Annotated in this window: 85 protein-coding genes and 3 pseudogenes (1 of these 88 cut by a window edge); 36 read left to right on the forward strand and 52 right to left on the reverse strand. The window is 42.6% G+C overall.

Going from position 1 to position 112,910, the window contains the following annotated elements:
- Together CDG76_RS12450 and CDG76_RS37270 are read right to left on the reverse strand one after the other, a co-directional pair.
- Positions 1–1,630, reverse strand: the 5' portion of a protein-coding gene (locus CDG76_RS12450) for a CHAT domain-containing protein (protein ID WP_094349306.1). 1,034 nt of this gene lie to the left of the window's left edge; 1,630 of the gene's 2,664 nt are visible here — the first part of the coding sequence; the start codon lies at positions 1,628–1,630; the stop codon falls past the left edge of the window.
- A gap of 280 nt (positions 1,631–1,910) precedes the next feature.
- The gene (locus CDG76_RS37270; RefSeq protein WP_190240827.1) at positions 1,911–2,051 is read right to left on the reverse strand and encodes a hypothetical protein; all 141 of its coding nucleotides are present in this window, start codon (positions 2,049–2,051) and stop codon (positions 1,911–1,913) included.
- Between the two features lie 52 nt (positions 2,052–2,103).
- On the opposite strand from CDG76_RS37270, the gene CDG76_RS12455 reads away from it, so the two are divergent.
- Positions 2,104–3,216, forward strand: a complete 1,113-nt coding sequence (locus tag CDG76_RS12455; protein WP_094347467.1) for an IS630 family transposase — start codon at positions 2,104–2,106, stop codon at positions 3,214–3,216.
- On the opposite strand, the gene CDG76_RS12460 is transcribed toward CDG76_RS12455, so the two are convergent.
- From CDG76_RS12460 to CDG76_RS12500, 9 genes are all read right to left on the reverse strand, one after another.
- Positions 3,213–4,073, reverse strand: a complete 861-nt coding sequence (locus CDG76_RS12460; protein WP_094349307.1) for a calcium-binding protein — start codon at positions 4,071–4,073, stop codon at positions 3,213–3,215. The two genes, CDG76_RS12455 and CDG76_RS12460, sit on opposite strands and share 4 nt — an antisense overlap.
- 617 nt (positions 4,074–4,690) lie before the next feature.
- Positions 4,691–7,876, reverse strand: a complete 3,186-nt coding sequence (locus CDG76_RS12465; RefSeq protein WP_094349308.1) for a two-partner secretion domain-containing protein — start codon at positions 7,874–7,876, stop codon at positions 4,691–4,693.
- A gap of 249 nt (positions 7,877–8,125) precedes the next feature.
- Positions 8,126–12,349, reverse strand: coding sequence for a two-partner secretion domain-containing protein (locus CDG76_RS12470; protein WP_094349309.1), 4,224 nt, complete (start codon positions 12,347–12,349; stop codon positions 8,126–8,128).
- Between the two features lie 402 nt (positions 12,350–12,751).
- On the reverse strand, positions 12,752–15,619 hold the full coding sequence (locus CDG76_RS12475) for a two-partner secretion domain-containing protein (protein WP_094349310.1): 2,868 nt from the start codon (positions 15,617–15,619) through the stop codon (positions 12,752–12,754).
- Between the two features lie 273 nt (positions 15,620–15,892).
- Entirely contained in the window at positions 15,893–17,395 is a 1,503-nt protein-coding gene (locus CDG76_RS12480; protein WP_094349311.1) for an HlyD family efflux transporter periplasmic adaptor subunit, read from the reverse strand.
- A gap of 202 nt (positions 17,396–17,597) precedes the next feature.
- Positions 17,598–19,817: a peptidase domain-containing ABC transporter gene (locus CDG76_RS12485; RefSeq protein WP_094349312.1), complete on the reverse strand. Its 2,220-nt coding sequence runs from the start codon at positions 19,815–19,817 to the stop codon at positions 17,598–17,600.
- A 280-nt stretch (positions 19,818–20,097) separates the two neighbouring features.
- Positions 20,098–20,526, reverse strand: a complete 429-nt coding sequence (locus CDG76_RS12490) for a hypothetical protein (RefSeq protein WP_094349313.1) — start codon at positions 20,524–20,526, stop codon at positions 20,098–20,100.
- A gap of 504 nt (positions 20,527–21,030) precedes the next feature.
- Complete coding sequence (locus CDG76_RS12495) at positions 21,031–21,585, reverse strand: hypothetical protein (protein WP_094349314.1); 555 nt, start codon at positions 21,583–21,585, stop codon at positions 21,031–21,033.
- A 350-nt stretch (positions 21,586–21,935) separates the two neighbouring features.
- Positions 21,936–22,283 carry a hypothetical protein gene (locus CDG76_RS12500; RefSeq protein ID WP_094349315.1) on the reverse strand — a complete coding sequence of 116 codons (348 nt, stop codon included), beginning with the start codon at positions 22,281–22,283 and terminating at the stop codon, positions 21,936–21,938.
- A 334-nt stretch (positions 22,284–22,617) separates the two neighbouring features.
- Here CDG76_RS12500 and CDG76_RS12505 point away from each other — a divergent pair, with 334 nt between their 5' ends.
- The 4 genes from CDG76_RS12505 (at position 22,618) to CDG76_RS12520 (ending at position 28,648) form a co-directional block, all read left to right on the forward strand.
- Positions 22,618–23,817 carry a sigma-70 family RNA polymerase sigma factor gene (locus tag CDG76_RS12505; protein ID WP_094349316.1) on the forward strand — a complete coding sequence of 400 codons (1,200 nt, stop codon included), beginning with the start codon at positions 22,618–22,620 and terminating at the stop codon, positions 23,815–23,817.
- Between the two features lie 58 nt (positions 23,818–23,875).
- Positions 23,876–25,027, forward strand: a complete 1,152-nt coding sequence (locus tag CDG76_RS12510; RefSeq protein WP_094349317.1) for a DUF1822 family protein — start codon at positions 23,876–23,878, stop codon at positions 25,025–25,027.
- Between the two features lie 370 nt (positions 25,028–25,397).
- Positions 25,398–27,776 (forward strand): CHASE2 domain-containing protein, encoded by a 2,379-nt coding sequence (locus CDG76_RS12515; protein ID WP_094349318.1) that lies wholly within the window; start codon positions 25,398–25,400, stop codon positions 27,774–27,776.
- A gap of 56 nt (positions 27,777–27,832) precedes the next feature.
- Complete coding sequence (locus tag CDG76_RS12520; RefSeq protein WP_094349319.1) at positions 27,833–28,648, forward strand: DUF928 domain-containing protein; 816 nt, start codon at positions 27,833–27,835, stop codon at positions 28,646–28,648.
- Between the two features lie 92 nt (positions 28,649–28,740).
- Here CDG76_RS12520 and CDG76_RS39605 read toward each other — a convergent pair.
- The 13 genes and pseudogenes from CDG76_RS39605 to CDG76_RS12580 form a co-directional block, all read right to left on the reverse strand.
- Positions 28,741–28,977 (reverse strand): annotated as a pseudogene (locus tag CDG76_RS39605) (ISKra4 family transposase); the annotation flags it as partial.
- Between the two features lie 62 nt (positions 28,978–29,039).
- On the reverse strand, positions 29,040–29,270 hold the full coding sequence (locus CDG76_RS12530; protein ID WP_223265220.1) for a hypothetical protein: 231 nt from the start codon (positions 29,268–29,270) through the stop codon (positions 29,040–29,042).
- Positions 29,271–29,618: 348 nt separating this feature from the next.
- Positions 29,619–29,744 (reverse strand): hypothetical protein, encoded by a 126-nt coding sequence (locus CDG76_RS39060; protein WP_262984323.1) that lies wholly within the window; start codon positions 29,742–29,744, stop codon positions 29,619–29,621.
- Between the two features lie 131 nt (positions 29,745–29,875).
- Positions 29,876–30,430 (reverse strand): HdeD family acid-resistance protein, encoded by a 555-nt coding sequence (locus CDG76_RS12535; protein WP_094349320.1) that lies wholly within the window; start codon positions 30,428–30,430, stop codon positions 29,876–29,878.
- Positions 30,431–30,502: 72 nt separating this feature from the next.
- Complete coding sequence (locus CDG76_RS12540) at positions 30,503–32,113, reverse strand: oleate hydratase (RefSeq protein ID WP_094349321.1); 1,611 nt, start codon at positions 32,111–32,113, stop codon at positions 30,503–30,505.
- Between the two features lie 31 nt (positions 32,114–32,144).
- Positions 32,145–32,522, reverse strand: a pseudogene (locus tag CDG76_RS12545) (phosphoketolase); the annotation flags it as partial.
- 94 nt (positions 32,523–32,616) lie between these two features.
- On the reverse strand, positions 32,617–35,064 hold the full coding sequence (locus tag CDG76_RS12550; RefSeq protein WP_094349322.1) for a phosphoketolase family protein: 2,448 nt from the start codon (positions 35,062–35,064) through the stop codon (positions 32,617–32,619).
- A gap of 11 nt (positions 35,065–35,075) precedes the next feature.
- Complete coding sequence (locus tag CDG76_RS12555; protein WP_094349323.1) at positions 35,076–36,344, reverse strand: FAD-dependent oxidoreductase; 1,269 nt, start codon at positions 36,342–36,344, stop codon at positions 35,076–35,078.
- Positions 36,345–36,455: 111 nt separating this feature from the next.
- On the reverse strand, positions 36,456–37,994 hold the full coding sequence (locus CDG76_RS12560; RefSeq protein WP_094349324.1) for a phytoene desaturase family protein: 1,539 nt from the start codon (positions 37,992–37,994) through the stop codon (positions 36,456–36,458).
- A 283-nt stretch (positions 37,995–38,277) separates the two neighbouring features.
- The gene (locus tag CDG76_RS12565; protein WP_223265221.1) at positions 38,278–39,990 is read right to left on the reverse strand and encodes a multicopper oxidase family protein; all 1,713 of its coding nucleotides are present in this window, start codon (positions 39,988–39,990) and stop codon (positions 38,278–38,280) included.
- A 44-nt stretch (positions 39,991–40,034) separates the two neighbouring features.
- On the reverse strand, positions 40,035–40,241 hold the full coding sequence (locus CDG76_RS12570) for a heavy-metal-associated domain-containing protein (RefSeq protein WP_094349326.1): 207 nt from the start codon (positions 40,239–40,241) through the stop codon (positions 40,035–40,037).
- A gap of 600 nt (positions 40,242–40,841) precedes the next feature.
- Entirely contained in the window at positions 40,842–41,093 is a 252-nt protein-coding gene (locus CDG76_RS12575; RefSeq protein ID WP_094349327.1) for a DUF2933 domain-containing protein, read from the reverse strand.
- A 167-nt stretch (positions 41,094–41,260) separates the two neighbouring features.
- Positions 41,261–42,073 carry a DUF305 domain-containing protein gene (locus CDG76_RS12580; protein WP_094349328.1) on the reverse strand — a complete coding sequence of 271 codons (813 nt, stop codon included), beginning with the start codon at positions 42,071–42,073 and terminating at the stop codon, positions 41,261–41,263.
- Positions 42,074–42,305: 232 nt separating this feature from the next.
- On the opposite strand from CDG76_RS12580, the gene CDG76_RS12585 reads away from it, so the two are divergent.
- The 3 genes from CDG76_RS12585 to CDG76_RS12595 all read left to right on the forward strand — a co-directional run bounded on the left by CDG76_RS12585 (position 42,306) and on the right by CDG76_RS12595 (position 47,855).
- Entirely contained in the window at positions 42,306–44,681 is a 2,376-nt protein-coding gene (locus tag CDG76_RS12585; protein ID WP_094349329.1) for a response regulator, read from the forward strand.
- A 308-nt stretch (positions 44,682–44,989) separates the two neighbouring features.
- A complete protein-coding gene (locus tag CDG76_RS12590; RefSeq protein WP_223265222.1) occupies positions 44,990–45,403 on the forward strand; it encodes a pyridoxamine 5'-phosphate oxidase family protein in 414 nt (137 codons plus the stop codon).
- Between the two features lie 322 nt (positions 45,404–45,725).
- Entirely contained in the window at positions 45,726–47,855 is a 2,130-nt protein-coding gene (locus CDG76_RS12595) for a heavy metal translocating P-type ATPase (protein WP_094349331.1), read from the forward strand.
- Between the two features lie 140 nt (positions 47,856–47,995).
- Here the strand turns inward: CDG76_RS12595 and rppB are convergent, their stop codons facing one another.
- From rppB to CDG76_RS12620, 5 genes are all read right to left on the reverse strand, one after another.
- Entirely contained in the window at positions 47,996–49,396 is a 1,401-nt protein-coding gene (gene rppB, locus CDG76_RS12600) for a two-component system sensor histidine kinase RppB (protein ID WP_094349332.1), read from the reverse strand.
- Complete coding sequence (gene rppA, locus CDG76_RS12605; RefSeq protein WP_094349415.1) at positions 49,383–50,087, reverse strand: two-component system response regulator RppA; 705 nt, start codon at positions 50,085–50,087, stop codon at positions 49,383–49,385. The genes rppB and rppA overlap by 14 nt, the downstream gene beginning before the upstream one ends.
- Before the next feature lie 601 nt (positions 50,088–50,688).
- On the reverse strand, positions 50,689–51,174 hold the full coding sequence (locus tag CDG76_RS12610) for a DUF2808 domain-containing protein (RefSeq protein WP_094349333.1): 486 nt from the start codon (positions 51,172–51,174) through the stop codon (positions 50,689–50,691).
- Between the two features lie 286 nt (positions 51,175–51,460).
- Positions 51,461–51,940 (reverse strand): DUF2808 domain-containing protein, encoded by a 480-nt coding sequence (locus CDG76_RS12615; RefSeq protein WP_094349334.1) that lies wholly within the window; start codon positions 51,938–51,940, stop codon positions 51,461–51,463.
- A 341-nt stretch (positions 51,941–52,281) separates the two neighbouring features.
- Positions 52,282–52,557 (reverse strand): hypothetical protein, encoded by a 276-nt coding sequence (locus CDG76_RS12620; protein ID WP_190240828.1) that lies wholly within the window; start codon positions 52,555–52,557, stop codon positions 52,282–52,284.
- Between the two features lie 636 nt (positions 52,558–53,193).
- Here CDG76_RS12620 and CDG76_RS12625 point away from each other — a divergent pair.
- The 3 genes from CDG76_RS12625 (at position 53,194) to CDG76_RS12635 (ending at position 56,352) form a co-directional block, all read left to right on the forward strand.
- Positions 53,194–53,388 carry a heavy-metal-associated domain-containing protein gene (locus CDG76_RS12625; RefSeq protein ID WP_094349335.1) on the forward strand — a complete coding sequence of 65 codons (195 nt, stop codon included), beginning with the start codon at positions 53,194–53,196 and terminating at the stop codon, positions 53,386–53,388.
- Between the two features lie 158 nt (positions 53,389–53,546).
- A complete protein-coding gene (locus tag CDG76_RS12630) occupies positions 53,547–55,808 on the forward strand; it encodes a heavy metal translocating P-type ATPase (protein WP_094349336.1) in 2,262 nt (753 codons plus the stop codon).
- Positions 55,809–55,830: 22 nt separating this feature from the next.
- Positions 55,831–56,352, forward strand: a complete 522-nt coding sequence (locus CDG76_RS12635; RefSeq protein ID WP_094349337.1) for a cupredoxin domain-containing protein — start codon at positions 55,831–55,833, stop codon at positions 56,350–56,352.
- 167 nt (positions 56,353–56,519) lie between these two features.
- Here the strand turns inward: CDG76_RS12635 and CDG76_RS12640 are convergent, their stop codons facing one another.
- Both CDG76_RS12640 and CDG76_RS12645 read right to left on the reverse strand, forming a co-directional pair.
- Entirely contained in the window at positions 56,520–57,140 is a 621-nt protein-coding gene (locus CDG76_RS12640; protein ID WP_094349338.1) for a class I SAM-dependent methyltransferase, read from the reverse strand.
- Between the two features lie 111 nt (positions 57,141–57,251).
- Positions 57,252–57,485, reverse strand: a pseudogene (locus CDG76_RS12645) (MerR family DNA-binding protein); the annotation flags it as partial.
- Between CDG76_RS12645 and CDG76_RS12650 the strand changes: the two are divergent.
- The 3 genes from CDG76_RS12650 (at position 57,477) to CDG76_RS12660 (ending at position 59,565) form a co-directional block, all read left to right on the forward strand.
- On the forward strand, positions 57,477–57,857 hold the full coding sequence (locus CDG76_RS12650) for an efflux RND transporter permease subunit (RefSeq protein ID WP_223265228.1): 381 nt from the start codon (positions 57,477–57,479) through the stop codon (positions 57,855–57,857). The pseudogene CDG76_RS12645 and the gene CDG76_RS12650 overlap by 9 nt on opposite strands.
- 105 nt (positions 57,858–57,962) lie before the next feature.
- The gene (locus tag CDG76_RS12655) at positions 57,963–58,256 is read left to right on the forward strand and encodes a hypothetical protein (protein ID WP_094349339.1); all 294 of its coding nucleotides are present in this window, start codon (positions 57,963–57,965) and stop codon (positions 58,254–58,256) included.
- Positions 58,257–58,524: 268 nt separating this feature from the next.
- Positions 58,525–59,565 carry a F510_1955 family glycosylhydrolase gene (locus CDG76_RS12660; RefSeq protein WP_094349340.1) on the forward strand — a complete coding sequence of 347 codons (1,041 nt, stop codon included), beginning with the start codon at positions 58,525–58,527 and terminating at the stop codon, positions 59,563–59,565.
- Positions 59,566–59,784: 219 nt separating this feature from the next.
- Here the strand turns inward: CDG76_RS12660 and CDG76_RS12665 are convergent, their stop codons facing one another.
- Both CDG76_RS12665 and CDG76_RS12670 read right to left on the reverse strand, forming a co-directional pair.
- On the reverse strand, positions 59,785–60,273 hold the full coding sequence (locus CDG76_RS12665) for a hypothetical protein (RefSeq protein ID WP_094349341.1): 489 nt from the start codon (positions 60,271–60,273) through the stop codon (positions 59,785–59,787).
- Between the two features lie 110 nt (positions 60,274–60,383).
- Complete coding sequence (locus CDG76_RS12670; protein WP_094349342.1) at positions 60,384–63,494, reverse strand: efflux RND transporter permease subunit; 3,111 nt, start codon at positions 63,492–63,494, stop codon at positions 60,384–60,386.
- A gap of 115 nt (positions 63,495–63,609) precedes the next feature.
- Here CDG76_RS12670 and CDG76_RS39065 point away from each other — a divergent pair, with 115 nt between their 5' ends.
- Positions 63,610–63,738, forward strand: coding sequence for a hypothetical protein (locus tag CDG76_RS39065; RefSeq protein ID WP_262984324.1), 129 nt, complete (start codon positions 63,610–63,612; stop codon positions 63,736–63,738).
- A gap of 95 nt (positions 63,739–63,833) precedes the next feature.
- Here CDG76_RS39065 and CDG76_RS12675 read toward each other — a convergent pair whose 3' ends face one another.
- Complete coding sequence (locus tag CDG76_RS12675; protein ID WP_094349343.1) at positions 63,834–66,980, reverse strand: efflux RND transporter permease subunit; 3,147 nt, start codon at positions 66,978–66,980, stop codon at positions 63,834–63,836.
- 2 nt (positions 66,981–66,982) lie between these two features.
- A complete protein-coding gene (locus CDG76_RS12680; protein WP_094349344.1) occupies positions 66,983–68,656 on the reverse strand; it encodes an efflux RND transporter periplasmic adaptor subunit in 1,674 nt (557 codons plus the stop codon).
- Positions 68,657–68,837: 181 nt separating this feature from the next.
- Between CDG76_RS12680 and CDG76_RS39070 the strand changes: the two genes are divergently transcribed.
- A complete protein-coding gene (locus tag CDG76_RS39070) occupies positions 68,838–68,972 on the forward strand; it encodes a hypothetical protein (protein WP_262984325.1) in 135 nt (44 codons plus the stop codon).
- Positions 68,973–69,126: 154 nt separating this feature from the next.
- Here CDG76_RS39070 and CDG76_RS12685 read toward each other — a convergent pair whose 3' ends face one another.
- Positions 69,127–69,855: a DUF305 domain-containing protein gene (locus CDG76_RS12685; protein ID WP_190240829.1), complete on the reverse strand. Its 729-nt coding sequence runs from the start codon at positions 69,853–69,855 to the stop codon at positions 69,127–69,129.
- Positions 69,856–70,315: 460 nt separating this feature from the next.
- Between CDG76_RS12685 and CDG76_RS12690 the strand changes: the two genes are divergently transcribed.
- On the forward strand, positions 70,316–70,630 hold the full coding sequence (locus CDG76_RS12690) for a hypothetical protein (protein WP_094349346.1): 315 nt from the start codon (positions 70,316–70,318) through the stop codon (positions 70,628–70,630).
- 244 nt (positions 70,631–70,874) lie between these two features.
- On the opposite strand, the gene CDG76_RS12695 is transcribed toward CDG76_RS12690, so the two are convergent.
- Complete coding sequence (locus tag CDG76_RS12695) at positions 70,875–71,984, reverse strand: sensor histidine kinase (RefSeq protein ID WP_094349347.1); 1,110 nt, start codon at positions 71,982–71,984, stop codon at positions 70,875–70,877.
- Positions 71,985–72,694: 710 nt separating this feature from the next.
- A complete protein-coding gene (hisD, locus tag CDG76_RS12705) occupies positions 72,695–73,981 on the reverse strand; it encodes a histidinol dehydrogenase (RefSeq protein WP_094349348.1) in 1,287 nt (428 codons plus the stop codon).
- Between the two features lie 139 nt (positions 73,982–74,120).
- Here hisD and CDG76_RS12710 point away from each other — a divergent pair, with 139 nt between their 5' ends.
- Positions 74,121–74,909 (forward strand): hypothetical protein, encoded by a 789-nt coding sequence (locus tag CDG76_RS12710; protein ID WP_094349349.1) that lies wholly within the window; start codon positions 74,121–74,123, stop codon positions 74,907–74,909.
- 164 nt (positions 74,910–75,073) lie between these two features.
- Positions 75,074–75,769 (forward strand): pentapeptide repeat-containing protein, encoded by a 696-nt coding sequence (locus CDG76_RS12715; protein ID WP_094349350.1) that lies wholly within the window; start codon positions 75,074–75,076, stop codon positions 75,767–75,769.
- Positions 75,770–75,868: 99 nt separating this feature from the next.
- Here CDG76_RS12715 and CDG76_RS12720 read toward each other — a convergent pair whose 3' ends face one another.
- Positions 75,869–76,387: a hypothetical protein gene (locus CDG76_RS12720; protein ID WP_094349351.1), complete on the reverse strand. Its 519-nt coding sequence runs from the start codon at positions 76,385–76,387 to the stop codon at positions 75,869–75,871.
- Between the two features lie 49 nt (positions 76,388–76,436).
- Positions 76,437–76,649: a hypothetical protein gene (locus tag CDG76_RS12725; protein ID WP_094349352.1), complete on the reverse strand. Its 213-nt coding sequence runs from the start codon at positions 76,647–76,649 to the stop codon at positions 76,437–76,439.
- A gap of 570 nt (positions 76,650–77,219) precedes the next feature.
- On the opposite strand from CDG76_RS12725, the gene urtE reads away from it, so the two are divergent.
- A complete protein-coding gene (gene urtE / locus CDG76_RS12735; protein ID WP_094349354.1) occupies positions 77,220–77,918 on the forward strand; it encodes an urea ABC transporter ATP-binding subunit UrtE in 699 nt (232 codons plus the stop codon).
- On the opposite strand, the gene CDG76_RS12740 is transcribed toward urtE, so the two are convergent.
- From CDG76_RS12740 to CDG76_RS36120, 3 genes are all read right to left on the reverse strand, one after another.
- Positions 77,881–78,621 carry a hypothetical protein gene (locus CDG76_RS12740; protein ID WP_094349355.1) on the reverse strand — a complete coding sequence of 247 codons (741 nt, stop codon included), beginning with the start codon at positions 78,619–78,621 and terminating at the stop codon, positions 77,881–77,883. The genes urtE and CDG76_RS12740 overlap by 38 nt on opposite strands.
- An 8-nt stretch (positions 78,622–78,629) precedes the next feature.
- Positions 78,630–78,851, reverse strand: coding sequence for a cytochrome P450 (locus tag CDG76_RS12745; protein WP_094349356.1), 222 nt, complete (start codon positions 78,849–78,851; stop codon positions 78,630–78,632).
- A gap of 263 nt (positions 78,852–79,114) precedes the next feature.
- Positions 79,115–79,231: a cytochrome P450 gene (locus CDG76_RS36120; RefSeq protein ID WP_223265223.1), complete on the reverse strand. Its 117-nt coding sequence runs from the start codon at positions 79,229–79,231 to the stop codon at positions 79,115–79,117.
- Between the two features lie 141 nt (positions 79,232–79,372).
- Here CDG76_RS36120 and CDG76_RS12750 point away from each other — a divergent pair, with 141 nt between their 5' ends.
- A complete protein-coding gene (locus tag CDG76_RS12750; RefSeq protein WP_094349357.1) occupies positions 79,373–79,978 on the forward strand; it encodes a DedA family protein in 606 nt (201 codons plus the stop codon).
- Between the two features lie 108 nt (positions 79,979–80,086).
- Positions 80,087–80,617 carry a hypothetical protein gene (locus tag CDG76_RS12755; protein WP_190240830.1) on the forward strand — a complete coding sequence of 177 codons (531 nt, stop codon included), beginning with the start codon at positions 80,087–80,089 and terminating at the stop codon, positions 80,615–80,617.
- Here CDG76_RS12755 and CDG76_RS12760 read toward each other — a convergent pair.
- Positions 80,614–81,171, reverse strand: a complete 558-nt coding sequence (locus tag CDG76_RS12760; RefSeq protein ID WP_094349358.1) for a hypothetical protein — start codon at positions 81,169–81,171, stop codon at positions 80,614–80,616. The genes CDG76_RS12755 and CDG76_RS12760 overlap by 4 nt on opposite strands.
- A gap of 73 nt (positions 81,172–81,244) precedes the next feature.
- On the opposite strand from CDG76_RS12760, the gene CDG76_RS38280 reads away from it, so the two are divergent.
- From CDG76_RS38280 to CDG76_RS12785, 5 genes are all read left to right on the forward strand, one after another.
- On the forward strand, positions 81,245–81,625 hold the full coding sequence (locus CDG76_RS38280) for a hypothetical protein (protein WP_094349359.1): 381 nt from the start codon (positions 81,245–81,247) through the stop codon (positions 81,623–81,625).
- A 238-nt stretch (positions 81,626–81,863) separates the two neighbouring features.
- The gene (locus CDG76_RS12770; RefSeq protein ID WP_094349360.1) at positions 81,864–83,489 is read left to right on the forward strand and encodes an ATP-binding protein; all 1,626 of its coding nucleotides are present in this window, start codon (positions 81,864–81,866) and stop codon (positions 83,487–83,489) included.
- Entirely contained in the window at positions 83,482–85,443 is a 1,962-nt protein-coding gene (locus CDG76_RS12775; RefSeq protein WP_094349361.1) for a WD40 repeat domain-containing protein, read from the forward strand. The genes CDG76_RS12770 and CDG76_RS12775 overlap by 8 nt, the downstream gene beginning before the upstream one ends.
- A gap of 5 nt (positions 85,444–85,448) precedes the next feature.
- Entirely contained in the window at positions 85,449–86,510 is a 1,062-nt protein-coding gene (locus CDG76_RS12780; protein ID WP_094349362.1) for an AAA family ATPase, read from the forward strand.
- Positions 86,511–87,025: 515 nt separating this feature from the next.
- Complete coding sequence (locus CDG76_RS12785; protein ID WP_190240834.1) at positions 87,026–87,247, forward strand: ferredoxin-thioredoxin reductase variable chain; 222 nt, start codon at positions 87,026–87,028, stop codon at positions 87,245–87,247.
- A 5-nt stretch (positions 87,248–87,252) separates the two neighbouring features.
- Here the strand turns inward: CDG76_RS12785 and CDG76_RS12790 are convergent, their stop codons facing one another.
- The 6 genes from CDG76_RS12790 to CDG76_RS12815 all read right to left on the reverse strand — a co-directional run bounded on the left by CDG76_RS12790 (position 87,253) and on the right by CDG76_RS12815 (position 92,772).
- Positions 87,253–87,474, reverse strand: a complete 222-nt coding sequence (locus CDG76_RS12790; protein ID WP_094349364.1) for a hypothetical protein — start codon at positions 87,472–87,474, stop codon at positions 87,253–87,255.
- 122 nt (positions 87,475–87,596) lie between these two features.
- Positions 87,597–88,388 (reverse strand): YdcF family protein, encoded by a 792-nt coding sequence (locus tag CDG76_RS12795; RefSeq protein ID WP_094349365.1) that lies wholly within the window; start codon positions 88,386–88,388, stop codon positions 87,597–87,599.
- Positions 88,389–88,486: 98 nt separating this feature from the next.
- Complete coding sequence (locus CDG76_RS12800) at positions 88,487–88,993, reverse strand: hypothetical protein (protein WP_094349366.1); 507 nt, start codon at positions 88,991–88,993, stop codon at positions 88,487–88,489.
- Positions 88,994–89,102: 109 nt separating this feature from the next.
- Positions 89,103–90,632, reverse strand: a complete 1,530-nt coding sequence (locus CDG76_RS12805) for a bifunctional aminoglycoside phosphotransferase/ATP-binding protein (protein ID WP_094349367.1) — start codon at positions 90,630–90,632, stop codon at positions 89,103–89,105.
- Between the two features lie 99 nt (positions 90,633–90,731).
- On the reverse strand, positions 90,732–91,337 hold the full coding sequence (locus CDG76_RS12810; protein WP_094349368.1) for a 50S ribosomal protein L25/general stress protein Ctc: 606 nt from the start codon (positions 91,335–91,337) through the stop codon (positions 90,732–90,734).
- A 91-nt stretch (positions 91,338–91,428) separates the two neighbouring features.
- Positions 91,429–92,772, reverse strand: coding sequence for an adenylosuccinate synthase (locus CDG76_RS12815; protein WP_094349369.1), 1,344 nt, complete (start codon positions 92,770–92,772; stop codon positions 91,429–91,431).
- Positions 92,773–93,261: 489 nt separating this feature from the next.
- On the opposite strand from CDG76_RS12815, the gene CDG76_RS12820 reads away from it, so the two are divergent.
- Together CDG76_RS12820 and CDG76_RS12825 are read left to right on the forward strand one after the other, a co-directional pair.
- Positions 93,262–95,463 (forward strand): PAS domain S-box protein, encoded by a 2,202-nt coding sequence (locus tag CDG76_RS12820; protein WP_223265225.1) that lies wholly within the window; start codon positions 93,262–93,264, stop codon positions 95,461–95,463.
- Positions 95,464–95,523: 60 nt separating this feature from the next.
- Positions 95,524–96,366, forward strand: a complete 843-nt coding sequence (locus CDG76_RS12825; RefSeq protein ID WP_094349371.1) for a DUF928 domain-containing protein — start codon at positions 95,524–95,526, stop codon at positions 96,364–96,366.
- 212 nt (positions 96,367–96,578) lie between these two features.
- On the opposite strand, the gene CDG76_RS12830 is transcribed toward CDG76_RS12825, so the two are convergent.
- Together CDG76_RS12830 and CDG76_RS12835 are read right to left on the reverse strand one after the other, a co-directional pair.
- Positions 96,579–99,203 carry a CHAT domain-containing protein gene (locus CDG76_RS12830; RefSeq protein ID WP_094349372.1) on the reverse strand — a complete coding sequence of 875 codons (2,625 nt, stop codon included), beginning with the start codon at positions 99,201–99,203 and terminating at the stop codon, positions 96,579–96,581.
- Positions 99,169–103,125: a two-partner secretion domain-containing protein gene (locus CDG76_RS12835; protein ID WP_094349373.1), complete on the reverse strand. Its 3,957-nt coding sequence runs from the start codon at positions 103,123–103,125 to the stop codon at positions 99,169–99,171. Before CDG76_RS12835 ends, CDG76_RS12830 begins: the two co-directional genes overlap by 35 nt.
- 727 nt (positions 103,126–103,852) lie before the next feature.
- Here CDG76_RS12835 and CDG76_RS12840 point away from each other — a divergent pair.
- The 7 genes from CDG76_RS12840 (at position 103,853) to CDG76_RS12870 (ending at position 112,895) form a co-directional block, all read left to right on the forward strand.
- On the forward strand, positions 103,853–104,212 hold the full coding sequence (locus tag CDG76_RS12840; protein WP_094349374.1) for a hypothetical protein: 360 nt from the start codon (positions 103,853–103,855) through the stop codon (positions 104,210–104,212).
- Positions 104,213–104,552: 340 nt separating this feature from the next.
- Positions 104,553–104,924: a hypothetical protein gene (locus CDG76_RS12845; protein WP_143854080.1), complete on the forward strand. Its 372-nt coding sequence runs from the start codon at positions 104,553–104,555 to the stop codon at positions 104,922–104,924.
- A gap of 283 nt (positions 104,925–105,207) precedes the next feature.
- Positions 105,208–107,406 (forward strand): peptidase domain-containing ABC transporter, encoded by a 2,199-nt coding sequence (locus CDG76_RS12850; protein ID WP_094349376.1) that lies wholly within the window; start codon positions 105,208–105,210, stop codon positions 107,404–107,406.
- A 38-nt stretch (positions 107,407–107,444) separates the two neighbouring features.
- Complete coding sequence (locus CDG76_RS12855) at positions 107,445–108,947, forward strand: HlyD family efflux transporter periplasmic adaptor subunit (RefSeq protein ID WP_094349377.1); 1,503 nt, start codon at positions 107,445–107,447, stop codon at positions 108,945–108,947.
- 73 nt (positions 108,948–109,020) lie between these two features.
- Entirely contained in the window at positions 109,021–110,649 is a 1,629-nt protein-coding gene (locus CDG76_RS12860) for a sulfatase family protein (RefSeq protein ID WP_094349378.1), read from the forward strand.
- Between the two features lie 274 nt (positions 110,650–110,923).
- Positions 110,924–111,478, forward strand: coding sequence for a mannan-binding lectin (locus CDG76_RS12865; protein WP_094349379.1), 555 nt, complete (start codon positions 110,924–110,926; stop codon positions 111,476–111,478).
- Positions 111,479–111,560: 82 nt separating this feature from the next.
- Positions 111,561–112,895, forward strand: coding sequence for an IS701 family transposase (locus CDG76_RS12870; protein ID WP_094347135.1), 1,335 nt, complete (start codon positions 111,561–111,563; stop codon positions 112,893–112,895).
- Positions 112,896–112,910: the final 15 nt, after the last annotated feature.

Below are 112,910 nucleotides of genomic sequence, written 5' to 3' on the forward strand. Positions count from 1 at the left end.
TGTCAAGCAAAACAGTTTTGGCATTAATGCAAGCTTCCCGGAAAAAGTCGTCTAATTCGGCCAGTTGCAGTGCTTCAATCCTCTGTCTAGCTTTGTCTAGGATTGGTTCGCTCGGATGAGTTTGCTGAAACTGCAACAATAATTCTACGGACTCTCGATATACAGGCTCTACACTTTCTTTAAAGGAAAACTGGACATCTCGATTCACAACTACTAAGTCACTACGGAGAGTCTGCAACTCACCGATCGCAGTATCATAGCTGGCAATAGCGCCTTCAATCTCTTTTTGCTGTTTTAACAAGCGTCCTAACTGCCAATGCCAACGATAAGCGATATCTGGAGCGTTGATTGTTTGGGCTATGTTCAGTGCCTGTTGGGTGAGGTTCTGGGCTATTGACCATTGTTTAGTTTGTTCGTATACACTGCCTAGAGTCCCAAGGGCAAAGCTCTCGGCTCGTTTATCTGCCAAATCTTCAGCTTGTTGCAAGGCCCTCGCGCAGATTTGAGCGATCGCTTCGGGTGTAGTTCCGAATTTCATCAAGCTTTGAGCTAGATTAATCTGCGCATAAATAGTTGTCACAGAAGCAGGTAGTTGTGTCAGTTGAGTTTGGATTTGCGGCAATAATGTCTGCACGGCGGCTGTTTGTCCCGCGTTCACTAGTAAATTCAACTGATTAACTTGAGCCTGAACTTTACTAATCGGGTTAGGAGCGATCGCAGCAGCTTGCTGATAAAACTGTATTGCACCCTTAAAATCTTGCTGTACTTGTGCCGTGTTGCCTAAACTGAATAAAGCCGCGCTGATATCCTGGGGAGAATCCAATTTTTGGGCAATTGACAAACTTTGCTGTAATACCTGACGGGATTGATTCAAATCTCCGGCTAATTGCAGAGCATTCCCAAAAGACCGTAATTCTACTGCTTTACTAACTGAATTAGGTTTTGATTGTAACTCCTGCTGCAATTGAGTCAAAATTGTCAAACCCCGACGGTAAAATCCCAAAACTTGCCATGCTTGAGCTTGATTGATGCGATCGCGGATAATGCCATTGCGATCGCCTAATTGCTTATAGCTAACTTCCGCACGTTGCCAGGTGTTAAGTGCCTGTTCAGCTTGTCCCAAGTCTAGTTGAATACTACCTTGAATATCTAGAATGGGAGCCAAAACCTGAAGATTTTGGGCAGGAGAGGATTTTTCGAGCAACTTTAAGCTATCCGTAATTGCCTGTTGCGCTGGTTGCAAATTACCCAGCTTTTGATATGCCAACGCCAAATTACTTAATGCCACAGCTTGCTGCAATTCATTGCCTTGGCTGCCAAAACTTTTAACTGCTTGTTGCAAAACTCTAACCGCTTCTGCAAATTTTCCTGCCTCATACAACACTTTCCCCTGTTGCAGCAAGTCTTGTGTTTGTGCGGGAGGATTTTTAATTGACACTCCAAGAGTTACGATATTTTGTGTCTCTATAGTTGCAGCAACAGGAAAAGCAATAACGCACAAAAAAGCTGTCACCACAACCAAGAGTATGAAAACAGGCAACTTATGGATTTTAAAGGGATGAATCAACCATATATTAAATCCGTCACATATCCGTTGCCACTGATTGTTTTTATGAATCTTGGGTTTCATCAGAATTCCTCCTTTGAATCTTGGAGTAACGAATTATTGACCACAAGACATGGCAGAGGGAATAAAAGAACTTTGCACAGATTGAGCCACAAGCATAATATCACCCTTACCATCAACAATCCATCCTTGAGCCTCCACAATCTAATTAACCTGAGTTCGGGATAAGAAAAAGGACAGGTAGTAAGCTGAAAATAACAACAAATCCAGTAACCTGTCCTATGTTTAGTTTAGATGCTTTGTTTTGTCATGTAGATAATTTCTGTAAAGCGTTTTGTCGTCATTAAACCAAAACGATGTCAACACTAGGAAGAAATCCGCTCCCTAAGTTGGTTTGGAGAGAGGCAAATTGAACCGATGCGATCGCATCAAACGGAGATTTATCAAAAGACAAAGCACCTGTGCTGTTGTTAAGCTGTTCCACATTTAAATTGCATAAATGGTAAAATAGATATATCCGTGTCTATAGCGTTATCATGCCTGCTAAAGGGTTTCTAGCTCAATCTCAAAAAGACAATTTACAAAAAGCTTTAAAAGATAGCGATCGCTCTCAATTTATACAGAGAATATTGATGTTACTTCTGATGAATGATGGAAAAACTTATCAGGAGATAAGTGAATTTTTAGGCTGTTCATGTAGAAGTGTAGCATATTGGTGTGTTCATGGTGATCCAGACAATTTAGAAAGTCTAAAAGATGGCAGGAGAAAAGGAAATTACCAGAAAGCAACAAATGAATATATTGAATTATTAATGGAAGTTATTGACAAAGAACCAAGTGAATTAGGCTATGAATTTGGACGATGGACAACAGCAAGATTAGCTACATATTTAGACAAAAGAACTGATATTAAGTTAAGCGGAGAACAAGTCAGGAGAATATTAAAGCAAAAAAAGTATGCTTACCTTTGGGCAAAATACAGTCTAGAGGATAAGCAAGATCCGATAAAAAGAGAGGTCTTTAAAGAAAAACTGCTTGGATATCTAGAAGCTTCAAAGTCTTGCCCTGAAAGGTTACAAGTCTGGTTTTGGGATGAGAGTGGTTTTAGTCTCAGGGTAATTAGACGTAAAAATTGGAGCAAAAAAGGTTCGAGTAAAAAAGTAACAGGTCAGAGGAGTCGCGGGCGTGTAAATATAATGGGAGGAGTAAGATATCACGACAGCAAGAGAATGTGTTATTTCATTGAGAAAGGGAATGGTGAAATTTTTTATGCGCAGTTAAAAAAATTAAATGAATTTGTGAAAAAAGAATGGGTTTTAGCAGGAAATCTAGAATCTAATTTTTCCGAGAATGGCCCAGTAATTTTAATTATTCTGGATAACGCTAGTTACCATAAAAAGAAAGTAATTATAGAGGCAATTGAGAAAGAGTTGCCAAACATTCAACTATATTTTCTGCCGGCATATAGCCCAGATATGAATTTAGTAGAATTGGTATGGCATTCAGCTAAAGAATATGTAGCCCACAGGTTATTTAAATCAGTCGATGAACTAAAAAATTTACTTGATAAGCTGTTAAATCAAGGAGAATTAATTATTAAATGGGGAAGAAAAATTAAGAATAAGGGTAATATTACTATTGCAACTTAAATGTGGAATAGCTTATAACTAAACTGACTGGTAGAACTGGCACCAAATCCAAATTTAGAAATCTGAATTTTATCTCCTTCAAAGTACTTAAAGTCTGCAATGTAATCAATTCCATCAGACAGAGAGTCGAAGACAAATTTATCGGCTCCACTTCCTCCCACAAGGTAATCGTTGTCTGTACGACCATTTAAAATATCATTGCCGTCACCTCCGTAGAGAGAGTCATTACCACTGCCGCCATTAAGATAGTCATCAAAAGCCCCGGCATCCAAGACATCATTGCCACCATTACCGTATAGGGTGTCAGTAGTATTGTTGAAGGTAAAATTATCAACTCCGTTACCGCCATTGAAGGAAACTTTTTCGATGTTATTGAAGGAAAAGCTGTACGGATCGCTGACATTAGAGTAGTCGACTACGAGTAAATCAATCCCCGTCCCGCCATCTATATAATCATTAACTCCAGATCCAGGATTAAGGGTATCGTTACCATCGCCTCCGTAGAGAGAGTCACTCCCACTACCTCCGTCAAGATAGTCATCGAAAGCCCCAGCATCCAAGATATCGTTGCCACCATTACCGTATAGGGTATCAGTGGTATTGTTGAAGGTAAAATTATCAACTCCGTTACCGCCATTGAAGGAAATTTTTTCGATATTATTGAAGGAAAAGCTGTAGGGACTGCTGACATTAGAGTAGTCGGCTACGAGTAAATCAACCCCCGTGCCGCCATCTATATAATCATTAAGTCCAGACCCAGGATTAAGGGTATCGTTTCCTCCAAACCCAAAGATACTATCAGTAAAAATACTACCGATAATATTGTCATTTCCGTTAGTTCCACTGTAGATTGGCATTTTAATTATTCCTCTGAGTAGTAAAAGTAAAAAGTTTTAGTTTTTTGGTTTCAGTAAGGTGATTTACAAGAATAAATATACCGATGCTGTTGGTTTCGACTTCGCTCAACCAACGGATAGATCGAGAGTTGAGCGAAGTCGAAACTCGCCAACATAGGTATTTTCTTTGTCGGAAATCACTTAAGGTCTATCTAGGGTGATATTTCATCACATAGAGACGCAGTTGGAAGTCCGGTTTTAGCTCGACTTTATCGGTTTTGTTGGTAACAAGATATCTGCAACAAAACGCTAAATAAGGTCTACACTATCCCTGAAACCTTTAAGGGAAGGTAGTTTTACTTAAAAAGCATTTGCCCAAGAGCCAGGGTTTTTGCTGAATAAAGTTGAGCTAAGTGAATCTCCCTGCTGAACTCATATACGATGAGTTTTATTTTTTATGCACCCAAGCAGAAATTTTGTATTATCGGTCGATAGACTTCTTGCACAAGTAGGGAAAAGGGCTAATACCAATACTGTTTTAACTTGAAATTGGGCTTTGGGAAAAGGTTACTGGGTTTGGGTTAAAAGCTTTTCTTTTCCCTTTTACCCTTCCCCTTTTCCCCACTTCTGCAAGAAGTCTATTGACTACAAGACATGGCAGAGGGAATAAAAGAACTTTGAGGAGATTGAGCCACAAGCATAATATTACCGTTACCATCAACAATCCATCCTTGAGCCTCCACAATCGGCTCGGTAGATTTGGTCATAGATGCAGTAGATGATTTATCCGCGATGGCTGTTGCTTGTGCGGGCAAATCTACCCAACCAGTAATTACTGCTCGTCCTCGCAACGGTTCATTAGGGCTTTGGGGTAATCCACCGCGTCCGGTAGCGATAAAACGACTAGCGGTTTGTCGTCCTCTGGAAGTGCAACCTTGGGCAATTTGTTGAGATACATCCACGAGGTTGGAAGGTAGTTGAGTTAATCCGCGACTAGGGTCAGTATCTGGACTATTGATGGTTACTTCCCCACTCACCCCCAATTCCGAACTCGCTGTAATGTCACTGTTTTCCGTTGGGCGTTTTTGCGGGAGAATACCGAAAATACCGTTTGTTGTAATGTCAACTCTACCACCAGTTCCAGTGAAGGCGTTAGCAGTGATATCGCTATTTTCTTTGGGAACAGCGACAATGAAAGGGCTATTAATGATGAGATTACCGCCATTGCCACCGAATTCGCTACTGCCGGCAGTGGTGGAAATTTGACTATGATTGCGTAGTAATAATAACTCTTGCAACTTCAAGGTAATATTACCACCATTCCCCGATCTGGTTATGGCGGCGATCGCTCCTTGGTTATCCAGGCTCAGAGAACGAGCTTGGATCTCAAGGTCGCCTGCCGTCCCCGCTCCGGTACTACTGACAGTGACTTCACCTCCATCCCGGACAATCATCTGCTCAGTTTCAATCTTTAAACTTCCCCCACTACCAGTACCTTCTGGCTTCACCGCAGCGCTGATTTGGCTGTTAAAGTTACCATTTGGTGATTTTCCAACGACTTCGACAGATTTCGACGCATGAATTCGCAATCTACCTGCATTGCCAACTCCAGCAGTGCCAACCGATATTATTGCACCACCTCTCACACTCAAGCGATCGGTTTCAATTGTTAAATCGCCACCATTGCCTCTGGGTGGAATAACTGTTTCATCTGCGTCTAGTTGAATACCTGCATTGATACCTGTAGCAAAGAGGTTATCAACAGGTGTATCAAATACCTCTACTTCAGAGGCCCGAATTGTGAGATTACCAGCGTCACCTTGACCAAAAGTAGCGACTTGCACTTTGCCTCCATGACTGACACTCAAGCGTTTTGTCTCAATAGTCAAGTTGCCACCGCGACCCTCACCTCTAGGGTTTACCTGAGCGAATAAGCCAGCAGGATTTTCAAGATTAGATGTAAATGATTTGATTTTTCCACTGATTTCGACTGACTCGGCAGCGTGAATAGTCAAATTTCCTGCAAACCCTTTACGGTAAACACTGCTTGCCACTTGACTATCAATGATATTCATCGTGACAGTTTCAATGTTTATATTGCCAGCATTCCCTTGTCCAAAAGTACTGGCAGATAGTTGTCCTTCTCGGACAATCAACTGATTGGTATTAATTGCCAAATCTCCTGCTGTTCCTGTACTCGATGTTTGAGTCAACAAGCTGCTGGGAAAGGGAAATAGACTATTACTATTAGTAGCAAATCCTATCAGTTTAACTGATTGGGAGGCATTTATCGTCAAACTTCCTCCAGCCCCACTACCGTTAGTTCGAGCTGAAATCGCTGCTCCATCTTGGATTAACAACTGATTGGTATTAATCGTAATCTTTCCTGCGGGCCCTGTGCCATAGGCGTTAGAACTTATTTTGCTAGGATACCATCTATTAGGAAACTGTGGCAGAATCGCAGTACCGACTAGCTGCACTGATTCGGCATTTACGGTTATACTCCCTCCAACCCCTTTACCTTCGTTATCGGTTATGATTCCGGCTCCATTTTGGATGAGTAACTGTCTAGTGTTAATCGTGATGTCTCCGGCGTCTCCCACTCCATTAGATGCAGCAAATATACCAGTACCTAAATAGGGATTATCTGGAATGCCAATTAGTTGCACTGATTCTGAGGCATTCACGGTCAAATTTCCTGCCACACCTGCATTCGTTGTACTAGATGAAATCTTTCCTCCTGCTAAGATTTGTAACTGTCTGGTGTTAATTGTCAAGTCTCCTGCATCTCCTGTCCCAGAACTTTCAGCAAATAAACCGCTACGAATTCCAGTAGGTGATTCTCCAACGACTTGCACTGATTCGGAAGCATTTACACTCAATCCTTTTCCAGGTAATGCTCCTAAAGTGCTGGCTTCAATCTTGGAACCTCCACTAACTGTAACTCCTTTACCCCACACCTGAATAGCCCCGCCACCTTCGCCACTGGTACTAACCAAAGCTTGATTACTGAGTGAGATATCGGCTTTAGCTACACTATCAGGAACAATCAAACTCAAATTATTACCATCCACATTCAGTCCGACTGTCCCCTCACCTGCAATTCCTGCCAATTCCACTCGTCCACCCGGAGCATTCAATTTACCTTCGTTGATGGCAATTTCTCCACCCACTAATAGCAAACTCTGACCATCTGGTACTCGTAGACCAAAGATATTATCTCCTGCTGGTGCAATTGACCTATTTTCTATTCTGCCAGCCTGAAGTTGATTGAATAGCAAAGCGGAAGGATTAACTGTTAGTAACAAAGAAGGAGTCTGAGGATTAGTTGCACTAAATTCCAACCCATTGCCAAACACAAAAGAATTCGCCGTACTCCCTACAAAGGAACCCGCTACATCCAGCCGTGCATTGTTCCCAAATAAAATGCCATTAGGATTGATCAAAAACAAATTTGCACCACCATCCACCCCCAATGTGCCGAGAATCTTGGAGATATTACTTCCCGTCACCCGTGTGAGAATATTTGAGATTCCCGTGGGATTGGCAAAATAAACACGCTGCAACTCACCCACATTGAATTCCTGGAAACTATGGAACAGGTTTGCACCGCGAGTTGCTCCACCATCAATGCGGTCAGCAGCACTACCTTTAATATTGACATTGGGAGCGATTATTGAAGAGTTATTACCCAATGTTCCATCAGGCGTAATCTGGGCTAAGGCGTGATTTTCAGAACAAAATATGCCGTGAGCAAGCACTCCAATAATGCCAAAAAATTCTAATAAATCTGAGTGCCAATTCCTATCTTTACAGGTTGTCATATCAGAACCAGCCTCGCTTGCTCATTTCCTACCTGTGAATATGCAATTTTCTTACGCCACAGCTTTGAGCCACATCTTCAAGGGTTTTCAGCTAGCCGTCCCGATCAATTTTTCTACAATTAATTTCAGCAGATATTTTAACTAGATCGGAGTAAACTTTTTAAAACTTAAAATTAGGTAATGCATCTGATTGTTTTGATCGCTCTTGGGTTTCATCGTAATTCCTCTCCCGACTCTTGAAGTGATGAATTATTGACTACAGGACATGGCAGAGGGAATAAAAAAACTTTGAGGAGATTGAGCCACGAGCATAATATTACCATTAGCATCGACAATCCATCCTTGAGCCTCGACAATCTGATCATCAGATTTGGTCATAGATGCAGTAGATGATTTATCCGTGACTCTGTGTGTTACTTGTGCGGGCAAATCTACCCAACCAGTAATCACTGCTCGTCCTCGCAACGGTTCATTAGGGCTTTGGGGTAATCCACCGCGTCCGGTGGCGATAAAACGACTAGCGTTTTGTCTTCCTCTGGGTGTGCAACCTTGGGCAATTTGTTGGGATGCATCCACGAGGTTGGAGGGTAGTTGAGTTAATCCGCGACTAGGGTCAGTATCAGGACTGTTGATAGTTACTTCCCCACTTACTCCCAATTCCGAACTCGCTGTAATGTCACTGTTTTCAGTTGGGCGTTTTTGCGGCAGAATACCGAAAATACCGTTAGTTGTAATGTCAACTCTACCACCAATCCCTGTAAAGGCGTTAGCGCTGATATCGCTATTTTCGTTAGGAACTGCAACGATAAATCTTGAGTTGATATTAATATTACCGCCATTGCCACCTAATTTTTCTGTACCTGCGTTGGTGGAGATTTGACTGTTGCGACGGAGTAAGAGTAAATTACTGTTGACGTTGATGTTACCACCGTTACCGGATGCAGATTCGGCGTTGAGTTTACTTTGGTTGTCTAGGGTAATTTTGGGTGAATTGATTTCGATATCGCCTGTGATTCCTGAACCTGTAGAACTTACAAATAAGCCACTGTTAGCGCCGATATGACTAGTTCCAGAAACAGTTACCGCATCTTTTGCATTGATGCGAACATTTCCCGCATTCCCCTGTGCAAAAGTTGAGGCAGAAAGTTTAGCGCCATCTCGTAGTGAGAAGCTACCAGAATCGATAGTAATGTTACCCCCATTGCCAACTGTTCCCGTTTCCACACTGCTGAAAATCGCACTAACCAAACCATTTTTCTCTCCAGCAATATCAACAGCGCCAGTAACATTCACATTGACATTCCCCGCATCTCCCTGTCCTGCTGGTTGGGTATCAAATGCACTACGAGTAAAGGTTAGCAGTTGAGCACCATCAGTGAGTGACAGGGTTGCTGCATTGATGTTGATATTGCCACTCTTACCCACACCTCCGGCTTCCACCGTGCTGAGGATGGCAGCAGCATCTGCAAGGGAAACAGCATTTTTTGCACCCACTGTCACATTCCCCGCATTTCCCTGTCCAAGAGTTGAGGCAGAAAGTTGAGCGCCATCTCGTAGTGAGAAGTCACCAGAATCGATGGTAATGTTACCCCCATTGCCGACTGTTCCCGTGGACACTGTACTGGCGATCGCACTTTTCAAACCGTTTTTCTCCCCAGCAATATCAACAGCACCTGTTACCAAAACATTGACATTCCCCGCATCCCCTCTTCCTGCTGGTTGGGTATCAGATGCACCACGAGTAATGGTTATCAGTTGAGCGCCATCAGTGAGTGACAAAGTTGCTGCATTGATGTCGATATTGCCACCCTTACCCACACCTCCGGCTTCCACGGTGCTGAAGATGCTAGCATCTGCAAGGAAAACAGCATCTTTTGCAATCACCGTCACATTCCCTGCATTCCCCTGTCCAGAAGTTGAGGCATTAAGTAGGGCACCATCTCGTAATGAGAAGTTACCAGAATCGATGGTAATGTTACCTCCATGGCCAACAGTCCCGGTATCCACTCTGCTGAAAATCGCACTGGGAAAATCGTTTTTCTCTCCAGCAATATCAACGGCGCCAGTGACTTTCACATTGACATTCCCCGCATCCCCTATTCCTGCTGGTTGGGTATCAGATGCTTCACGAGTAAAGGTTAGCAGTTGAGCGCTATCAGTGAGTGACAAAGTTGCTGCATTTATGTTGATATTGCCACCCTTACCCACACCTCCGGCTTCTACGGTGCTGAAGATGCTAGCATCTGCAAGGGAAACAGCATCTTTTGCACCTACTGTCACATTCCCCGCATTTCCCTGTCCAAAAGTTGAGGCATTAAGTTGGGCGCCATCTCGTAATAAGAAGTCACCAGAATCGATGGTAATGTTACCCCCATTGCCAACTGTTCCTGTAGCCACACTGCTGACAATCCCACTGAGAAAACCGTTTTTCTCCCCAGTAATATCAACATCACCTGTTACCAAAATATTGACATTGCCTGCATCTCCTCTTCCTGCTGGTTGGGTATCAGATGCTTCACGAGTAATAGTTATCAGTTGAGCACCATCAGTAAGTGACAGGGTTGCTGCATTAATGTCGATATTGCCACCCTTACCCACACCTCCTGCTGCCACTGCGCTGTAGATGGCAGCATCTGCAAGGGAAACAGTATCTTTTGCAATCACCGTCACATTCCCTGCATTCCCCACTCCAGAAGTTGAGGCATTGATTTCAGCGCCATCTCGTAATGAGAAGTCATCAGAATCGATGGTAATGTTACCTCCATTTCCTTGTCCACGAGTTGAGGCATTAATTTCAGCATTATCTCGTAATGAGAAGTCATCAGAATCGATGGTAATGTTACCTCCATTGCCAACTGTTCCTGTAGCCACACTGCTGACAATCCCACTGAAAAAACCGTTTTTTTCCCCAGCAATATCAACAGCACCTGTTACCAAAATATTGACATTGCCTGCATCTCCTCTTCCTGCTGGTTGGGTATCAGATGCTTCACGAGTAATGGTTAGCAGTTGAGCGCCATCAGTGAGTGACAGAGTTGCTGCATTGATGTCAATATTGCCACCCTTACCTACACCTCCTGCTGCCACTGTGGTCAAAATGCCAGCATTACCTGTCAGAGAAACATCATCTTTTGCACGCACCGTTACATTCCCCGCATTCCCTTGTCCAAGAATTGAGGCAGAAAGTGTAGCACCATCAGTGAGTGACAGGGTTGCTGCATTGATGTTGATATTGCCACCTTTACCCACACCTCCGGCTTCCACTCTGCTAAGGATGTCAGCATCTGCAAGGGAAACAGTATTTTTTGCATCCACTGTCACATTCCCCGCATTTCCCTGTCCAGAAGTTAAGGCAATAAGTTGAGCGCCATCTCGTAATGAAAAGTAACCAGAATCAATAGTAATGTTGCCTCCTTTGCCTTTTGCTCCTTCTTCTACAAAATTGCGAATCCCGCTACCATAACCAGCAATTTTGATGTCTTCGGTAGCATTTAGCGTAGTATCCCCAGCAACAGTCTCAGGTGTACCCAACCCCCCCCCAATACCAGCATAAAGGACACTTCCGCCTAATATCTCCAAATTCCGGGCATTGATAGCAATATTACCCCCACCAGCAGCTTCTACATACACACGCGCTTGATTGGTAAGCGATACCGAAGCACGAATCACATTCTCAGGAAATTTCAAGCTGAGATTATCCCCACTAAAAACAAGATTGACATTTCCAGGAGATGCTAACCCCCCTAATTCAACTCTCCCACCATAAGCATTTAACTGCCCGCCATCCATGCTGACATTACCGCCCACTAGCAGCAAACTTTTACCATCTCCTACTCGTAAACCAAATGCATTAAAACCTGCTGGATCTGTTCCTGCTGGTGCAATTGACCTGTTTTCAATTCTGCCAGATGGAAGTTGATTGAAGAACAATGTCGAAGGATTAACTGTTAGTAATGGGGAAGGATTCTGAGGATTAGTTGCACTAAATTCCAACCCATTGCCAAATACAAAAGAATTCGCCGTACTCCCTACAAAGGAACCCGCTACATCCAGCTGTGCATTATTCCCAAATAAAATGCCATTGGGATTGATAAAAAACAAATTTGCGCCACCATCTACCCCCAATGTGCCGAGAATATTGGAGATATTACTTCCCGTCACCCGTGTGAGAATATTGGAGATTCCCGTGGGATTGGCAAAATAAACACGTTGGGATTCTCCGACATTGAATTCTTGGAAACTATGGAACAGGTTTGCACCGCGAATTGCTCCACCATCAATCCGGTCAGCAGCACTACCTTTAATATTGACATTGGGAGTGACTTTTGAAGAGTTATTACCCAATGTTCCATCAGGGGTAATCTGGGCTAAGGCGTGATTTTCACAACACAATATGACATGAGCAAGCACTCCAATAATACTAAACACTCCTAATAAATCTGAGCGCCAATTCCTATTTCCACAGATTGCCATATCATAACCAGCCTCGCTTGCTCATTTCATTCCTGTGAATATGTAATCAATCACGCCACGGCTTCGAGCCACATCTTCAAGGGTTTTCTGCTAGCCGTACTGATCAATTTTTCTACAATTAATTTCAGCAGATATTTTAATTCGATGAGAGGAAAGTTTTTAAAACTTAAAATTAGGTAATATCATGTCCGCGTAATTAGTTATGCTAACCACAGTCATTACACCCCACCCCTTAATCCCCTCCCCGCTTGCGGGGAGGGGAGACAAAGCGTAGCTTTGGCGGGGTGGGGTTCTTCGGGTTTAATAAGCAATCAAGCGGACATGATATAATGCATCTATCTGATTGTTTTGATCGCTCTTGGGTTTCATCGTAATTCCTCCCCCGACTCTTGGAGTAACAAATTATTGACTACAAGACATGGCAGAGGGAATAAAAAAACTTTGAGGAGATTGAGCCACGAGCATAATATTACCATTAACATCGACAATCCATCCTTGAGCCTCCACAATTGGATCGGTAGATTTGGTCATAGATGCAGTAGATGATTTATCCGTGATGGCTGTTACTTGTGCGGGCAAATCTACCCAACCAGTAATCACTGCTCGTCCTTGCAACGGTTCATTAGGGCTTTGGGGTAATCCACCGCGTCCTGTAGCAATAAAGCGACTAGCGTTTTGTCTTCCTCTGGGTGTGCAACCTTGGGCAATTTGTTGGGATGCATCCACGAAGTTGGAGGGTAGTTGAGTTAATCCGCGACTAGGGTCAGTATCTGGACTGTTGATAGTTACTTCCCCACTTACTCCCAATTCTGAACTCGCTGTAATGTCGCTTTTTTTGGTTGGGCTTTTTTGCGGGACAATACCGAAAATGCCGTTTGTTATAATGTCAACTTTACCACCAATCCCTGTAAAGGCATTAGCGCTGATATCGCTATTTTCTTGGGGGACGGCGACAATGAAAGGGGTATTGATGGTGATGTTACCGCCATTGCCACCGAACTGGTTATTGCCAGCAGTGGTGGAGATTTGACTGCCGTTGCGTAGTAATAATAAGTCTTGCAGCTTCAGGGTAATATTGCCGCCAGTGTTGCTGCGGGTTTCGGCGGAGATGGTTCCATTATCTAGGGTGAGCAAACCTGCTATCAGGTCAATATTGCCGCCAACTCCTGTACCTTGACTATCGACAGCGATTTTCGCATCATCTCTAATGGTTATAGTTCTGGGGTCGATGGAGATACTACCACCTTTGCCACTAGAACCTTCAGTTGTGTTGGCAAACAGCCCACTATTAGCGCCAGCTAGTGTCATGCTGTCAGTGATTTTAAGGGTGATATCTCCGGCACGTCCCCTGCCAGAAGTAATAGTACTCAGTTTAGCGCCACTGACAGCTTCAAAGTTATTGGCATTGACCGTGATGCTGCCAGCGGGGCTTCCCGACGTAGTGCTGGCGTTTAAAAATGCTTTATCCATCATACGTAGTACACCTGTAGTGATTATGATTTCGCCACCCTGACCAGTGTCTTCAGATTCGGTAGCTGTAGACATTCCACTAAGTTCTCCTAAGTCATCAATTCTAGAGAGGTTAACAAAATCTGAAGTGTTCACCAGGATATTGCCTGCCTTTCCCTTATTATCAGTTGAGGCAAATAGTCGAGCTCCATCCGTTAGAGAAAGAGATTGTGCCTGAATGTGGATGTCACCCCCATTACCACCGCTAATATCGCTCCTAGCAGTTTGGCTGGAGATAGTACTGTTTTTAATAAAGATAGAACTATTTGACTGTAGCGATATACTTCCAGCATCCCCGTCTCCGAAGGTAGCGCTCCAAAAACCGCTGTTTTCAATAGAGATAGAGCCATTTGACCACAGTAATATGCTTCCAGTGTTGTCCCTATTGCCAGAGGTTTGGCTGTCCAGAATGCTATCTTTAATAGAGATAGAGGCATTTGACCGCAACAAAATGCTTCCAGCATTTCCCTCGTCGAAGCTATCGCTGTCGAGATAGCTGTCCTCAAGAAGAGAGATAGAGCCATTTGACTGTAGCAATATGTTTCCAGCATTCCCGTAATTGGTATTGCTCAAGAGATTACTCTTTTTAAGAGAGATGGAGCCATTTGACTTTAGCGATATGTTTCCGGCATTCCCGTAATTGGTATTGGTGGAGATATCGCTGTTTTCAAGAGAAATAGAACCATTTGACCACAGCGATATGCTTCCGGCATCTCGATTTTCAGAGTTAGAGTTAGAAAGAGCGCTATCGGTTATGGAGAGAAAGCCAGCTGTGATATTGATGCTGCCCGCGTTGCCCAAACCTCCAGTTGGCACAGCATTAGAGATAAGGCTTTCATTTGTAATGTTTATGCCCGCAGTCGCATTAATGTCAATATTTCCGGCTTGACTGTCAACTGACCCCAACCCTGACGCTATTCCAGCCTGAAGTTTACTTGCTCCCAAAACATCTATATTCTGCGCATTGATGGCAATACTACCTCCTTGTTTGGCTCTTACATTCACTTCAGCGCCATTAGTGAGGGTTACATTTGCTCGCGCTACACTATCAGGAAAATTTAAGCTCAAATTGTTGTCAGTAAAATTCAGTCCTACTGTTCCCTCTCCCGTCAATCCTCCCAATTCCACTTGACCACCCGGAGCATTTAATCTGCCTCCATCAATGGCAACATCTCCACCTACTAATACGAGGCTACGACCATCGGGAACTCGTAAACCAAACAGATTATCTCCTGCTGGTGCAATTGACCTGTTTTCAATCCTGCCAGCCTGAAGTTGATTGAATAGCAAAGTAGAAGGATTAACTGTTAGTAACGAGGAAGGAATCTGAGGATTTGTTGCACTAAATTCCAAGCCATTGCCAAACACAAAAGAATTCGCAGTACTCCCTACAAAGGAACCTGCCACATCTAAACGTGCATTGCTCCCAAATAAAATGCCATTGGGATTAATAAAAAACAAATTTGCACCACCATCTACCCCCAAAGTGCCGAGAATATTGGAGATATTACTTCCCGTCACCCGTGTGAGAATATTAGAGATTCCCGTGGGATTGGCAAAATAAACACGTTGGGATTCTCCGACATTGAATTCCTGGAAACTATGGAACAGGTTTGCACCGCGAATTGCTCCACCATCAATCCGGTCAGCAGCACTACCTTTAATATTGACATTGGGAGTGACTTTTGAAGAGTTATTACCCAATGTTCCATCAGGGGTAATCTGGGCTAAGGCGTGATTTTCACAACANAAATATGACATGAGCAAGCACTCCAATAATACTAAAAACTCCTAATAAATTTGAGTGCCAATTTTTATCTCCATAGATTGCCATGTCACAACTAGCCTCGCTTGCTCATTTCCTACCTGTGAATATGCAATTCCCTTAAGCCACGGCTTCGAGCTACATCTTCAAAGGTTTTCAGCTAGCCGTCCCGATCAATTTTTCTACAATTAATTTCAGCAGATATTTTAATTCGATGAAAGTAAAGTTTTAAAAACTTAAAATTAGGTAATGGTTCCCAAAATACAAAGTTATAAATCACTAATCAACCTCGCCTTACGGAGGAAAAATTGCAGCACAGTTTCTTCACGGGAAATAATATCAACCCTACCCTCCATACCCAATTGAATATGACACTGGTTTTTCCCTTTACCTAAAACCAGAGTTTCTGGTTCAATAGTCACTTCATAAAAAGCACCAGCCGCAGTAGCTTTTGGACTAGTAGTCCCATTCATCGATGTATTTGTGCCATTCTTTTGAGGAGCGATCGCATCTGGAGAAATCGCTTGTACTTGACCATTCAGAGTACCATAATCTGGGTAAGGACAAGCGCTGACCCGCATTTGGACTTTTTGACCAATTTTTAACTTACTTTGCTCATCAGATGCCACCGCAGCTTTTAAAACTTGAGGTGCATCAGTGGGGACAATTTGCAATACTTCCTCGCCAGCCCGCACAGTTTGACCTGGGTTTCGCAGATTGAGTTGGGAAATGATACCATCGGCGGTAGCTGCGATCGCAGTTTGAGCTAAATCTATTTTGGCTTGTTTGAGTTCGCTAGTATCACGTTCTAACTGCTTTTCAATTTCAATTCGTTGCTTAACTAAGGCTTGGCGTTCCTTTTCTATTGTTGCTTTGTTACTTTCCCCTCCGGCTTTTTCTTGAGCAATTCGCTCAGTAGCAACAGTTACTGCTGCATTACTTGGATGTACGGCAACTTGGGCGCGTTGTCTTCTGGCCATCACAGCAGATACCGCTTGTTGTAACCGTTCAATTGTCTGTTTTTGCGCTTCCACTGCTGCTGCTTGCGCCTTTACCGCTTGCTCTTGCTGTCTGGCAGATAATTGTGCTTCTTCCAATTGATCCTGAGATAGCGCCCCTTGGTTGGCTACACTCTCATATCGCTTCTGTTTTGACTGGGCTACACCTAATGCAGCTTCAGCAGCATGGAGATTTGCTTGTGTTGTTTTTAACTGTGCTTCCCCAGCCAGCAATTCTTTCTCGGCAATTTTGACGTTGGCATCAGCTTCTTGGAGTTCGGAAACAGTGGTAAGATTTTTATCTTGATATTCCCGACGGCGACCGCTCAATTCGGCTTGAGCGCCAGTAATAATCCGGTTAAGGCGGTCAGTTTCAGCTTGAATCTGGCTATTAAGGGAACTAATTTGGGCATTGATTTGCACTAGTTGTAACTGAGATTGTTGAATACTAGTTTGCAATTGACTTTTTTTGGTTTGCAGACGGGAGTCATCGATAGTTGCGATCGCATCTCCTTTTTTGATAAGCTGATTTTCTTTGACATAAATGTGCATAACCTGACCTTCAGTCGCCGCTTGCACAATTCGCAATTCACCCGCCGGACGCACAACCGCCTGTGCTTGGACTGTAACCTTATATTTACAAATTGCAGCAAGTGGCACAGCTAATCCGAGAACGCAGAGAATAAACATTCCGCCCCATGTTGTCCAACGAGTAATTGGTGGGAGAAATTCGTTTGTTTGAATTGGGGGGAGAAAATTTGTGTTGCTAACCATGATGTCATATAAATAAACCGCAGAGAAAACAGAGATTTTGACAACTGCTATTCATGTCCGGGCAATTAAGCATAATACCCGGAACCCCACCCCGCCAAAGCTGCGCTTTAGCTCCCCTCCCCGCCTGCGGGGAGGGGTTGGGNGGTGGGGTTCTTTTATTATGGGTAATTTGGCGGAGATGATATGATTTAGGATTGCTATCTTAATTAATAGTGGCAGTCTTGCCGTTATGATGAGCCGGGGAAGATATCAGCGCCAACCCATTATGAGAGGGAAAAATATCATCTAAGAAATCTAAATGTTCGCCAGGTAAAGAGCGCAATTCTTCTGGTGTCCCTTGGATTTTTAAGCGTCCTTGTTCTAAAAATACAATTAAATCTGCCCTCTGTATCACCTTGGGACGGTGACTAATTAAAATAGTCGTTTGATTGTGACGATGGGATAAAAGTCTATCTAATACTTGTCTTTCGCTTACTGGGTCGAGTGCGCCCGTGGATTCATCTAAAATTAAGACTGGTGGCTGAGTAACTATGGCTCTGGCTATAGCTAATCTTTGGCGTTGTCCACCGGAAAGATTTGCCCCAAATTCTCCTAAAACAGTTTGATATTTATCAGGGAGTTTGCTAATAAATTCATCCGCACCTGCAATTTGGCAAGCTCTAACAATTTCTTCAAAACTAATATGGGGATAGCTAAAGTTGAAGTTATCAATAATCGAACGACTCCAAAAGTGGGGTTCTTGAGGAACTAATACCACTTGTTGACGCAAACATTCTAAAGATAGGTCTTGCTGATTATATAAACCATAACGAATATTGCCAGACTCGACTTTATATAAGCCAGTCAGCAATTTTGCCAGGGTACTTTTACCACAGCCCGATTTGCCAATTAAAGCAATAACTTTACCGCCAGGAATAGTTAAGGAAAAATCTTGTAAGAGGTCAACTCTACCTGCGTGATGAAAGTTAAGTTCAGTGCAAGTAATATCTGCATTTCCAGGAATTTGTGCCCAAGGCTTTTTAAAATCATTTTCGGATTCTGGGGTAGCGTCAATAACTTCTGTCATCCGTTGAAGGACTATCTGGGCTGTGATAAACTCATCTACTAAGCCGATGGCAGCACCTAAGAAGCCGAGAAAGTTGCCACTCATGCCGTTATATGCCATTAATTGACCGATTGTTAAGGTGCGATTAATGACTAAATAGCTACCCATCCAAAGGATGCCAATACTAATAAAGGTGGAAAGAATGCCAGTAACTGTACTGCTATACAGTCCCAGTTTCATCATACTCCAGCCCAAGTTGGCGAGGCGACCATAATTCCCTTGGTATTCTGACCAAGCTTGGGGAGTGGCTTGGGTAGTTTTTAATACTTGGATGCCGCGAAATGTTTCTACCAAAAAGCCTTGGTTTTCTGTACCAGAAATAATTAAATTCCGGGTTTTCTGGCGCATCGCGGGTAAGAAAAGCAGGTTAACACCTGTGACAACCATAAATGCAACTATGGAAGCGAGAGTTAGTTCCCAACTGTAAAAGAGCATAAAAGCCAAGGAAATTACCGCAATAAAGAATTGACTGGGTAATCCGAGGACAATTTGGGAAACTAAGTTATTGATGGCTTTGACATCGGCAATGCGGCTGACAACTTCGCCACTGCGTCGTCCTTCAAAGTAGGATAGGGGTAAATGTAAGAGTTTGCGTCCGTATTCTAGAATTAGTCCTAATTGCAATCTTTGACCGAAGTGACCGATAAGGTGAGATTGGACTAAACTAATGGCGCTTCTAATTAAGTTCATGGCGATAACGCCAATGGCGACGGTGGTTAGTAGTTGGGTATCACCTCTTACTAAGACATCATCGGTGAGGAGTTGCATCATGAAGGGAGATGCTAAAGAAAGTAGTCCAATGGCGATGTTAATGGCGATCGCTTGAGCGAGAATAGAACGATAAGGCCAAACCCGTTGCAGATATCTTCCCAGTCCGCCAATTTTATCTGATTCTTGTTGATAAAAACGACTGTCGTCTGGAGTCAGCAGTAACATTACGCCATTATTCCAACCCGCCATTAACTCTTGACGGGTAAGGTGACGAATACCAATACCAGGGTCGGCAATGACGTATTTTTTGCCTTTTTGTCCGTATAATACAACCCAATGGTAGCCTTTCCAGTGGATAACCGCTGGTAGGGGAGCTTGATCTAATTGGTCGATTAATTGGGGACTAGCTTTAACTTGGCGGGCGTTGAATCCTAGTACTTCTGCACCCCGTTTCAATCCCAGCAAGGATGTTCCTCTGGAACCAGTACCTACGGCTTCTCGGATGCGGTTGAGGGTAAATGTGCGCCCGTAATGTTTGGCAATGGTGGCAAGACTCGCAGCACCGCAGTCTTCTTCTGTGTGTTGGAGGACTATTTGGTATTTCATTGTCAAGACGAATGGTAATGGAAAAAGAGAAGTCGGGGAGAAAACCCCGACTAGAGATGATATTTAGTTTGTTAAACCTAAACATCTGAGTAATGGGCTATTTCTAGAAAGTTCTACCAATTTGAAAAATGATTGTGATATATGAATCGCTCAAAAGCTTAGTCACTAACTCTTTTACAATCCAAAATCTCCGAAGTTCTAATTGCTGGAAGTCGGCGCTCAGACTTCTCTAAAAATCTAAAATCCAAAATGGTATTACTCAGGTCGGTTTGTAACCTCTTCAAGCGGTGACATCGTAGAATACTTTGTATCTAGAACCGCTCCCACGTATAGTGGGTTTTTGCAGACCGTTTGTTAGCCCGGAGACGGAAATACTGCCTAAAGGGTCGTCAGAATCTGGCCAATCACTATCGAAAAAGCTGATTTCTGCATTTTCAAAGAAGTTAAATTCCCAAAGTAGGTTTTTAGCATCTCCTGTACCCATATCACCTACACCGTAGTTAGTGGTTATGCCGTCAAGAGTGACCTTAGCATAGACATCGTCTTTGCCTTTATACCAAGGATCTGCACCATCTGCGGCGCAAACTAGACTATATACATTGAGTGTATAACCCCCTTCAATAACAGACGCTTCTTCTGGCGTTAGGTTAGTAAAATGTTGTTCCTGAGCAACAACAGTAGCGCTAGCAGTAGAAGTAATATTTGACATGGTTTTTCTCCTTGATTGTAATTTACTAAATACACTTGAGAATTGCAGATTAGGCTACCTTATTAATTAGATCGTACAGAGATAATTAAGTAGCTTTTAAAAAGTTGCATATTTGTGGGATGAATTTGCGGCTGTAACTATCAAAGTTTTGTTCTGCATTTGACGAACTTATTCAATGATTCCGCTAGTCCCCAAAGAAAGTATCTTTCTAAATGAACTTCTCTGCATATCACTCTCTACGATGACTTTTAGTCTTTATGCACTTGGAGCAGAAAAATTTTGAAAAATCTGTAAAATCCTTACACAGCAAAGAATTAGCTTTTGTCCCTATAGCTGTATAATTGAAATCAGCTATAGAGACAAAAGCGACAAGTATTCTATGCAACCCCGACAGGGCATTGTTGAAATCTTTTCTACCTTTGTGCAATTTGATGTAGATCATTTGGTGGCGCGCTAAAAAGCTATTGCGCTTGCCATATAATATCAGGTTCGTAATTAATTCGGCTAAATAGGGTTGAGAATTACGTCATTGCACGGTTTGAACCACTTAGAGCCGCCAAAACCTCCAGTAACGTAGTTTCTGCTAAATTCTGGGACACTTCCGTTCCAGCCTGGTGGAACACTCAAATTAAGAATTCCTCCAGAGCGGATTCCACCTCTAGGGACATCAGCCCATTGCCCGATAACCGTATCGCCAATTCTTGTTCCCTTGTATACATTAGTCCAGGTTCTGCCATCATCAGCGCTCATTCCCAGCCACCAAATTTCATTGCCAATTTGCCTAACGTAATAGGTGCCTCCGTCATCCGAACGCCAAATTCCATTGAAGTCGCTAGAGGCAATACATAGAGCTTGCGCTGGCTGGTTTAGCACTAACGGCATGGTTACAACTGAAATCGGAATCACTGACAGGGCTACAAGTGTTGATAATCCAAAACCGAGTTTTTTAACTTTCTCTTTTTTTGGCGAAGGTATTTTTGTCCCATCACTGTTGGTATCTATATTCTTAGATATTACATCGCCATTGGCATCGTAAGTATAAGTTGTAGTTGAGGTCATAAATTTGTGTTCCTTGATAAATAACTAACCGTTCTGTATTTGACGAAATTATCCAATAATTTAGCAACTAACCAACCAACAAAAGCATCTTTTTTGTAGTACTTACTAGTTCAATGTCTTTACATATCACTCTTTACGACTACTTTGAGTTTTTATGCACTTGGAGCAGAACTATTTTGAAAAACTGGGCAAATCCTTATGCATGAAAAAATCGGGGCACTTGCCCCGACGTTATATTATATTCAGCTTTTTAGCCCAGATTTTTGAGTAGTTAGCTCTTTGATCTGAACCGAGATAGGACAATCTAACCTCGGAAATTCAAATCAGTAAATCAACTTGAGAAGTGCAGATTAGGCTACCTTATAGAGTTCGATATCGTATGGATTGCCAATAGTTGTTGTGTTGTCTTGAAACTCATACACTCCTCCATCGGACAAATCGTATTTTTTGTATAGCTCGTAGCCACTTCGACCGTCAGCGTCAAATTCAATGATTCCTCCACTGTAAGCAGTCCATATACGATCGGAGCCTGGTGCTGGATCGCCTGTTGTTGTACCATCGACAGTGTAGGGAATATTGTATCCCGTTGTGTTTTTAACTTCAAAAACTTCGTAACCGCCACTAATTGTTTCAGCAGCTTGTTCGTCAAGTTCTTCAATTAAACCAAAAGATTCTAGGCAGGTTTGATTTGTTAACATGGTTTTTCTCTCTTTGTTAATTAGGTGATGCAGAGATAATTAGGTAACTTTTAAGAAGTTGCATATTTGTGGGATGAATTTGTGCTTGTAACCATCGAAATTTTGTTCTGTATTTAACGAACTTATTCAATGATTCCGCTATTCCCCAAAGAAAGCATCTTTTTAAATGAACTTCTCTGCATATCACTCTCTACGATGACTTTTAGTCTTTATGCACTGAGATCGGAAAATTTTTTGAAAAATCTGTAAAATCCTTACGCAGCAAGGAATTAGGTTTTGTCCATCTGGCTGTATAATTGTAATCAGCTATGTTTCAAACAGCGGCAAGTATTCCATGCAACCCCGACAGGGCATTGTTGAAATCTTTTCTACCTTTGTGCAATTTGATGTAGATCAATTTAGTGGTTGGGCAACAGATGCCAAACTGCGACGCAGTATGAAAGTTTGCCTAGAGTCGTCAACTGAGAAATCAGATACCTTTTGGGCGCTTTACTGGTATAGAGTTTGGCAGACTCAATCTAGTGCTGTGGCACTTGCACATATTTCTGCTTATTTACAAGAGGTGTGCTATTGGACTGCCAGAAAATTCGCCCTCAACTTTCCCACGCAGTCGTCTGTAGCCGATTGTTTTCAGATGGCGATCGCTCATATTAACAGAATACTCAAAAATTTCAACCCCCAATACAGTTCGCATTTAAAAGCCTATGCAGAATTAACTTTTGAATCGATTATCAAAGATGCACTGCGCTTACACCGGGAAGCAGACATTTGCTCAGACTGGGCTTTATTGCATAAACTCAGCCGCAAACGACTAGTGCAGTCATTACAAAATGCCGGATTTAACAAAGAAAGCATCGAGAGTTATGTTTTAGCTTGGGAATGCTTTAAGGAACTTTACACGGGTGACAATACAAAAATTCGTCAGCTTCCCAAGCCAGATGCTCGGACTTGGCAGGCTATTAGTAATCTTTATAATGCAGAACGTTTCAGCCGATTGAGTTCACCCACTGCTGCAATCAACCAGCAAACCATAGAAACCTGGGTATTATCTGCTGCGAAAGCTGCCCGTACTTTCCTCTATCCTAAGTTTGTTTCCACAGACGCTCCGCTTAAAGAAGATGAGGGTAATTTATTAGATATATTGCCTGTAGATTTGCAAACATCTTTACTAACGGAAATTATTGAGCAGGAAGAAGCGGTGAATATGCGATCGCAGCAAGCTCAGTTAAACCAAGTTTTGTCCCAAGCGATCGCCGCACTCGATGCTGAGTCCCAAAAAGTACTACAAGCTTACTACGTTCAACAACTGACTCAACAAGAAATTGCTGCCCAGTTACAAATTAAGCAATATACTGTTTCCCGTCGCCTGAGCAGCATTAAAAAGTCATTGCTCCTGACTCTCACGCAATGGAGTCAAAACACCTTGCATATTTCCCCTAAATCCGACGTAGTAGATGCCATAAACACAAGTTTAGAGGAATGGCTCAAAGTCCAATATAGCCATACCCAGATTCAATCAGCAGACAAGAAATAATTTTGTCTCTTCCCTCTCCCTAATATGGTCTTTATATGGAGCCATTCTAGAATTATTTATGTTGAACCCACCTGCCCCATTCACTATTGACTCACAGCATTTATACTTGGAAATTACTCAATTTCCAGAAGTGCAAGAACAACCATACTCAACAGCTGGTGCTTGTCAACGTGGGTGGATAAATCAAAAATGCTTGCAAGCATTTTTGCCTTGGTTCCAGGAGGAAATTGCTCCCACCGCCAGGGTTTATCCTCACAGTGCGGCATTGCCGAGTTTTTGGGAAGTAGTCAATGGCACAGCTATTACTTTCGATCGCGATCGCTTGGTCTTAATTCCCACCCTGGCGATGGATGACGATGAGTTACGCGTACCGCAAGAATGGGTAGATATTCCAGAGTGGGTTGCTGACTATTACATAGCAGTACAAGTCAATCCCGATGATGGCTGGATGAAGATTTTTGGCTATACAACCCATCAAATTCTGAAAACAAAAGGGGTTTATGATGCTGGCGATCGCACTTACAGCTTGGAAAAAGAAGATTTAATTCCAGATATTAATGTGCTGTGGGTTACACGCCAACTTAATCAGCAAGAAACTTTACGTGCTGAGATTGCACCTTTAGATTCTATTGCCAAAACCCAGGCAGAAAACCTTTTAGAAAGATTGGGCGATCGCGATGTGAAATTTCCGCGTTTGGCAGTTCCATTTTCACTCTGGGGCGCGCTCTTGGCGCATAGCGGTTGGCGAAAAAAGTTGTATGAACTGCGTCAGGGTTTACTCATACAGCGATCGATTCCGCAATGGTTGCAGACAGGAGTAGCCAATTTAGCTCAACAGTGGGGATGGGAAAAAAGAGAATTCGTTGTGGTACCTGCCGGAATGCGGAGTGCAGAACCCGTTTTAGGCTTGTCTCGGCAAATAAAAGTTGCAGAGCAAACATACGAGTTACGCATTTTCCCAAAAAGCGCTTCTGAGGATTATGTTTGGCGTTTTGAATTGCGAAGTGCAACTCCTGGTGGTCAAATTCCGGCTGGGTTTAAGCTCCGACTACTAACAGAAGACTTACAAGCTTTTGAAAATAATCAAGATACGGCAACAACTCCTGTAGATATGTTGTATTTGGAAGTAATTTTGGAACTAGGAGAAGGATTAGTTTGGGAAATAGAACCCACTCCTGAAGACTATGACCGAGAAATTTTGCGGTTTTAAGTTTTACCTTCAAAAATCTTCACGTTTAGGCTCTATTATTTACTCTTAAACTGAATTTAACTACACACAGCAACCTATTTAGCAACCAAGATAGATATAGCAGGGTGTAAGGGCACGGCAGTGCCCATAGGTGTTAATTTAACGTGAAACCCGCTTGGTGACAACGTTTTGCCCTCACCCCCAACCCCTCTCCCTTGGGGAGAGGGGAGCTAGACATTCAATTCCCCTTCTCCCTTGGGAGAAGGGGTTAGGGGATGAGGGCGTGAGGGATTTGCAAAACGCCTGTCTGATATAGTTTTCGGCTTAAGTTTACACCAATGGGCAGTGCCCTACCCCAACGGGTATACTCAACATCTAGGGAGAACTAGCTGTGGACAAGTTAATCATCTTAAAGTTAGGGGAGGGAAACTTTGAACAAGGGTTTACCGTGACTCTACAGATTGGCGATGAAAATGTCCGCCCGACTGTGGAAATCACAGGTGAGCTTCCCCCCAACCCGGAAATTCTCCGCGATTATCACCGTTGGCAATCTATTTATCGTAATTTAAAGTTGCCATCCCGTCCGATTGGTTTACCTAAAGAACTTAACCAAGCCCCCAGCCTAGAATACTGCCAGCAGGTGAGTGAGGAATTTAAAGTAAGTTTTAATGCTTGGCTTGCTTCCGATTCCTTTCGTTCTATCCGCGAGAAATTGTTAGAAAAACTCATGCTTGCGGATAATATTCGGATGCTTTTACAAACCAAAGACTTGCGATTACAGAAATTTCCCTGGCATCTTTGGGATTTGATAGAACGCTATCCCCAGGCAGAAATAGCCCTGAGCGCTCCTGGCTACGAACAAGTCAACCTTAACCGCATAGCAACTACATCCGACAAAGTAAAAATCTTAGCGATTTTGGGTAACAGTCAAGGTATTGATACCAAAGCAGACCAGGCGCTACTTAATTTGTTACCCAATACAGATATAACTTTTTTAGTTGAACCACAATGCCTTGACCTGACTGACCAACTATGGGAGCAGAATTGGCAGATTCTATTTTTTGCCGGACATAGTTCCACTCAGGAAACGAATCAAACAGGAAAAATCTATATCAATCAAACTGAAAGTCTCACAATTAGCCAGTTAAAGTATGCCTTAAAAAAGGCAGTAGAGCGAGGTCTAAAACTAGCGATTTTCAATTCTTGTGATGGTTTGGGATTGGCATGGGAGTTTGCAGATTTACATATTCCTCAAATTATCGTGATGCGAGAACCTGTACCCGATCGCGTGGCGCAACAGTTTTTAAAGTATTTTTTGGAAGCCTTCGCACGGGGAGACTCGTTGTATTTAGCCGTCAGGGAAGCACGAGAAAGGTTACAGGGACTAGAAAACCAATTTCCCTGCGCTACATGGTTGCCTGTCATCTTTCAAAATCCGGCTGAGATGCCGTTGAATTGGGGGGAATTGTTTAGAAATACACCCAATCTTCCTGCATCTTTGTCTCAAACCACGCCTGTTAGAGAAACCACAAATCGGCTTGGCTTCTCATCGATCTTACTGGCGAGCATGGTAGTAACTGGAATATTAATCGGGGTAAGGTATTTGGGTGTGCTGCAACCATTAGAGTTAAGTGCATTTGACCAACTGGTACGCTTGCGTCCTCCTGAAAAACCAGATTCACGCCTACTGATTGTCACTGTGACTGAAGAAGATGTTCAGGCGCAAAAACCGGAAAAACCTCAAGGTTCGTTGTCAGACAAATCACTTGCCCAACTGTTAGAAAAATTAGAGACATATCAAGCACAAGTTATTGGTTTGGATATATACCGAGATTATCCAGTGGATAAGAATTATCCAGCATTGGCAGCAAGGATGCGAAAAAGCGATCGCTTTGTGGGTGTGTGTCAACTCAGCGATTCCCAAACAGGAAAACCAGGTGTGAAACCACCCTCAGAACTTTCTTCACAGAATCTCGGTTTTAGCGATATTGCCATCGATTCAGATAATGTCGTGCGTCGCCATCTGTTAGCCTTAACTCCTGCGCCCTCATCTCCTTGTACTGCACCCTATGCTCTCAATGTTCAACTTGCACTGCGTTACCTGTACGCTAAGGGAATTCAGTTGGAATTTACCCCTGATGGCGCATGGCAATTAGGGAAGCAGCGATTTAAACCAATAGAAGCTCATACCGGGGGTTATCAAGGAGTTGACGCTTTTGGACACCAAACTTTGTTAAATTATCGTTCCTCTGGTTCCCCAGAAGCGATACCTTCGGCAGGCTTCGCCAACGCACCAACTATGACCTTACAACAAGTGCTAACGGGTAAGCTAAATGCCAATGCAGTCAAAGGCAAAATAGTCATTATTGGCACAACAGCAGAAACTTTTGGTGATTACTGGTTAACTCCCTACATCACTCCTCAAGGAAAATTACAGGCAATACCAGGAGTATTTTTACAAGCCCAAATGGTCAGTCAACTGCTCAGGGCTGCTTTGGACGGACAACCTCTGTTGTGGACTTGGCCACTTTGGGGTGAGGTAATTTGGGTTTGGGGTTGGTCTTTTTTAGGCGGTTTATTTACTGCTTATCTGCACCGATTCATTTACTTAAGCTTGGCAGGAGGAATAGCTATTATCAGTTTATACGTTAGCTGTTTTATATTTTTAATTGTATATAGTTGTTGGGTTCCCCTCATTCCTGCTATGTTGGCTTTAGTAGGTAATAGTTTAATAGCTACAACTTACTTAAACATAAAATTTAAAAATTAATAATAACTCCAATTGGAAGCATGAAAATCGCCGTTTAGTATGAGTTAGGAGGTTTTATGAAAAGCTATTGGCAAAAAATACAATTAATCGCGGCATTCGGAATGACTTTATGGGGAATTATCGGCTATTCTCCCATGATTGGGATGACACCAGTTGCAGCCACTCCTAAGAAATTTTCGCCTCCTCCGCCTCCTCCAGACAGGGGTGCAGCAGGCGATCGCGGCGGGGCTGCAAGTCGTGGTTGTGGTGTTGGTAATAAGTCTATAGTTGCACTTGTACCTGTATACAAAGAGACAGTAAATCAAGGACAAACACAAGCTGTTGCTGTTACTAAAGTTTGGGGTTTGACAAATGAAGAATATCCAACTTTTTGGTTTTTTGTCCCCTATCAAAAATCTCTAATTGATTCCATTGAGTTTGTTGTCAAAGATGAGTCAAGTAAACAAAGTCAAACTCTTTACCGAACAGTAGTAACAATACCAGAAGTACCAGGAATTATTAGCATTCGCTTAAACGCAAATACTCCCCCATTGCAAGTAGACAAGATGTATCACTGGTTTTTTAAGATAAAAGTCATTTGCAATCCCCAACAACCTCCAGAACGAGAGTATGTGGAAGGATGGGTGCAACGAGTCAATCCAAATCCTCAATTAGTAGATAGCTTGAAGCAAGCAACTCCTCAGCAACGGGTAAACCTTTATGCCGAGAATGGTATTTGGTACGATGCCTTGACTACTTTGGCTGAATTACGTCTTAGCAAACCTGAAGATCCAACTCTAGCGGTGGAGTGGATGAATTTGCTTCAATCCGTAGATTTAGAGAATTTAGCTAAACAACCTTTGATAAAATGTTGCGAAGCTAAGGCAAAGTAGCACAGCAGAGCAATAGACCTTTTGCAAAAGTCGCTCAGGCAAATTCCGTTCATTTTTAACTGCTATAGAAGTCTTTTAACTGTTAGTTTGACAGTTAATTTCTGCTTGACATTCGGGGGAGATGTATCCACCTTCTGGACTTGGCGATGATAGGTGCTATGACCTACTTCTATCCCGGTCATGACCAAGATGTCTTTTTCAGCATCTTGGAATGAAACGTTTGCTGCCAGTAATAAACAGCACTTTTCTAATAATGGGCTAAACCGCCTATAGCCGGTTTCGAGCAGTGTCGCTACTGAATTGTCCTTACTGGTAATGAGAATCCAACCTGCCGATACCGACACTTCCTTTTTAACGTTATCAATGCCTCGCTCTCTGAAATCATTTTTCATCACATTGTCTTTGCCGTAAGCATTCCGCGCCACCCAGTGTTATGACCGCTCGGCGCGAGGGAGGCGAGAAACAGAATTTCTTTTTCATCCGGTTTGAGAGTTTTTTTGTTATCGTTTTCTGGTTTTATATCCGCCCTTAAAAGATTCCTTTTATCACTCAACAAATAAGATGTTGTCCCGACTGCAATCATTGTCCCGCCAGCAATGCCGATAAATTTTTTTCTATTCATAATGAGCGTCTTCCGATCTCAAGGTTTTGTTGAAATTTAGATTCAACTAACTGCAATCCGTGTTTCTCTCTGTTTACTGACAACAGCTAAAGCTGATAGTATTAAAACAAATAAAAATTCCTGCATAGTCAGGCTTTGCTGGTTTTAACGTGCTGATTGCGTCGCTTGAGATTGATGACTAATCATTTGATTCCTTGATTCGCTTTTGTATAGAACTGATTTGATATCCTCGTTCCCAGGATCGGGCTGGAAATGCGAACGTAGTAGCGCATCTAGCCTAAATTTATGGATAAAGCGATCGCTAAAAGTCTTGACTATCTACTGATAGCAAAAATCTAAATTTCATTGTCACAGGTCTATCCTTGTTTGCGTGATATTCGATAATGTCACCTCAGCGATCGCATCTGTGGCGAGAAGGGCAGTTTGACGATTGAGCCGTGGTTCTAAAAATGTCAGTTCATGGTGATATTGCACATTGGCGACTGTGAAAAATTGGCGATTGTATGACTTGGTACTAAAAAAAGTTTTTCTTAGTTACCCGATTACTGTTGCTTCAAAGCTTTGGAGGGCGATTGACAGAATAATTTTGTCTAGAATCTGCTTCTTTACTGGAAAGCCCGTCGCTGTCCTGAATGCAGAGTCAGCATCCAAACTCCATCGAACAAGAGATTGATTCCAATGAAAGTGCCAATTAGCCAAGCTGCGCTAAACGGAAAGTTAGACCAAACAAAAATACCGAAAATAATACCGATGATTCCGCTCACAAGCATCAATCCCCAGTTAGGTGAAATCCGGCGCATTTGAAATGCGATCGCTACTTGAATGATGCCTTGTACAAAAATGGTAATGCCCAACACTAACGTGAAGGCCAGCAACCCTCCGAGCGGATTTGCCACCACGAGAATTCCAGCCAGGAGATACAAAAGACCTAGAATTAGCTTCCCAATAACTTGACCTGCACCTCTTGATTGAAAGGCATAAACAATTTGAGTAATTCCGGCAAAGATGAATATCCAGCCAAACAGTAAGGTTGAAGCAACGCTGGCAAAGAAAGGAAATGCAATCGCAATGATGCCCAACACGATCATTAGAATAGCGATCGCGGTTGTCCATCCAGAGCTAACAACTTGCTCATCAGTTTTAGGCTCAATAACTCTCATGTTGATCTCCTTTTAAATGGATATTGTTGGCTCCATTGAGTCTGCCGATTTCCCTAAGAGGCTTAGGCAAACTCACTTAAATGCTTTGACTAAAGCCTCAAATTGCACTCGCAGTGACTTGTCATGAGGCGAGATAGGTGGGATCTGGCGATTGATACCCAGGAATTCATAGACTGCCATCTGAGCAGCTCGCACCGAATACTCGACCGTGAAGACGACATCATCAGGAATTTCAACAAACTGGCTGATGAAAGCGAGGTTTTTTGAGCTACGAGGGATCGGCAACGGTCGATCCGTGCGTAAACGAGGCATAAACATACTTGTGATGTACGGCATTCTGCAAGGAATACAGTTTGCCGATTCCACGATGTCCAGATCGAATCGCAGATGACCGCAGAGTTCCCGAAGAATTTCTTCACCGTTGCATTCGCTCATCGGCTTGGAAACAAAATCACCCACGCGATCGGGAAAAAGGGCATATCCCCAGAAGACCTGTACATCAGCAGGCTGATTTATAAAATGGGGTTGATAGGCGAGGACGATGGACATCAGCCAATTTGAGTCTTTAAACGTAATGAGTCCGCCAGTCCCCGCTTGATTGCCGCTAAATTCGGCTATTTTATTGAAGAATGCGGGGTTTTTAAGCGTGACAGTGAAAGACTCCCAGAGAGACTCGGCGATGCTGCTATTGAATGCAGAAGGATTCCCGAAATCTGGGCTTTCCGCCGCCAGCTTTTCCCATAGAATCCAACTGTCGCTGTCCTGTTTGGTCAGCTTCTCAGGTGCATTTGTCATTGACCCCAAACTTGAGGCATCTGTCATAGATCCGTTTTGCAGAAAAACTAGGTCGCTGTTTTTAACTGCAATGGTTTTACTTTCACTATTCTGCTGATAATGAATGCCTGTCACCACAAACTTGCCCTCTTCGGTGTTGCGATCCAGATCCATCACCTTGCAATCTAGGATAAAATGGACACCTTGGGCTGTGAGCCAACTCTGCAATGGACGAACCAATGAATCGTACTGATTGTAGATGGTTCGCTTAACCCCTGCGAGGGTTTCAATCCGAGAGAATTCCAGCATGAAGCGATGCAAGTAACGCTTGAATTCAACAGCACTGTGCCACGGCTGGAAGGCGAACGTAGTAGCCCACATATACCAGAATTCAGTCTCGAAGAATTCAGGGGAAAGCCAATCTGTGATACAACTAGCACCCAACTCGGCTTCACCAGCTTGGGTGAGCTTCAGTAACTCTTGACGATTGTGCATGGAAAAGCCCATCGAATTCACAGGGACTTTCGCCCGTCGGCTGTCAACGAGACGGGCCATGGAATTTGACTTGTGCTGCTCATTGAACTCCATAGTTTCGTCAAATACCGTTTTTCCGGGATAACTCAGGGAGGGGATCGACTTGTAAAGATCCCAAGTGCATTCATAATTGTCAGTCGTCAACATCCGTCCTCCTCGCATAGAATAACCGTCTACAGGGTTCCCGGCTCCATCCAAACTCCCACCCAGGAGGGGCTTTGCTTCTAGGATAAAAATATTTTCGCCAGAGAGTCCGCCGTCGCGAATCATGAAAGCTGCGGCTGCCAAAGAGCCGATACCACCACCCAACAGATAGGCATTAAATTCCTTTTTGAGTATTCCAGGATTCTGAAGGAGTTCATTCGTTAGTGACATATTAATAGCCCTGCCGTGATGAAGATTTCAATTTGAAAAGCTGCTTCATCCCCTCGATATCCTGCGAAATATTGGGATAAACCTCACTGTAAGTTCCTTCAAGATATACATTGGCAACGATTCCTGGGCCTCCATGACCTGGACCTGCAACATAAATAACATTGAGATCCTGCGCTTTAATCACACGATTGAAATGAGCGTAAATAAAGTTAAGACCTGGAGTTGTACCCCAATGTCCAAGCAGTCGAGGTTTGATGTGTTCTAGTTTGAGCGGTTCATGCAGGAGTGGATTATCGAGGAGATAAATTTGACCAACTGAAAGATAGTTCGCAGCACGCCAGTAAGCATGAATCTTTCGCAGTTGTTCTGTTGTCAGGGTTTTGGGCGCGATCGCAGTAGTAACTGTCATGTTAGGTAATAAGTACAAGTTTACAAGTGAAATTTCAAGAGCGATTGGAACAGTAACGAATTAAATCTTTTTCCAACTCATCATGGGTGCAGCATTACGACAAGCTAGGTGATGCCCGATCGCCCCCCAGTTTCTGGCTCGAACGATATCGCTCTGCTAAAATATGCCTGTAGTAATGCACTCGTTCACTCGCTCGTGCCGCAACAACGGGATTGCGCGGGGCTGCCAGCCGAATCGCCTGGATGATTAAATGAAAGCGTGAAGTGCCGTGACGCAGATTCTGAGCAAACGAGGGGATGACTTCGCCTCGATCGCCATTGAGTTGAAAGCGGTCAGGATTTGGACGACCAAAAAATAGCTGTTCCAAAACTGCGAGAGTGCCATGAAAGTTGATAATGACTGGGCGATCGCGCGTGAACAATGCTTCAAACATTTCCTTGTCTAAATGCTGATAATTTTCCGCGTCTTCTTCCAACACTCGCAGGTCGGTGACATTTACCACCCGCACCCGCAGTGCTGCCATTTCGTCCCGCAAGATGTGAGCGGCTGCCATTACTTCAACTGTGGAGCGATCGCCAATTCCAACCAGCACTACATCAGGATCGATGCCTTCATCAGTGCTTGCCCAGTGCCAAATTGAAGCACCTGCCCGACAGTGCGCGATCGCTTCAGCCATCGTTAACCATTGCGGCATCGGATCAGCACTGGTAAGGATGAGATTAATCTGATCGGTCGTGTTTAAGCAGTGCGCGATCGTCGTGATCAAACAGTTTGCATCTGGCGGTAGATAAACTCGCACGATTTCCGCTTTTTGCGTCAGCACAGCATTGATAAAACTAGAGCTTTGCTGAGAAAAGTCACTGTATTCCTGCTGCCACGGGGTTGAAACTGCTAAATAATTCAGAGAGGCGACGGATGATTGGGCAAAGCCCACGCTTCGCGAACGCCACGGTAATGTTTTGGACAGTTTCAGGAACCTGGCGTGCTGGTTCACCATGCTGATAATGCTGTTTAAAGACGCTTCATGCGATAGAAAAAGTCCGTGCCGACCTGTAAGCAGATAGCCCTGAAGCCATCCCTGACAAGTGTGCTGGCTGAAAAACTCCAGCATCCGTTCTTTTCTCAAACTGACCTGCAAATCATCAGACTGAATGGAACCATGAGCATTGTGATGGTTGACTTCTAGTAAGGCTGATAAATTGCTCGACTCTAGCTGATCAGGGCAGAAAATACGGAACGTTTGTGGATTTTGCTCAATGACTGTTTTGATGTACTTTCCAATCTGTTCTGTACTGCTGAATTGATCTTCTTCATGTGAACAGGACTTTGTTTGAATTGGAATTGCAAAGTCAAAGATATTCGGTAAATTTAGGGGCTTGTAGACACCTTCACCAGATATGTGAACATGACAGCCCATGCGTTGCTTATCTTGGGGGCAAAGATTTAGAATCTCTCGAATCGGGCAACCCTGCTGGTCAAACAATTCTTCAATTTTATAAGAGCGTAACCAGTCTTCTAGAAGCTGCAACTGTTGCGGATTGGTCTTTACATCTTTGGCAGGAATTTGGTGAGAGCGATGAGACTCCTTGATCGACGCTCGATCAATTTCTTGGATGCCTGTCCAGTCTTTGGGCGATCGCACAATCAATAAAGGAAACTTGGGTTGAGTAATCGCTTGCCCTAAACGTGCCGCTTGCTGAATTCTGCAAATCTCTCGATATGCCCAATCGAGTGAGCCATAAAGATCAGCATTTAGATCGAGCGCATTTTGAGTCGCGGAATCTTTGTCAAACTGATTTTTCTGACTGTCAACAATTCGGACTTGATAGCCGTAGCCTGTAAATCGTTGCTGAAGTTCAATATCACTCATTGCAGCGTAGATAGCGGCAGTTGAAGTCTGATCGCCATTGAGGTGCAAGATCGGCAGCACTGCGCCAGATTTTGCTGGATCGATCAACTTGTAGCTATCCCAGGCATTAGCTGTCGCTCCTGTTTCTGCTTCCTGATCGCTAATAACGCAAGCCACAATCAAGTCAGGATTATCCATGACTGCCCCAAAAGCGACAGCGAGAGCATAACCGAGTTCTTCACCTGCATAATCGTGATTCAGAAAACCACAGGGAGAGGAAAAGCCGCGAATTAAGGTTGCCAGTCCATTAGCATCTAGGGTCAGTTCGGGATAAAACGCCTGGAGAGACCTTTCTAGGTAAAGGTTTGCCAACATTGCAGGTGTTCCGTCTCCTGCCTCTGCGACGAGGAAAAGGCTGATGTCATGGTGCTGAATCAGGCAATTGAGGTGAACATAGATCAAGTTAATGCCAGGGCAAGTGCCCCAGTGTCCTAGCAGACAGTCTTTGATATGCTCCGACTTTAAGGGTTGCTTGAGTAGAAAATTGTCTTTCAGGTAGATTTGAGCCGCCGCAAGGTAATTCGTTAGGCGACAATAACGCGCGATCGCGTCTAGCTCCGCCTGATGAGCCGCCCGGACTTGTTGGATCGAAATTTCAGAATTGGCAGGAGTCGGCAGAATTGAGAAACGCATAGTTACTCACTTCAATAAAAATTTAGTTCCTTGTTTTGGGTCAAGGAGCTAGACTCAAGGCTTGACCCAATCAGTTGAGCGACTCGAAAGGCAGAGACGATCGCTCCTTCATGTAAGCCATCCCCAAGGTAGGCTCCGGCATGATAGGTATTGTTCTCTCCATTGGTAGCAACGACTTCATCCCGGTATCGAAAGGATTCAGTGGTATACATCGGGGCATGGTGTTTCTGAATGTGAATGATGCGATCGGGTGCAATCAACTCCTCTAGTTGGAATGATAAAAAATTATGCTGTGGCGACGAGATACCGCAAAGCTGATTTAGGCAGCTGTTATAGCCCCAGCGACTGTCTGGCTTTTGGAAATAATCAAACTCTGAGGGTTGTGTAATACCATGTCGGGCGTACATGGAAATATCTCTATGAACTAAGGTCGTTGCATGGTTGGCTTTCCAGGCAGAAAACCGTTTGGTTTCAGCATCGGTTGGGTCTGCTAACAGCGCCATTACCTGGTCAGGAGGCGTAGCAAACACGACTTTATCAAACTCCTGAATTTCACCCGTCGAGCGCACAATTTTGACAATATCCGAGCTTCTGGAAATACGGTCAATCTCTACATTCAGCACAATTTCACCCTTAAATCGCGCCAGGATTTTTTCAATGTAAGAATACACACCGCCTTTAACTCTGACCCAGTTGACCGCGAGATAGTCACGTAAAGTAGGGATCGCCAACTCTGCTGGAAAATCATCAATCAGTTCAAATGGGATTGAATAGCTATACATAACCACCAACTTCAGCCAGGTATCGCGGCTACCGGGGCCTTCCAAATATTCCGACAGCGGACGATTGGACAAATTTTGCAAGTTAGCAAATCGCGTTCTCAGCCATAATCCAGCAGAACGGGCATAGATGGTATCGAGGCGTAACTGTTCGATCAGCCCGTGGATACCTGCGAAGTTTTTCTCGATTGTGACTGCCGATAGAAAGTGGCTGCCATCTTTGAGAAACATTGCTGAACCAATATCAACGGGTTCTAATTCTACCCCTAGCTCTTGCATCAGCGCGATGAAGTTGTAAAACACAGTTGGAAATTCGAGTACCCCACTTTCCAAAATTTCATCGCAATCGGCTTGGTTCGGTTTCACGTTCTTGTTGAGTGTCCGAATATGCCCTCCCAACATGGGCTGCCGCTCAAACACGGTGACATAATGCCCTTCTTTATCAAGCAGGTAAGCTGTAGCCATCCCACTGCCTCCGCCACCAATAACAGCGATTCTCATAATTGACCTCTAAGTTTATGAAATGGATAATACGCCGCAGCTACGCCCGCACTTCTCTAGGAGAGGCTGCGCCAACGACAAGGCTCAGTGACCATCGTAGACATCGCCTGTTTAGCCGTTGCCTAAAAGCACGTCGCCCGATAATCGTTGATAGAGCAATGCCCCAGTCCAAAATGTGGGAGCAAAGCCCGGATAGCCCGATGAGGCATTGCAGAAATAAAAATGGTTAAGGGAGGTTTCGTGATTCAGTCGCCCTAGACCCATATTGCGCGGGGTTAGACTGGAGCCGTAGGAATTTCCATTGGGACACCAGCAAAAACGCTCATTGGTAGTAGGGCTGCCTGTGATATGAAAAACCATGTGTTTTCTAAAATTTGGCACATAGTGTTCTTCCACGACATCCAGGATGGAGTCTAAGATTTCTTGTTTTTTCTGGCTGTAAGCTTTGCGATCGCTCTCCCGCAATTGCTTGAAATAGTCGTAATTAGCAACGGTGAGGAATTCGACAATTTGACAGTCCTCTGGGCAGTCCCGACCTGCTTCTGTAAGTAAAGTGGGCGTTGTGATGGCAAAACTAGGATTAGAAAAGTCATGGCGCTCATACATCTGCGCGAAGGCTTCATTTAGATCGTGATGCCCAGTATGCGAGAGATTCCACTTGCCAAATCCATAGTCTCGGAGGTCGATATCTTTGACGACACAATAAGCCATGAAGTTAGATGCCGAATATTCATAGTTGAGTTTTCGGCGTACAGTTTTGGAGAACTTTTCCTCACCAATCATTTTGGCGGCTTTTTTGGGGTCAATATTGCAAATCACAGTATCACCTGTAAATTCATGGGTTTGATGGGTAGTGAGATCCATCGCCTGAACTCCTGTAACCGTTCTGTCTGTGACTCTAAAATTCGTGACTTCATGGTTGAGTAACACCTGTCCTCCATGCGATTCGATGACACTAACCAATGAATTAATCACATGCTCAAAATGCTGGGTTGGGTAAAATGCGCCTGCTTGATAGCCTCGGAACAATGCGACCCAGGCATAAAAGGAGAGTTGATTTGGGGGCAGTAAAAAATCAAGCCATTGCAGGGCTAATAGAGTTTGGGCAGCTTGGGGTAGCTGAAACTTGTCAAATACATCCTGAAGTGTGCTGTTGAGATGCTGGATGGTACAGAATATTTCACTTGCATGGCTGAATAGTTCAATTGGTTTGATCGGCGGAGCGAGTCTTTTCAAGCCTGCACCAGTCTTTTCCACTTCGTTGACAAATTGGCGAATGCGATCGCTATGAGCAGGAAACAGATTAGACAATCGCTGGATCAGTTCCTCTGGCTCCGAGGGAATATCCAACGTATGTTCAGGCATTCGCATATGATCAAAGCCATCGGGATCATACCGCTCAAAGGTCACTTCCCGATCCAAGCCCAGTTTTTTGAGTACCCGATTGACGGTTTGCCCTTCACCGCAGTCCCAAACATAGTGAAATTGGGCATTAAACGTATATTTTTTAGCCATCGTAAACGTATGACCAAAGCCCCCTGGATGCTCATGGGCTTCGAGGATTTGCACGGTCTTACCAGAGTTTGCCATTAAAGCACCAAAGACCAATGCTGATAAACCACTGCCGACAATCAGGTAATCCGGTTTCATAAAAGAGTTCCTCGAACAATAAACATATTTACAGGATCGCTATAGCGCCTGTAGCTTGAGAATTGGACATCCAGTGAGAGGGCAGTAATCTGCACAATCAACTGCTTACTCGGTCAATACGGTTAAATACTGTAGTTCAAGTTTTCATCAGATTGATAAGAACTTCATCTGCTTTAAACTGATCTTTGAAACCGACAATAATTAGGTGACTCATTTTTTTCCTTTAAATAAATTTTAATAACGGAGATTTAGTCCCTTTTAACTAGTCTGATAGATGCCTCAGTTATTCCTTGACTCGATAATTCCTCATCATGCCAGCGTCTTCATGCTCCAAGGTATGGCAGTGGTATGTAAATAAGCCGCTGTATTTCTCAAATTTCATGAGCAGCTTCACTCGCTCACCCGGCATTACCATTACAGTATCTTTCAAGCCCTCGTCTACGTAGCCATCCTTGACAGTTTGCCATCCTGCGGCAAGTTCTGGCAGCACTTCCCGACTAATGACTTGAAACTGCACGCCGTGTAGATGGATAGGGTGCGCCATGCCCTTCGCATCCATCACGGCTCCGGGGTTGAGTTTATTGATAATCTCCCACTGTTCAATAGAATTTAGCTTTACGGTTTCCTGTGGCGTTGCGGTATTCATTTCAAAGAGATGCCCATTGAGAACCCATTTCATACCTTTGAGAGAAAGCTCAATAGGACGCGGCTGGGCGGCATTAACGGCATCTTCTGGACGCAATAGTGGTAGATTCGTTAGTTGATTGGGGAGTCGCAGAGTTTCTTTTTCTTTGCGCTCAATCTTGACGTTGAATAGCATCATCGCTGAACCAAGTTCCGGGGCATTGTCAGAACTCATCATGCCGCTCATGCTGCTACCTCCTACATTTTCTGCTCCCGAAAAAGCCAGACTATTTAGAGAAACTTCTGTCCCAACTTTCAACTTGCTGAAATCTGCCCAAACATCAATCCGCTCACCTGGCGCTAACATGACATACTTTCGTTCGGTAGGTCGAGCCAGTAAGCTACCATCAGTGCCAATGATGGTCAGTAGATCGCCACTGCTCCACGCAAGCTTGTAGATACGTGAATTAGATCCATTTAAGATGCGAAGGCGGTAGACTCGTGTCGCCGCAGAAAGTGTGAAGTTGGGCTTACCATTCACAAATATCTTTTGACCCAAAAAGCCCATTATGCTGCTCATGCCGCCCATACCATTGCTGGATTGACCTGAGTTATCCTGTTGCATCCCGCCCATGTTGCTATTACGGGGGATACCTATTTTGCTGCCGAGATAGAGGAGTTGATTATTGGCATCTAAGGTACGATCTTGTAGCACAATCGGTATCTCATAAGCCCCGGTGGGTAGATTCAGGGTCGCTTCTTCTTGATCCGTGACTATAAATAGCCCCGCCAAGCCAGCATAGGCTTGCTCCCCTGTAAGCCCGTCTGGATGAGGATGAAACCAGTTTAGCCCTGCCCGATTAATAACCTCAAACTCGTAGACATAGGTCTGTCCAGGCTGAATTGCAAAGCGAGGATGTCCATCCATCTCCTCTGGTAAAATTAATCCATGCCAATGCACAATGCTGGCTTGCCCTTGAGGAAGGGCATTTTGGAAGTTGACCCGCACGCGCTGACCTTGGCGAACGCGAATAATGGGGCCTAAATAACTATCGGGAATGATTTGTAAGTTGTTTGGGTCGCCTTTGACAAGTTTTGCTGCGTAAGACCAAACTTGGGTCGTTTGTCCCGGCAAGATTGGAACCGTTGTCGGTGCAGCCTTCAGGTTGATTTCAATATCGGGAATGAATTTCGCACTCGGGCCACGGGCTACGGTGTTCCCCTTAGCTATTTTTGCGGTGGAAGATTGAGGCGAACAACTGGATAGTAGGCTGTGAATTCCACTTCCTATAACAAATCCGGCTGCAAGTCGAGTCCCTCTAAGAAAATCTCGGCGGGCTAGGGGATGTTGGTGAGTGGTTTTAATCGGCATATCGCTCTCATTTATGAATACATCAGTGAGGTTGTCTTGTCGGTTCAGAACTTTGCTCCCGCCACTTGGTAGCCAGCCGCCGTAATTACATCCTTGATGGCAGCTTCTGAGGCTTGAGTTTCCACTGATACAATTTTGGTTTTTGGATCGCCCTGAACGGTAGCTTTAGCATCGACTGTTCTAATCGCTTGAGTGATGGTGTTTACACAACCACCACAGGTCATTCCAGGAACTTTTAGTTGGAGTTTCATAATGTCAAATCCTTATTTTTGTGTGGTTCAGTTAAGAAAAACTTTTTGGACAATCAGCAATGATTTTCTCCACTTTTCAACCCGTTTCGCTTCACTGTTCGGGCAGTAATCTGTACAGTCAAAGGCTTGTTCGGTCAGTACGGTTACTGGATGGAGAGCGCATTTAAGATAGGGATTACCGCTAAAATATTGACAGCGGTGACACGGAACCTTATTATGCGGTTTGAAGTTGAATGAATGCCGCCGACCCTTGGGAATGCAAGCATAAATTGAAGCAGCGTTGGCGTAGCCTCTCTGAAAGAGAATCGCCGAGAGTATAATAAGGCTAATGATAATCAGGAAAGCTGCATTACGTATTACCTTCACGGGTATTGGGTTTGAGCCTCCAAGCTCGTTTGTCAGCTAAACGCCCATGTATCAGTATTTTTGCCATTTTTGCCAAAATTTTTGTAGGCTCTTATTTTGGCAAAGGTATTGTAATAAATATCAGGGAATTAATAATCGCTAAACTCCACAGTCCGTAAGCCGGAACATTACTCATATCTTTCATGGTTCGACCTCCTCGAAATAAATTGATTTGCAAACTCTGAATAACCGCCTTCAGCGAGATTGGCTATTGCCACCCTGATCGCCTCCATGTCCCCCATATCCACCGTGCATAAATAGATGCATGAATATACAGATGAACAATAAAGAGTACGGTAAGAATCCCGCTAAATGCGCCCAATGTTCTGTAATTAGGAAGTATGCAATAATGCCGATTGACACATACAGCACAAGCTTAATCGGCAAACTAAGACGAGTTTGCTGATGATTGGGCTGGGGCTGATTCGATGAACCATGTTGATGCATAAAGACCTGATTCTGAATAGAACGACTTGCGATTCCCTTTTAGAGAGGCTACGCGATCGCCAAATCCGCGATTACCAGACTCCAGTTTTAAAAGATATCTGACCTACGGCAATTGTTAAGCCGTACTACCCAGATTGACGATCGCTTACCCTGCTAAACAAGCTAAATCATTGATTCCAGGCTTGCTGCCATCCTTGCATCTGTGCGATTTCAGCATTTTGAGATTTGATGATTGACTGAGCCAAAGTGCGGATCTCTGGACGAACAGCACGCCCAGATGCCATCTGAGCCATCTTCACAGCCATTTGATGATGGGGAATCATTTGCCGTACAAATTCCTTGTCAAAGTCTGGGGCTTTCTTAAGCGCATCGATGTCCGTCTTCATGCTCATCATGCCTTGCCCCGGACTCATCCTGCCCTGCCCTTGACCCATCATGCCTTGCCCTTGACCCATCATGCCTTGCCCTTGACCCATCATGCCTTGCCCCGGACTCATCATGCCTTGCCCTGGACTCATCATGCCTTGCCCCTGACCCATCATGCCTTGCCCTGGACTCATCATGCCTTGCCCCTGACCCATCATGCCTGAGCCTGGGCCCTGCCCTTGTTTATGGTGGTTTCCCATCATGCTCATGTCAGTCATTGAATATGCAGGGACTTCTTTGCCATACCACTTTTTGTACCAGGTACGCATCTCTTCAATTTCAAGAGTTTGCTCTTTTTTAATTGCTTCAGCTATTTTTTTTACTTCTGGGTGTTTGGCGCGACTCAAAGCCAGATCAGCCATTGCGATCGCATCTTGGTGATGAGGGATCATCATTTCGATAAAATGTTGATCGACTCGGACTGATCTGGGTTGTTGAGGATTTCCTGATGCAGGTAATGACTGAGCCTGTTTGCTGTTGGCAAGGACAAATCCGGCAGCAGCACCACTACTGAGTAGCCCGACTAAACTGTAGACCAAAAATTTCTTATTCATAAATTCAACTTGGTTAGGGGATGACCAAGTTCCTCTATCTCTCAAGCTACGCTCAGACTATGAGAAACTTATGAGCGATTCAAGGTTTACGTCTTTAGAAAGATTTTTCCAGATTTTAGGCGATTAGCACTTCATTTCATCTTGATTTCATCATCTCCAATTATCGTTATTTTTAGATAGAAGTATGCGGACTCCCTAATTACCGCGCTCAACCTGTAAAGGAGTTAGCCCTATGAAAATTTTGGTGGTAGAAGATGATGAGGCAAATGCCGACATGCTTGCTTGTATTCTCTGCAACCAAAATTACACGGTTGAAGTCGCTAAAGATGGAGAGGTTGCTTGGGAACTGATTGTCGTTTATGACTATGATTTATTACTGATAGATATTACGCTCCCTCATTTAGACGGAATAAGTCTCTGTCGTAGAATCAGAACGCACAGCTATCAAATGCCAATTCTACTGGTTACTGGGCGAAGCAGTAGCCACGACCAAGCAATCGGGCTAGATGCAGGTGCCGATGCATACATGGTGAAACCGTTCGATCATGAGGTATTGATTGCTGGAATTCGAGCCTTGCTGCGTCGCAGAGGAACAGCTTTTCAATCTGTGCTGGAGTGGGGTAGTTTGCGGTTTGATCCGGCAACTCGTGAAGTCACTTATGCAGAGCAACCTCTATCCTTGAGTCCCAAGGAGTTTTCGATACTAGAGTTTTTTTTGCGGAATGGTCGTCGAGTCTTTACCTACAGCGTGATTTTGGATCAACTCTGGGCCTATGAGGAGACTCCCGGCGAAGATGCTGTGAGAACTCATATTAAAGGGCTAAGGCAGAAATTTAGGAGGGTCGGCGCTCCCACAGATTTGATTGAAACGGTTTATGGGCTAGGTTATCGGCTTAAACCCTTGGAAGCGATCGCCGATTCAATCAGCACGGATCAACTCACGTCTTCTCAGGGGACTCAACCGATTCAACAACAAACCCTCAGTGCCTTATCCAAAGTTTGGGATCGCTTCAAAACCAGAGTAAATGAACAGGTCATAATTCTAGAGCAAGCGAGTGCTGCTTTGATGCAACAGATGCTGAGTCCAGATATTCAACAACAGGCATCTCAGGAAGCTCACACCCTATCAGACTCACTTGCGACCTTTGGGTTGCCCGAAGGCTCTCGAATCGCTGAAAAAATTGAACAACTGCTACACGTCAACGAATCCTTGAAATCGGATCAAACCCTCTGCCTTTACGAACTGGTGACTGCCCTGCGTCAAGAAATCGATCGCGCATCGAATGACTTAACTACAGAACGGAGCGAGCAGGAAGAGTCTGTGTTTGCAAATGAGCGTCCTCTGTTATTGATCATTGATCCCGATCGCCAACTGGCGGAACAGTTGGTGAATGAAGCTGTGAACTGGGGATTTCGGAGCGCGATCGCAACGACCCTTTCCGAAGCCGAAACGAAAATTGAGCAGGATGCGCCTACCGTTGTGCTACTTGATCCCGACATTACTCATCCCACAACAGATAGTTTAAAACTACTGGCAAAGCTCAGTCATCAAACTCCTGCTGTGCCGGTTCTCGTTTTAACCAGTCACGATCAATTAACCGATCGCCTAGAAGTTGCCCAACTCGGCGGACATGGTTTTTTACACAAACCCTTGCCACCGGCTCATGTGCTGAAAGCGATCGCTCAAGCGGCGCAACGAGCAGAGGCAGCAAAGCAACGGGTGATGGTCATCGATGACGATCCCCAGATTCTCGCAACTCTAAAGGGGTTTCTAGAACCTTGGGGATTGAGCGTGATAACGCTGAATGATCCTCAACGATTTTGGGAAACGCTAGAATCATGCTCACCCGATTTGCTGATTCTAGATATGAAAATGTCTGCGTTGAGCGGTGTTGAGCTTTGCCAGATTATCCGCAACGACTCGCACTGGGGTCACTTGCCGATCATTTTTTTGACGGCGCACACTGATGCCACGATCATTAATCAAGTGTTTTCAGTGGGTGCAGATGACTTTGTGAGCAAGCCAATCATGAATCCAGAATTGGTCAGTCGCATCATCAATCGACTGGAGCGGATCAAACTCCTTCAAAATGCTGCTGAGACTGATCATTTGACCAAACTCTCTAATCGCCGTAAGTCAACTCAAGATTTAAACAAATATCTTCAACTTGCAAATCAACAGAATCAGCTGCTCTGTCTAGCAGTTCTGGACTTAGACAATTTCAAGGAGATCAACGATCATCATGGGTACAATACTGGCGACATGGTGATGCGTCAGTGGGGACAGTTGCTCCGGCAGACCTTTAGGCAAAATGCAGTCGTTGCTCGCTGGGAGAGCGATGAATTTGTGGTTGCCTTATCTAGCATGATTAAGGCAGATGGCATTCAAAGACTCACTCAATTATTAGCAACGCTCCACCACAGACAATTTGTTGCTCCTGATCAGACTCAATTTCGGATTACATTTAGTGCTGGAATTGCTCAATATCCAGATGATGGAACGGATTTGCATTCTCTTTATCAAGCCGCATCCGAAGCCTTGCATCAGTCTAAAGTTGCTGGGTGTGCCTGTATTTTTTCTGCGGGAGGCTCCAGAGCGTCAGTCTAGTAGAAGGTATTGACAAATTAGAGAAACAGTAATATTTAAACTTGGTAATTTTTGTAGTAAAAGTTTGCGAAATATGAGCAAGAACATGGAGATTGTTTTTCTTATGTCCTCATAAGTTCCTCAGATTGTTTTTTTACAGTCAAAGTGGGTATGTAAAGACTGTTGCATACAAACGCCCCCGATCGCGCGCATTCTGGCATTGGGGAAGGTTTTGTGTATCAAACAGTTTAAGTGGCGAACGATGATTTTGAAATCAGCGATGGAGAACAGTAATGTTAGATATCGATGAAATGAGCACAAAAGAGATTATGGATCTCTTGCATAAAGTAGGACATGGTCATCTTGGCTGTGTAGGTGAAGGGCATCCGTATGTTGTGCCTATGCACTATTATCTCAAAGACTCAGAAATATATATCTTCACAACGGTCGGAATGAAGACTCAGTACATGGATGTAAATCCATCAGTCTGTTTGCAAGTTGAAGAAGTCCACGATCTGGAGCATTGGCGCAGCGTGACTGTGACAGGTCGAGCCGAACACATCACTCTTCAACAAGACATTGATCGCGTGATGCAATTTGTCAAAACGCAAAACCCAACGCTTTCGCCCGCGATTAATCGCACCTGGATTGATGCCTGGGGTCGTGCAGAGGTTATGGCGCTCTACCGTATCCATCCCAGTGAAATGAGTGGACGCATCACTGATGGCATCAGCAGTCACTGAAAATCGAAGATTTTGGACAAGATTATGGTGAAGGCCGATTTGAGTTCTACGTTAGCGTAAAGCCTGCGGCATGGCTTCGCTTAGCGCGCAGCGTTCCGTAGGAAAGCTCACCGTACCCCTACAGGGATCTTGCTACGCGTAGCGTTCCGCAGGAAAGGTATCGCTTGCCATTTGTATCTTATGGCGTGAGCATACCAATATGCCCGACTTGCCAAGCGTCTTGGGGCATAGAAGCTTAGTAACTCTCGAAAATTTCGCCTTAGTTTCATCATCATAAAAATCTGATAGTCAAGACATCGCAGCAAACCAGGAGGATTCATTTGTGAACCACGATCACCATAATCATCTGCAAACTCAGCCCAAGCCGGGAAACGCTGGGCACGATGAACACGGAAAGCAAGTTAAAAAGAATCCGCCTGACCCTGACCCACACGGCAACCAAGGGGGACGCAATCAATACGCGGGGCATGATCAACACGCGGGGCACGATAAACACGCTGGACACAGCCCAGAGATTTTCAAACGACGCTTCTTTATTTGCCTCCTGCTAACACTGCCCATTCTCTATTTTGCGCCAATATTTCAGACTTGGTTAAATTATCAAGCCATCCAATTTCCGGGTGCGAAGTGGGTTATTCCCATTTTCTCAACTATTATTTATTTCTATGGTGGCTGGGTTTTTCTGAAGGGAGCCTACTACGAACTCCGCAGTAAAATTGGCATGATGACTCTGGTTGCTCTAGCCATCACCGTGGCGTTTATCTACAGTGTGGCAGTGACTTTCGGATTGAAGGGAGATTCTTTCTACTGGGAACTGGCAACCTTAGTCGATATCATGCTGCTCGGCCACTGGATGGAAATGGCTTCTGTACTGGGAGCCAGCAATGCTCTACAAGAACTTGCCAAGTTAGTACCTTCTGTCGCTCACAAACAGGCGAATGGGCAGATAGAAGATGTCCAAGTAAGCGCATTAATTGAGGGCGATCTAATTCTGATTCGTCCTGGCGAACAAGTCCCGATCGATGGTGAGATCGTCGAGGGTACTTCCAACGTCAATGAAGCCTTTCTCACGGGAGAGTCGCGCCCGGTGGTCAAAAAAGCTAATGATGAAGCGATCGCCGGAGCGGTCAATGGAGAAGGTGCGCTGACAGTCAAGGTCACTCGCACCGGAGATCAAACAACCCTGAGCCAGATTATGCGTATGGTTAAGGAAGCGCAGACATCTAAAAGTAAATTTCAATCACTAGCCGATCGACTTGCCTATTGGCTAACTTTTATCGCGATCGGGATCGCTACGCTAACATTCGTCGTTTGGCTATCTGTTAAACCAGATGATCTAGCCTTTGCCGTTAGTCGTGCGGTTACTGTATTAGTGATTGCTTGTCCTCATGCGTTAGGGTTAGCAGTCCCCTTAGTGCTGGTCAATGCTACTGCAATGTCTGCTAAAAATGGCATCCTGGTGAGAAACCGAGAAGCGTTTGAACGAGCCAAAGGCATTAAAACAATCGCATTCGATAAGACGGGGACATTGACGACAGGACATTTTGGCGTGCAACGAATTTATACGGATAGTATAGATGAGTTAAAAGCTTTGGGCATTTCTGCTTCCCTAGAATCTTTATCAGAACACCCCCTCGGACAATCGATCGTGGAAGAAGCCAGCCATCGCAAACTCCAGCTTTCAAAAGCCACTGACTTCAAAGCAGTTCCCGGTCAGGGCGTTGAAGGCGTAGTAGACGGTCAGCGCTATCGGGTTGGCAGACCAGAATGGGTTCAGGAGTTGAAATTGCAGTTTCCGCCAACGTTGCAAAAGGGACTACAAGAACGTGAATTTCGTGGTGAAAGTGCAATAGTCCTGATGGACGACAAGCAAGTTCTCGCCCTATTCGGGTTAGCAGACCAGGTGCGGGAATCTGCACGAGAAGCGGTTGTAAAATTACAGAAAATGGACGTGCAGGTGGTAATGATTACAGGCGATGCCGAAGCGGTTGCCAAGGCCGTTTCTGGGGATTTGCAGATTGATCGCTACTACGCTCGTGTCCTACCACAGGATAAAGCTGCGCTAATTCATCGGCTCAAAGCTGAGAAGCCGACCGCCTTTGTGGGCGATGGCATTAATGATGCACCTGCTTTAACCGAGTCAGATTTAGGACTGGCGATCGGAGCCGGAACCAATGTTGCGATCGAATCTGCCGATCTAATCTTAGTTAAAAGCGATCCGCTTGATGCAACTTACGCGCTTAAACTTGCGAAAGCTACCTACAGCAAAATGGCTCAGAACTTGTTATGGGCAGCTGGGTACAACGTTGTTGCCATTCCCTTAGCGGCAGGAGTTGGCTACCCATTCGGCATTCTATTAACACCAGCAATAGCTGCCATACTGATGAGCGTTTCGACAGTTGTTGTTTCATTTAATGCAATGTCGTTACGTGGCATTCGTTTGCATGATTGAGTACATCAGAACAAATCTCAATCAAGACGGAGTAATATAAGTTACCTCCTAGATGCCGAAGACATTTCACTGCTTCAAAACTACTCACACCCATAATCAGGGTAGAGTTGAACTACAAAGTTTTTTGTAAGCATCTGTCTTTAACGATACAACATTTTAAATGGGTAAATAGAGCGAACGGTTTTAAGTGGGGGTATATTAAAAGGTAGCTTAATAGTGAAAGTGCTACCTTCATCTAAGTTACTTTGCACATCTATGCTGCCGTGGTGTGACTGAATAATTGCTTGCGCGATCGCTAATCCTAATCCAGAACCGCCAGTACTACGAGAGCGATCGCTACTCACTCGATAAAAGCGATCAAAAATTCGAGTCAGTTCGTGTTTCGGGATACCAATGCCTGTATCTTGAACTTTAATTACAGCATTATAGTCATTACAATCTAAGAAAACTGTTACCTCCCCTCCTCTGGGTGTGTATTGAATTGCATTGACAATTAAATTAGAAAACAAGCGATAAAGCTGGTCAGCATTACCTATAATATTCAGAGGTTGATGCACTTGTATTGAAGATGTCAGCTTTACCTCTGCGGCATTTGCGATCGCTTCAAACTCCTCAACTAAATCGCTAACAATATCATTTAGACAACAATTTTCACGTTGTAATTTTTGGGACTGTTTATCTAAACGTGCTAACATTAATAAATCAACAACTAAAGTAGTTAGCCGTTGATTTTGACGTTGTATAGTTTGTAAAATATCTCTTGTCTCTTCTTCATCTATTTGGGACATTAAAAGTGCTGATTCCACCGTTGCACCTGTTGCAGCTAAAGGCGTTCGTAATTCATGTGCCGCATCTGCTGTAAACTGTTGAATTTGCCGATAGGATTGATAGATTGGGTGCATAGCTAATCCTGATAGCCACCAACTAGCACCAGCAATCATAACCATTGCAATTAACAACCCTAATACCGAAACTAATTTTACACTATCCAAGTAATGATTAAACTCTTGTAGACTTCGCCCTACTTGCATATATCCCCAGTCTTGATAATTTTGGGTATGCAGTGCTAGAGTAATTTGATGGTAATCTTTGCCTTTGCTGTCCTTGAGAAATTGCCAAGTTTTTTGATTAAAAACATCAGGTAATCCCTTTGGATAGTAACCAGCATTAGCAATCAATTTTCCAGAAATATCAAAAAAACGTATATAGTAACTGGTTTTAGTAACGATACCAAGAAGATGACGTTTAGAATGTGGCTGTTGTTGAATACAATTACTAGCTCCAGTTCCACAGTTATCTAGATTTGGAAATAATTGATGTGCAAAAGGTTCTAAACGTCCAGGTGATTGTAGTTTTAGTTCGATACTGTCATGCAGTGTCCCGCCTACAGACTCGATTTCACTGTCTAAAGCCACCACATGGGCATGGAACACTGCTCGATAAAAACCGAACACACATAGGCTTAAAATTAAACCCATAACGATGGCATAATACAAAGCCAAACGAATACGGGTGAGCCGAAACAGCTTATTCTGATTCATTGTTGAGATTAAGACGATATCCCATACCGTGCAAAGTTTCAATTGAGTTAGTACAGCCGCTATTAGTTAGTTTGCGACGTAACAAACGTATTTGCGCCGCCACTACATTGCTACTAGATTCCGCATTAACTTCCCAAATCTGGTTACGAATTTGTTCGGTAGTAACAATTTGCTTGGGATGCTTCATAAAATACTCTAACAGTTGGAACTCTTTATTAGTTAAAGGAATCCTTTGCTGTTCACCCGTGGTATTTTGTCTTACAACTGTACTGTCGCCATAATCTAGAGTCAAGTTACCAACAGTCAATTGTTGGGGTTGAAAATGCGGAGAGCGACGCTGCAAAGCCCGTAATCGTGCCAGTAGTTCTACCATACCGAATGGCTTTACCAAGTAGTCGTCAGCACCTGCGTCTAATCCGGCTACTTTATCTTCCATTCTATCTCTAGCAGTTAGCATCAGGATAGGAAGAGGATTTACTTTGTAACGCAGTCTTTTGCACAATTCTAAACCAGTAATTCCGGGAAGCATCCAATCAAAAATTGCTACTGTATATTGTGCCGAGCTATTTTCTAAGTAAGCCCATGCTTCATTACCATCCATTACCCAATCAACTAAGTATTTTTGTTGATTTAAGGTGCGCTTGATAGCAGCCCCTAAATCCGGCTCATCTTCGACTAGCAGCACCCTCATATCATAAAGATTCATTGTAAACTTGTGATGTAAGCATAGTTTGCAACAGGAATACCCCTATAAATAGGTTGACAGAAGTTTATGAAATTAGGATGAAATTCTTAAAAATTAGGATTAAGCTATACAAGACCTAACAGTAGTCTAGTATCTTAGCGATACATAATTAAATAGAAAAGACTCAGTAGACCAACTTGCTAAAATAGGGTGTGAACTTAGTTTGAGGAGTTATAGAAACTAAGTTTTGCAAGATATCTATTGAGTCAATTATAATTTTTACACGTAAATATGAAATCAAGATGAAATTTTAATTAATTCAACAAAATTTATGAAATTTGTTGCCATTAATTAGTTGATTTACAAGTAAACTTAGTCTTTTGACTCTAACTTTAGTTAGATGTTATGCAAGACATATCATAGTGGCTGCTTATTCACCGAGCAAAGAACTGATTCATTAATCTTGCAACATTAGTTGCCACAGCAATAAAATTTTTCATTTTGATTTTCCTGAAAAATTAGTTCAATTTACTTTCTATTATTAGTTTGACATTCACAGATGAAATCTCAATGAAATCCCATAGTTTTTTAGTAAAAAAAGGTTGTATTAGTAAGTACGAAACCAAGCAACACCTATGGGAATTTCTGCATCGATGCCAACCTCTGTAGCTGAGAAGCTGTAGACAGAACCATTACCAAGATTGCGTCTTTTTATTCTTTTAAGGTCAATCTCCAACTTAGTGTTAGGAGCGACTGGTTCGGCGAAAGCTAGTAGTATTGTTTTACCGTTGACAGATACATTAGTGTTAATTTTCTGCCCCTTTTCATCCACGACATCGATATCCTGAATGTTATTACTTATAGTTACATTGTCTGGAACTTTGACAAGTATTTGGGTAACAGCTTTGCTATTTTGGGGAACGTGTAAACGGAAAGTATGTCTAAAAATTCCCCAGCGTGTGGGAGGAAATTGTGAATTTCCATCAATATGGGGAACCCTACCATCATCTGTTCCAGCATTTGCATAGCTAGGAGCAATAATAACTGTGCTATTCAGAGTCAATACAATCGCGTAAATCAATGACCTCTTCATATTTATCTCCAAAATAATTAAACCCGTTAGTTAAAGTGCAGGTTCATGCATTGTGAGTGAATCTGCTCTTAATAGATAGATTAAAACTTGGCAAAGCTATATTTAACTACCCCCCTTTGTACAGCCGTTACTCAGGAGAAGTAGGTAGTTAGCTTGCCCTTATCAAGTTCAAATCGTCGGTGATGTTTTTGCAAAAGAGGTATGCTACCTCTATCTACTAGCATGACAAGTCATCATGAAATCAAGATGAAATTTTAACAGTTATACATTAAAATCTACAAATAAATTAAAATGGAGAAAATTGAGCTATACCTACAGGAATCTCTACGTCATTACCAACGACTTTAGCCGAAAGATGGTAGATGGAATTAGAACCAAGAATTGGTTGTTGTACTTTGTTGAGATTTATTTGCAACTTAGTAGTGCTAGAAGTAACTGGTTCAGGAAAATCTATAACAATTCTTTTACTCTTTAGAGAGATATTGATTTTGATTTTTTGACCTTTATCATCCAACACGTCAATATCATTACTTACAGCAACTGTGGATGGAGCATCAATAATTAGCTGGGAAAGAGCCTTACCATTTTTAGGAACGTGTAACTGGAATGTCTGTTTAACAAGTTGCCAGCCAGCAGGAGTAGACTGCAAACCATTGTCAATATTAGCAACCTTATTATTATCCGTTTTCGCATTTGCATAGCCAGCATAAATCAGAGCTGCGGTAGCTACACTACATACGGCAGCAGAAACCAGTGTTCTCTTCATCTTGACTGTTAAATTAACAAACTATGTCAACTAGATTGAAGATTTATTCTTAACGAATGAACCTTTACAAAACCAGCTTGACAGGTCACTATGAAATTAAGATGAAATAACAGCTCAAAAAAAGAAATTTAAGATTGCAAAGCAGAAAGTAAAAAAATCCCGTTTTCATTAAGAGAACGGGGTCGAGGCTTTGTATGCAAAGATTTTTTTGTCTATCTGCTCATCAGTGTGGGTTCAATTACTCTAAGCACCCATAATCCTGATTAGACATCTCCAGAAATTAGGTTTTCACCTAGACAGGATAATGGTTTGAGATTCTTTTTCGGAGATATCTATTAGGTTTAAAAGCGTACTGATAAGCCAATAAAAGGCTGGAAATCATCAGCCGCCTCCGTAGGCCTCATACCAAATGCAGTTTTGCCCCCGTCATTGCCCCAAAAGTTGACCTTCACACGAGCCGTAATGTCACCAAAGCCAGAACGTTCTTCTGTACCGCCTCCTTTTGGTTTAGTACGCTGAACTGTATAAACTTCCGGGATGACTTGCAAATCGACGTTATTAGTTAAACCAACTTTGAAGTTAGGAATGAAATAATTAAAAGTTTGGACTCGTATCATTAGGTAGATGCCCTTACACCGACAATAGCCTAACGTGAATTATTAGAAGTATAACTACAGCTTTATAAATGATTCATTTATTTAGTTAAGGAGAAAATTATGACTACAACTACGAATCTATCCTTGAAACTAGCATTTAAGCTTGTTTAGAATGCCTGCGTGACTGCGATCGCTACTACCCAAGCCTCATTAATAGGGAAATACAGGTGTAATTCCGTAGATGCTTTGGGCACATCTCATGCGATATTTTTGAAACCATTAAAAAGAATTTGGCAAAATCCCTTGACTCTCCAGCCAGCTAGAGAGTCTAAGATGAATTCATGAAGTAAACATTTCAGACAATCTAAAGCTGTAACAGTTCGTGTACTTCCAGTTATGCCATCTGAAACAGCAATCAAACAAGCGATGTCTATGACGGGCTATGACGCTCGTTAGCGAGTGCGTCTCCAACAGGAGAAGACTCGCTAACGCAACTCTTGGAGACGCTACGCGTAGCTTGCTTCCCCGTAGGGGGACGCTATCGGCATCGCTAACTCTGGTTATCCTGCTAGCTAAAGCCGTAAACCATTTGAGTCTTCAACTCCTGATTTTCTTAACTCCATCTTTTTACTATCCAAGTTCAAGGTTTTTAACATTATGACACTCCAAATAAAAGTTCCTAATATGGCTTGCTCTGCTTGTGGAGACACCATTACTAAAGCAGTCTTGACTGTTGATCCTACTGCTACGGTTCAAGCAGATCCAAAAACGAAAATCGTCTTAGTAGATACAAATGCTGACGAAACAGTTATTAAGGAAGCAATTACTACTGCTGGCTATTCTGTCAGTTAAAAGCCATCAACAAAGGAAAGCAGAGCAAGGCAACGCCTAGTAAAGTTGCCTGAAAAGCACACAGGCAAAGCTAAGTATAACGGCACTCGGCTATTAATCACACCAAAACACCGTTTTTAGAACTCAGTTAAAGCAAGGGCTGAGGAGCATATTTAACTATGGATACTCTGAGTCTTAAACTTCGAGGCATGAGTTGTGCCTCCTGTGCTAACAACATCGAAGAGGCAATCCGCTCTGTTCCAGGGGTGAGCGACTGTAACGTTAACTTTGGCGTGGAACAGGCTACTATTCAATACGATCGCAAACGCACTAATCTAGAAACAATCCAAGCCGCCATAGATGCTGCTGGATACTCATCTTACCCACTCCAAGAACAAGAAATGATTACGGGAGAAGATGATGCCGAAAAAAACGCCCGTGAAGCAGAATTACGCATACTTACCCGTAAAATTGTTGTAGGAGCAATCCTCAGCACTTTGCTTCTACTAGGGTCAATTTCTGCCATGACAGGGCTAAACCTGCCTGGGATTCGCGCATTATGGTTAGATAATCCGTGGGTACAATTAGTACTGGCAACCCCTGTCTTATTCTGGTGCGGTGCAGACTTTTTTAAAAATGCCTGGAAAGCCTTTAAACGTCATACAGCAACAATGGATACCTTGGTTGCGATGGGTACTGGTGCAGCGTATTTTTATTCACTCTTTGCTACTGTTTTTCCCGGATTTTTTACCTCTGCTGGATTAATGCCTGATGTTTACTATGAAGCAGCAGCAGTAATTACCACCTTAATTCTGCTAGGCAGGCTATTTGAGAATCGGGCGAAAGGACAAACTTCTGAAGCTATCCGCAAACTCATCGGTTTGCAAGCTAGAAATGCCAAAGTAATCCGAGATGGTCAAGAAATTGATGTTCCTATCCAGGAAGTTCAGATTGGTGATGTAATTTTAGTGCGTCCTGGCGAAAAAATTCCTGTTGATGGAGAAGTAGTAGAGGGTGCTTCCAACGTTGATGAAGCGATGGTGACTGGTGAGAGTTTGCCAGTCAAAAAGCAACCGGGGGATGAAGTGATTGGAGCCACAATTAACAAAACAGGTAGCTTTAAATTCCGAGCAACCCGCGTTGGTAAAGACACTTTTTTGTCTCAAATCGTCAAAATGGTGCAACAAGCTCAAGGCTCTAAAGCACCAATTCAACGTTTAGCAGATCAAGTAACGGGATGGTTTGTACCGGTAGTCATAGCCATTGCGATCGCAGCCTTCGTCATTTGGTTTAATGTTATGGGCAACTTGACATTAGCCCTAATCACCACAGTCGGAGTGCTAATTATCGCCTGTCCCTGTGCCTTGGGTTTAGCTACTCCAACTTCAGTAATGGTAGGAACCGGCAAGGGAGCAGAAAATGGTATTTTAATTAAAGGTGCTGAAAGTTTAGAACTCGCTCATAAAATCCAGACCATTGTGCTAGATAAAACTGGAACTTTAACACAGGGAAAACCCACTGTTACTGACTTTATGACTGTTAATGGTACAGCTAATAGTAACGAGTTAAAACTTTTGCAATTGTCAGCGTCTCTAGAACGAAATTCAGAACATCCATTGGCTGAAGCGGTGGTTAGGTATGCCCAATCTCAGCAAGTGGAACTGACAGAGGCTAAGAAATTTGCAGCTAACGCGGGGAGTGGTGTTCAAGGCATTGTTTCAGACCATTTAGTACAAATTGGTACTCAACGTTGGATGGAAGAATTAAATATCGACACCCACAATCTCCAAGAGCGTAAAACCTCTCTGGAAGCTGCTGGTAAAACAGCTATTTTAATTGCTGTGGATGGAACAATTCAAGGCTTGATGGGAATTGCTGATGCACTTAAACCTTCTTCAGTAGCAGTTGTGAGAACGCTACAAAAGTTAGGTTTAGAGGTAGTTATGTTAACAGGGGATAATCGCAAAACAGCAGAAGCGATCGCTAGCGAAGTTGGTATCACACGAGTATTTGCAGAAGTTCGACCAGACCAGAAAGCGGCTCAAATACAGGCATTGCAAGCAGAGGGGAAAATCGTCGCAATGGTGGGTGATGGCATCAATGATGCGCCAGCACTGGCTCAAGCCAACGTGGGGATTGCAATTGGTACAGGGACAGATGTAGCGATCGCAGCCAGTGATATCACTCTGATTTCTGGAGATTTGCAAGGTATTGTCACCGCAATTCAATTGAGCCGCGCCACTATGCAGAATATCCGCCAAAATCTCTTCTTTGCCTTTATTTACAACGTGGCTGGGATTCCCATTGCTGCTGGAGTTTTGTTTCCGATCTTTGGTTGGCTACTCAACCCCATTATTGCAGGTGGGGCAATGGCTTTTAGTTCCGTTTCTGTTGTTACGAATGCCTTACGCTTGCGTAACTTTCACCCCAAAAATATCTAATAATTATGGAGGAATTTAGCAAATGTTCAATAAAAGTGAGATTTTTGGGAGCATTGCCGGGTTAGGACTTCTGTTTGGTACAGCATCAAGCGTAGCAACAGCACAAATACCAACCGAAATGCCCGTACATTCATCAGAGCAGACCAGTCAATTTCGCCGTATTGAGCAACCACTAGCATTAAAAGTCGGCGTTACTTTGGGCGGTTTAGGATTAATTGGATTGGAACTGTGGTGGTTTCTATTCAGTAAAAATAAAGCCACAAAAGCTAATTCCAGCCAAGGAATACAAGAGCTAACAATTAATGTAGATGGAGGCTATGAACCTTCTCGTGTGATTGTAAAATCTGGTCAACCTGTACGGCTAAATTTCTTTCGCCGCGACCCCAGTAGCTGTTTGGAGAAAGTGTTACTACCTGATTTTCATATTGCTCAAGATTTAGCTCTCAATCATGTCACTCCCATTGAATTTACACCTTCCAAACCAGGTCAATATCAATTTACCTGTGGGATGAATATGTTTCGTGGTGTGGTGGAAGTTCAATAGAGAGGTAACAATAACCTTTTAATAATTATGTCTCGAAACATACAAAATGAAGGTGAATTTCTTATTAGGTGGGGACTAAAGATTAAAAACAAAGGCAATGCTATTTGTGCAAATTAAAAAGGCAACAGCTTACAAGCGATCGTTCTCAAACCAGAAAAACTTTTGATTCAGCAACTAGCTGTTGCTACCATCAATCCCCATATCAACCCGAAACGAACTTTATTAGCGCGACAAATGTTAAAACCTGCGGATGTAAGTAGCTGATGAAATTCAGCTTGGGAATAACACTGCTTGTATGCTGGATCAAAAACTTTCAGAATGATGTCGCATATTTGACACAATAAATAATCTCTGCACCAATCCAAAATCACTAATTTACCATCAGGCTTCAGAACCCTTTTCATTTCTGCTAATGCAGCGTCAGGCTCATCAAAATAGTGAAACGAACTAGCAGATATGACCACATCGAAACTGTTACTTGCAAAAGGTAATACTGAGGCTGGTGCGTTGTAAAACGAGACATTAGGGTAGTTACAACATTTTTGTTTAGCCATGAGTAGCATCTTGTCTGAAATGTCTACCCCAACCATCTGTTGCATCGGCTGTTCAATTAAAATTAGCCGCTCAAACTCCCCTGTCCCACAAGCGATATCCAGTACAACATCTGACGGAGATATCTGTACCCAGCTTTTGAGAAATGACAACGTATTAGCAATGTAATTGCTCCAGCGTTGGTCATATATTGCTGCCAACCGATCGTACTGTTTGCGAACTTTAGTTTCGGTCATACGGAAACTCTAGATTCTTTCATAAGCAAAAATACATACTTAAGTATAACGACTTCATAGTAGCCTGTGCGATCATCAAGGTTTCAGCATTGCTTTAATATTTTTGATTACTTACTGAATGATAGGACATATCGTATCCTTTCGTTTACCTGTAAACTTATCCCAACCTGAGAGTAAACCTGTTAGTTCATCTCTTAAAGTTAATAGCTCTTCAATCTGGTGATCAATTTCATTTACCTTATCTTCTAGCTTTTGTTTAACTTCACCACAAGGGAGTTTTCCTTGATCATATATATTAAGAATATCTCCGATCTCTTCAAGACTAAGACCAAGATTTTGCGCCCGTTAGTTTCTATTTTAGGGATTATCATTCTGTCAGGAATTGATGTGGCTGGAGCAATATTGCTGATTGATTTAATTTTGACAAAACGTCGGCAGAAAATTCCTAGAGATGTCGCTATTCGAGAAGTAGCCCCCATCAGACTCAAGCCGATTTTGATGACAGTAATTATTACTTTAGTAATGATTATTCGACTTGCATTTTTCCCTGATACTGGAATGGATGCATACTCGCCAATCGCTACAGTCATTCTGGGAGGATTAAGCATTTCCACTCTACTCACTCTCATTGTTATTCCGGTTATGCATTCCGTAGTAGATGATGGAACTCAGTTATTTTCCCGTATTTTCAAGAAGCAGTACATAAGGAAACATTAAGGAAAATTTTGAATTTATTACTTGACTCTCTACCCAACTGAAGGGTTTAGAATAACTTTAGTTTCAAGAAAATCTACTAGCTTGGCAACGTAATGGAAAGGAAAAATGAACATTAATACAGGCGTTAAGACACTATTAAGTGGAGCCGTAGCTAGTTTTGTATTACTTACGTTAACCACTACTGCTTCCTTTGCAAACACCCCCAAGGGAACTGTGACCCCGAATCAATCCGCCAGGGCTATAAACGAAGCAAAACTAATTCAAGTGCTGACCAGTCAAAGAACAGCGCCAACGAATCAAACGCCGCAGCAGCCAAACCAAACAGGATGTAAGTGTTGCCAAGCAATGATGAATAATAAGCCAGGAATGATGAACAACCAAGACAGTCCATCAAAATAGAGCTTGATAAATCCCTCGGTGAGAAACACATTTGAATTTGAAATGTTAGAAAAAATTAGGAATGTTTAGATAAGTTTCGCCGAGAAAGACTAGTGAACTCATGGCTAAGAAAGCCATCTTATGCTTGAACTAAGGAACTTAAGGTAAACCAGAATAACTATCGAACTCGTTCCTTTTATCCAAAAGCTCAAATCGTGCTTGCTTTTGCATTTCATCATAAGTCAACAGCTTTACTACAGCAGAAAACTTACTCAGGAGAAACACAATTATGAGTCAGCCTGACTCAAAAGACCACAACATGATGAAATGGATGGGAATTGCTATGGTGGCTTGCTGCGCCGTGCCCATAGCATTTTCCCTCTTTTTAGGCGGAGGCTTGGGGGTGTGGTTCGGTCGTTCTATCCAGCCACCTACTAGCAATCAGTCAAGCAACCAGCCACTATCCGCCAAGCAGTCAAACAACCAGCCTCAACCAAGGGCTGTAAATGTATCCTTAGAGAAAGCAGTCAATTGGCAATCAAATAATCACGTTCATGGTTTGACTGTGAATCGAGATAATCCCAACATTATTTATGTTGCAAGTCATAATGGACTCTTGCAACGTTCTGAAACTGGGGAATGGTTTTGGATGGGAAAAGAACGAGCTGATTATATGGGCTTTACTGCCGATCCAACTGACAGTAAACGCTTTTATTCCAGCGGACATCCGCATACAGGAGGTAATTTAGGATTCCAGATCAGTGAGAATCAAGGGCAAGATTGGAAACAGATTTCCATGCCTGGGGTAGATTTTCATGCAATAGCGATCGCACCGAGTAACCCCAATGTTTTTTATGGATGGCCCGCTTCTGGGGCGCAAGGGCTGCATACTTCTACTGATGGTGGTAAAACTTGGATTAAACCCCGCATCAAGGGATTAGGCGATGCTCCTTTTGACCTTGCAGTTGACCCGCGAAACCCTGAGCATTTGTTTGCAACTACCCGTTCAGGAATGTATGAAAGCACTAACAGCGGCAATGACTGGACGTTAGTAGCTAGTACACAGGAAGCTCCTGTTATCAGTTTGGCTCTGCAAAAAGAGGGTAACACTACTGTAATGTATGGCTATCGCTTTCTCAAGTCAGCACCGGGTGTTTATCGCAGCAGTGATGGTGGTAAAACGTGGGAGAAACTTTGGACCCAAACTAATGGTGTAGTTGTAAAACTAGCGATCGCCCCTAGCAATCCCCAAATATTTTATACGGTAAATCATAACAATGCTGTCTTTCAATCCCAAGATAGCGGCAAGACATGGAAAGAACTGAAATAATTTTGAAGACTATCTACATAGCTATAATAACTTGAAATACTAATCGGTCAAATCTGCAATCAAGGCATTTTGAACGTTAGGATTATTTGCAATTCAAATTGCAGTTCAGTCATGAGGCACTCGCCTATGAGTACAAAAGCCCAGCTTTCAGCCATTTTTAATAAGTTGATTTTAAGGGTGGGCAAGCAAAGCTTACCCTTAAATTTAGCCTAACTTAAATTACTGATTAAAACTAAAGCGACCGTTGACCTTTTCTGTACCAACATTCGCAGTAACTTTCACTTGATATTGACCCGCCGTAATTCCCTCCAGCTTGGTAGCGTAGTGTTTACCATCAGCATCATATGTTAGGGGAACTGTTTTTTGCTTTCCATCTGGTGACTGAATATCAGCCGTAACTTTCGCATTTGGAACTGCTTCGTGTTTATCACCTGTTTGCAAATATAAATCTAAGTGAGTCGTACTACCTTCTTTCTCAGGCACTAACTCTAAGTGATATTTTCCTGCTTCAACGACTTGAGCGTTTTTACCATGTGAGTCGCCATGAGCAGATGTTTCAGTTTTGGCGGCTGGTTCGGTTTTGCTAGTATTTTCTGTAGAAGGACTAGAAGGATTACTACTGGACTCAGAAGCTTGATTACCACAAGCTCCCAAAAAAAGTAATCCTACACTGGCGAAAACAACAAAGCCTAATTTGAATGATTGCATTGATTTACTCCTCATTGATTATTAGAAAAATTTTGCTCAATCCCATACGTAGCGTATGAATATCTCTACATTCCCAGGTGGACATCTGGGAAGAATTAATAAATTAAGTGTCATACAACTGAACCTTGAGTAACATCGATTTCTTGTACTTGTGTAGTCTTTTTGGGAACCAAAAATTTACCAAATAGCGAATATAAAGCCGGCAAAACTAAGAGTGTTAAAGCTGTGGAAGTAACCAAGCCACCTAACACTACCACAGCCAAAGGTTGCAAAATTTCCTTACCTGCACCAGAACCAATTACTAGGGGAACCATACCTAGTGCTGACGAAAGTGCTGTCAGGAGAATCGCAACTAATCGTTCCATCGAACCATCAACAATCACTTGTTTGAGCGGTATTCCCTCTGCTAGGCGATTGTTATAGTTATCTACTAACAGCAATCCGTTGCGAGTAGCTACACCAAATAAAGTAATGAAACCAACCATTGAAGCGACGGAGATGATCCCACCACCGATAGCAACAGAAATTACACCGCCAATTAACGCTAGTGGCAAGTTAATCATAATCATTGCTGTGGCAGGAATTGACTTGACGGCAAAGTAAATCAGCACAGAAATTGCTGCGATCGCAACCGCACCTGCAATCATTAATGTCTGCGTTGCTTGTTCCTGTGCCTGAAACTGACCGCCAAATTGCACATAGTATCCTCCAGGTAGTTGAATTTGTTTGACGCGATCGCGTACATCTTTAATTACAGAACCCAAATCCTTTCCAGAAACGTTGGCAGAAACCACAATCAGCCGGGAAACATTTTCACGATTGATGGTACTTGGCCCCGTGCCATAATCAACTTTAGCAACCTGAGATAAAGGAATTTTCTGTCCATTGGGTGTATCTACCAACAAGTTACCAATCACGTCCAAATTGTTACGTGAGCTATCTTGCAACCACACAACGAGATTAAACGTTTGTTGCTTCTCCAACACTTGAGAAACTGCTTTTCCATTTAGCCCAGTCTCTATGGTTTCTGCCAGTTCCCCCACAGTTAACCCATAACGAGCGGCTGCATCACGGTCAAATTGAATTTGGATTTGTTTAACTGGGACTTGGGGTTCTAGTTGCAAATCTACAATACCGGGAATACCACTCATGGCGGATTGTACCTGTTTACCAATAATGCGGAGTTGTTCAAGTTCGGGGCCATAAATTTTGACAGCGATCGCACTTCTTACACCGGAGAGGATATCATCGATTCGGTGTGAGATAAATCCACCAATGTTGGTTGCCACACCAGGAAGTTTTTCAAACTCTTTGCGGAGTACTTCAACAGTCTTCTCCCGATTTTTCGCTCCTTCTTCGCTAATCTGCACATCCAACTCGCCAAAGTTGACCCCTGCCACTTCTGGATCTCCTTGAGCAAACCCAGCTCGTAAGGCAATAAAATCAAAACGGCGATCGTTTTTAAGGGCATCCATCACCGCTAAAGCTGCTTGATCAGTTGCATTTAGGGATTCACCAGGTAAGAGAACCATTGAATTGACCAAAGAGCGGTCTTGGAACTCTGGCAGGAAGACTTTTCCCAACCCAGGTAGAATTACTATAGATGTAACAAAGCCCGCAAGCGCCACCCCTAAAATCACCTTGGGGTAACGAATCGAGAACTTCAACGCTGGACGATAAAATTGATGTGTTTTGCGCTCTAGCCAAGTTTCCGCACTCGGTAAACGACGATTTGCTAATAATAAAGCACATAGCGCTGGAGTTAGTGTTAATGCAACTAAGGTAGAAGCGAGAATTGATAGCAAATACGCCATTCCCATCGGCGTAAAAATGCGACCTTCCACCCCAGACAGGACGAAAATCGGTGCAAATACTACTGCGATAATGACAGTGGAGAATAAAACACTAACACGTACCTCTACTGAACCATCAAACACTACTTGTAAAGGATTTTTCGGGTTCCCTGCTATTTGGTTTTCTCGCAATCGGCGGTAGACGTTTTCCATATCAACGATCGCATCATCTACCACTGAACCAATAGCAACTACTAGTCCACCCAAGGTCATTGTATTAATGCCTTGTCCAGTCCAACTCAGAATAATCATGCCTAACAGTAACGACAGAGGCAAGGCACTAAGGCTAATAATTACCGTGCGCCAGTTCATCAAAAAGATAATTAGGATGACTGAAACGATAATGATGCCATCCCGCAGAGCTTCCTCAACGTTTTTAACTGAAGCTTCAATAAATAAATCTTGATCAAAGGTTTTAGTAAACTTAACATCCTGCGGTAGCCCTGGTTTAATCTCCTCCATTGCTGCTTCCACAGCTTTGACTACAGTGGGTGTATCTGCGGCTGGCTGCTTAGAGACAGTTAAAATTACTGCTCGTTTTCCTTGGAATAGTCCATCTCCTCGTCTTAGTCCCGGGCCAATTTTTACCTCTGCTACTTGTTCAAGTAATACGGGTGTTCCTTTAGCAGCTTTGATAACCGAACGCTTGAGTTGATTAATTGACTCTATTCGCCCAATTCCCCGAATTAGTGTTTCTTGGTCAGGAGTAATCAAAAATCCTCCCGGCACATTAACGTTAGCATTCTGCGCTGCTTGAGTGACTTCTGGCAGGGAGACGTTATAGGCTTTGAGCTTGTCTGGATCTATCAAGACTTGATATTGCCGCTCATCGCCTCCATAAAGAAATACGTTGCTCACACCTGGTACAGCCAGCAAGCGATTTTTTACGTCCCAGTTGACAATGCGCCATACCTCCATCATGTCGGTGCTTTGGGAGGAAAAAGCGTATTTGACAGCCCATCCCAAGGGCGAGTTAATAGGCAAGATTTCCGGTTGCTCTACCCCTTGTGGTAGTTTTACCCCTTGTAATCGCTCTGTTACTAGTTGGCGATCGCGATATATATCAGTATCCCAGCTAAAGACAGTTTTTATAGCAGAAATCCCAATAGCAGATGAAGACCGCAGAGATTCTAGTCCTGGTGTGCCATTAATCGCACTTTCAATTGGCCGAGTCACCAAAGACTCGATTTCTTCTGGTGCTAAACCAGAAGCTTCAACTTGAATTTCTACTTGGGGCGGAGCAAAGGCAGGAAATACGTCGAGCGGCATTTGTGTGATGACACGCAATCCCCACAGACTAATTAATATCGAGGCAATAACGATTAGCCACCTTTGCGCGATCGACCATTTGACAATGGAATTGAGCATTTTTGAGACAACTCAAGGGTTTTTTGCTTGATGATACAGTGAATCCATTCGGGATAATCTGTAGTTTTGACACTTAGGCACTGTATCTAATGTCTCAAATGAAGATGAAATCAGGATGAAATCAAAGTTGAATAATGGTAAGCGAAAAATTCGGCAGATGTTACCGCGAGTAAATGTATTACCCTTGGTAGAAAATACTTTTACTCCCTATGAGCAAACCTTAGTGATAGTTATGGCTCAGTGATAGCTGAAAATACAGTCGAAAAATTTGGAATTTAATGCATGAATTCTTTGCTCAATTCCAAAGGATTCTAGAAGATAAATTTCCTGTGATATTTATCATTGCTCAAAAACTGCTTTTGGTACTTTGCCATCCTCTACAACTGACATAGTACGCTTAGGCAGCAATAACTTACCAAACTTGGCATACAAAGCAGGCAAAACTACTAACGTTAACGCCGTAGAGGTAAACAACCCACCCAACACAACTATCGACAATGGTTGTAAAATTTCTTTTCCAGGGCCACTCTCAACTACTAGAGGTGCTAATCCTAAAGCAGAGGTAAAAGCTGTCATCAAAATGGCATTCAGACGTTCCATTGACCCTTTAATCAGAACTTCTTTAAGTGGTATACCTTCCCTACGGGACGCTTCGCGAAGACTAAATTTGGTGTTGTAATTATCCACAAGTAACAAACCATTGCGGGTAGCAACTCCAAATAGGGTAATAAAGCCAACCAAAGAGGCGATAGAAATTATTCCTCCAGACAAAGCTACTGAAAATACTCCTCCCACTAATGCCAAAGGTAAATTAATCATAATCATGGCAGTAGAAGGGATAGATTTGACAGAAAGGTACATGATGACTGTAATTGCGACAAAAGCGATCGCACTCGAAATTAAGATATTCTGAGTTGCTCTTTCTTCTGCCTCAAATTGTCCCGCATACTGGATATAGTAACCAGAGGGTGGATGTACCTGTTGCTTAACTTTAGCTTGAATTTCATTGACGATAGAGCGCAAATCCCTACCATTAGCGTTAGCAGAAACAACAATCAGACGGGAGACATTTTCTCTATTTATAGTATTAGGCCCAGTACCATTTTCAATTGTGGCAACCTGTGCTAAAGGAATTTTTTGACCGTTAGGAGTATCAACTAACAAATTGCGAATCGTATCCAAGTTTTGCCTTGCATCTGACTTTAGCCATACAACTAAATCGAAAGTCTGTTGTTTCTCTAAAACTTGAGAGACTACTCTTCCATTCAGAGCAGTTTCAATAATTTCGGAAAGTTTGCCTACTGTCAAACCATACCGTGAAGCAGCAGGTCGATTGAACTTAATTTGTATTTGTTCAATGGGTATTTGGGGTTCTAGTTGCAAATCTACAATCCCATTAACGGTTTTCATGACATCATCAACTTGCTGTCCAATTGTGCGGAGTTGTTCTAAGTCTGGGCCAAAAATTTTGACAGCGATCGCACTTCTCACCCCAGACAATACCTCATCCATGCGGTGCGAGATAAAACCGCCAATATTTGGCGCTACCCCCGGTAACTTAGCAAATTCCTCCCGTAACTTCTCAATCGTCCCCTTCCTGTCTTTCATCCCTGCGTCGCTTAACTCGATATCCAAGTGTCCCAAATTCACCCCTGCTGCATCCCCATCACCCGGCGCACGCCCAGAACGCAATTGCACGTATGGAAATCTAGAGTCTCCCTTGAGTGCGTGTTGAAGTGTTTCACCAGCTGCATTGGTAGCTTCTAGAGAAACCCCCGGATAAAGAGTGAGAGTATTAACCAAAGTCTGCTCTTGAAACTCTGGTAAAAATATTCTGCCAAAGGAAGGGACAATTACAGCCGCAGCCACTAAACTTGCAGCAGCAGCGCCTATAACAATTCCAGAATGTCGTAGAGAAAATGTTAATAGAGGAAGATACAGTCTTTTAAAAAATCTCGCCACCCAAGGTTCTGTTTCTGGCAAGCGACCATAAGGTAGTAAGATTGCACATAAAGCCGGAGTTACCGTCAATGCAGTGATACTAGAGGCTATAACTGCTGCCATATAACCTAATCCCATTGGGATAAAAATGCTGCCTTCTACACCAGCTAAAGCAAACACTGGAGAGAAGACAACTATAGTAATGACAGTAGCTCCAAATACTGAATCCCGTACCTCTTGACAACCGTCAAATACAACATCTAAAACCGGGCGCGGGTTGGGGGAATATTTATTTTCTCGCAGGTTACGGTAGACATTTTCCGCATCAACAATCGCATCATCAACAGCTGAACCGATTGCTACTGCTAGCCCTCCCAAAGTCATGGTATTTAAACCTTGTCCCAACCAATTTAGTAGTAGTACTCCTAGTAATAAAGATAAAGGTAGGGCAGTTAAACAAATAGCTAGGTTACGCCAATTCATTAAAAAAGGAATTAGAATTAGAGCAACAATAATGCTACCTTCAATTAAAGCCTCTCGAACATTCTCAATAGAAGAATCAATATAGTTTTCTTGACGAAATGTTGGGGTAACTTTGATATCTTTAGGCAATCCTGCTTGAATCTCTGACATCGCTGCTTCAATAGCACGGGTAACAGTAGGAGTATCGGCTTGAGGCTGTTTATTAATCATCACAACAATTGCCTTTTGACCGTTAAAACTGCCATCACCCCGTTTAATAGCTGCACCAATTTGTACATCAGCAATATCGGAGATTTTAACAGGCGTACCATTACGAGCAGTAATCACTGATTGCTGTAATTCTTCGATAGATTCAATCCGCCCAATCCCCCGAATTAACTTTTCTCGGTCTGGAGTAATTAAATAGCCACCAGGAGCATTCACATTGGCAGCTTTGGCTGCTTGCTCTACGTCTTCTAAAGTGACATTAAAGGCTCTTAGCTTCGCTGGATCAACTAATACTTGATATTGACGGACATCACCACCATACGCAACTACTTGACTAACACCAGGCACAGCTAAAAGGCGGTTTGTCACTTGCCAATCAACAATGCGCCGCACTTCCATTAAAGGAGTGCTTTGAGAGGTAAAGGCATATTGTAATACAGTGCCAATGGGAGAGCTTGTCGGAGAAATTTGCGGAGTTTCTACCCCTGATGGAAGCTTACTTTGAGCTTGTTGTAATCGCTCTGTTACTAACTGGCGAGCTTGATAAATATCAGTATCCCAGTTAAAAATGACTTTAACGACAGAAATTCCTGCTGCTGAAGATGAGCGTACTGCCGTTACTCCAGGAGTACCGTTAATTGCACTTTCAATTGGTAAAGTTACCAAGGATTCTAATTCTTCGGGGGCGAGTCCTGGTGCTTCAGTTTGAATTTCAACTTGGGGTGGTGCAAAGCTAGGAAAAACATCCAAAGGCATTTGGATAATTGTCCGAAATATCCAAATAGTCAAGATAATTGTACCCAGGATGACTAACCAACGGCGAGCGATCGCCCATTTGATGATAGCACTGAGCATTTTTATTGTTGAGTATTTTTACTAATAATTATGACTTTTGGTTCTTCATGAGGCGCACGATGGTTATCATCTGAGTTTGTAGAACCATTAATAGAATCTTCTGGTACATCATAGGCAAGTTCTGCCCCGACTGGAACTAGTTGAAGCTTGCTGCGACGGCCTGCCATGAAACCTACAGCAGCTATTGCAACTCCTCCACCTACTCCTAGCAACCACAACGGTACTGGTAAGCTGGGCGTTTTAACTTCAGTCGCTTGTGCAGGAGCTTCTTTTGTCTCACCTTCTTTTGGCTTAGTATCACCACGCAATGATTGTGCATAAAGTTGTGGTGCGCGTTGAGTGACAATCATATCCCCTTCAAATAAGCCACTCTTAACCTCAACGACATCTCCAGAGGTTTGCCCTAAAGTTACTTCAACTGTTTGGTAAGCATTACCATTTTGTACATAAACAACTTTCTTACCATTTGCGTCAACCACTGCTGAGGTAGGAATAGCTGAAATAGCAGAGGACGTTTGCTCTGTTAAAACTTCTAGCTCTGCGAACATTCCTGGTTTGAGTTGTCCGCGTGAGTTCTCTATCTCTGCTTGTACTGGTACGACTCTTGTTTCTCCTTCTACTGTTGTACCAATCCGGGAAATCCGTCCCGAAAAGGTACGTTCAGGCATACTAGCTACTTTTAGAGTCACCCTTTGACCAGTTTTAACTCTACCTAAATCTTTTTCATAAATGTTAGCTGTGGCGAAAAGCCGACTATCGTTGACAATAGTCATCAATTTGCCACCTGCATCATTAAAAGTTTGACCAATAGTAACTTCTCTATCAGCAACCTTACCAGAGATGGGAGCGGTTACGGTCACTAATCCCTTGGAATTGGGGAGATTTCCCAGTTGAGCAAGTCGAGTTTGATAACTAGTATTACTGCGATTAATATTTGACTTTGCTAGTTGAACTGACGCTTGGGCGCGTTTGAGTTGATTTTCTGCCGCGATAACCTCCCGACGGCTGTTAGCTTTGGTAAGTTCGGCTTTTGCCTGTGCTAGCTGGGTCTGGGATTCTAAGGCATTGCGTCGGGGTAAAGCACCTTCAGTGGCTAACTGTTTGTCTTTGTTGTACTTTTCTTGAGCAAAATCAACTTGACTCTGTGCTTGGGCAATTTCAGAGTTGGCTATTTGTTGATATCTTTGATAATTTTGTTGAGCCAGTCTTAAGTCTGCTTGGGCCTGTTGTAAATCAGCTTGACCTTGTGCTAATTTGTCCTGAGATTCCACGCGTAATGTCACCAACCCTGGACTAGTAACTATAGCAACAGGTTGACCAAGCTTTACTGATGCACCTGGTTCCACCAACAATTCAACAACTTTCGCCCCTTCAATTGGGGTAGTCACTTCTACTTTTTGGTTAGGAAGAGTCTCTATTTGTCCAGTAGTTTTGATGCCAATAGCTAACCGTTGACGTTGGACAGGCTCGACTTTAATCCCTAACCGTTTGGCTGTATCGGCATCAACCTGAATAGAATTATTAGTTGAAGTGGCTTCGCTTCCTCCTTGAAATTCGTCTCCATGTCCGCCATGAGCCAACACAACTGCGGGACTTGCTAATAACAATAGGCTTAGGAATGTGCCAGAAATATAACGAATAGCTGTAGGTGTTTGGGAACGCAGAGAATTAGACATCGCTACTAAAAATCCTTGAGTATGGGAGAGAAGAAATTGCGAATAGTCAAAATTACTTTTAAGTTTTAGAAATACACTCTTTTACTAGTCTTTCATTCAAAAATGAAATTAGGATGAAATCAAGTTTTGACCGCTCTCAGAATCACATCACTCTAAACACAACTGGAATTCAAGAAAGCAAGTGTTCTCTATTTATTTGGCATTAGATACTTGCATCATGCTTCACATAGATACTTTTGCTTACCCTTTAGGTGACGCTCGTACTGACGCTGGACTACTCGCTAACACCAGTTCCCTAGCTTGGGAAACCTTTTAGGGTGACGTTCCTAACGTCGTTACCACTGCGTTCGCTGCCTTCGTCTTCGTACCCCTCCGGGGAAGCAGAAGATAGCCAGTTCTCTACCCTGCGGTTTCTCCGTACTCCTGGAGCTACGCAGAGCGTTCCGTAGGGAAGCAGTACAGGACTAGACTCACTGGTTATACCAAGTTTTTCGCCACTGTTTCATTTGGTTAATTTCTGCTTGCTGTGAATCAATAATACTTTGAGCCAATTTCTTGATTTCAGGACGCTTAGACTTACTCACTGCATCTTGAGCCATCGTAATTGCACTTTCATGATGGGGAATCATTGCATTTATGAACCGCAAGTCAAAGTCAGCATCGGCGGCTCCTAAGTCCATATTCATCATCATGCCTTGCATTTGTTGGTGAGGCATTGGGACTGTTTTACCTGTTTTCGCATCATAAGCCACCGGGGTACTACTTGCAGAGGGATACCAAGCTGTGCGCCACTGTTTCAACTGGGCAATTTCTTTGTCTTGAGAAGAGATAATTTCCGAAGCCAGCTTTTTGATTTCAGGACGTTTTGATTTCTCCTGTGCAACATTCGCCATCTCCACTGCTCCTTGATGGTGCGGAATCATCGCATCAATAAAGCGCAAATCATAATTAGCGTCGGCTGAACCTAAATCCATTGCCATGTTATGGTTCATCATCTCCGCACTATGATTCATCATGCTACCATCGTGATTCATCGGTTGCTTGTCGCTAGTATCAGTAGCAGTGGTAGTAGGGTTTGATGCTTGGTTTTGGTTTTGGGAAGTAGTTGTAGAACAGGCTGTTAACAAGCCGCTGGGAACAGAGGCGATCGCTACTAAGGTCAATGACAAAAAGCTGTTTTTTAGAGTAGAAAGTTGCATACTGATTATCTAAATGTTTACTGATTTCATTTTAAACTCTCCAGTCAACTAGAGAGTTAACCCTTTAAGTGATTTATTTTTTGCTCAGGTAATAAAATCACCCAAGTAACTGGTTGCTTACAATGCAACTATCGTACTTACTACAGAGTTTGACAGATGAAGATGAAATCAGGATGAAATTAAAGGTTGCTGCCCTAGCTACAAGGAATTAGAACACTGTAGTACATTACTACAGTGTTCTAAGCTGTCGCGCATTTAAATTTGATAATTTAGCGCCTGAAAGCGTTTCGTGTCTTAGATTGCCTTGTAAAACTAGATGACGAACAGCTTAATCCTTTTGTGACACCTCGCTTTAGTTTGCCTAGTTAGCGCCAGAGTTCATAATGTGAGAAATAATTATGTTATGGAAGTAACGTATTTAAAATAATTTACCTTTGTAATATCTATAAGGAAATCTAATATGATAAAGCTTAAATTATTGATTGGAGGAATAGTATTCATCCCGCTAGTCGCAGTCTTATGTGACTTTGGTTTCAGAAGATTTTGGTTTTCAGAACGCTCAGACTATCAAACATTAGTCAAAAAACCAGAACAACTCAGTGCCAGCGCGGTGAGCAATCAGCATAGTTTGGCATCTAATAAAGCCATTGTTGCACAAGTAAACAGCGACATCTTTACAGTCCCTAATGAGTTTCAGGGAAAACTCATTCAGCAGGCACAGCTGAGTAAACCAGACAAAGTTATTGCACTGACTTTTGATGATGGCCAAATTTAGATAGGGGGTTTTATCACCAATAATCTTAGTAAGTTTGTGAAACAATGACAGCAAAAATTTACTTTTTTTTTGACATCTACTTTTGTGGTAATAATATTTATGACTTGCTTTTTTGGGTATTGGTAAATATGTAGTGATAATAGAGATTTAGTAAGTAAAATTATTTATTTTTAGCTTTGGATAAAAAGACTAGAAAATAGTTGGAGTTTACATAAGTGAACGCAGCGAAAACGGAGCTAGAGGATTATGTAGTGGGGAGAGGGGAGGCTAAGGGTAAATCAATTGAGAACACACATCCTTGATGGGGGACATCGCGAACTGAGAGTATACCCTTGTTTAGCGACACGGCGCGTCGTGAAATTGTCAGCCCAATCCCCAATCCAGATTTATCTGTTCCCATCTGAGAAAAAGCCTTAAAGAGTTCTTCCGCCTCACCAGGCGGGAGTCCTCCACATTGATCCTCTATTTCAAGCAAAACACGCCCACCTACAGCCTTACTGCGTATCCATACAATCCCACCCTGCTTGGTGAACTTAATGGCATTTTGAACCAGATTCGATAGAGCAGATATTATTAGGTGACGATCTATTAAAACCTCCAATTCCGGCGCTACCTCTACACGCACCTCAATTGATTTCGCACTTGCTTCAAACCATGCAGTAGCCTCAACTTCACTGACTAGGTGAATAACTCGACATCTCTGATATTGTCCGGTTGATTCGTTCCGCAGTCGCACCTCAACTAGTGAACGATCAATAATGTCTCTCATACGCCTATGGGCATTTTCAAGAAGACGAGATGTACTTCCACTGGTTGCGACTTTCCCTGTGATTATAAGTTGGGAAGCTAAACTAGCAGAGGTCAACGCATTTCGCAACTCATGTGCTAGAAATCCAAGACGTAGAACCTCATCCCGCTCTGCATTTTCACGCTGACCTCGATTAAACTCTGTAACCGCTTCAGCGATAGCAATATCGAGGCAGAAATTTAATCGATTGAATTCACGAGGGGATGCTGTTTCACTACTATTCTCCTGAATATACTGAGTGATAGCTTGACAAAGAGCGCCGTAGCCATGAACAACCTGAGAAATGCTGTAGCCAAGTTTTAACGACTCTTTCCCCCGGCGCTCTGCGGAGGCTCTGTGAACACTTTCTATAGAATTGTTATGTGCTTCCCCAGATTCATCTGTATCAGCATCAGCACGTAATACCTCAATGAGTTCATCGTAGAACACAGGTAATCCTTTTTCCATTTCGTCGCTCGAACTCATGGAATCGGCAAGACGCGCGATCTTTTTTGAACACAAGGCGAGAATTTCGTCACGTTCTGCTAAGAGAAATTCATGTAACATTATGAATGTTCTTAATTTTAGACTTATTCTACCATCAGGAGATCGTTAGAACAGCGATTGCCCAAGGGGCAGTGGCAGAGCCAATCGCACCCACCCCGATCCACCCCAGAACAATTTCCCATCCTCTCGCCGAGGCTAAGTATTTAACCTACATTCCGCACGTCATTTTATAGTATAAAAAGCGTGTTTCATTAAGGAGTATTAACTGGATATAGAAATTAGGCTTGAATTTTGATAGCTATACTAAGCCTCTAGGCTTTGTTAACCAAGCTTTGGATTAATCTCGATTTTCAGAAATCAAATACTAGTACAACACGGCGGAAATAAACCACCCATTCCAAATCAATGAAATGCTTATGCTGTATTCATTTTTAATTTTTAATTTTTAATTTTTAATTCCGCCTTGCTGTACTAATCTTATACTCTTGTCAGACGAATTTGGATGGATGTTATCGGGAACTCTGTAATAATTTTACTGTTGCAATTGAACGTCGCGATCGCAAGAAAAAATTTATAACTCGTTGGGGAAGCTGGAATAGAGGGGGTATGGAAGTTCAAAAACGCGATGCACTCTATTTTATTCGAGAACCTTTTAATCAATGTCAAATGTAGATGCTCCCTCCTGCTCTTAGGCAAGACGCGATGAATCGCCGTCTCTACAATAATTAGTCTTTTGTCTTGACGGCAATTTATTGCGTCTTGGTGATGATTTATGATTCTTGCAAGCGTACAGATACACTACCTGCATGGGCTGGCAAACCTTCTGCCTCTGCTAAGGTGACGGCTGCTTTACCTATTGTCTGTAATGCTTGTTTGTCACATTCTAAATAAGTAATTCGTTTGAGAAAGTCGTAGACACTCAAACCAGAGGCAAAGCGGGCAGAACGGGCAGTTGGCAGTACATGGTTGGGGCCTCCTAAATAATCGCCAATCGCTTCTGGAGTATAGCGTCCTAAAAACACGCTGCCGGCACACTTAATTTGATTGGCCAGGAGTTGCGGGTTGTCCACACACAATTCCACGTGTTCTGGAGCTAGTTGATTAAGCAGTGGTATACTCTCGGCTAAATCGCTAACCAGAATTACGGCTGCATAATTTTGCCAACTTGCACTGGCAACTTTTCTGGTGGGTAAATCGGTGAGAATTTTCTCAACAGCCTTGATTACTTGTTGCGCGAAGATTTCGGAATCAGTAATTAAAATTGACTGGGCACTAGGATCGTGTTCTGCTTGCGATAGTAAATCCCAGGCAATCCAATCTGGGTTGTTCTGGCTGTCGGCTACCACTAAAATTTCTGAAGGGCCAGCGATGCTATCAATGCCAACAGTGCCAAAGACTTGACGCTTGGCTTCAGCAACATAAGCATTACCAGGGCCAACAATTTTATCTACCGGAGCAATGCTTTCTGTACCATAAGCTAATGCTGCGATCGCTTGCGCCCCACCAATGCCATATATTTCTGTCACACCAGCAACTTGAGCAGCAGCCAATACGACAGGATTAATCTCACCGCCAGGCATCGGTACTGTCATGACAATTCTTTCAACACCAGCAATTTTCGCTGGTAAGGCATTCATCAACAAAGAACTCGGATAGCTAGCCCGTCCCCCTGGTACATAAATTCCCACTTGCGACAGCGCTACCCAATTCAATCCTAGTTTCACCCCGACTGCATCGGTGTAGCCAATATCTTGCGGTAGTTGTTTTTGATGGAAAGCCACAATCCTTTCAGCAGCAAATTCCAGCGCCGCCAAGACATCGGCAGGACATTGTGCCGCCTGTTCGGCAATAAAGGTTTCGCTAAAATGCAAAGACTGGAGATTGTTGCGATCAAAGCGGCTAGTATAGTCCTTGACTGCGGCATCACCACGCACTTTGACATCAGCTAGAATCTCGCGTACTGTCCCACTAACATCAACTGTAACTTCCCGGCGATCGCTTACAAGGGTTTTGAATTTGACAGAAAAATCTTTGTCGGTAGTTTGAAGTAGCTGCATGGACAGTATCTTAAAAGCAGTGAGGTCAATAATTAGTTTAACTCCTGATTAACTTGCTCGATATGACAGTGGCTTATATGCATCACTCTTTTCAGATGTAAGCTGAAAGAAAGCACAAAAGATTATGAGTTAACATCCTATGCAGCAGTCCACAAGAGGCAATTACCGGGATCTTTGGCGGCAGCTTGTTACTTTGGCTGCAATCTTTGGTGCTTTTGTTATCAACGTAGTATCGAACATTTTTCCGCTCAATGGACTTAGCATCGGGGAAATTTCCAATACTTTGTTTAAAAATGTCCTGATTATCCCTGCCAATTACGCCTTTGTTATCTGGGGGCTGATTTACCTTGGGTTGTTTGCTTTTGGGGTATACCAAGTTCTACCTAATCAACGACATGAGCCTGATTTACGTAAGACAGGTTATCTGTTGGTGATTGCCTGTATTGCTCAAAGCATCTGGGTATATCTATTTTTGTCTCGGCTTTTTGCTCTTTCTATAATTGCAATGCTCTTGATTCTGTTGCCCCTGATTGCTATCTATGTGCAGTTAGAAATTGGCAAATCGCGTGTACCTCGGCTGAAAAAATGGTGTATTCACTTTCCAATTAGTATTTATCTAGGCTGGATTAGCGTGGCGACCATTGTCAATGTAGCGTGTGCCTTGGATTTTCACAGGTGGAACGGTTGGGGGATTTCTGCTGTAATCTGGACTCTCATCATGGTATTGATAGCAACAGCAGTTGCAGCAGTTATAGTTATCCAGCGTCGAGATATCGCTTATACAGGAGTAACAGTCTGGGCATTAGTAGCGATCGCACTCAAGCATTTTGATAACTCAATCCTCAGAAATACCGTATTTATTTTGGCAATTGTCCTAGTTTTAACCGCAACGATTAACAGCTTACGCACCCAACAAGAACATATTTAAGTGTGATGACATACCCGCCCAGCGTCTTTCAAGAGAGAACTTTTTGCAAGCGTTCGTTAAGCACGCATAATAATGGTCGGTTGTTACACACACCAGTCTGATTGTTATTAGCCAGAATAGATAGTTAGAGCCGTAATCGTCTGAAAAGACCAAAATTTATAGCAATGAAAAATATTATCTCAATTGGTTGGAATAACTGGTTAAAACGGCATAAAGAATCTGTTTTATTATTTGACTCAATTGCTGCCGCTAATGAGATTGCCCTGATGCTTAACGGCCAATGGGATGGCTGCAATGGTGTAATCGTGGCTTCTAGTGATGAGGTAGCTGTTAACACTGCTGCCAAATTATTACAAGCTACATGGTGTTATCAAGGCGCATCAAAAGCTGTTTTAGACAGAGTAACAACGAATGAAATTTTACGCCGTTATGCAATCGGAGAAAGAAATTTTGTTAATGCTAATTTGAGGTGTGCAGTACTTGCATCAGTGAAGCTGAGTGAAATTAACCTAAGTTATGCCTCCTTGAATTGGGCAAACTTAAGTCAAGCCAATTTAACTAAAGCTGATTTAACAGCAGCAGACCTCAGTCAAGCTAATTTAACTAGAGCCGACTTGAGTAAAGCATACCTAATGAGGGCAAACCTAAGCGAGGCAGACTTGCAACAAGCTTCACTTCAGGGGGCTAACCTAAGTAGTGCTAACTTAAGTGAAGTCAACCTCACTGGTGCAGATTTAACAGGAGCTAATCTGTCACTAGCAGACCTAAGAGGGGCAAAGTTTCACTTGTGCAATTTGAGTGGGGCTAACCTAACAAATGCCAAGTTAATTGAAAGTGACTTAGCTTTTGCTCAACAATGAGCGATCGCCGGACTTCCAGTATTACCTCTAGTAGTCTGTCAAGAACTAATTGACGGATAAATTCCTTGTAGAGACGGCGATTTATCGCGTCTCTCTAACCTAGTCAGTTCCACCCCAAGTCCAGGTAAGATTGCCATTCTTTAAACTATTTTTTAGCACTACTAGGGGATAATCATTAGCATCATAGCCACCAGCCAAATCTAAGATGAAGTAAACTTTACCTTTAACAAAGTGCATCCGTAAATAATTAATCTTTCCAGAGTAGTCTTGCCCATCAACCTTAGTCATTCCAGCAGAAGCAAAGCATCTAGCATATTTTGGCTTGAGTGTCCCAACCCATGTAACACTAAAGCTATTACTGCCTTGAACAGAGATATTACTGGCATAAGCGCTCAGGTTAATAGAGCCATCTGTTGCAAAACTGCCTTCTTGATAAGGGCGGGGTTTTTCAGTAACAATTACCTTGTCTGGACAGCTTTGTTTTTGCTCGTTTTCACTATAAACTTTTAGCTCAATTTTTTGTGATTGATTTTGTGCTTGGACGCACCAGTTGGACAACAGAGGCAGTAAACCAATACTTGTGCCTATAATCAAAATCAAAGGTCTAAATGAAATCATACTTATATCCGAACAAATACTAAATTGAATTGAGTTAGCGCCAAAAACCTTAAATTGTGTAGTTGTGTAGGTTGGGTTGAGGAACGGTGGAGAGGCTTGAGTTATAAGCTTCCAACTTGTCTTGCGTTGTTTTGATGACGGCTGCAAAGGAGTCAATTGTAACCCCATTGCCAAAGTCTAAGGTGGGACTGATCGATTTCAAAGCCGCAATCCGACGCTGCGCTCTATCAATTACTTTAGACCCGCGTTTTGGACGTGACATAAATCACTTTCCTGTTATTAATAATGCGCCAGGATAAAAACTGACTTCTAACCTAGACTGTACAGCACTAGGATAGACAAAATTAGGGTTAATTGACACCCGCGTTATTCAGTATATATTAACTTATTTATCACAAATATATCGAATGGCTTTATGTAAATTCTTGTAGGTTGATCGAATTCAATTAACGACTGCCCGAATTCAATTAACGACTGCACAAAAAATGCAAGGCATCACCAATAGTGGCAACCTGAATGCTGGGAACGGCAAAGACACAATCGTTGGCAAGGGTATCGGCGGTCAAGGCAATTAAGTAATTTAAAAGGTCAGGATAATCAGGAAAATCCTTAAAGAAACTAAGGGTTTTCCTAATGGGACTTTTTGTATTCAAAATAATCTTATACAAGATTGCCACACTTAATCTTCATAAACCTTCTACTTAGTTGCATTCGCAATCAGGTATCATAAGAGGTTAACCAGACTCTTAATACATTGTGGTTAATTATTTTTGAACAGAGCGATCGCCAGTTAAAAACTTAACATCAAAACTAAACAGTTAAAAATTCTTTTATGCTAAAAATTTCTAACCTTAACGTTTATTACGGCGAAAGCCATATTCTCCGCGATGTAGATTTGAGCGTACCATCGGGGCAAATGGTTTGTCTAATTGGACGTAATGGTGTCGGAAAAACTACCTTACTCAAAACTATCATGGGTTTACTCAAACCCCGTAGCGGTACTATTAATTTAGCTGAAGAATTAATCAACTCCAAATCTCCAGACCAAAGGGCAAAGTTGGGAATTGGTTATGTCCCCCAAGGACGAGAGATTATCCCTCGGTTGACAGTTAAAGAAAATCTACTGCTGGGATTGGAAGCTAGACGCAAACCAGTAAAAAAAGCAGAAATTTCAGAGGAAGTTTTTAGTTTATTTCCGGTGTTAAAAACCATGCTTTCGCGGATGGGTGGTGATTTAAGCGGAGGACAGCAGCAACAATTAGCGATCGCACGTGCTTTAATGGGAGAACCTCAATTACTCGTCTTAGATGAACCCACCGAAGGTATTCAACCCTCCATCATCCTAGAAATTGAAGCCGCAGTCCGTCGCATCGTCGAAACCACAGGCATTTCGGTGTTATTAGTAGAGCAACATTTACACTTTGTCCGTCAGGCAGATTACTATTACGCCATGCAAAAAGGTGGTATTGTCGCCTCCGGTTCCACCACCGAACTTAGCCAAGATGTGATTCAGCGCTTTTTAGCTGTTTAATTTTTGATATTTCTATATCAATTGTGTCAGCAGCAATCAAGTCTGCCGCTTCTTGTAAAAGCTCATGTTGTTCTTTTTGAATTGCTGTCAAACGACTAGAAATTTCTGCCAATCGTTGTTGTTTATTTGGTTGAAAACTTTCAGGTAGTAAAGTAGGCAGGTTCTCAGTTGCTTTAGCACCTGTGATTCTTTGAACAGCAAAACTCCCAATTTTAGTTAAGGATAGAAAGCTAACTTTAATCAAAGCCTGAAGCAATTTTAACGGAACTTTGAGTATTGACCAACTAGCTGTTTCAATTAAACGGACAATTGCTTTGATGATGCTCCAAATTAGAGCAAGTGCAAACAACAAAATTACTACGCTAATAATTGGGTGATTAGCTCCCCAACCTAGTATTTGAACTAACCTAAAAAATATTGGGTGTTGTGTCAGCCAATCACTTGCAGAAGATGCCATTGCATCTTTAACTGCGCCCGATGTTGTACTCTTAAATTTATCAGCAGTTTGCCAAGTTTGTTCTAAGCTTGTCGTAACTGTATCAATTGCTTTATCAGTTGTTGTAGTGGCTGTTGTCTTCAAAGACTCACCAGCTTGTTGTGCTGAGTTACTTAGAGAGTTAACGCTTCCGCCCACAAAATCTTTCACATTTTGCAAGCGTTGTAAAACTCCGTTAGGTAAATGTATGTTTATTTGGGATGTCATAAAACATTTCACTGAGGTTGAAATCTAACCCGCAACCCATCTTTAGGGCGATTAGTGGGAACCACAACTTCCTCTAAACTTTGATTGGGTAATATCTCCCAATGATAATTGCGTAGAAGATGAGCAGCAACAATTTTCATTTCCATTTTGGCAAAGGCTAGACCAATACAGCAATACGCTTGGCTTTGTGAAAAATTGTAGGTTGGGTGAAGCAAAGCGCAACCCAACAAAGCTATGAAAATGTTGGGTTACTCTTCTCCTGTCGGAGACGCTACGCGAACGAGAAGCCCCTTCTCTACGAGACGCTCCGCGAACGGGTCTACGTTCCTCAAACGCCACTTGCATCTCCCTTGGCGCTAGCCTCTCCCAAAGGGAGAAGGGGAGACGCTGCGCGTAGCTTGCTTAAGAGCAGGGGTACAAGTCGGGAAACCGCAAGGGCGCAGTGGCTCCCCAACCTACACAACTTAAGGTTTTTGACGCTAAACCAAGCGTATTAACCAATACAGATGCGTGGCCCACCGCCAAAACCAACTAAACTAAAAGGATACTTTTTATGTTCTTGGCGCTGGGGACTGAAATGGTCTGCTTCAAATATCTTTGTCTCTTGCACTCATAGCCCAAAACCTGTCATCTGTCCTTATATTTCCTAAGATTACATAATAAATTTACAGAAATTTAATATTACTTTTTATTCAATAAAATTGCTGAACGTTAAGATGTTGTGGATCTATTGTTGAAAAGTAAAAATTTTATGCATCTGGATTTACCACAACTGATTAAATCACTCGGTTATTTTGGGGTCTGGGCGATTGTATTTGCTGAATCTGGCTTGTTAATTGGTTTTTTTCTGCCTGGGGATAGCTTATTGTTCACCGCTGGATTTGTTGCATCTCAGAATTTATTGAACATTTGGGTTCTGATAATTGGTGCTTTTATTTGTGCGGTCTTAGGTGACAATGTTGGCTATGTGACTGGGCATAAATTTGGCAGAAGACTATTTAATAAGGAAGATTCATGGCTGTTTCATAAAAAACATCTTGTGAAAACTCAAAACTTTTATCACCAGCACGGTAAAAAAACGATTGTTTTAGCACGCTTTTTACCCATTGTACGGACTTTCGCGCCCATCGTGGCTGGGATTGGTGCAATGCATTATCGCACATTTATGTCTTACAACTTAATTGGTGGCTTTCTTTGGACATTCGGCATTACCCTGTTAGGGTTTTTCTTAGGAAAATCTCTACCACCTGAACAGGTAGATAAGTATTTGTTACCGATTATTGGATTAATTATAGTTATTTCTTTAGTACCATCGATTATTCATTTGGTACAAGAAAATAGAGCAAACAAAAGTTGAAATATTTTTCGGATTTTGTGTAGAGATTAAGTATATTTATTTACTGTAATAGCAAAAATACTACTTGAGCAAAATGACACAAAAACATCAGAGGTTGATAATACTCTTATGACTTCCTTAAACATCAACCTCTATCTGTTCCTAGAAAATCTCCTCTTTTTCCTTATTGCCACACTTTTTATTGTGGTTGTGAACTGGGGGTGGAAAAATACAAAGCCTTATACTCTACCTTTACCATTTCCCGGTTGGTATAAAATCTGGTTTGGCTCGGTGCAACTGCTGGCAGTAGTGCCGCCATTAGTGGTTATGCTATTGTGGGGTGTATGGTGGGGCGATCGCACGGTGTTAGCTGTGCTTGCTTGGTATTTTATCGTCTTAGGGTTGCAAATCATCTCTGAAAGAGTGACGCTTAGGCAGTTGCAAAATGTTGTCTGGGTGATGGTTCCTTATATATATCTCCCTTACCGCTTTTGGCAGTTGTATGAGGGTTTGACACTTTTGGATTCTACAAGCGAGTTGCAGTGGGTACGATATTTATTGATTTTTGAATTGGTGATGTGGATTGTTAACTACGCCATTGATGTATCTCAGTTGCCGCGGCTGTTTCGTTGGGAAGTACAATCAAATGACGCTAGCTAGGGATTAACCGCAGAATTAGCCATTTTTACTAAAGAAGTGCGATCGCCAGCTTTCAATCCAAAAACATATTGCACACCCTGTTGTCTCCAAGTCAAGGTAGCATCTGAGCAACCAGCACCACAAGTAAAATCTACAAAATAACCAGTAATGCCCTTAGCTAAGGATACACGTTTCCCAGTCAGGCTGGGTGTTTTGCGGGTTATGGCTTCAGCAGAAACAACGCCTAAACGACAGGCAGAAGCACCATTACAGTCTGGACTATAAGCCAGTAAAATATCATACTTTTTTTGCGTAGCAGCTTCTATAGTTGCGTAAATTGGATTTTCGCCATCCGACTCAGGAATAAACTTCGGTAAAAGAATCCGAATTTGAGTTTTTTTCTTTAATTTAGGCAGAATAGATTTAAAAACTGGGTTTACCTGAGTTTTAATCTGCTGCGCTATCAATTGGGACTGATTGTTTATATTGGCTATGGCTGACTTGTGAAAGCTGCTGACACTGACTAATAAAAATACGGCACACACAGCACTAGTATTTCTAAAGCTTAAAATCATCTTTGAAAACCTATTCGATCGAAAGTACTTATTTGTAATACCCAGTTTTAGTATAAAAATACGCATTTAACAGATGAAGCGATTGCTGGGAATAAGAAATACAAAATTAATCAGTCATAACGGCATATATGGCAGCTTCACTCATTTCTGGGAGACGTTCATAATCCTTACTGAGGCGAAGGTAGTAGTTATACAGAAATATTCTAATGTTGATGAGAAATATTCCAGCATTGATAAGGAATATTCTAATGTTGATGAGGAATATTACAATGTTCCTTATAAATGTTGTAATGTTGATGAGAAATATTCCAGCATTGATAAGGAATATTCTAATGTTGATGAGGAATATTACAATGTTCCTTATAAATGTTGTAATGTTGATGAGGAATATTGCAATGTTGACAAGAACTACTTGTACATTGAGAGTGACGGAGAAAAAAGTGGCGATCGCTAATGAGTTAATCTAGGTTAGCGATCGCAGTACAAGCAACTCCATATCACATATTGGACTATTTTGCAAAATTTGTTTCTCTCTGTGTTTACAAGGAGAATGTTTTTAAACGCAGAGGAAAGCAAAGGTTGGCGCAGAGGTTTAATGGAGGGGAGTTTTTTGTTGCAAGGTTGGGAAATTATGTATTAGGTAAATATGCGATAAGGTAAGGGTATTATAATCTGCTCTTGTTATAGGAAAGATGAATATTGACCCTGTATCTGTAGTTAATGCTATTAAAGCTGTTGCACCTGCTACTGTTTCTTTTGGTATACAACAGGCTCAACGTAATGAATATATTATTAAAATTTTAAAAAGCCTAAACCTCGACTCAATACAGTCTCCTAAAGATTTTGAAGGGGTTTATGTTTATGCTTTGGTAGAGTATGGCGTATTTAAAGCTGATTATATACTCAATTTTTTTAGAAATAAAGAGATTAAAAAAGCTTTTGTCAAGGCTTTTGCAGTAAAGGCGTTGGCTATTAATAATGAGGAATGGAATACATTAAAGGATGAGGCACAAAAAGCAAAAATAGATTTAGCTGAGGTTCAGGAATTTCATCAAGTTTTTGTCAGTGTGGCAAAGCGTTCTATCAATCCTGGAGAAGTTATAACTAATGTACAACTTCAAGAACGCCTGAATAAATCTCCGCAATCTCTAGAACAGTCGCTTTATCCAGATGAGTTTAAGGCACTAATCGAAGAAAAAACTAAGGTATTTTGCGGTAGGAAATTTGTATTTGATGAATTTGATGATTTCCTCAAAAGGCATCGTAAAGGTTATTTTACCGTAATTGGGGATGCGGGGATGGGGAAAAGTGCGATCGCTGCCCAATCTGTCTTAAAATACAAAGCTATCTGCTACTTTAATATTCGGGCAGAAGGTCGCAACACACCAGACCAATTTTTACAAAGTATTCGTCAACAACTGATTAATCGTTATCAGTTAGAGAATGCAGAGAATGATAATTTACCTACTTTGCTGACGAAAGTAAATGAAAAGCTGGCAACTGGTGAACCCTTAGTAATTGTGGTTGATGCACTCGATGAAGTTGAACAACCAGGCTCAGGAAATCTTTTAGATTTACCTAAGAATCTGCCAACAAGAATATATTTTCTGCTAACTAGGCGACGCTATACCCAAAATGAAAAGCGCTTGTTGACTGAAGAAGTTCCAGAGCAGCAGTTGGATTTAACAGCAAATGATTATGAAATCTGGAATCGAAAAGATGTGAAAGAGTACATTAGTACATTTATTAATGATGAGCCAGAGCATCATGGGTTGAAAGCTTGGATTCAAAAACACAACATTCAGCCACCATATTTTATTGAGCAGGTAGCACAAAAAAGTGAAAATAATTTCATGTACCTCTATTATGTTTTACCCAGTATTTCTAGAGGAGATTATCAAGACTTAAGTTTAGAAGAATTACCTGAGAAACTTCAGGGTTATTATGAGCAGCATTGGAAGCAGATGCAAATGCATACTCCAGACAAGTGGACAAATGCAATTATCCTCTGTGTATTGGTTGAGGTAGGTAAACCCATTTCTTGTGAATCCATTGCTCGCATAACTGGTCGAGATGAATATGATGTTTTGGAGCTTTTGAATAAGTGGCTGGAATTCTTGAGAAAACAAAAACAAAATCAGGAAGACTACTATTCAATTTATCACCAAAGTTTTGCAGATTTTCTCCGCAACCAACCTAGTCTAAAAAGAGAGAAAAAGAACAATAATATTGATTGGCAAGAAGTTCAACGTCTGATTTCCGACTCTAATGACCAATTGTGGGCAAGCCTAAAATCAGGTGAAGACGAAAATGAGTAGTTTTGCTAAGAAATTTGCCCAGTTATCCTTAAGCGACCAGCGAACTATCCTCATTGACCCTCGTGTTAAAGCCAAGATAGGAAAGTGGAAACCCTTTTATAAAAGACTGACTGATTTTAATTTTATCGCTGCTAAAATCAATCATTCTGATTTTGGTGTGCAGTCATTAATTGAGGATTATGATTTAATTAATGATTCAGAACTGTTAAACAAGCCAGAATACAATGCAGAGCAAGTCAAAACGCTAAAGTTGATTCAAGGAGGGTTGCGATTATCAGCGCATATCTTAGTAAAAGATAAAAAGCAACTGGCAGGGCAATTGTGGGGGCGAATGCAGCACTTTGATGTACCGGAAATTCAAGCAATGCTCAAAGTAGCAAAGCAGCAGCAAGTTTTACCTTGGTTGCGTCCCTTAACATCTAACTTAATTTCCCCCGGTGGAAGTTTACTTCTTACCCTCTCAGGTCATAGCCACTCGGTAAGTGCAGTAGCCCTCACCCCCGACGGCAAGAAAGTGATTTCTGCTTCATTTGACAACACACTCAAACTTTGGAATCTGGAAACTGGGGAGGATGAACGGAATTTCAAAGGTCATAACGATAGGGTAACAGCACTAGCCCTCACCCCCGATGGCAAGAAAGTGATTTCTGCTTTAGCTGACAACACACTCAAACTTTGGAATCTGGAAACTGGGAAAGATGAGCGGACTTTCAAAGGTCATAACAATAGGGTAACAGCACTAGCCCTCACCCCCGATGGCAAGAAAGTGATTTCTGCTTTAGCTGACAACACACTCAAACTTTGGAATCTGGAAACTGGGAAAGATGAGCGGACTTTCAAAGGTCATAGGGACTCGGTAACAGCACTAGCCCTCACCCCTGATGGCAAGAAAGTGATTTCTGCTTCCTCTGACAACACGCTCAAACTTTGGAATCTGGAAACTGGGGAGGATGAGCGGACTTTCAAAGGTCATAGCCACTCGGTAACAGCACTAGCCCTCACCCCCGATGGCAAGAAAGTGATTTCTGCTTTATTTGACAACACACTCAAACTTTGGAATCTGGAAACTGGGGAGGATGAGCGGACTTTCCAAGGTCATAGCGACTGGGTAATAGCACTAGCCCTCACCCCCGATGGCAAGAAAGTTATTTCTGCTTCATTTGACAAGACACTCAAAATTTGGAATCTGGAAACTGGGAAGGATGAGCGGGCTTTCAAAGGTCATAGCGGCTCGGTAACAGCACTAGCCCTCACCCCTGATGGCAAGAAAGTGATTTCTGCTTCCTCTGACAACACGCTCAAACTTTGGAATCTGGAAACTGGGGAGGATGAGCGGACTTTCAAAGGTCATAGCGACTTTGTAACAGCACTAGCTCTCACCCCCGATGGCAAGAAAGTGATTTCTGCTTCATTTGACAACACACTCAAACTTTGGAATCTGGAAACTGGGGAGGATGAGCGGACTTTCAAAAGTCATAGCGACTTGGTAAGAGCAGTAACCCTCACCTCTGATGGCAAGAAAGTGATTTTTGCTTCCTCTGACAACACACTCAAACTTTGGAATCTGGAAACTGGGGAGGATGAGCGGGCTTTCAAAGGTCATAGCAACTGGGTGAGGGCTACTGCACTTACCCCCGATGGCAAGAAAGTGATTTTTGCTTCCTCTGACAACATACTCAAACTTTGGAATCTGGAAACTGGGGAGGATGAGCGGACTTTCCAAGGTCATAGCGACTCGGTAAGAGCAGTAGCCCTCACCCCCGATGGCAAGCAGGTGATTTCTGCTTCCTCTGACAGCACACTCAAACTCTGGAATCTGGAAACTGGGGAAGAAATTGCCACTTTTACAGGAGAAGCTCCATTTGAGTGCTGCGCTGTTGCAGAAGATGGGGTGACAATTGTCGCAGGGGAGTCATCAGGGAGAGTGCATTTTTTGCGGTTGGAGAATGTTTAAAAAGTATGAACACTTCACCTCGACCGCCAACGCCAATCAATTCCCCCTCTTACCCAACAGAGTTTCAACAAGTCATTCTCAAAAAAAGTCAAAACTTTGTTGGTCGCATCTTTGTCTTTACCGCAATATTCAACTTTATCCAGCGTTGCGATCGCGGTTACTTTACCATAATTGGCGCACCCGGTAGCGGCAAAAGTGCCATCCTCGCCAAATACGTCACAGAAAATCCCCAAGTTCTCTATTACAACGCCCAACTCCCAGGCAAAAATCGCGCTGAGGAATTTATTACTAGTATCTCTACACAAATTGAGACAGAAAATTTTACGTCTCTACATTCCCTGCTTCAGCAAGTCAGCGATAAACTAGAACCCCAGCAAAAGTTTATTATTGCTATCGATGCCTTAGATGCTGTTAACCACACTGACCAAACAAAAGGCTCAAATCTCTTTTATCTTCCCAGATATCTGCCGCGTGGCGTTTATTTCCTTCTTACCCGCCGCCCATACCTGCGAAAACAATCCGGTTTGTTGATAGAAACACCTTTTCAAATTCTTGACTTAGCAGCATACCCACAAGAAAACCACGAAGATATCCAATCATACATTCGACAATATGTCAACAGTGACGAAGAACTCACAGCACAGCTAACCGCCAAAAGCGAAAACAACTTCATGTACACTTCGGCATACTTCGACTGCGCTCAGTACAAGAAGCTCAGTGACCATCTCAGTCAGATATTACCTGCTATCTCTAAGGAGGTTGACCGACTTACCCCTGATTTAGAGGCGTATTATCAGCAGCATTTCCACAAGATGATTCCCCCTAATTCGCCAAGCCAAGAAAGGGAATTTAAATCATCTGTGCTGAATGTATTAGTGCAATTTTCATCAGTCGTATCCGCAGAAAGCATTGCTAGTACAATTGATGCTGATGAATACGATGTTGAAGAAGTTCTGGAAAATTGGCGTGAGTTTTTAACACTCCAGGAAATTGATGGAGAAATCCACTACAGTCTTTATCATTCCAGCTTCCAAGATTTCTTAAGCAAGCAAGTAAATTTTGCTTAGACTCTATAGCGCTTCGGTATTGAGTCAAATAAAGACCTAACCCCCAACCCCTTCCCTATAAGGGAAGGGGAGTAAGATTCAAAGCCTCTCGCCTCTTAGGAGAGAGGTTTGGAGAGAGGTCAAAGTCTATTGCATACAAAGGAGCGATCGCAATCACCAAGCATCTGCCATACACTAAAATTCGTGAGAGAGTTGACCTGGGGAACATCCTAGAGTCAAGATAAAAGGGTTGGATATCTTGTCAAAGTACTAAGCACATCCGATATCGCCTGATTTTCTTTCATTTCCCTGCTTTTGGGTTAAAGAGAAAGGCTATGGGCGATACTTATTAACGTGGCAAAAAACTTAAAAAAGTACGCGCGGATTGCTAAGACGTGCCTGGACGCAGAGGGTTAAGCCGTTGCACCCCGATGAAGCGTCAAGAAATAGCTGATTAAATCAAATTCTAAGCGGTTTAATCATATATTTTGTAGCAGATACTTGTGGAAAAGAAAATGCTAGATGTAAATGTTGTTATGAAAGTTGGCGATCGCGTCCGCGTTAAAGATTCGGTAGTGGTGTATCATCATCCTGAACATCGGAATCAGCCTTTTGACATCAAAGGCACAGAAGGCGATGTAGTAGCTATTGCCACCCAATGGCGAGACAGACCAGTAAGCGCTAATCTGCCGATTGTAGTCCAGTTTAGTAAAAAGTTTAAAGCCCACTTGCGTGAAAATGAGCTAGAAGTCATCTAAATCATTTATCGGCGGCGAAACCACTGAAAAATATTCAGTTCGCCGCGCATTCTTTTAAGGTCTTGGCGGTTTTGTTCTGCTGTGGTATAATACCAATCACAATAACGCTGAAACTCCGATCGCGACCGAACTTCGTGGTAAAACTGATGGGTTGTTTGGTAAGAGGCAAAAGCTTCCTCAACTTCAGGTTGAGCAACTGGAATAATATAAGGTAAATTTTTTGACATAAAATTCAGAGTAGTAGAGAGGCGATCGATCGCGTCTGTTTTGAATTCAGGTAATTACCGCACTTCTTAATTAATAACTCATAATTCATAACTCATAACTTTCTAACAACTCCTAACTTTAATTAAAGCCAACCGCGTAAGCGATAAACTAAAGAACCAATATACTCTTTTAAAGCGATGGTAAATTGGTGTAAGTTGTCAGTATCAGGTAATAAATTTAGTATAGCGGCTTTGGGAGTACTACCGAGTTCTTGCAACTCACCCTCACTAACTAAAAAGTCAGTGGGTGCAGGAATAGCATTGATTCCTTGACGCTGGAAAATCTGAAGCGATCGCGGTATATGCATTGCCGAAGTTACTAATAATACTTGATTTATCCCACGAGATAACAAGATTTTGCGGACATTTACAGCATTTTGATAAGTATTGAGTGAGTCAGGTTCTTGAACAATCGCCTCAGCTGGAATACCAATAGATGTGAGTATTGTGGCCATATCTGCCGATTCTGGCGAACCACTTCCACGCCAATCAATGCGCCCGCCGCTCAGAATGATTATAGGCGCTTTTTTCTGGCGATAGAGTTGTGCGGCATAAATGACGCGATCGCCTGCTTCACTTAAATCGACGGTAGGTCTGGGAGGAAAAGCTGATTTTGTTGCGCCACCCAAAACCACAATCGCTTCTGCATTAGGTATTTGGGCGAGTGGAAGATTTTGCCATTCTAGCGATCGCACTAATGATTTAGCGATCCAAGCATTGCTACAAAATAGCAATAAAGTTAGGGAAAAAGCAATTGCGATCGCAGCAGTCCGCGGTCGTCTCCACAAAGTAACTAATGCTACTACCAAGCTTACACAGGCTAATCCTAGTGGATAAAAAAATAGCGGCAGTAATTTGGATAGATATAAAAACATATTATTAGGGCATGGGGCAGGGGAGCAGGGGAGCAGGGGAGCAGTTGCAGTAAGTCTTTCCCTCTGCCCCTCTGCGCTTGTGCGCTATTCCCAAATTACTACCTTTCCCAAAACTTGAAATTGAAACTACTTCCAGGAGCGCGACGGTAACGGCGACCGGCTTTTCTGATTTGCCGTTTGTTGATCCTTTCATTCGTTGGTTCAACTTCAACCTCTTCTGATTCTTCAACTTGCAACTGAGTTCTAGTTTCTTCCTTACTTCCCCACCAAGCAGTAATCCAGCCTCCAGCTAAAGCGCCTAATCCACCTAGCAAGATACTCATGGGTGCTGGATAGCCCAAATATACAAAACCCAGCATGAAAAATAACCAGTATTTCAATCCTGTATCGACACCATCAGATGAGGCGACAGCTGGAGCTTGGGGGCTATTATCGGTTAAATTTGCGATCCAGCTTAAGATGAAACCGCCCATGATTCCTAAGAAGATGCTTAGGGCTGGTGCGGAGCCAGTCATGATTAATATAAATGTTAAAAATGCTCCAAATAATAGTTGAGAAAAGAAGCTGGGAGAAATACTGAAAAAGTCGTTCTTTTTGTCTGCCATAAAATAAAAAACTTATTTAACTAATTACTAACTCGTAATTCGTAATTGAATAAAAAATTACGAATTACGAACTTGTACTGAGCGTAGCCGAAGTATTACGAATTACGAATTATTTTAATTGTGCCTGTTGTGGCTGAGTTGTATCCCAAATCTTTACATAAGGTTGTTCCTCTTCAGTGAAAGGTTCAGCTTGTTTGATTTGTGAGGCTAATAAATCGGCGGTGGCATCAGCAATATCACCAGTGCGATTGTTCAAACGCTCCTTTAGAACTTCCAGGGGTGCTGTGCATTGGATAATCTGAAGGGGAAGTTGATGTTTTGTAGCTTGTGCGATCGCTTCTTGCCGTAACTGCTGTTTATCATACTTGGCATCTAAAATTACCGAGAAACCTTGTTTAGCCAGTATAATTCCCAATTCTAACAGCCGTGTGTAAGTTTTCTCGGTCATCTCAGGTGTATACAAATCATCGCCACCCCGTTCCCACAACGGAATTCCCCCTAAATGCTTCCGCACCGCATCAGAACGCAGGTGAATCGCTCCCAGTTGACGCGCTAAAGACCTTGCTGTGGTACTTTTACCAGAACCCGACAACCCCGACATCAAAATTAGTTGTCCCAGCTTTGGTTTAGTATAGTCCCAAGCCTGTTTGTAATAGTCAGCAGCCGTTTTTGTCGCTTCTTCCTTCACCGTCGCGGGTACGCTTGGATCGTCTAGCAAAAATGATGTCACCTTAGCTCTGACATAAGCCTGACGACTTAAATATAAGGGCAACACCTGTAAACCTTCCCAGTCTCCAGTTTGCTCTATATAGGAATTCAAAAACGCATTACCCAAGTCTTTGCGCTGACGAGCTTCTAAATCCATCACCGTAAATGCCACATCGTACATCACATCGACAAAGCGGAACGGCTCATTAAATTCAATGCAATCGAACAACAAGATTTTATCGTGCCACAGAGCAATATTTCTCAGGTGTAAGTCTCCGTGACATTCACGAATATAATCGTTGTGAATTCTGCTAGCAAATAATTCTGGACGTTCAGCAAAAAATTTATCTGTATATTGCTGTGTTTCTGTAAATTGCGCCTGAGTCTGGGGGCCACCAATATACTTCTCAGTTTGCTGATAATTCTCATCAAAGGCAGCCCGGACATTTGGCACTTCACCAAAAGTGCGAATGTAATCATTCGTCTGTGCTTCGGCATGATATTGAGCCACCACCCTTCCCAACTCCTCTAGGTGTGTCTCATTTAACTTACCTTCTTCAAAAAGTGTGCTTAATAGCGACTCTTGAGGAAACTGGCGCATTTTCAGCACATATTCTACAGCCTCGCTCGCTCCCCCTAACTGGTATTGCTCCCCTACCAAAGTTATGGGCAAAACTTCTAAATACAGTTCACCAGCACCCCGCTGATTTAACCGTAACTCTTCCTGACAAAAATGCTGCCGCTTATCTAAGGTGGAAAAGTCCAAAAAGCCAAAATTCACAGGTTTTTTCAGTTTATAAGCGTAATCTCCAGTCAACAGCACATAAGAAATGTGAGTTTGAATTAGTTGAATGGGTTCTGTTACCTTATGGGGATAAAATCTCGGCTGCAACATTTGCTGAATTAAAGCTGGAAGAGTCGCTTCTGTCATCTCTGTCCTCTGCGCTCTCTGCGCCTCTGCGGTTCAAATACAAAAAAACCAGGAGTTCCCCCCTGGTGTCATCAAAAATTATTACACAGTTTACCTAGCTTAAGAAACTGCCTCAGTTTCAGTTTCTGTCCCAGCATCTTCAGCGCTAATTTGTGGTGGCAAAACGCTGACAACAAGTCGCTCTGATTCAGCTAGAGGTGTAACACCTTCAGGAAAGGGTATATCACTAATACTCAAGCTGTCTCCAATTTGCAGGTTAGAGACATCGATTTCGATTACATCTGGGATGTTTTCTGGCGCACAACTAACTTGCAATTCAGTAATTACGGTGTCTAACACGCCACCCTCTTGTTTAACACCAACAGCAGTTCCCACAAAACGCAGACGTACTTCTACAGTGGTGTCACCGTGGCCAGCAACCGCGAAAAAGCTGAGGTGGTAAGGCGTACCTTTGGCTGGATGGATCTGAAGTTCCCGCAGCAGGGTTTTGCCACGCCAAGGTGCATCAGCAACATTCAACTCAATCAAGGTGTTATTAACGGAAGCTCTTTTGAGCAAACGCTCAACAGTTTTGGCCTCAATGGTCAAAGAAATGGATTCTGTACCCTTATGACCATACAAATTGGCAGGTATCAATCCAGCACGGCGCAAAGCTCTTGGCTTGCTGCCTTCTGGACGTTTTTGAGATTCGACTGTAATAGCCATAGAAGTTGTCCTTTGTCAGTTGTCAGTTTTCCTTTGTCCTTTGTCATTAGTCATTTGCTAATGACCAATGACAAATGACAAATGACTAAATTTACGCACTAAGTAGGGTAGCAGGTGTACCGTCGGGGTGCAATAAAGCGCGTTTGGGCCCGTGGATGGGGTCTTCTACGATTATGGTTTGATCGCGGCTGGCTCCTAATGAGACGATCGCGATCGGGACTTCCATCAATTCGGCTAAGAATTTGAGATAATCCAATGCTGCTTGTGGCAAGTCTTCTAGGGTGCGGCAGTGAGTTGTTGACACTTTCCACCCTGGTAAGGTTTTGTAGATGGGGCGACATCTAGCAAATTGACGAGAACTGGTGGGAAAGTGTTCGCTGCGTTGGCCATCTATGTCATAAGCGACACAAACTTGGATTGACTCTAATTCATCGAGAACATCCAGTTTGGTGAGCGCCATACAATCCATGCCGTTAATCCGCACGGCATAGCGACCAATGACAGCATCAAACCAGCCACAGCGCCGTTTGCGTCCGGTGGTTGTGCCAAATTCGGCACCGCGATCGCACAGCAATTCTCCTAACTCACCATCCAATTCAGTGGGAAATGGCCCCTCTCCGACACGGGTTGTATAGGCTTTTGACACCCCAATTACCCGGTCAATCATTGTCGGCCCTACCCCTGCACCAACGCAAGCCCCACCCGCCACCGGGTTAGAGGAGGTGACATAAGGATAAGTTCCATGATCTAAGTCTAGGAGCGTACCTTGTGCGCCTTCAAACAAAATATTGCGCCGTCGCTGAATTGCATCGTATATTTTTAACGATGTATCAATAACGTAAGGCCGCAAGCGTTCTGCATAACCCAAATACTGTTCAATCACCTCTTGTGCATCTAGAGGCGGCAAGTTGTAAAGCTTTTCTAAAATGACATTTTTATAATTAATCGTCCACTCCAGCTGCTCGCGTAGCGCATCAGGGTTCATCAAGTCTAAAACCCGAATGCCTGTACGTTCAGATTTGTCAGCATAAGTCGGCCCAATGCCCCGACCTGTTGTGCCGATCTTATAGCTTCCCCGTCGTTCTTCAGATGCCTGGTCAATCAATCGATGATAAGGCATCGTTACGTGGGCTGTCTCAGATATCAGCAGGTGGTCAGTGGAAATATTTAACTCTTTTAGTTGGTCGAGTTCTGCGATCAAAATCTGTGGATCGATGACTGTTCCACAGCCGATAATGCAATCGGTATTTGGATACAAAATCCCAGAGGGTATCAAGTGCAGTTTAAAGGTCTGACCTTTAACTACAATCGTGTGTCCAGCATTGACACCCCCTTGGTAACGCACCACAACATCTGCGGAACGGCTGAGTAAGTCAGTTATTTTACCTTTTCCTTCATCGCCCCATTGGGCACCTATGACAATGACGTTAGCCAAGAGCTTATATTAAGAAGTAAAGTTTCCACAAACTATTATTATTAACATATTGTTTGGGTCGTGTCAATATAATTGTAGTAAGAGCGTACAGACGTGCGCCTCAACAGCAAATTCCATTGTGGATCTATGATGTCACCCTGTTATGACAGCGATTACCATCAACTTTAATAACGTTATCAAACTTACTAGTGACCAATTTTACCAACTAGTGTGGGGTTAATTAAAATTCTAAATCAGAGATGTTGCATTGCAACGTCTCTGCAAATATTATGGATAGGCAAATTACCCGATCCGAACTGTATTAGCGACACTACAGCTCAAAATGAATTTATATTAAAATTTAGCGGATTTCTTTGTGAGTATCATGTATAAATCATCATCCTTAAAAATCCAGATATTTACAACTATAACAGATTGTATTTTGCTACCCGTGTTCTCAAAATCCTTAAAATATTCTCAGTATTTGTTTTTAATCTTTAATCTTAACTGATGGAGCGCATCTGCGGCAGAAGGGGCGATCGCATGAGCAAAAAATGGTATCGAGTCCAAAAGCTGAAAGCAATATTCGTCCTAGCATTGGCAGTTGTATTTACTAATGCTGTAGTTTCGTATAGCAACACTGTGAAGCTGATTCACAACCAGCAATGGCTAACATACTCCTATAAAGTTATTACCCAAATTGAAAGTATCCAATCTACACTCAAAGATACTGAAACTGCACAACGTAGTTATTTAATTACAGCAGATGCAGATGATTTCCAAACTTATCTTGCAGCTGATCAACAAATAAATAGCAATATTCAGATTCTCAAGAATTTAACTGTTAATAACCGTCAAAAGCAGCAGTGGATTGCTTTACTAGAGCCGAAAATTACCAACAGACTCAATATTTTAGAACAAGAAATTTACCTCAGAAGAAACCAGGGATTAGAAGCAGTTAGGCAGCAAATCTTATCTGATAATGACAAACAAATTGGCCAAGAAATTCAACAACTGATTAATGACTCTTTGAAAGCGGAGAAAAATTTATTACAGCAGGAAATGCAGCAGTCACAAGCGAATTCCCAAAAGGCGATAGTGACATTTTTTATCGCTGCGATTGTGGATTTGGTGCTGGTGGCGTTGCTGTATGATTTGTTGTGGCGTTATATCAGGCAACTTCAGCAGACGGAACTGGCCCTACGCCAAAGCGAAAATCGTTTACGCGCCATGATAGATGCAGAACCAGAATGCATCCAGTTAATTGCCAGAGATGGCACCCTTTTAGAAATTAATGCAGAAGGGCTGGCAATGATGGAAGTGGAAAGTGCTGATATCTTAATTGGTAAACCAGTTGATGCTGTAGTTGCGCCAGAGTATAAAGCAGCCTTTGCCGACTTGCATGAAAATGTTTGCCAAGGTAACAAGGGGACTTTGGAGTTTGAAATCGTGGGATTTAAAGGCACTCGCCGCTACATAGAAACTCATGCCGTACCACTACGTAACGAATCTGATGGCACGTTTATCCATTTGGCAGTGACGCGAGATATAACCCAGCAAAAACAGGCAGAACAGAAAATTCGCGAACAAGCGGCGCTGTTGGATGTATCAACTGATGCAATTATGGTGCGAAATATCCACCACCAAATCTTATTTTGGAATAAAGGTGCTGAACGTCTATACGGCTGGAAGGCTGAGGAAGTTGTAGGGAAGAATGTTTTACAATTTTTATATAAAGAAATTTCACCACAGCTAAAAGATGCTTACTTGAGGGTGATGAATACGGGTGAGTGGCGGGGTGAGTTGCATCAACTGACAAGGGAAGGCAAAGTAATTATTGTTGAAAGTCGGTGGACATCGATTCGAGATGAGAATGGACAACCCAAATCTATTTTGAGTGTGAACACTGAGATTACGCAACAGAAACAACTAGAAGCTCAACTTCTGCGCTCGCAACGTTTGGAGAGTATTGGCACTCTAGCTGGCGGTATCGCTCACGACCTCAACAACATACTATCGCCAATTTTAATGTCAGTTCAACTGTTGCAGAAGAAATTGCCCGATCCGCAGAGTCAGCAAATACTGCAAACTTTAGAAAATAATGTCAAACGCGGCGCTAATTTGCTTAAACAAGTGTTATCTTTTGCACGGGGTATTGAAGATAAACGGACAATTGTGGAAATTCAGCCTTTGATGGCGGAGATTGAGCAAATTATCGCTCAAACATTCCCTAAATCCATTATTTGCCAGATAGATATCCCTAAAAATCTCTGGTACGCTCGTGGAGACATAACTCAACTACATCAGGTATTGATAAACTTGGTAATCAACGCCCGCGATGCTATGCCCAATGGCGGTATTCTTAGGATTGCGGCGGAAAATCTGGTGATTGGCGAACATTCTGCCCAGATAAATATTGATGCGAAAGTTGGTTCTTATATTGCGATCGTGGTGACGGATACTGGTATGGGGATGTCGTCAGAAGTCCAGCAACGGATTTTTGAACCATTTTTCACTACCAAAGAGGTAGGCAAAGGTACAGGTTTAGGACTTTCTACGGCGTTGGGTATTATTAAGAATCACGGTGGTTTTGTAAATGTTTACAGTCAAGTAGGCAGAGGTACTCAATTTACAGTGTACTTGCCTACCTCAACATTTAGAGACACACATTCGTTGTCTCAACAATTGGAATCAGTTATAAAAGATAGCTAAATATACCTACAACCTTTATGATGACGATAGCAACAAGCAAAAATCGTACCTGTTAAGTCAATGAAATGGATCTTAACAACTGCTCTGATTTTGAGCAGCACTACCCAATATTCAGCACAAGTAATAGATCAAACTAAACAACCAGTTACTAATAAACAGCCTGCACAACCAGTTAAAACACCTGCTTCACCTCAACAATCTATTTCTCGACCAGTTTTTATTTTACCAAAAGCACCTGCTTCATTAAGTCCTGTATCTGGGCGTAGAGCAGGAATGGGTAGTCGAGATAATTGCCCTGCGGTTTCAACCCCGCTCACTGCTCTAGTACCATTTCAAGAGGGACAAAAGGTTGCTGGACAGGCAAATAAATCAATTATCGGGGTTGTAGAGGGACTAACCACTTCTGAACGTCCGACGTTTTGGTTTTACATCCCCTACACTAAGGATTTGTCTAACTCAAGTGCTGAATTTAGCTTACAGGATAGCGCCGAAAATGATATTTATAGAAATGCGATCGCCCTACCTTCAGAGCCAAGTATCATTGGTATTTCTCTCCCTAGTACTGCTTCCTTAAAAGTAGATAAGACATATCGCTGGTATTTAAAAGTGCGTTGTAGCCAAGAGACAGCAAGCATTCCTGTATATGTAGAAGGGGACATTAAAAGAATCAATTTAGATTCTCGTGTTATCCAACAAATAGAAGCGGCAAATAAGCCTCGACAAAAAATTATAATCTATGCTGAAAAAGGGATTTGGTTTGACGCTTTAAATCTGCTAGCAGAAATACGCATTTCTAATTATAAAGATGCATCTGTTGAAGAAGATTGGCAAAGCTTACTACAATCAATCAATTTGGATAATATTGCTACGATGCCTCTAATAAAATTACCAACCCGCGAATAATTTCATATCCAGTAAAGTATCTATAAGCGAATGGCACTAAGAAAAGCCCAAAACCTTGTTTAGCCTCGTTCCCAGCCTCCAGGCTGGGAATGTATTCCGAGAGGTTCTGCCTCTTGTCAAGCTATGGAGGCGGAGCCTCCCAGAATGAGTTCCCAGCCTGGATAAGGGCTGTATCTTAACTTGGTGCCATTCGTATCTATAAGCCTAGATTTTTACAACCAATTACCAACTAGAACGTAGGGTGCCCAGTACATCGGACGGTTATATTCAGGAGCTTCAAGTAATTTTAATTGAGCAAAGCGTAAAGCTTCTGCCGTAGTTTTACCAGTCACTAACTGGCGGTAAAATTCCTCAATAAATAAAGCTGTAGAGTTATCTCCAATTTGCCATAGGGAGGCTAAAGTACTCCGCGCACCAGCACGCAGGGCAACTCCTGCTAATCCTAATGCAGCTCGGTTATCTCCGGCTGCTGTTTCGCAAGCACTCAAAACAAGTAATTCAACTGCTTCTGTTCGTTTTTGCTCTCTACTTTTGAGCAAACTATCTAATTCACTCACATTGATACGTCCATCGGCTGCTAGGATAAAAGTGTCTTTTGCTTTAGAGCTAAATTGCCCATGAGTTGCCAAGTGAACAACTCTAAAAGCTTGAGCGTTGATGGTTTTTCCTAAAGTCGTACTGGTAAAATTTTTATCCAATAATGTAGTTGTCGATACGCCTGATTCCTGAATTAATTTCAGTTCAACCTTAACGTTGGGAAGTGGTGCAAAATTTTCATTTTTGGGTGGTTGTGATAATCCTCCAAGCAAGGCATTTAATTTTTTGTTTGCTAAAGGTTTGGGAGTAAATAGTTGCAGTCCGGGGCTAATAGCTATAGAGTATTTTTGGACTAAATACTCTTTGCCATCATACAATGCAGACATCGGTATATTTCGCAGCAACCCATCTGGAATAAAGACTAGAGTATTAACTTTACCATTTTTGAGGTCTGTTTCAACTGGTTTAATTAACCAGTTATAAAGCTGTTGAGAAACTGCTTGAAATTGCAGATTAGCATCAGGTTCGACTATTGTCTCTCGGATTTTTGTAATAACTTGCTCTACTTGCTGACGTTTGACTTTAGAAGTTTTATGGATCAATGTTTCATTGGGAAGTTTGATAATAATTTCTAAATAATTATCTAGAATAATTGGGTAGAAAATAGCAGTATTCGGGTTGTCGCGGTCTACTACTTTGTCCAACACTACAAATTGGTTACTCAAGCAAGCTTCTCGGAAAAAATTGTCGAGTTCTGCAACTTGCAAGGCTTCCATTCGTTGACGTGCTTTATCTAAATCTGGTTTTCCTTGTCCTTTCTCTTGTAAAATCAACTCTACAGACTGCCGATAAAGAGGTTCTATGCGATCGCGAAAATTGAACTGCACCTCTCGATTAACCGCAACTAAATCGCTGCGAAGAGACTGAAGAGTTGTTACAGCAGCATCATAAGCAGATATGGCGGCTTCGATATTTCCCTGTGCTTTGAGTAAGCGTCCTAACTGCCACTCAAGGCGATAAGCTATATCAGAGGCATCAATTTTTTGAGCCAGAAATAACCCTTGCTGCGTCAAATCTTGTGCTTCTTGCAATTGTTGCTTCTGCTCGTAAACTTCTCCCAAGCTGCCCAGTGCATAGGATTCGGCACGTTCATCGCCGATGATTTTGGCTTGTTGAATGCTAGTTGCCAGAATCTCTGCAATATCTTTTTTGTTACCAATTGTGGCCAAAGTCTGAGCAAAATTGATCCGTGCATAAATACCGGCTTGATTGGTAGGCAGATTCGGGATTTGAGATTGGATTGTGGGTATTAGTGACTTTGCTTCGGTGATGCGTTCGTTTTCGACAAGCAAACTCAGCTGATTAATCAGGGCTTGAACTTTGGCCAGAGGGTTGGGTGCTATTTTGGCAGCATTTTCATAATGAGCGATCGCATCTTTTATATTACCTAACGACCTAGCAGTATTACCGAGGCTAAATTCTGTCAAACTAATTTCTAGAGGCAGTTGCAGACGTTGAGCGATTTCTAAGCTTTGTTGTAAGTTTTTCTGGGATAACTCAAGTTCGCCTAATTGTTGTAAGACATTGCCAAGCGATCGCAAAGCTGTTACTTTTACAGGTGAGTCAGGTTGGGAAATTAATTGTTGGGATACTTCATTCAATATATCTAAGCTACGGCGGTAAAAACCAGCAACTCGTAGAGCTTGTGCTTGGTTAACACGGCTGCGCGTTACTCCAGCAGTATCATCTAATTTCTTCCAGATTTCCTCTGCTTCTTGTGATGTTTTCACAGATGCATCAGTTTGTCCCTGTGCTAGTTGCAATTCGCCTTGAATATTTAGAGTTGGTGCAAGAATTTCTAACAATTCAGATTTTGGATTGTTGACATTTAACTTTTGATTTATCTCATCCCAGCCAAGTAAATTTAAGCTATTGTCAATAGTTGCATAAGCTTCTTTCCACGAGCCGAGTTGTTGGTATACAAGACAAAGGTTTGTCAGCGCTGCGGCTTGTGCAAGGTTATTGCTTTCTCGTTGATAGGTACGGACAGCTTCTTGTAAAATAATTACGGCTTCACTAAAGCGCCCAGTCTGATAAAGTGCTTCTCCTTGCTCAAGAAGTTGCTGTGGTGTTGTGGCTGGGGGTTTATTGGTTTGGATGTGAAACCCGTTTGGTGAATTTGTCTGGATTTGTTTAGCAAATGTACTAGGGATAATAGTCAGGAAAACAGCAAGGGTAAATAGGACTACGGGAGTTATCGCAAATCTAACTACTCGCTTTGGCAGCTGAAGTTTTGCCATATTTCACACCTCCCTGAGAGACAGGACAGGAAGCAGGTGTTTGCCAAGGGCTGTGGGGGTTGAGTTGAGGAACTTGTGCTACTAGTTTTATATTTCCCTTGCGATCGATTACCCAGCCAGAAGCTTCCACAATTGGAATTGTAGCAGCAATGGGAGTAGTTGAAACTGCTGTTGGTTCTGGTACAGGCGTTGTGTTTGCCAAGTTTTCTGATTTTGGTCTTAATTTTACCCACGCAGACACAGTACTTGAATCTTGTAATGGTTCAGTGGGACTCATGGGTAGTCCGCCGCGTCCTGTTGCCACAAAAGTATTCTGAAATTGCCGAGTTCCAGGAGTGCAGGCGGTGGAAATTTGTTGGGAGACATCAACTAGATTAACAGGGAGTTCGACTAAGCCGCTACTGGGGTCGATATCAGGTGTAGTGATTTCTATATTGCCATTTATTCCCAATTCAGAACTTGCAGTGATTTCACTTTGCGGGGTTTGTTGTTCTTGGCGCCGTATGCCAAGGACGTTTAGCGCTTTAATGTTGATATTACCCCCTCGACCCTCAAAGGCATTGGCTGTGATGTCGCTGTTTTCTCTGGGCACAGCGACTAGGAAACCATTAGGGGCGTTGATAGTGATGTTACCACCATCGCCACCAGCATTTGCAGTGCCGGCAGTAGTGGAGATTTGACTACTATTGCCACGGCGCAGCAGCAGTAATTTCCCCACATTCAGTGTAATATTGCCACCATTACCTGCTGATGCAGATTCAGCCGTAATTCTTCCTTGGTTGTCCAAATGGATAAAGCCTGCTGTGGCTTCAATGTTGCCTGCATTTGCTAACCCAGTACTATTAACAATTAGACCACTGGCAGCGCCTTCTTTGATGTCGTTAGCAACAAGTTGATTGTTGTTGGGAAATTTAGCAATGCGATCGCTATAATTTATATCTGTTCCAGAGATCGTCAACCGATCTGTGGCATTGACAAAGATATTGCCTGCTTCTCCCTTACCAGATGTTGTGGACACCAATTGTCCACCATTGATTGCTTCAAAAGTTTTAGTGGCATTCACCGTGATACTGCCACCTTGTCCATCCCCTTTGGTGCGGGCGCTTAAAGCCGCTCCATCTGCAATTCGGAATGTCTGAGTATCAATAATAATGTCGCCTGCTTTGCCAGCTGTGTTGGTACTAGTAAGTAACCCACTGGGTAAGCCACTGGTGGGAACGCTGCCTGAGATATCAACAACGTCAGCATTAACCTCAATATTTCCAGCGTTTCCCTGTCCTTGAGTGCTGGCTTTAATTATACCGCTGTTTCTTAGCACTAAAGAACCTGCTTTGATTATAAGGGTTCCACCTGAACCTATGCCCTCTGGTTGCACACCTAAAGTAATTCGGGCTAATTCCCCTTTTTTATTGTAAGTCTCGTCTGTAGTAAATAAGATGGTACCTTTGATATCTAAATTGATATTTCCCCCATTTCCTCGTGCGGTTGGTTCTACATCTGCATTGATTGCCGCATTATTCTTTATGGAGAGATGTTCAGCTTGAATGTAAATGTTACCACCTTTACCTACAGATCCATTTCCCGCAACGCTACTTAATCCAGTGAAGTATTGATCTACGTCCCGATCCTCCAAGGAAACTGTATTGCGGGCAATTATGTTAATACTACCTGCATCTCCTGTTCCATTTGTACTGGAAGTCAGTAGACTGTTTCCTTGGATAGAAAGCGATCCAGTGGTAATGTTGATGTCACCACCCTTACCTATGGCTGTATTTCCTACGTCATTCACAACAAAAGCTTCATTCTTCAAGGAAACTGTATTGCGGGCAATAATGTTAATACTACCTGCATCTCCTTTTCCATTTGTACTGGAAGTCAGCCGACTGTTTCCTTGGATAGAAAGCGATCCAGTGGTAATGTTGATGTCACCACCCTTACCTATGGCTGTGCTTCCTACGTTACTCATAATCGAAGCTGTATTCTTCAAGGAAACTGTATCGCTGGCAGTAATATTGACTGTACCCCCATTCCCTTGTCCAAAGGTGCTGGTTGATAGTCTAGCATCAGTTAAGAAGAGTGAGTCAGCAGTGAGATTAATGTCTCCGCTATTGCCAGTACCCCTAACTTCTGAGTTCATACTGCCCGTGGTAATGTTGCCATTAGTAGTGAATGCGATCGCGCCTCCATTTCCCCTACTGCCAGAATTGGTAGAGTAAGACTCAGATACTAAATCACGGGTATGGATTGTACCATTGGTTGTTTTAAGGCTAATTTTCCCTCCATTTCCCGCACTACCAGAAGAATTGGAACGGGAACCAGAAAAAAAATTCCTAGTGATAATGTCATTGGCAGCCAAGAGGGCGATCTCACCTCCATTTCTTGTACTGCCAGATTCAGAGTATGAGTAGGAGAATAAACCAGCAGTGGTAATGCTGCCATTAGTAGCTTCAAGGCTGATGTTGCCTCCATTCGCCGTATTGCCAGAATCAGAACGCGAGTAAGAGAACAATATATTAGTATTAATGTTGCCGTTGGTAGCTTTTAAGCTAATGTCACCTGCATTATTCGCGCCATTAAGTGTAACCAAGTTTTGTCCATTGGTTTTTATTGCCTCAGCACTGTTAATTGCGATCGCGCCCCCATTAGTTGTAATTTCTTTAGTACTCACATCCCCGGATGCTGTCGTTAAGCTAACTAACCCACCAGCCCCATTAAATGGCTGTAAGCGCACATTTCCATCTATCGTGATTCCCTCTGGCAAAGTTCCACTACTAAACGCAGGTACTAAACCAGAATTGATAGCCCCATAAGCTAGAGTATTCTGCCCAGAACGCATAATTAACGCTGTACTCTTACTTAAAGTTGCAGTATCTTGTCCAACAGGTAAGATACTAGTATCCGGTCTAGTAATATCTATATCACCCTGAAAGCGAATATTACCCTTGCTTTCAACTAACAACGATGCCCCTGTATAGTTAGCTGCAACATCCACGTCGCCATTGCTACTAATAATCGGGTCATAAAGGCTCACAAAGTTTGCCAGTCCCCCCGATACACTCTTGAGCGAAAAATTCCCACCACTGGCAAAACGAGCATCACCAGAAATAATTCCATCACTGATTAAGCTGAAATCGCCTCCACTTACAAATGATGTCCGCGTTGGATGATTAAGGGCTAAAATATCAATTCCTTGATTTCCCCCAATTGTGAGATTACCACCTGCTTGAGCTAAAAACGGAGTCTTCACACTATCTCGCACTTTCACAGTATCTTGTGCTTGCAGTGTTAAATTTCTGCCTGCTTTTAGCTGTCCCTGCAAATCAAGTTTGTCAGCTACTAATGTTAAGTCTTGCAGAGGTGCTAAATTTCCGGTGTTGGTAACAGTCGCCCCTGACTGACTTGCTCCGTATTGCAATCCAGGTGTAATATTTACCGCCAGTAACGGCGGTGCTTGGGGATTAGTAGCACTGAAAGTACTGCCATTAGTAAACTTGAAACTGCTTGCTGTAGTTGCGGAAAATGAGCCACCAATATCTAATCGGGCATTTTGTCCAAAAATAATCCCATTAGGATTGAGCAGGAATAAGTTTGCTTTACCGTTAGCACGAATTAAGCCATCTATATTAGAAATTGACTTACCTGTTACTCGTGTCAGGATGTTCTGAATATCCAGTGAATTATTGAACAAAGTAGTACTGCCATTGAGAACAGAGAACTCCCCAAAGCTGTGGAACAGATTACCCCCTCTTATGGTTCCACCCTCAATAATCCTGGTATTGCCCTCTAATTTCACACTGGAATTATTTGGCAGAGTGCCGTCTGGGGTGATTTGGGCAACTGAGATATTTGCATATAAGGTAACTGCACTGACAATGGCAACTCCTAGACCTTGTAACCAGTTTGGCGCAGTTTTAAAAGACATTGCACTTTCCTATAGAAAAGGGAATTTAGGTTGGAAGCCTCAATCTTGAGTAGAAAGTTTTAGGACTTGCTCTTTCAAGGTAGGTAAAAAGTTTAATCAAGAAATTACTTTTTAAGTTCTTTACTCTGTGTTTTCTGTATCTATAGTGGTTAAATAAATTACTTATAAACCACAGGGGCACAGAAAGCGCTAAAGAAAAACAAGATATTTAACGAGTCACTTTGAAAGGGCTAGTCTGTAAGTGTCAGGACAATGAATTTGTACACAACACAGGATATTAGCAAATTGACACTGCTGAATCAAGTGAATAAACCAGAGCAGGGGTTTGAGCGTTTGATAATTGAGGCGATTTTTTCATCAATATCCTTATGCAACAAGGGTTTTACAAATTACGTGCGTTTGCCCTGGTGAATACAATTCTGTCACTGCTACCAATTAAAAATCAGAAGGCAAAGCTAAAAAACTTCTGATTCCCAACAGTGAATAAAATTCTGTCACTGCTACCAATTAAGAATCAGAAGGCAAAGCTAAAAAACTTCTGATTCCCAGCAGTGAATAAAATTCTGTCACTGCTACCAATTAAGAATCAGAAGGCAAAGCTAAAAAACTTCTGATTCCCAACAGTGAATAAAATCCTGTCACTGCTACCAATTAAGAATCAGAAGGTAAAGCCAAACTAGCGATTGCCTTCAGTTCAAGCTCAAATTTGAAATTTCGGAGAGAAACAATGTCTAACATCAACAACTACGGAGTAGATATGAATAACAAGCAAATCAAAAACCTCTACAGCATCGAAGCTGTACAAGACCTTTCCCATGAAGCCGCTGCCACTATTAGTGGTGGTGCCTTAGACCTTTCCGACAAGAGGGGTGGTGAAGGAAGGCGGGTAAATAATATCGCAAACACACAACGCAGTTTAGGCGGCTTTAACAATAAAGCATCTTGGTACGAGGTGACGGGTAATAGAGATTGGCTTGTCTACACTGGTGAGAATTTCACAGGTACTTTCAAACGTCTGAAAGCAGGTACAAAAGGTAACTTCACCGGTTCTTTTAACAACAACATCGCATCTGTCAAACCTGGATAATCAGCTCTGGTCTATTTCATACCGTGTACTCCAATCCTTCAAAACCTAAAAGAGAAAAAAATGCTCTCACATAGGCTTTTAGCTGAGTAACATTCTTCTCTTCCAGTTCGTAGGAGCGAGGTCGTTTTCGCTCCTACTTTTTCATTCATATCAAAATAGCCCAAATAAACGTAAACGGTGTTAACAGTTATCAGTTATCAGTTATCAGAAGGCAAAGCTAAAAAACTTCTGATTCCCAACAGTGAATAAACTTATCTTACTGCTACCAATTAAGAATCAGAAGGAAGAAAACAAGCTTACCTTCAGTTCAAATCCCAGCCTAAAACTCAGGGGAAAAACAATGTCTAATATCAATAAGCACGGAGTAAATATGAACAACAAGCAAATCAAAGACCTCTACAGCATTGATGTGCAAGACCTTTCCCATGAAGCCGCTGCCACTATTAGTGGTGGTGCCTTAGACTTTTCCGACAAGAAGGATGGTAAAGGAGCGCGGCTAAATAATCTTAGAGGCAGTTTTAGGAGTTTAGGCAGCAGATTTAACAATAGAGCATCTTGGTACGAGGTGACGGGTAAAACAGATTGGATTGTCTACACTGGTGTGAATTTCACAGGTAGAATAAGGCGTCTGAAAGCAGGTACAAAAGGTAACTTAACTGATCCTTTTGACAACAACATCGCGTCTGCCATGCCCGTGCCTAATCCTACTTAACAACGACATCGCGTCTGTCAAACCTGCATAATTAACTCTGGTCTATTTCATACCGTGTACTCGAATCCTTCAAAACCTAAAAGAGAAAAGAATGCTCTCACATAAGCTTTTAGCTGAGTAACATTCTTCTCTTCCAGTTCGTAGGGGCGAGGTCGTTTTCGCTCCTACTTTTTCATTCATATCAAAATAACATAAATAAACGTAAACGGTGTTAACAGTTATCAGGTAGGAAACGGACTCGTCCACCCCTTGTTAACTGCGGCTGGTACTGATTTTTTAAACAATGAAATACTACAGTATATTGCAACACAGTGAAGAAGATTGTGGTGCAGCAAGCCTAGCCACGATCGCCAAATACTACGGACGCACCTTTGCCCTCAATCGCGTGCGAGAAGCAGTGGGCACGGGAACGCGAGGAACTACACTATTAGGTTTAAAGCGGGGAGCAGAAACCCTCGGATTCCATGCCCGTCAAGTTCAAGCTACCCCAGAACTGCTTGAGAAATTAAATGAAGTACCCTTACCAGCGATCATTCACTGGAAAGGTTATCACTGGGTAGTATTATACGGGAAAAAGGGGAAAAAATATGTTATCTCTGACCCTGGCGTTGGTATCTTGTACCTCACCTCCAAGGAGTTAATCGCGGGTTGGAGTGATGGCGTGATGCTGCTGCTGATGCCAGACGATAGCCGCTTCTATGAGCAAGGGGAAGATAAAATTGGCGGTTTTGGGCGCTTTATTGCCCGCGTTATGCCCTATCGCAATCTTTTGGTTCAGGCGATCGCTATCAACTTCGCGATCGGGCTGTTGTCCCTGGCTTCTCCTTTAATGATGCAACTCCTCACTGATGATGTGCTAGTGCGGGGAGATACCCAACTGCTAACAACGGTGGCAATTGGCGTCATTGCCATGAGCCTAATTCAAAGTGCCATTGGTTTGGTACAATCTCACCTGATTGGTCATTTTGGTCAACGGTTGCAATACGGGCTAATTCTAGAATACGGCCGAAAACTGTTGCGCTTACCCCTATCATATTTTGAAGCACGTCGCAGTGGGGAAGTCGTTAGCCGGATTGCTGATGTTCATACCATCAATAATCTAGTTTCCCAAATTGTCCTTGGTTTACCCAGTCAATTTTTTGTGGCTCTGGTTTCCTTGGGTTTCATGCTCTTCTATAGTTGGCAACTGACTCTAGCTTCCCTCGCCGCCTTTGCGATCGTCACTTTTGTCAACCTGCTTTTTCTTCCCGCCTTGCGCCAGAAAACCCGCAGCCTCATCGTTAAAGGTACAGAAAATCAAGGCTTTTTAGTCGAAACCTTTCGCGGTGTTCAAGTCCTCAAAACCACCCAAGCTACAGAGCAAGCTTGGCAAGAATATCAGACAAATTTTGGTCGCCTTGCTAACTTAGACTGGACTACGATGAAGTTGGAGCTTTACAGCGGCACAGTCACTAGTATTCTTTCTAAATTGACGAGTATTAGCATACTCTGGTTAGGTTCTAGCTTGGTGATTAATCAGACATTATCCATCGGTCAACTGCTGGCGTACAGCGGTATGAGTGGTAGCTTTCTTGGCTTTTTAGAGTCAGCAGTCGGGCTAATTGATGAATTTATCACTGCTCAAATTGTCGTTCAACGCTTGACAGAAGTGATAGATTCTACCCCAGAAGATGAAAATGACTTTAAAAAACCTTGGGCAGAAATTCCTGGCAATGCAGATATTACTTGTTCTCAAGTTAACTTTCACCATGCTGGTAGAACTGACCTGTTAGAAAAGTTTTCTTTAACTATTCCTGGTGGTAAAGTAATAGCCTTAATCGGTCAATCTGGCTGTGGCAAAAGTTCCCTTGGCAAATTAATTACTGGTTTATATCAAGTCAAATCTGGTAACATTCGTTATGGCATATACAACCAGCAAGATTTATCTTTAGAATGTTTGCGGCAGCAAGTCGTATTAGTTCCCCAAGAGCCTCATTTTTGGAGTCGTTCGATTGTGGAAAATTTTCACTTCAGTTATCCCAACATTAGTTTTGAGGAGATAGTTCTTGCTTGTCAAATTGCTGGTGCAGATGAATTTATTAGCAAATTACCCGATAAATATCAAACTGTTTTAGGCGAATTTGGTGCAAATATTTCTGGTGGACAGAGGCAGAGATTAGCTATAGCTAGAGCAATTATGACTGACCCACCTGTATTAATTCTAGATGAATCTACAGGCGCTCTTGACCCAGTAAGTGAAACCCAAGTTTTGGATAGATTACTTGCTCACCGTCAAGGCAAAACTACAATTATGATTAGCCACCGTCCTCAAGTTATCAAACGGGCTGATTGGATTGTATTGCTTGAAGATGGGCGCTTAAAAATTCAAGGAACTCCAGAAGAATTACGTCATATCCCTGGAGAGCATTTAAGCTTTCTTGATGAAATTTATTCTTCTAATAATGGTAATGGATTAAAATCTTCTTTACTTTTTCGGAATTAGTTAATGTTTATTAGACATTTTAGAGATATTGATAACTTATGATTAGTAAGTCTCAAACAAATTTTTTACCCTTAGTTCAAGACAACGAGTTTCTCCCACCAATTAGTCGTTGGACTACATTTGGCGGACTATTTATCGTGTTTGCCTTGGCGTTAGCTGTTCCTGTGGCTGCGGTTGCTAAATATAAAGTTACGGTCATTGGGCAAGCGGCTGTCCGTCCTGCGGGTGAATTGCCAATTGTACAGGCGGCGACAGAAGGACAGGTAATGCAGATTTACGTCAAAGAAAATCAAACGCTGCAAAAAGGAGATAAAATTGCCACTATTGATGATTCTCGACTGCAAACCAAAAAAAACCAGCTGCAAACCAATATTCAACAAGCTAGGTTACAACTAATTCAAACCGTTCCGCAAATAAATGCAATCGATAGTCAAATTCGAGCCGAAAGCGATCGCACTAATCGGACTATCGCCTCTGCTAAAGCGGAATTGCAGGGACGCGATCGCGATCATCAAGACAAAAAAATTATCAGTATCACTGAACTTCAAGAAGCATCAGCCAATGTCAAAATGGCTCAAGAAGAATTATATGCAGGGCAAGCACAGTTACAATCAGCATTAGCTAATCTCCACGCAACTGAGGCGGCTTTAGGAGGAGCGACATCAAAGCAGAACCGATATGAAAGTGCCGCTAAACAAGGGGCATTATCTCGCGATCAACTAGAAGAAGTACAGCTGGCTGTGAAACAGCAGGAACAAGCTGTACAGGCGCAAAAAGCCACTTATAAAGCCCAAGAAAAAACAAATGAACGGCTAAAACAAGCTGTTTTAGGAGCTATTGCTAAACGCGATCGCGCTCAAGCAGTTCTCAACCCAAGCAATGCAGAGGTAGCAATGGCGACTGAACGTATTGCTCAAGAAAAAGCCTCTGGGGAAGTGAATAAAGCATCCTTAGAAAGAGAACTTCAAGTACTTCTCAAACAGAAAATTGAAACGGAAAAACAATTAGAGCGCGATACTAGCGAATTCAAGCAAGCTGAAATTGACCTAAAGCAAACTACTATTACCGCTACAGCAGACGGGATTATTTCCAAGCTAAATTTGAGAAACCCCGGTCAAACTCTCCGGGCTGGGGAGGAAGTTGTCCAAATTGTTCCTAGTCATGCACCTTTAGTTATCAAAGCAGCTGTCGGTTCTGAGGAAAAAGGTAAGATAAAAGTCGGTCAAAAGGTGCAAATGCGAGTTAGTGCTTGTCCTTATCCTGATTACGGTACTCTCAATGGCGTTGTCAAAGCGATTTCCCCGGATGCTGTTAGGTCGCAAAAAAACGATGCTGATGCTGATACGAACTCTATCCCAAAAGCAACTGCTGTAGGTGCTTTTTACGAAGTCACAATTGAACCAGAGAAACTTGCTTTAGGTCGCAGTACAAAGAAATGTCAAATTCAATTGGGTATGGATGGCAGAGTTGATATTATTACCCGCGAAGAAACTGTACTGCAATTTCTGCTCCGCAAAGCAAGATTAATCACCGATTTGTGACCATGCCCCGAAGGGGAGAGATGCCCAAAGCCAAAAAATGAAACTATGACATTGTAAATCAAGAGGTCATTTGATGAAAACATTCAATTTGAGAACAAAGTTCTTTGCTTTAATAATGATCGGTGTTTTGGTAGTCAATGTACTCTTATTAGCACCACAAAAAGCTTTCACCGAGACAAGTAAACCCAATATCATTTTCGTCCTAGTGGATGACATGGACGCTGACACAATTAACAGAAATCCAAAGAAGTATGCACCAAATATTAAGTCGCTTTTGCTCGACCAGGGCGTAACTTTTCCTAACTTTTTTGTCAACGTGTCTCTATGCTGCCCATCGCGCACGAATATTTTGCGCGGTCAATATGCCCACAATACAGGGGTCTTGACCAATTCATCACCTGATGGAGGTTTCCAGAAAGCTTATAGCCAGGGCTTAGAAAAACAGACCATCGCCACCTCGTTACAGGCAAATGGTTATCAGACAGCGTTGATTGGCAAATACCTCAACGGCTACCCCGATACAGCCCCTAATGATACCTACATCCCGCCTGGTTGGACAGAGTGGTATAGCCCGATGGAAAAAGGCAAGAACAGAAACGACCAAAAGAAATATGGCAATCCTTACGATCAGAAAAACTATACACTGAACAAGAATGGCAAGCTGGTCAAGTACGGTAACAAGCCGGAAGACTACGGTACAGATGTTTATAGGGACTTTGCCATTAATTTCATCCAACGTTCTGCCAAAGACGGCAAACCATTTTTCGTTTATCTGGCTCCTTTTAACATTCACGGACCATATACGCCAGCACCACGCCATGAGAAACTCTTCCCAGATGTTAAAGCGCCCCGCCCAGACAATTTTAACGAAGCTGATGTTAGTACTAAGCCTCAATTTATGAAAGAGTTGCATCAACTCAATCAAAAAGAAATTGACGATGTTGATGAAAATTATCGAAAGCGCTTGCGATCGCTACAGTCGGTTGACGAGGCAATTGACAAGTTGGTTGATACGCTCAAGGCGAATGGGCAACTTGACAATACTTACATCATTTTCACCTCCGATAACGGTTACAAACAGGGTATTCACCGGGCAAGTACAGGCAAAGAAAGTGCCTACGAGGAAGATATTCGCTTGAATCTGGTAGTGCGTGGACCGGGAATTCCAGCTGGCAAGGAACTGCAAGAGCAAGTGGGTAATATCGACTTTTTCCCAACCTTTACTGATATGGCTGGAGTTAAACCACCCGCTTTTGTTGACGGACGCTCGTTCTTACCCTTGTTAAAGGGTACGACGCCAAATCTCCCTAAGTGGCGCTCTGCATTTTTGATAGAACACAAACAAAATCATAAGCGACGTGCTGCACTTGAGAATCAAACAAAGCTTCTTCAGGATCAGTCAGAGCTTGAGGATCAGTTAGAGCTTGAGGATCTGTCAGAGCTTCAATCGCTCAAAAAAGGAGGCCAGGTACCGAAGATCCCTACTTACCAAGCGATCCGGACACAAGATTATACCTATGTCGAGTATAAAACTGGAGCGAAGGAACTGTACAACATCAAAAAAGACCCATATCAGTTGAACAACCTGGCTTCTACAGCCGATCCAACTCTACTCAAACAGCTTGCTAACCGATTGAGTAAACTGCGTACTTGTCAAGCCGATTCCTGTCGGGCAATTGAGGAGGAGCCGTTCACTTCCTAAGAAGGTTCTACCAGAATACTATTGTCCAGATAAAGTTTTGCTTATAGGACTTACGCAACTGGCACATTTTTTCTCAACTGGCACATCAGCAGCTTTTTTGTTTGATGGTTATCTAATAAGCCATACAAGTTCAAATCCATGTTTTTGCCTATGTGACACTTGCGTAAGTCTTGGCTTATTGAGATTCGTTTTGCAGTTTGCGTTGGTATGCGATCGCTAATTTAATTATCTCTCCAAATCTACTGTCAAATCAAGTTAACGAAGGGAAACTTAGATGTTAAATTTTCTAAAAGTTCTAAAAGGGGTTGTAAGTTACTTTTCGTCAAAAGTCCAAACTTCTAAAAAATTTAGGAAGAGACTCCTACTGCCTTTTTCTTCACTTATTGTTTGCTATCTTGTTCTTGTCGGGGTTTCTGGCAAAACCTTTGCGATCGATTTTCCGGCAGGCCCAATTTCCAATAACAATAAAGCAAAAGAGGAATGTCCCAAAGTTTGTAGGAATCATCATTACCACTGGCATGGTCAGTGGAAGACAACAGTCCCTGGTCGAGAGTCAGTTTGTGGATGTGGTTGGGCTTTAGACAAGAAGGGGGCAAAATTTAATCCTCTTAACAAGGCAGAACAGAGTAAATTTGACAAATTTCAGAATGCAATTGCGAACAAGGGGCTATCCGCGAAAGACGCAGCGGATGAAATCGGGGATTCAAATTACAAGAAACTGCAAGGAAATCAATATCAAATTCGCTTAAGTAAAAATAACCGGGTTACATTTTTGGTCGAAGACGATACGCATACAGTTAAACTCAAAATAGTCGGCGGTCATACATAGTTGTAGTGACCTGCAATAACGCTCTTCCATCACTCTTATGAGAGAATAATAGGGTAAAGTGTCGTAAACTCTTTGCTAGACTATGTTTGGGAGAAGAGAGCCTGCTGAAACGATAAAATTTGTGGATGATTACTGTGAATGGTATAGAAAGCTGTTTCCAGAAGTCAGAAGTTTTGAAGCGTTTAAATATCTTCATCTGGGAATGATTTCAGAGGTTAAACGCAAAACCTTACCAGAAATAGCACGGGTAGTAGGATTAAGTAACGAGCAAGGGTTATTACATTTCCTAACAGAATCCCCTTGGGAAATAGAGAAATTAAGAGAAGCTAGATTAAAGCTAATTCTGAAAGTATTAGCTGGACGAGAAATAACACTGATTATTGATGAGACAGGAGATAGAAAGAAAGGTAATACCACAGATTATGTGAAAAGACAGTATATAGGTAATTTAGGTAAAATCGAAAATGGAATAGTTGCAGTTACAGCCTATGGATTATTAGAGGGCATGACATTCCCTCTGATATTTGAAGTCTATAAACCAAAGCAAAGGTTATTAGAATCAGATGTCTATCACACCAAACCAGAAATTGCGGCTTTTATGATTAGAAAGCTCCGAGAAATGGGGTTTAAATTTAAACTGGTACTAGCAGATAGCTTATATGGTGAAAGCGAAAGTAACTTTATTGGTGTATTGTGCCAATTAGAACTAAACTTCGTAGTGGCGATCCGGAGTAATCATGGAGTATGGCTGCCACAGGGTCAGAAAGTTAGATATAACCGTTGGCGACCCTATAACCGTATATTCTCAGATGGTCAGCAAGAACAAAGGTATATTCGAGAGATAGTATTTGGCAAGCGCCGTGCCGTTCAATATTGGCAAGTTACCACAGACCCAGAAACTTTACCGCCAAATTCGACTTGGTTTATCATGACTCTTGTTCCTGGTATTAAGTATAAAGAAGTAGGGAATTTATATGGTTTAAGAAACTGGGTTGAATATGGGCTTAAACAAAGTAAAAATGAATTAGGTTGGGCTGATTTTAGAGTAACTGACTACTCACAAATACAGAAATGGTGGGAAATCATCATGAGTGCTTATCTTCTGGTAAGTCTTCACTCTCAAGTTTTGAACAATCAACCCCAACTTGCGGGAAACAAACTCACAGATCCAGTTGTGGCAAAGTTCAGGGAACATGATTGGTGGGACAAGGGTTCGGGTTGGAAGAATTTACTCAACAATTTACGCTTAGTAATTCAACCTTTGATATCCTTTAATCTACTAAAACCCTGGCTCAGGGTCTTTCCAGTTTCGCATTTATCAATTGGGTTTCTCACACTAATTGCATTGATGAATCGAATGCAAGGCGCTATTCCAGACAACTTATATTCTGAGGATTTCTTATTTTCCTCTGGTTAGAGTGATGGAAGAGCG

Origin of the sequence: Nostoc sp. 'Peltigera membranacea cyanobiont' 210A, assembly GCF_002246015.1 — a bacterium.
Classification (GTDB): domain Bacteria; phylum Cyanobacteriota; class Cyanobacteriia; order Cyanobacteriales; family Nostocaceae; genus Nostoc.

What these genes read in the sequence shown, in the direction of transcription:
- CDG76_RS12455 (WP_094347467.1), top strand. Translation starts at nt 2,104, where the DNA reads ATGCCTGCTAAAGGGTTTCTAGCTCAATCTCAAAAAGACAATTTACAA.
- CDG76_RS12460 (WP_094349307.1), bottom strand. Translation starts at nt 4,073, where the DNA reads ATGCCAATCTACAGTGGAACTAACGGAAATGACAATATTATCGGTAGT.
- CDG76_RS12465 (WP_094349308.1), bottom strand. Translation starts at nt 7,876, where the DNA reads ATGACAACCTGTAAAGATAGGAATTGGCACTCAGATTTATTAGAATTT.
- CDG76_RS12470 (WP_094349309.1), bottom strand. Translation starts at nt 12,349, where the DNA reads ATGGCAATCTGTGGAAATAGGAATTGGCGCTCAGATTTATTAGGAGTG.
- CDG76_RS12480 (WP_094349311.1), bottom strand. Translation starts at nt 17,395, where the DNA reads ATGGTTAGCAACACAAATTTTCTCCCCCCAATTCAAACAAACGAATTT.
- CDG76_RS12485 (WP_094349312.1), bottom strand. Translation starts at nt 19,817, where the DNA reads ATGAAATACCAAATAGTCCTCCAACACACAGAAGAAGACTGCGGTGCT.
- CDG76_RS12490 (WP_094349313.1), bottom strand. Translation starts at nt 20,526, where the DNA reads ATGTCAAATATTACTTCTACTGCTAGCGCTACTGTTGTTGCTCAGGAA.
- CDG76_RS12495 (WP_094349314.1), bottom strand. Translation starts at nt 21,585, where the DNA reads ATGACCTCAACTACAACTTATACTTACGATGCCAATGGCGATGTAATA.
- CDG76_RS12500 (WP_094349315.1), bottom strand. Translation starts at nt 22,283, where the DNA reads ATGTTAACAAATCAAACCTGCCTAGAATCTTTTGGTTTAATTGAAGAA.
- CDG76_RS12505 (WP_094349316.1), top strand. Translation starts at nt 22,618, where the DNA reads ATGCAACCCCGACAGGGCATTGTTGAAATCTTTTCTACCTTTGTGCAA.
- CDG76_RS12510 (WP_094349317.1), top strand. Translation starts at nt 23,876, where the DNA reads ATGTTGAACCCACCTGCCCCATTCACTATTGACTCACAGCATTTATAC.
- CDG76_RS12520 (WP_094349319.1), top strand. Translation starts at nt 27,833, where the DNA reads ATGAAAAGCTATTGGCAAAAAATACAATTAATCGCGGCATTCGGAATG.
- CDG76_RS12530 (WP_223265220.1), bottom strand. Translation starts at nt 29,270, where the DNA reads ATGAATAGAAAAAAATTTATCGGCATTGCTGGCGGGACAATGATTGCA.
- CDG76_RS12535 (WP_094349320.1), bottom strand. Translation starts at nt 30,430, where the DNA reads ATGAGAGTTATTGAGCCTAAAACTGATGAGCAAGTTGTTAGCTCTGGA.
- CDG76_RS12540 (WP_094349321.1), bottom strand. Translation starts at nt 32,113, where the DNA reads ATGTCACTAACGAATGAACTCCTTCAGAATCCTGGAATACTCAAAAAG.
- CDG76_RS12550 (WP_094349322.1), bottom strand. Translation starts at nt 35,064, where the DNA reads ATGCGTTTCTCAATTCTGCCGACTCCTGCCAATTCTGAAATTTCGATC.
- CDG76_RS12555 (WP_094349323.1), bottom strand. Translation starts at nt 36,344, where the DNA reads ATGAGAATCGCTGTTATTGGTGGCGGAGGCAGTGGGATGGCTACAGCT.
- CDG76_RS12560 (WP_094349324.1), bottom strand. Translation starts at nt 37,994, where the DNA reads ATGAAACCGGATTACCTGATTGTCGGCAGTGGTTTATCAGCATTGGTC.
- CDG76_RS12565 (WP_223265221.1), bottom strand. Translation starts at nt 39,990, where the DNA reads ATGCCGATTAAAACCACTCACCAACATCCCCTAGCCCGCCGAGATTTT.
- CDG76_RS12570 (WP_094349326.1), bottom strand. Translation starts at nt 40,241, where the DNA reads ATGAAACTCCAACTAAAAGTTCCTGGAATGACCTGTGGTGGTTGTGTA.
- CDG76_RS12575 (WP_094349327.1), bottom strand. Translation starts at nt 41,093, where the DNA reads ATGCATCAACATGGTTCATCGAATCAGCCCCAGCCCAATCATCAGCAA.
- CDG76_RS12580 (WP_094349328.1), bottom strand. Translation starts at nt 42,073, where the DNA reads ATGAATAAGAAATTTTTGGTCTACAGTTTAGTCGGGCTACTCAGTAGT.
- CDG76_RS12585 (WP_094349329.1), top strand. Translation starts at nt 42,306, where the DNA reads ATGAAAATTTTGGTGGTAGAAGATGATGAGGCAAATGCCGACATGCTT.
- CDG76_RS12590 (WP_223265222.1), top strand. Translation starts at nt 44,990, where the DNA reads ATGGATCTCTTGCATAAAGTAGGACATGGTCATCTTGGCTGTGTAGGT.
- rppB (WP_094349332.1), bottom strand. Translation starts at nt 49,396, where the DNA reads ATGAATCAGAATAAGCTGTTTCGGCTCACCCGTATTCGTTTGGCTTTG.
- rppA (WP_094349415.1), bottom strand. Translation starts at nt 50,087, where the DNA reads ATGAGGGTGCTGCTAGTCGAAGATGAGCCGGATTTAGGGGCTGCTATC.
- CDG76_RS12610 (WP_094349333.1), bottom strand. Translation starts at nt 51,174, where the DNA reads ATGAAGAGGTCATTGATTTACGCGATTGTATTGACTCTGAATAGCACA.
- CDG76_RS12615 (WP_094349334.1), bottom strand. Translation starts at nt 51,940, where the DNA reads ATGAAGAGAACACTGGTTTCTGCTGCCGTATGTAGTGTAGCTACCGCA.
- CDG76_RS12620 (WP_190240828.1), bottom strand. Translation starts at nt 52,557, where the DNA reads ATGATACGAGTCCAAACTTTTAATTATTTCATTCCTAACTTCAAAGTT.
- CDG76_RS12625 (WP_094349335.1), top strand. Translation starts at nt 53,194, where the DNA reads ATGACACTCCAAATAAAAGTTCCTAATATGGCTTGCTCTGCTTGTGGA.
- CDG76_RS12630 (WP_094349336.1), top strand. Translation starts at nt 53,547, where the DNA reads ATGGATACTCTGAGTCTTAAACTTCGAGGCATGAGTTGTGCCTCCTGT.
- CDG76_RS12635 (WP_094349337.1), top strand. Translation starts at nt 55,831, where the DNA reads ATGTTCAATAAAAGTGAGATTTTTGGGAGCATTGCCGGGTTAGGACTT.
- CDG76_RS12640 (WP_094349338.1), bottom strand. Translation starts at nt 57,140, where the DNA reads ATGACCGAAACTAAAGTTCGCAAACAGTACGATCGGTTGGCAGCAATA.
- CDG76_RS12655 (WP_094349339.1), top strand. Translation starts at nt 57,963, where the DNA reads ATGAACATTAATACAGGCGTTAAGACACTATTAAGTGGAGCCGTAGCT.
- CDG76_RS12660 (WP_094349340.1), top strand. Translation starts at nt 58,525, where the DNA reads ATGAGTCAGCCTGACTCAAAAGACCACAACATGATGAAATGGATGGGA.
- CDG76_RS12665 (WP_094349341.1), bottom strand. Translation starts at nt 60,273, where the DNA reads ATGCAATCATTCAAATTAGGCTTTGTTGTTTTCGCCAGTGTAGGATTA.
- CDG76_RS12670 (WP_094349342.1), bottom strand. Translation starts at nt 63,494, where the DNA reads ATGCTCAATTCCATTGTCAAATGGTCGATCGCGCAAAGGTGGCTAATC.
- CDG76_RS39065 (WP_262984324.1), top strand. Translation starts at nt 63,610, where the DNA reads ATGAAATCAAAGTTGAATAATGGTAAGCGAAAAATTCGGCAGATGTTA.
- CDG76_RS12675 (WP_094349343.1), bottom strand. Translation starts at nt 66,980, where the DNA reads ATGCTCAGTGCTATCATCAAATGGGCGATCGCTCGCCGTTGGTTAGTC.
- CDG76_RS12680 (WP_094349344.1), bottom strand. Translation starts at nt 68,656, where the DNA reads ATGTCTAATTCTCTGCGTTCCCAAACACCTACAGCTATTCGTTATATT.
- CDG76_RS12685 (WP_190240829.1), bottom strand. Translation starts at nt 69,855, where the DNA reads ATGCAACTTTCTACTCTAAAAAACAGCTTTTTGTCATTGACCTTAGTA.
- CDG76_RS12690 (WP_094349346.1), top strand. Translation starts at nt 70,316, where the DNA reads ATGATAAAGCTTAAATTATTGATTGGAGGAATAGTATTCATCCCGCTA.
- CDG76_RS12695 (WP_094349347.1), bottom strand. Translation starts at nt 71,984, where the DNA reads ATGTTACATGAATTTCTCTTAGCAGAACGTGACGAAATTCTCGCCTTG.
- hisD (WP_094349348.1), bottom strand. Translation starts at nt 73,981, where the DNA reads ATGCAGCTACTTCAAACTACCGACAAAGATTTTTCTGTCAAATTCAAA.
- CDG76_RS12710 (WP_094349349.1), top strand. Translation starts at nt 74,121, where the DNA reads ATGCAGCAGTCCACAAGAGGCAATTACCGGGATCTTTGGCGGCAGCTT.
- CDG76_RS12715 (WP_094349350.1), top strand. Translation starts at nt 75,074, where the DNA reads ATGAAAAATATTATCTCAATTGGTTGGAATAACTGGTTAAAACGGCAT.
- CDG76_RS12720 (WP_094349351.1), bottom strand. Translation starts at nt 76,387, where the DNA reads ATGATTTCATTTAGACCTTTGATTTTGATTATAGGCACAAGTATTGGT.
- CDG76_RS12725 (WP_094349352.1), bottom strand. Translation starts at nt 76,649, where the DNA reads ATGTCACGTCCAAAACGCGGGTCTAAAGTAATTGATAGAGCGCAGCGT.
- urtE (WP_094349354.1), top strand. Translation starts at nt 77,220, where the DNA reads ATGCTAAAAATTTCTAACCTTAACGTTTATTACGGCGAAAGCCATATT.
- CDG76_RS12740 (WP_094349355.1), bottom strand. Translation starts at nt 78,621, where the DNA reads ATGACATCCCAAATAAACATACATTTACCTAACGGAGTTTTACAACGC.
- CDG76_RS12750 (WP_094349357.1), top strand. Translation starts at nt 79,373, where the DNA reads ATGCATCTGGATTTACCACAACTGATTAAATCACTCGGTTATTTTGGG.
- CDG76_RS12755 (WP_190240830.1), top strand. Translation starts at nt 80,087, where the DNA reads ATGACTTCCTTAAACATCAACCTCTATCTGTTCCTAGAAAATCTCCTC.
- CDG76_RS12760 (WP_094349358.1), bottom strand. Translation starts at nt 81,171, where the DNA reads ATGATTTTAAGCTTTAGAAATACTAGTGCTGTGTGTGCCGTATTTTTA.
- CDG76_RS38280 (WP_094349359.1), top strand. Translation starts at nt 81,245, where the DNA reads ATGAAGCGATTGCTGGGAATAAGAAATACAAAATTAATCAGTCATAAC.
- CDG76_RS12770 (WP_094349360.1), top strand. Translation starts at nt 81,864, where the DNA reads ATGAATATTGACCCTGTATCTGTAGTTAATGCTATTAAAGCTGTTGCA.
- CDG76_RS12775 (WP_094349361.1), top strand. Translation starts at nt 83,482, where the DNA reads ATGAGTAGTTTTGCTAAGAAATTTGCCCAGTTATCCTTAAGCGACCAG.
- CDG76_RS12780 (WP_094349362.1), top strand. Translation starts at nt 85,449, where the DNA reads ATGAACACTTCACCTCGACCGCCAACGCCAATCAATTCCCCCTCTTAC.
- CDG76_RS12785 (WP_190240834.1), top strand. Translation starts at nt 87,026, where the DNA reads ATGAAAGTTGGCGATCGCGTCCGCGTTAAAGATTCGGTAGTGGTGTAT.
- CDG76_RS12790 (WP_094349364.1), bottom strand. Translation starts at nt 87,474, where the DNA reads ATGTCAAAAAATTTACCTTATATTATTCCAGTTGCTCAACCTGAAGTT.
- CDG76_RS12795 (WP_094349365.1), bottom strand. Translation starts at nt 88,388, where the DNA reads ATGTTTTTATATCTATCCAAATTACTGCCGCTATTTTTTTATCCACTA.
- CDG76_RS12800 (WP_094349366.1), bottom strand. Translation starts at nt 88,993, where the DNA reads ATGGCAGACAAAAAGAACGACTTTTTCAGTATTTCTCCCAGCTTCTTT.
- CDG76_RS12805 (WP_094349367.1), bottom strand. Translation starts at nt 90,632, where the DNA reads ATGACAGAAGCGACTCTTCCAGCTTTAATTCAGCAAATGTTGCAGCCG.
- CDG76_RS12810 (WP_094349368.1), bottom strand. Translation starts at nt 91,337, where the DNA reads ATGGCTATTACAGTCGAATCTCAAAAACGTCCAGAAGGCAGCAAGCCA.
- CDG76_RS12820 (WP_223265225.1), top strand. Translation starts at nt 93,262, where the DNA reads ATGGAGCGCATCTGCGGCAGAAGGGGCGATCGCATGAGCAAAAAATGG.
- CDG76_RS12825 (WP_094349371.1), top strand. Translation starts at nt 95,524, where the DNA reads ATGAAATGGATCTTAACAACTGCTCTGATTTTGAGCAGCACTACCCAA.
- CDG76_RS12830 (WP_094349372.1), bottom strand. Translation starts at nt 99,203, where the DNA reads ATGGCAAAACTTCAGCTGCCAAAGCGAGTAGTTAGATTTGCGATAACT.
- CDG76_RS12835 (WP_094349373.1), bottom strand. Translation starts at nt 103,125, where the DNA reads ATGTCTTTTAAAACTGCGCCAAACTGGTTACAAGGTCTAGGAGTTGCC.
- CDG76_RS12840 (WP_094349374.1), top strand. Translation starts at nt 103,853, where the DNA reads ATGTCTAACATCAACAACTACGGAGTAGATATGAATAACAAGCAAATC.
- CDG76_RS12845 (WP_143854080.1), top strand. Translation starts at nt 104,553, where the DNA reads ATGTCTAATATCAATAAGCACGGAGTAAATATGAACAACAAGCAAATC.
- CDG76_RS12850 (WP_094349376.1), top strand. Translation starts at nt 105,208, where the DNA reads ATGAAATACTACAGTATATTGCAACACAGTGAAGAAGATTGTGGTGCA.
- CDG76_RS12855 (WP_094349377.1), top strand. Translation starts at nt 107,445, where the DNA reads ATGATTAGTAAGTCTCAAACAAATTTTTTACCCTTAGTTCAAGACAAC.
- CDG76_RS12860 (WP_094349378.1), top strand. Translation starts at nt 109,021, where the DNA reads ATGAAAACATTCAATTTGAGAACAAAGTTCTTTGCTTTAATAATGATC.
- CDG76_RS12865 (WP_094349379.1), top strand. Translation starts at nt 110,924, where the DNA reads ATGTTAAATTTTCTAAAAGTTCTAAAAGGGGTTGTAAGTTACTTTTCG.
- CDG76_RS12870 (WP_094347135.1), top strand. Translation starts at nt 111,561, where the DNA reads ATGTTTGGGAGAAGAGAGCCTGCTGAAACGATAAAATTTGTGGATGAT.